Source organism: Lysobacter sp. Root667 (assembly GCF_001427715.1).
Classification (GTDB): Bacteria; Pseudomonadota; Gammaproteobacteria; order Xanthomonadales; family Xanthomonadaceae; genus Lysobacter.
The window spans coordinates 283669-399011 of the sequence record NZ_LMHF01000001.1 but is presented as its reverse complement, the minus strand read 5'-3'; the positions used below and the strand labels follow the sequence as shown (position 1 = coordinate 399011).

Sequence of the window (115343 nt, the reverse complement as noted above, 5' to 3'; positions counted from 1 at the left end):
GTGGGCCAGACGCGGCAGCGTGTCGGCCAGGGCGATCTCGCCGCGGAAGCCGCCGGTGCTGGTCGCCGCCGCCTGCCGCTCGATCGCATGCGCGAACACCACCGCCGGGTCGGCTTCCAGGGCGTCGTACAGGCGCTGCAGCTTGGGGTAGTCGCGGCGGTCGACGACGTCGTGGTACTGGGTCCAGCGGGCGATGCCGATGAAGTAGGCGTCGGCCACGGTGCGCTGCTCGCCCAGCAGCCAGGGGCCGTCGCCGATCATCGCCTCGAGTTCGGCATGGGCTTTCTCGACCTTGGCCCGGCCGTACTTCGCCAGCGCGTCCTTCTCCGCGGCGGACACCTCGTGTTCGAGCACGTACCACAGCGATGCGAAGGCATTGAAGAAGCTCGTGTTGAGGAAGGCCAGCATGCGGTTGAGGCGGTCGAAATCGCGACTACCTTGCAGGTAACCCAGGCCGCGATCGATGCCGCGCGCGGCGATGTGATTGAGGATCGCCATGCTCTCGCTGAGCGTATGGCCCTGCGCGTCCATCAGCGCCGGGGTCTCGGCGGCCGGGTTGATGCGGCGGAACGCGTCGCTGGTCACCATTTCCGGCATCTCGATCCGGCTCAAGGCATAGGGCTGGCCCAGCCATTCCAGGGCGACGATGGAACCGAACGAGCAGCCCGAGGGCACGCCGTAATAGAGGATGGGGTGCGAATTCATGAGGTTCTCCAGGTGGATGGGGACCGGTTCGGCCCTGGAGAAAGCCTATTGGCGCGGACTTAGGCTGTGTAGACTGCAATTCGTGGACCTATCGTCTACATATGTGGACTTTCCATGCTCAACCTCAATGACCTGGTCCTGTTCGCCGCCGCGGTCGAGGAAGGCGGCTTCGCCGCCGCCGGGCGTCGCCTGGGGGTGCCTAAATCCACCGTCAGCAAGCGCGTGGCCGAGCTCGAAGCCGGCCTGCAGGCGCGGCTGATTCACCGCACCTCGCGCAGCTTCACCCTGACCGAGGTCGGCCGCGACTTCTACGAACACGCACGTGCCGCCCTGATCGAAACCGAGGCCGCCGAAGCCAGCGTGCGCCAACGCGTCGCCGAACCCAGCGGCAGCGTGCGCATCACCGCCTCGGTGCCGACCGCGCAGTTGTACCTGGCCGAGCACCTGCCGCGACTCGCGCAACGTCATCCGAAACTGCAACTGCAGTTGGACGTGACCGATCGTTTCGTCGACCTCGTCCAGGAGGGTTACGACATCGCCCTGCGCAGCCACTTCGCGCCGTTGCCGGATTCCGGGCTGGTGCAGCGTTCCCTGGTGGTGGAAACCATCGTCCTGGTCGCCGCGCCCGCCTATCTCGACGCGCAGGGCATGCCGGCCACGCCGTCGCAGTTGTCCATGCACGACGGCCTGCTCACCAGCGCCGCGGCCACGGCCTGGAACCTGCAACACCGCGACGGCGAACGCGCGCAGGCGACGCCGCGCGCACGCATGAGCGCGAACGAATCCACCGCCTTGCTGCGCGCGGCCTGCGCCGGCCTCGGCATCGCCTGCCTGCCGGAAGCGTTCTGCGCCCGAGCGCTGCGCGCCGGCGAATTGCAGCGGGTATTACCCGACTGGAACGCCGGCCGCGTGACCACGACCCTGGTGATGCCGCACCGCCGCGGCCTGCTGCCGGGCGTGCGCGCGACGGTCGAGTTCCTCGCCGACTGCCTGGGCGAAACCCAGCAAGCCGGTGAAGGCGCCGCTTGATCAGCGGCGTGCGCCGCGCTCGAGCAGGTACCGCCGCAACGCGTCGGTGCGCGCCTGGTTCAAGGGCGAGCGCCACACCGGCCCGCCGCCCGCGTGCAGGCGTACCGACACGCCCAGGTTGACGTCGGCGCCGCGCTCGACCAAGTAAGCGACCGCGCCGAGGTCGCCGCTGCGCGCGGCGTTGATCAGCGGCGTTTCGTCGTCTTCGACGATCGCGTCGACCTCGGCGCCGGCCTCGACCAGACGCCGCAGCACCGGCAGATTGCCTGGTTGCGCCGAGGCGGCGATCAGCGGATTGCCGTCGCCGGGCACGGCGAGGTCGACGTCCGCTCCCAGCCGCAGCAACTCGTCGACCAGCAGTGCATCGCGCTCGCGCGCGGCCTGGATCAGCGCGGTGCCGTCGCCGGGCACGACCGCGTCGATGTCGGCACCGCGGCCGACCAGATTGCGCAGGCGATCGATGCGGTGCGCCTTGACCGCGGCGATCAGGGCGGTGCCGTCGTCGGATGCGGCGCTCGCCGGCGCCAGCAGCGGCAGCAGCAGGGCGGCGGCCAGCGCCGCGCACAGGCCGGTGCGGATCGGGTACTGAAGTTTCATCGCGATCTCCGTGGTGCGGCGCGCGCTCAGCGGCGCGGGCCGTTGGGGTCGTAACCGGCGTCGAGCAGCACGCGCTGCACCGCGCGCTGCTCATCGGGGCTGGTGGCCTTGTGGTAAAGGTTGATCACCACGCCTTCGTTGGAGGCGATCAACAGGCTCTTGAGCACTTCGTCGCGCAGCGCCGGCGCAGCGCGCACGTTCGGGTACAGGGCCAGCAGATCGCGGGTGGCGTTGGCCGTGCCCAGGGCCTTGATCGCCTCGATCCGGGTCGGCGCATCGACCGAACTGCGCGCCACTTCCGCCAGCACCTCGCTCTGTCCGGCCACGCCCAGCGCCTGCAATGCGCCCTGGCGCAGGGCCGGGTCGGGACCATGGCGCGCGACCTCGGCCAGAGTGTCGTAGCTGCCGGCCACGCCCATGGCCTTGAGCACCAGCAGCTTGCGCTTAGGATCGGACACCGCGGCGTAGACGTTGCCCAGCTCGTCGCCGGCGTTGGCCACCGCGAGCATGCGCACCGCACGCTCGGCCAGCAGCGGATCCCTGCCGCGCGCTACCACCGCGACCTGCGCCATCGCGCCGGCGTCGTCCATCTGGCTAAGCAGGAACAGCGCGCGTTGCTTGAGCCGCGGCGCGCCGCCGCCATTGAGCATCGCCACCAGTTTCGGGATCGCCTGCGCCGGCGGCTGCCGCAGCAGGGATTCCAGCGAGTCGTCGCGGGCGCTCGCAGTGCCGCCCTCGCCGCTGCGCAGCAACAGCGCCGCGTCGCGGTTCCAGCGGCTGCGCGGGTATTCGGCGCGCAAACGCCTGACCAGCACGGTCGCCTCGTCGTCGCGGCCGGCGCGCTTGAGCGCGTAGGCCTGCCAATAGATCGCGGCATCGACCGCTGTGGGTTCGCTCTGGCGCAGCCGGCGTTCGAGGTCGGCGAAACGCTGCTGGGCGAGCTTCCAGTCGCCCGCGCCGAGCGCACCGTGGCCCTGCCAGTACAAAGCGTTCAACTCGCCGCCGGGATCGGCCGGCGCCGCCGCCAAGGGGCCGGCGAACAGCAGCGTCGCCAGCGCCAGCGCCGTCAGCCGCGGCCGCAGGGTCTTGAATCGCATCATGTCGTCACTCCTTCCTGCTGCGCGGGCTCGCCGCTGCGCTGTTGCAGACGCGCTTCGACCGCGCGCACCTGGAACACCAGATCGCTGCCGTCGACGTAGTCGCGCAGTGCGTTTTCATTTTCGATGCCCTCGGCGGGCGTGCGGTTAGCCAGTTCGATCAGAGTCGGCTCCAGCGAGCGCAGGAAGCCGGCCAGCGCGCGGTCACCGCGTTCGCTCGCGGCCGCCGCGTACAGGCGGTTGTCGTCGACCAGATCGCGGACGTAGTCCCCGTCGATCGGGGCCAGCGCGCCGCCGTCGTTGTTGACCACGCTCAGCAGCAGGCCTTCGGTGCTGCGCAGATGAGTGGCGACATAGGCGTCGAGCACGCGGTCGGCGGCCATGTCCTGGGCACCGCCCTGGGTCGCTTCGGGCGCGCGATCCTGCACCGCGACCGGCGCGGTCGCCGGCGGCGCCACGTCGCGGCGCGCGAACGGCAGGTACACCGCCAAGGCCAGCACCGCGGCCGAAGCCAGGCCCGCTCCCCAGGCGCGCAGGCGGCGGCGCGGGCGCGCATGCGCGCGTGCGGCCGACAGCGGCAACGTGGCGGTCGCCGGCGCGGCGGTTTCGTGCAGTCGCGGCTGCAGGCGCTGCCACAGCCGCGCTTCCAGATCGGGATCGTACGGCGGCAGCGCGTCGGCGTCGGCCGCGGCCAGCACCTGGCGCAGCGCCTGGTAGCGCGCGGCCAGCTCCGGCGACGCGGCCAGCGCGGATTCGATCTCGCGCAGGCGCTCGGGCGTCAGGCCGTCGCGGTAGTGGTACAGGATCAGGTCGTCGTCGCGGATGGACATGGCTTACCTCAACGGTTCCAGCGCGTCGCGCAACTTGCGCACGGCGCGGAAGATGGCCTGCTTGCACTGGCCGGTGTTCAAACCCAGGGTCTCGGCGATCCGTTCCAGCGGTTCGCCTTCCCAATGACGCAGGACGAAAGCCGCGCGCTCGGACGGACTCAGGCGCTGCATCTGGCGGTCGATGCGCTGGCCGATCTGCACGCCGGAGGCGCGCGCCTCCGGATCGGGCGCGTCGTCCGGCAGCGAGGCCAGGAAGTCCGCGCCCTCGTCCTCGTCCGCCACCGGCCCGGTCGCGTCCTGGCGGTGACGGGCGTTGCGGCGCAGTTGCTCCAGCGCGGCGTTGACCGCGATCCGGTGCAACCAGGTCGAGAACGCGGCGCGGCCGTCGTAGCTATCCAGCCCGCGCCAAGCCTTGTAGAACGCCTCCTGCACCGCGTCCTCGGCCAGGGCGGCATCGCGGGTGATGCGGAAACACAGTTGCAGCAGGGGCCGCGCATGGGCCTGGACCAGGTCGCGGAACGCGCGCTCGTCGCCCGCCCGCGCGCGTGCCACCGCCGTTTGCGCCGCGCTGTCCAAGGGTGGGTCGCCGCCGTCCATCCCCATAGGATGCACGCCCCCCGGATTCGGTTAGCACGGATTTTTGCGATCCGATGCCGGCCCATGCCGGCCGAGGCCGCGGGCCTAGAACCGGTAGCGGATCTTGGCCAGCAGCTGGTCGGCGTCGCGCAGCCCCAGGGCGTCCTCGAACAGCTCGCCGCTGCCGTAGCCGTCGCGTTCCTGGCGCCGGTAGCCGCCGCGCGAATAAGCCAGGAACACGTCCGACTGCGGCCCCAGCAAGTAGCGGTAGCGCAGTTGCAGACCGAAATTGTTGACGTCGAAGTCCGGGCGCGCCTGGCCGGCGGCGGTCAGCTGACCCGAGGGCTGCAGCCGGTAGCGCTCGCCCTGGCTGCCGCGCACCGCCACCCATTCGGATTTGAGGCGCAGCTCGTGGCGCTGGCCCGGGAACCAGCTCAGGCCGAGGCTGGCGAAGTCGCCGCTACGCTCGTAGCGGCCGAAGTCGCGCCCGCCCTCCCAGATCAGCCAGTCCTCACCGCGGTCCGGGCCGAATTCGAACGACGCGTTGAAGGCATCGCTGGGGTACCAGTTGGCGCTGAGGACCAGTTCCTGGGTCGGCCGCGCGCTCAGTCCGCGTGGCGCCAGTTCGAGCGAGGCGCCCAGCGACCAGTGGCCGTAGCGGCGGCTGGCGTAGCCGACTTCGGTGGTGTAGCGGCCGGAACGATGCCACAGACCGTTGCCGCGCGAGATCAGGTCGTCCCAGCCGTCGCTGATCAGGCTGGCCTCCAGATAAATCAGATCGCCGCTGCGGAAATTGAGGTTGCCGCCCAGCAGCAGGTAGGTCGGCAGACGATCGCCGCGGTCGTTGCTGCGCGCCTGCAGCTCGGCCGACCAGCGCGTGCTGCCCAGCTTGGAATTCGCGTCCTCGATCCGGTGCAGGTACACGCCGGTCGCCTCCATTTCGTTGAGGCTGGCGCGGCGCTGGAAACCCAGATCGTTGAAGTCGAGCCGCTCGCCGAAATGGGTGAGTTCCAGCTCGTAGCGCCAGCGGCTCGACGGCGTCCAGTTGATCCGCAGCCAGGCGCCGTTGCCGTCGCTGCTGCGCCCGGCTTGGTCGATGAAGCTGGCCAGGGCCTGGGCGTTGACGATCAGCCGTTCGTTGGGCTTCCAGCTCAGATCCAGCGCCTGCACCTGGGCCTCGCGATCGCGGTAGGGCCGCTGCACCAGGCTGCCCAGCCAGCCCAGGTTGAGCCCCGGACGCAGCGGGTACTGCAGCCGCGCCGCGTAGAAATCGCGGCCGGCTTCGCCCTCCTCGCTGGCCGCGAGCAGGCCGTAGCCGAGCGCGCCCAGCGAACCGTTGAGCTTGAGCGCGGCGTCGATGTCGCTGGCGCCGGAACCGTCGTCGGCGTCGCCGCCGATCCGGCGGGTGTGGATCAGGCGCCCCGAATCGGGCGTGGTCAAAGCGAAGATGCTTTGGTTCTCGGTGAAGAACGGTCGCCGGTCGCTGTAGAAGGTCTCGACCGCGTCGAAGTTGATCACCAGATCGTCGGACTCGACCTGGCCGAAATCCGGATTGACCGTGGCGCTGAGCTGGAAGGTCGGCGAAGGCTTCCAGAACACGTCGACGCCGGCGTTGTAGCGGGTGCGGCCGTCGATCAGGTCGTGGTTGGCGGTCAGGTAGGGCCAGAAGTGCAGCAGCGGCTTGCGGTACTGGGCGATCTCGACGGATTCGAACCCCGACACGAAGCGGCCGCGCGAGGTCGCCACCGCTGGGTACGCCTGGCGCTCGCCGTTGCTGCCCAGGGTGCGGCTGAAATAGACGTTGACCTTGCGCGTGGCCGCGTCGGTGCCGCGCATGGTCGCGACCGACCACGGGATCAGCAGCTCGGCCTGCCAACCGGTTTCGCTCTCGCTCACCGCCCAGGACCAGTCGGTGTCCCAGTCCAGGTTCAGCACGTTCTCGTTGGCGACCACGCCGTCCTGGACCGAGCCGGACAGGTCCACGCTGAAGCTGTAGGCGCTGCGCCCGTCGCCGTCGAAATCGATGCTGACGTTGACGCGGTCGGCGGCGCGGTCCCGGTCGCGCTCCAGGCGCGGCTTGACCCGCGCGAACGCGCTGGACTGCTCAAGCTCGAACGCCACCGCGATGCCGTCGGGCGTGGACAGCAGCCGCGCCTTCGTGCCCGTGCCGGCGGCCGGCGCCTCCAGGCGGTAAGGCTCGGTGACCTTGAAGTCCTGGTAGGTGCGCGCCTGCTGCCATTCGGCCTCGTCGAACTTTCCGTCGACCACGATGGCCGCCTGCGCGCTGGCGCACAAACCCAGCGACAACACTAGCCCACCGCATGCCTGCGCATGCGTTCTGAATTTCCTGGTTTTCATCGAACCCCTGAACTGTCGATCGTTTTGTCGACCTAGGGGATTGGATGCAGCGATCGCGCGTTAGTCATCAAGGCCGATCGCTTCGGCGCAAACGAATGCGCCAGGCCGGTAGCGGCCTGGCGCAGGAACCACCGCCGACGCGGCGCGGACTACTGGACCAGGCCGCGATTCTGCTGTTGCGCCTGCTGCCAGCTCTGCTGGGTCGGCGCGGCCACGTTGGCGATTTCCTGGGTGTTCTGCTCGACGGTGCGGTTGAGCATGGCCTGCTCGGGGTGACTCACCACGTCGCGCGCGCCGCTGAAGCCGTGATCGCGCACCGCATACAGATTGCCTTCGTGGCTCACCACGCGCGAGATGTCGGGCATGTGATTCTGCTTGGCGAACAGCGCCACCGACGAAGCCAGGACCTCCTGCTGCTGCGGCAGCAGGCCCTTGTATTCGTCCTGCACGCACTTGAGCGCGTTGCAGTACAGCGGATGGTCCGGGTGGCGCCCGTCGTTGAGCAGGATCGCCCGTTGCGGCTGCGGCATGCCGAAAGGCTGTCCGCCGAAACTGCCTTCCTGCATGCTGCCGATACCGCCGTAGACCTGCCGCACGGTCGAGCGGATCTCGTCGCGCATGTTGCCGGACACGACCATTTGATCTTCGCTGTAATCGCCCGGCAGCGCCTTGATCTCGACGTCGTCGCGGAACTGGCCCAGGCCGTTCAGTTCCCACTCGTGCGAACTGTTGGCGCTACGGCCGACCAGACGCAGGTTGCTGGTCTCGTTGTACGCGTCCAGCGCATTGGCCTTGGTGGCGACGCCGTTGTCGGCGTACTTCATCATTTCCTCGGCCAGGATCTCGAACGGAATGCGGTGGTCGATGTCCAAGGCATCGCGGGTCAGCAGTTGACCCGAGGCGTCGCACTTGAACAGCGGCACCTCGGTGATATTGCCGGTGGTCGGGCTCTTCATGTGCACGGAGCCCGCATAGGCCTGCGCCAGCTGCGCCTCGTACCACTTTCCGGCCACCTTCGCGTCGAACGCCAAACCCTTCCGCCCGTCCTCCGGCGCCCACTGCGCGCCCGTCGTCTTGGCGGTGCGGCGCGCCAGATCGCGATCCTCGTCGAACTCGGGATGGTCGGCCTTGGCGTCGAAGCTCAGGCGCTTGTCGACCCATTCCTGCCATTCCGGCGAATTCGGGCCGTAGGTGCCGTACACCAGATCGGCGCTGTCGCGCGCGCGATTCACCACCGCCGGCAGCATGCGCAGGTTGCTGACGTCGTTGTAGGCCTTGTGGGCGTCGGCATGCGTCTGCACGCCGAGGTTGTCGAAGTGCTCCAGCACCTGCGTCTTATGATCGATGTCCAGCGCATCGGTGCTGTGCCAGGTATCGGTTTGGGCGTTGTGGAACAGCACCACCTTGCCGTGATCGTTACCCACCAGCTGCGGGCTCATCTTCTCGAACGCCCAGTCGTTGCGCATGTATTCGACGGTGGAATCGTAAAAGCCGACCGAGGAACGGGTATCGCTATCGGTCCAGGGCTTGTTGCGCAGCTTGGCGCCGTGCTCGGGCGGCGACAGGTCCTCCCAGCTGACCAGGGTGACGGTCTTTCCGCTGTTCAGATCGACGTCTTCGAATTGGTAGGGCATGGCACGGCTCCTGGGCGATGACGCTGCGGCGTCCTTGGCGGCGGGCGTAGGACGGGCGCGGGCCCGCCGGTACGTCGTGGATCGGGTCGGCCCGGTACGGGGCCTGGGTCGTCGACAACGAGGCTTCGACGGCCGATGAGCGGCGCTTCAACATGCGGCCCGCCGCGTGCCCGGCGAACGCCGGGGCCGTCGTGCCCCGGGCGTCCCGCCGGACAGCGGCGCGGCTTACTTGGTCATCGAGAAAGTGTGGCTCTGCGGCGCCTGCGTCGTGGTCTGGGTCGGCGGCGTCAAGGCCGCGACCTCGCGCGTGTTCTGCTCCACGGTCCGGCCGTTGAACTGCTTCTCGTCGACATGGACCACCTGACGCGAAGCCGGCCCGGTGTCGCGCACCACGTACACCATGCCCTCGTCGCTGCGCACCACGCGGCTGATGTCCGGCATGTTGTTGGCCTTGGCGAGCAGGACCAGGGACGAGGCGACGATCTCCTGCTGCGGCTGCAACAGCTTGCCGGCGTATTCCTTCTGCACGCCCGCCAACGCACTCTGGTAGAGCTTGTTGTCCGGATGGCGCCCGTCGTTGAGCAGGATCGGGCTGCTCGAACTCGCGGTGCTCAAGGTGAGCGGGCTGCTGGAGCTTGCGCCGTTCAGGGAGAACCCGCTGCTGCTCTGCGGCATCGATGCGAAGCTGTGCTCCTGGATGCTGGAGATCGTGCCGCGGCCCTGGCCCATGGCGCTGCGCACCTGGTCGCGGATGCTGCTGGACACCACCAGTTCGTCTTCGTCGTAGTCGTCCGACAGGCTCTCGCCGTCGTCGTCGCGGTAGGTCATCTCCTCGTTGAGTTCCCACTCGTGCGAGCTGTTGGCGCTGCGGCCGACCAGGCGCAGGTTGCTGGTCTCGTTATAGGCGTCCAGGGCCTGGGCCTTGCTGGCCGTGCCGTTGTCGGTGTACTTCATCATCTCCTTGGCCAGGATCTCGAACGGCAGTTCGTGATCGATGTCCAAGGCGTCGCGGGTGCACAGCTGCCCGGAAGCCGAGCAATAGAACAGGTGCACGTTCTGCTTGATGCCGGTGGTCGGGTGGGGCATCGCCACCGTGGTCGCGTACTGCTTTTCCAGCTGCGCCTCGTACCACTTGCCGACCACTTTGGCGTCGAAGCTCAGGCCCTTGCGGCCGTCGTCCGGCGACCAGTCCTTGCTGGTGGTGGCGACCGTGCGCCGGGCCAGGTCGGTACTGGGATCGAATTCGGGATGACTGGCCTTGGCATCGAAATTGAAACGCTCATCGACCCATTCTTTCCACTGCTTGGAATCTTTGCCGTAGGTGTTCAGCACGTTGTCGGCGCTGTCGCGGGCGCGATTCACCACCGCCGGCAGCATGCGCAGGTTGCTGACGTCGTTGTAGGCCATGTGGGCCTCGGAGTGGGTCTTCACGCCCTTGGCCGCGAAGTGGTCCTTCCACTGCACGACATGGTCGATGTCGAGCGCATCGGTGGAATGCCAGGTGTTGGTGGATGCGTTGTGGTACAGCATCAGACTGCCTTTCGGCGTCGTCACCGGCGTGGCCGACATGTGCTTGGCGGCCCAGTCGTTGCGCATGTACTCGACGGTGGAATCGTAGAAGCCGACGCTGGCGCGGGTGTCGGTGGTCTTCCACGGTTTGCTCTGCAGTTTCGCCCCGTGCTGGGTCGGCGACTCGTCTTCCCAGCTGACCAGGGTGACCTGCTTGCCGCTGGCGAAGGTCTGCTTCTCGAATTCGTAGCCCATAACCGCATCTCCTTGTCGATGACGCTTCGACTTCCGTGATGATCAGGCGACGGCCGGCCCCTACCCCCGGCTCGGCCTTGCCCGGGCCGAGCGGAGCTCAGGGCGGGCAGGCGGCGAGGATACCGCTACTGGCCACCCCCATGACACTTTTTGTCCCCACCCGGCACGGGCATAGGCGACGAGCGGTCGCGCGGCGCCGCGAGCCGGACGACGCGACCGAACGAAGGCCCGGCTGGACCACGATGGGCAGATAAACGGCTCCAGCGGCGCCGGCCGGCCAGAGCGCGGGCGGCGACAGCGGCATCGGCGACGGCAGCGCTGGTAACAGCAGCGCCCGCCGCCGTTTGCGTCGTCCTTGCTTAGAAGGAGTCGCCCGGGATCCGCACCCAGCCTTCCATCAGCACGCGCGCGCTGCGGCTCATCACCGCCTTGGTCACGATCCACTTGCCATCGACCTGCTGCGCCTGTGCACCGACGCGCAGCGTGCCCGAGGGATGGCCGAAGCGCACGACCTCGCGCTGCCGGTTGCCGGCGGCGAGGTTGACCAGGGTGCCGGGGATCGAAGCGGCGGTGCCGATCGCGACCGCGGCCGTGCCCATCATGGCGTGGTGCAGCTTGCCCATCGACAGTGCGCGCGCCAGCAGGTCGATGTCGCCGGCTGCGACCTGTTTTCCACTGGAGGACACGTAGTCCTGCGGCGGCGCGACGAAGGCGACCTTGGGCGTGTGCTGGCGCTGCGCCGCGGCTTCCACGTTCGGGATCAGGCCCATGCGCACCGCGCCGTGGGCGCGGATGGCTTCGAACATCGCCAGCGCCTTGGCGTCGCCGTTGATCGCGCCCTGCAGTTCGGTGCCTGTGTAGCCGATGTCGGCGGCGTTGAGGAAGATGGTCGGCACGCCGACGTTGATCATGGTCGCGCGCAGCGTGCCCACGCCCGGGACTTCGAGGTCGTCGACGAGATTGCCGGTCGGAAACATCGCGCCGCCGCCCTCGCCTTCGTCGGCCGGGTCGATGAACTCCAATTGGATTTCCGCGGCCGGGAAGGTAACGCCGTCGAGTTCGAAGTCGCCGGTTTCCTGGACCTGGCCGTCGCTGACCGGCACGTGCGCGACGATGGTCTTGCCGATGTTGGCCTGCCAGATGCGCACGACCACGGTGCCGTCCTGCGGAATACGGTTGGGATCGATCAGGCCGGCAGCGATCGCGAACGGACCGACCGCGGCGCTGAGGTTGCCGCAGTTGCCGCTCCAGTCGACGAAAGGCTGTTCGATGGCGACCTGGCCGTAGAGGTAGTCGACATCGTGGTCGGGCACCGAGGCCTTGGAGACGATCACGCACTTGCTGGTGCTGGAGGTCGCCCCGCCCATGCCGTCGGTGTGCTTGCCGTAGGGATCGGGCGAGCCGATCACCCGCATCAACAGGGCGTCGCGCGCCTGGCCCGGCGTCTGCGCGGCGACCGGCAGGTCTTGCAAACGGAAGAACACGCCTTTGCTGGTGCCGCCGCGCAGGTAGGTGGCGGGGATGCGGATCTGCGGAGAGTGGGACATGGGCATTCTCTAGCGGTTGCGTTCGGGAATCGCGGACGGCCTCAGGCCGCCTGCACGGATTCCAGGAAGTCGTTGGCGAAGCGCTGCAGCACGCCGCCGGCCTCGTAGATCGAGACTTCCTCGGCGGTGTCGAGGCGGCAGGTCACCGGCACTTCGACGCGCTCGCCGTTGCGGCGATGGACGACCAGCGTCAGCGTCGCGCGCGGCGTGCGTTCGCCGATCACGTCGAAGGTCTCGGTGCCGTCCAGGCCGATGGTCTTGCGGTCGGTGCCGGGCAGGAACTCCAGCGGCAGCACGCCCATGCCGATCAGGTTGGTGCGATGGATGCGCTCGAAGCCCTCGGCCGCGATCGCCTCCACGCCCGCCAGGCGCACGCCCTTGGCCGCCCAGTCGCGCGAGGAGCCCTGGCCGTAGTCGGCGCCGGCGACGATGATCAGCGGCTGGCGGCGGTCCATATAGGTCTCGATCGCCTCCCACATGCGCGCCACCTGGCCCTCCGGTTCGATCCGCGCCAGCGAGCCCTGCACGACCTTGCCGGCCTCGTCGCGGACCATTTCGTTGAGCAGCTTGGGATTGGCGAAGGTCGCGCGCTGCGCGGTGAGGTGATCGCCGCGGTGGGTCGCGTAGGAATTGAAGTCCTCTTCCGGCAGGCCCATCTTCGCCAGGTACTCGCCGGCGGCGCTGTCGAGCAGGATCGCGTTCGACGGCGACAGGTGATCGGTGGTGATGTTGTCGCCGAGCACCGCGAGCGGACGCATGCCGGTCAGCGTGCGTTCGCCGGCCAGCGCGCCTTCCCAGTACGGCGGACGGCGGATGTAGGTGCTCTGCGGACGCCAGTCGTACAGCGGGCTGATCTTGGCGCCGTGCTCGACGCTGAACTTGAACATCGGGTCGTAGACCTGGCGGAACTGCTCGGGCTTCACGCTGGCGGCGACGATCGCGTCGATCTCCTCGTCGCTGGGCCACAGGTCCTTGAGCGTGATCGGCTGGCCGTCGGCGTCGAAGCCGAGCGCGTCCTTCTCGATATCGAAGCGCACCGTGCCGGCGATGGCGTAGGCGACCACCAGCGGCGGCGAGGCCAGGAACGCCTGCTTGGCGTAGGGATGGATGCGGCCGTCGAAGTTGCGGTTGCCCGACAGCACGGCGGTCGCGTAGAGGTCGCGTTCGATCACTTCCTTCTGGATCGCCGGATCCAGCGCGCCGCTCATGCCGTTGCAGGTGGTGCAGGCGAAACCGACGATGCCGAAGCCGAGCTGTTCCAGCTCCGGCAGCAACCTGGCTTCCTCCAGGTACAGCTGCACGGCCTTGGAACCCGGCGCCAGCGAAGTCTTCACCCAGGGCTTGCGGCTCAGGCCGCGCGCGTTGGCGTTGCGCGCCAACAGGCCGGCGGCGATCACGTTGCGCGGGTTGCTGGTGTTGGTGCAGCTGGTGATGGCGGCGATGATCACCGCGCCGTCGGGCATCTGGCCCGGCACGTCTTGCCAGGCGCCGGCGATGCCGCGCGCGGCCAGTTCCGAGGTCGGCAGGCGCTTGTGCGGGTTGGACGGGCCGGCCATGTTGCGGACCACCGAGCTCAGGTCGAAGCTCAGGCTGCGCTCGTACTCGGCATCGGCCAGCGAATCGGACCACAGGCCGGCCTGCCTGGCGTAGGTCTCGACCAGCTTGACCTGCGCATCCTCGCGGCCGGTGAGGCGCAGGTAGTCGATGGTCTTGTCGTCGATGGAGAACATCGCCGCGGTCGCGCCGTACTCCGGCGCCATGTTGGAGATGGTGGCGCGGTCGCCCAGGGTCAGCGCGGATGCGCCCGCGCCGTGGAACTCGAGGTAGGCGCCGACCACTTTGGACTGGCGCAGGAACTCGGTCAGCGCCAGCACGATGTCGGTGGCGGTGATGCCGGGCTGCGGCTTGCCGGTCAGCTCCACGCCGACGATTTCCGGCAGGCGCATCCACGAGGCGCGGCCGAGCATTACGCTCTCCGCCTCCAGGCCGCCGACGCCGATCGCGATCACGCCCAGCGCGTCGACGTGCGGGGTGTGGCTGTCGGTGCCGACCAGGGTGTCGGGGAAGGCGACGCCGTCGCGCGCGTGCACCACCGGCGACATCCGCTCCAGATTGATCTGATGCATGATCCCGTTGCCCGGCGGGATCACATCGACGTTCTTGAACGCCAGCTTGGTCCAGTTGATGAAGTGGAAGCGGTCTTCGTTGCGGCGGTCCTCGATGGCGCGGTTCTTGGCGAACGCGCCCTTGTCGAAGCCCGGAGCTTCCACCGCCAGCGAGTGGTCGACGATCAGCTGCGTCGGCACCACCGGATTGACCTGGGCCGGGTCGCCGCCGCGCTCGGCGATGGCGTCGCGCAGGCCCGCCAGATCGACCAACGCGGTCTGGCCCAGGATGTCGTGGCAGACCACGCGCGCCGGGAACCAGGGGAAGTCCAGGTCGCGGCGGCGCTCTATCAGCTGGGTCAGATAGGCCGTCAGCATCGCCGGTTCGGCCCGCCGCACCAGGTTTTCCGCATGCACGCGCGAGGTGTAGGGCAAGCGGTCGTAGGCGCCGGGCGCGATCGCCTCGATCGCGGCACGGGCGTCGTAGAAGTCGAGCTCGGTGCCCGGGAGCGGCTTGCGGTAATCAGAATTCATGGCTGGCTGCTGGATTGGGAGACATGAGGGACGGCGACGCGGCACGCGGACCGGAGCCCGCACGCATGCGGCCATACGGAAGCCAGGGGGCGACGACGCCAAGACCGGGACTCGCCCGGCGATGAGGATTATCCCGCAATCGCCCGCTGACCGGGGCGCGGCGGCACGGCGAGGCCGCCAGCATGGCCTCCACGCCGGGGAGAGGTCTTGTGGTTCGACGGGCCTGACGCAGGCCCGGACTGGGTTGCGGCCGCAAGGGTCGGGCGTGGAATCGGCCTGGCCCGCTCGTGCCGGCGCGGTCCCGCATGCGGTTCTTCGCGGACTCGGCGGTTCCACAGCCGCACCGCGGCCGCCGGCAGCGTTCGCTGCCGACGGCGTCATTCCCTCAGTACTTCGCGTCGAAAGCGAAGATCGGCTTGCGCGACCGCCACAGGCCCTTGGTGAAATCCGGGAACTCCAGGGTCTTGAAACCTTCGGCGATGGATTGCTCGGACAGGGGCGTGATCGCGCTCCAGGTCACCGCGTCGTAGATGTCGATCGGCATCGGCGCTCCGGCTTTGAGCGCCTCTATGAAGGCATGGACGACGAAATAGTCCATGCCGCCGTGACCGGCGCCGGCGGCGTCCTGCGCGTACTTGCGCCACAGCGGATGGTCGTACTGATCCTGGTAGGCCTGGAACGGTTCCCACTTGTGCGCCGGGCTGCGGCCTTCGAGGTGGATGGACTGGTTGACGTCCATCCACAGGCCCTGGGTGCCCTGCACGCGGAAGCCCAGCGAATACGGCCGCGGCAGCGAGGTGTCGTGCTGTAGCAGGATGGTCTCGCCGTTCTCGCAGGCCAGGGTCGTGGTCACCACGTCGCCGAGCTTGAACTTGACCTGGGTGCTGGGATGCGTGGTGCCGCCGCTCTTGGCCACGGTGTACTCGTGCAGGCCGCGCGCCTTGGTGGCGAAGCTGTTGATGTGGGTGAAGCGGTTGCCGCGATTGACGCCGGTGTACATCGCGCAGGGGCCGATGCCGTGACTCGGATACAGCTCGCCGTTACGACGCACAGAATGCTCGGTGCGCCAGCGCGCTTCCGACCAGCCCTTGGGACCGAACTCCACACCGCTGCCGTACGGCTGATCCGGATCGCCGGAGTTGAACTTCACCGCGCGCAGATCGTGCTGGTAACCGCCCTGCAGATGCACCAGCTCGCCGAACAGGCCGGCCCGCACCATCTGCAGGGCCGCCATCACATCGCGCCGGTAGCACACGTTCTCCAGCAGCATGTAGGGCGTGCCGGTGCGCTGCTGCGTCGCCAGCACGTCCCAATGGTCCTGCAGGCTCACGCCGGCGACCACCTCGCAGCCGACCGCGACCTTGGCCTGCATCGCATCGATCGCCATCGGCGCATGCCATTCCCAGGGCGTGGCGATGATCACCGCGTCCAGGCCGCGCTGCTCCAGCAGGCGGCGGTAAGCGTGCTCGTCGCCGTCCTGACCATAGGCCTTGGGCGCGGGCTTGCCGGCCTCGCTCGCCATCGCCAGCCCGCGCTTGAGCGCGATCGGCTCGATGTCGCACATCGCGACGACCTCGACGTCGTCGCGGCGCAGCAACTCGCGCAGCAGCACCTGGCCGCGCATGCCGGTTCCGATCAGGCCCAGGCGGATGCGCCGGTCGACGGCCCAGGCCGGCGTTGCCGACAACAGGCTGGTCGCGCCCAGGGCGGCGCCTGCCAGGATGAAATCTCTACGGTTCATGAGGTGTTCCTTTGCATCCGCGGCCGGTTCCGCCTTCAGCTTGCCACGCGCGGTTCGAATGAATGCGGATCCGACCGGATCCGCAAGAAATCGGTCAGGGCTTCAGGTGCCAGCGCTGATAGTCGTTGGCCAGACAGGTGTAGGTCTGCAGGTAGGCCCCGCGCACGCCGCCGTTCATCGGGGTCAGGCACTTGCGCGAGCCGATGTTGTAGAGCTCCCTGGAACCCGGGATCGGCATCCAGCGCTGGCGCGAGCCGTTACCGCAATCGGCCAGCCGCACCTTGTCGTCGGCGTCGGCCTGCATGCACTGGCTGCGCGAGCGCATCAGCAGGCGGAAGCCGTCGTCGCGCTCGACCTGCTGATTGACGTTGGCCGTGCAATCCCACAGGCCCGCTTGCGCGCCGCCCGACAGGGTGTCCAGGCAGTAGCCGCTATTTTCGTTGAGCAGGCGCTGCGGGTTGCCGAGCGTGCCGTAGACGTTGGCCGCGGCGATGCAATCCTGCTCCGCGGTGCAGGCCGCGCGGGCGATGGTCGCGCAATTGCCATAGGTGGCAGCGGTGCTGGACACCGGACCCACGCTGCCCTGCTCCGCCGTCGGCGCGTGCATTACCGCGCTGCTGGCCGGCACCGCGGCGCAGCTCTTACGCTGCTGGTCGCCCTGCGCATAGTCCTCCAGGAAGGTGAGGCTGTAGTTGGTCAGGGCGCCCCAGGCCGCGGGCACCTGGATGGTCGCGACCTTGCGCTGGCTGCCGTCGCCGGTATCGACGATGTACGCCGCCCATTGCGCGGGCGCCTCGGCGACGATGCGGATGTCGTAGGTGGCGCGCTCGCGCCAGGCATAGTCGACCGAGCATTGCACGCCGCTGCCTTCGTGATCGAAGTAGCGGCACAGGGTACCGGGTTCGGCGGTCCAGCCGGTCGCCTTCCAGATCGAGAAGTTCAGCCACTTGCTGCGGCCGTCGCGCTGCTGCAGGCCGACGTAGCCGCCGTCGCCGCCCTTGAACCAGAATTGGTGCGCCCAGTAGGTGTAGCCGTCCTTGCCGGGCTCGTCGGTGATGGTGGTGGGGAAGTTCATGTCCAGATAGCCCAGCTCGGTGGCCGGCCATTGGCGGTCGATGCGGACCATGCCGCCGGCGACCAGAGCGAAGGCGTTGGACGAAAGCATCAGGCACAGCAACAGCACGGCGTAGCGGATGGTGCGCATGGAAACTCTCCTGTGAAAGGCTTGGCGTTCTGGCGAACGCGGCCGGGTGCGCGACGGCCGTCCCAGGGGGAGCGGCCGCCGCGCGCTTGCGATCAGAACTTGTAGTCCACTGTTCAATCGGATCCGCGAGGAATCGGTCAGGGCTTCAGGTGCCAGCGCTGATAGTCGTTGGCCAGACAGGTGTAGGTCTGCAGGTAGGCCCCGCGCACGCCGCCGTTCATCGGGTCCAGGCACTTGCGCGCGCCGATGTTGTAGACCTCCTTGGAACCCGGGATCGGCATCCAACGCTGGCGCGAGCCGGTGCCGCAATCGGCCAGCCGCACTTTGCCGTCGGCGTCGGCCTGCAGGCACTGGCTGCGCGAGCGCATCAGCAGGCGGAAGCCGTCGTCGCGCTCGATCTGCTGATTGGCGTTGGCCGTGCAGTCCCACAGGCCCGCTTGCGTGCCGCCCGACAAGGTGTCCAGGCAGTAGCCGCTTTGTTCGTTGAGCAGGCGCTGCGGGCTGCCGAGCGTGCCGTAGACGTTGGCCGCGGCGATGCAATCCTGCTCCGCGGTGCAGGCCGCGCGGGCGATGGCCACGCAATTGCCATAGGTAGTAGCGGTGCTGGACACAGGACTCACGCTGCCCTGCTCCGCCGTCGGCGCGTGCATTACCGCGCTGCTGGCCGGCACCGCGGCGCAGCTCGCACGTTCATTGGCGCCCTGCGCATAGTCTTCCAGGAAGGTATTGGTGCTGTCGGTGAGGCCGCCCCAGGTCGCGGGCACCTGGATGGTCGCGACCTTGCGCTGGGCGCCGCTGCCGGTGTCGACGATGTAGGCCGCCCATTGCGCGGGCGCCTCGGCGACGATGCGGAGGACGTAGGTGGCACGCTCGCGCCAGGCATAATCGATCGAGCATTGCACGCCGCTGCCTTCGTGGTCGAAGTAGGCGCACTGGGCGCCGGGCTCGGCGGTCCAGCCGGTCGCCTTCCAGATCGAGAAGTTCAGCCACTTGCTGCTGCCGTCGCGTTGCTGCAGGCCGATGTAGCCGCCGTCGCCGTTCTTGAACCAGAATTGGTGCGCCCAGTAGGTGTAGCCGTCATTACCGGGTTCGTCGGTGATGGTGGTGGGGAAGTCCATGTCCAGATAGCCCAGCTCGGTGGCCGGCCATTGGCGTTTGATGCTGACCATGCCGCCGGCGACCAGAGCGAAGGCGTTGGACGAAAGCATCAGGCACAGCAGCAGCATGGCGTAGCGGATGGTGCGCATGGAAACTCTCCTGTGAAAGGCGTGGCGTTCTGGCGAACGCGGCCGGGTGCGCGACGGACGCCCCACGGGGAGCGGCCGCCGCGCGCTTTCGATCAGAACTTGTAGCCCACCGTCATGCTGAAGATGCGGCCGAAGTTGTTGGTGTAGCCGGAGAAGGACATCCAGTCGTTGGGGTCGTAGAACGGACGGCGGTCGAACAGGTTCTTCACCGTCGCGCCGACGGTGAGCTTGTCGGTCGGCCGCCAGGTCACGCCCAGGTTGGCCGTCCACCAGGCCGGCGCGCCGTCGCACTTGCTCGGCTCCACCGACACATAGCTACCGGTGCAGGTCTCGGCGTTGTTGTCCTCTTTGTCGATGCGGTCGTAGGCCCACTTGGTCCTGCCGACGTAGTTGACGTAGAAGCTGGTGTTCCAGTCGCCGTAGTTCCAGTCGACGTTGAAGGTCGCACGCACGCGTGGGTTGTTGTAGTAGCCGACCGAGTTGCCGTACATCCAGCCCGAGGCGTCGTCGACGTAGTACATGTTGCGGCGGGCGATGGTCGCGGCCACGCCGACGTTCAGGCGACCCCATTCGCCCAGGTCGAAACGGCCGCGCGCGTCGATGTCGAAGCCGTCGACCAGGGTGCGGCCGCGGTTCTTGTACTGGCCGACGACGCTGGAGATGTTGCCGATGCTGTAGCCCGGCAGCGTGCCCGGGCAGGTCACGCCGCTGGCCGGATCGGCGCACATCGCCGCCAGGGCGGCCAGGTTGGCGCGGTCGGCGTCGGTAATGCCGAAGCGCCGCAGCTCCAGAACGTCCTCCGGCTTGCTGTAGTCCGGTGCCACGATCTCGTTGCGGCGATAGATGAACCAGTAGTCGGCCGAGACCGACAGCCAGTCGGCGGGCTCGTACACAAAGCCCAGCGTCGCGACCTTGGCCTTCTCCGGCTTCAGGTCCTGGTTGGGCTGGGTCAGGCGCGCCACGTTGCGGCTGCAATCGGAATTGCGCAGGGTGCGGCCCAGGTCCACGTCGCCGGGGCGCGCGGACTGCAGCAGCAGGCTGGCGATGGCGTTGGTTTCGTTGCAGCGGATCTCGTCGCGGTAGCCGCCGATCTGCGCGAACACGCCGCCCTCGCCGGACTCGGCCAGGCTGGGCGCGCGGAAGCCTTCGGAATAGGTGCCGCGCAGCAGCAGCTGATCGAACGCCTGATACTTCAGGCCGATCTTGGGCGCCAGGTTGGCGCTGAAGTTGGGGTACTTGTCCAGGCGCGCGGCGACTTCCAGCTCCAGCTTCTCGGTGATCGGCGCCACCGCCTCGCCGAACAACGCGTAGGTGGTGCGCTTGCCGTCGAACCAGGAACCGCCCTGCTGGGTGATCAGGCCATTGGCCGCGTCGGCGTTGCCGGGCGTGTAGAAGGTTTCGCGGCTGAGATTGAAGCCGAACGCCGCGCGCACTTCGCCCGCGGGCAGCGAGAACAGCGGACCTTCGATCTTGCCGTCGAGGGTGTGCAGGCGCGTCCACGACTCGATGTCGAAGGTCGGATAGGCCTCGCGCAGCAGCTTGGCGTTGGCCTCGCTGATCTCGCCGAACTTGTAGGCCGGGTTGTCGGAGATGATCACGCGTCCCGTGCCCGGGTCGACGGTGAACGGACCGAACGCGCGTTCGAAGCCTTCCAGGTTGACGTTGGCCGTCTGATAGGTGACCGAATGCGAGCCGGCCGTGGTGAAGGCGCTTTCCCAGTTCCAGTCGCCGAGGCTGCCGCGCAGTCCGAACATGCCGCGGTAGCTCTTATCGGTATTGCGTTGACCGAAGTGGTTGTCGCCGACGTCCTGCAGCAGGTACTGCAGCCCGACCACGCCGCCGTTGATCGCGCGCAGCGCCGGACTGGCCTTGTTGTAGACGTTGTTGGGGCCCAGGTACGGGTAGAAGAACTGGTTGACGGTGTTGCCGGTGTTGCGCGAGAACCAGCTGGTCGGGTTACCGGTGGTGGTGCCGAAGGCGCGCGGGGTGCCGCCGTTGGCGCGCAGGTCGATGTCGGTGTAGGTCGCCTCGGCGAACGCTTCGGTCGTGTCGCCGATCAGGAAGCGCGCGCTGACGTAGGCGGTGGCGCGTTCGGACTGGGCGCCGCCGTCGATCTCGTTGTTCAGCCAGGTCTGCCAGATACAGCGCGGACCGGCCGCTTCGACGACGACGTTCTGGCAGCCGGGCGCGGCCTCTTGCGTGCGCCGGCCGGTGACCGGATTGATCGCGAAATAGCTGCCGGGGTTGAACACGCCCGGCGCGCTGCCGGTGCCCAGGCGCAGGTTGTTGATGTAGTTCGGGTTGTTGACGTAGTACTGCTCGGGCTTCTTGTCGTACCACTCGGACAGCGGAATCGGGTCGCGCCGGTACAGGTTGACCGAGCCGTAGACGTTGTAGCGGTCCTCGTCCAGATCGCCGAAGCCGCCGGTGAAGCTGAGCTGGTGCTCGCCGTAGGAATCGAAGCGCGGCGCGAAGTCGGTGGTCAGGTTGATTTCCGCGCCCTGGTACTCGCGCTTGGTGATCACGTTGATCACGCCGGCGACCGCGTCGGTGCCGTACACCGCCGAGGCGCCGTCGGTCAGCACTTCCATGCGTTCGATCGCCGCGGCCGGGATCGAGTCGATGTTGACGAACTGGGTCTGGAAGCCGGCCGGCGCACCGTAGTACGACAGGCGGCGGCCGTTCAACAGCACCAGCGTGCCTTGCGCGCCCAGGCCGCGCAGGTTGGCCTGCGAGGCACCATCGGAACCGGTGAACAGCGACTTGGAATCCACCTGCGCCGGGCGTGCCGCCGGCAGGTTGTCGAGCACCTGCAACAAGGTGCGGGCGCCCATGTTCTCGATGTCCTGCTTGCTGATGACCTGCACCGGCGAAGCGGTTTCCACATCGGTACGTTTGATGTTGGAGCCGGTGACTTCGATCCGCTCCAGTTCGGTGGCCTTCTCCTTGGCCTCGGCGTCGGGCGCGGCGGTGTCGGCGGTCTGCGCGTAGACCGGTCCCGCCAGGGCGGCGGCCAGGGCGACGGACAGCACGGTGACGGGGATGCGGCGATGGCGACAGCGTTGGCTTGAATGCAACATCTTCGGCTCCATTTCGATCGGCAGCGCTCGGCGCTGCGCGTTGGCTTGCGTGAGGCAACAAAGCTCCGGTGCCGCGGCTCATGGCCGCCGACGGTGCACGCAGCTACTGCTGGCGCGCAGGCACGTTCCACTGCTGACTGGCCGATCCGTTGCACGGGGCAATCGTGTTACCGGTTGCGTTAGCGCCGGCGGTCAGGCACTTGCCGGACGCGTTCTCGATCAGTCTCCCGCTGCTGACCGTCCACTTCCGACGCGAACTGGTGCAGGAGCCGGCAATCACGGAGCTGCCACCGCTGACGATCGCGCAGGTGTAGTCCTTGCCGCGCAGTGTGTCGTCTTGTGCGTAGACCCACTGCTGGTTGGCGCCGCCGTGGCAGCCATACGCGATCACATTGCCGTTTGCGATGTCGAGGCACAGGCCACCGCTGCCGCTGATCGTCGACATGACGGAGTTGCCGATGCCGTTGGTCTGCGTGGCGTAGCCGGCGGCCGTGGTCACGGTGCTGGACGTGGGGCATTCCGGCTTTACGGCCGTGCCGGTGATCCGGGCAGTGAGGGAGCCGCTGTTGGCGATCGGCACATCGGAACGCGCACGCGAGAACGGTTCGCTCATGCAGGAAGAACCGAGATCGTTCCAGCGGTAGTATTCGGTCCAGCTGATCGAGTCTGGCGTCATCGTATCGGTGCCGACCTTGATGCTGCCGAGCTTGAAGGACGTGTTGTCGGCCAGATTGGTGACGGTCATCCCCCACCAGCCATTGCCCTCGGCCACGTAGTGGAATTCGTAGGTATCGCCTTCTTTCCAATCGCCCCAGCGGCGGCAGCTCATGCCCACGCCCTCACCGCTGAACGGTTCGCACCAGCTGCCTGGACCCGGCACGGCTTCGGTGACATCCCACACCGAGAACAGGAACTTGCGCTGGGTACCGGCATTGGTCTGCATGCCCGCGTAGGCAACATGGCCATTGCTGAACTCGATCTGGTTGGACCAGTACACATTTGACCCATAACCGGGATCGCGCGTGACCGTCACCGGGTAGGCCACGTCACTCAGGGCCGTCGCGCCGTCGAACTTCCAATACACGTAGCTTCCCGGTACATCGGTTGCAGCAGCGCTCAGGCTGACGCCGAGAGAGAGGGCGCCCATCAGCAACGAACCGGCACTTCTGAACATGGACTTTCCAAGCATGTCGATTTTCCTCATGTCTGAGTAGCAAAAGGAGTGGCTTTTTTCGGTGTTGCGTTATTGCCATTGCCTACGGTCCGGCGACACGAACCACTCGGCGTACCGTTTCGACTCGATTCCCGCCCGCGTGCTCCCGTCGGAGCGACGGCGGTGGTTGAGTCGCCGCTGTGCTGCAGCGCTCCTCCGCCAGCGGCATGAGGGCGAACGTCGCTGGTGGACCCAGCGACGTTCGCATCGATCAAGCTGCGCTTACCTCCAGTTGAACTCGGCCGTCAAGCTCACGGAACGCGGGCTCTGTCGGCCCTCCACTTGCAGGTAGTTGTGGCTGATGGCACCAGCGTCCTCGCGCACTTCCTGGTAACGCGTCACCGTGCCGCTATCGAACAGGTTGAATACATCCAGTTTCAGGCTCAAACCAGGAGCCTGACGGGGCAAGTAGGTGACGTTGGCGTCGAACTGCGTCCGCCACGGCATCCGCCCCCGGCTGCCGCGCGGTGCCGGCTGACCGTCGCAGAAGAAGTACGCGCTGCCGTAGTTGCCGTCCCAGTTCAGTTCCGGCGGCAACTCGCCGCGGCAGTTGCGAGGCGCACCCGACTGCGCGGATAAGTTTCCGCCCAACAGCACTTCCGGATGCACTTGGAAATAGCCGTAGGCCTTGATTGCATGGAGGCGATCGCTCGGCAGGTAGCCGTTGGCGTAGTACATCAGCTCCTTGTGGTCGGAACTGACGGTCAACGCCACGTCGCCGCCACCCAAGGTGTCGACCTGACCTTCCATGTTGCCGCGCAGGGAGGAGAGCGTGTAATCCACGCGACCGTACCAGCGGTTGCTGAAGGGATGCTCCAGGAACAGATTGAGCGCGCGGTAGATGCGATGCGCCTCCGGCAGGCCCCAGCCTTCCTTGCTGATGTCGACGCGGCGCAGGCCCGCGCCGTCGCTGAAATCGACCCACAGGCTGTTGGCTCGACCAGGATTGATGATCGCGCAGGAAAATCCGCCCCAGTTGCTGGTGTCGACGCTGTTGCGCGCGGCCCAATCATCGATGGGGCGCTGATCGCAGGTGTCATCGTTGGTCTCGTTGAGATGCCGGTACAGCAGGTTGGCGCCCAGGATGTAGTCGCTTCCGAGCGCCTTCTCGAAGCCGAGCGATAGCTCATCCTGCGACAGGGGCTTGAGGTCGATCGCGGTGACCTCGCGAGCGTCGCGACCCTGGCCATAGAAGTTGTTGGGCGAATACGGATTGCCGATCGCATGCAGACCGGTCGGCACACCGGTTGCCGGGTCCACACCGGTGTAGGTGTAGTACTGGCTGGTGCTCAGCAGCGGGCTGGCCATGTTGCTGGACAGGTTGGACGGCACCGGCAAGTGGTAGCGGCCGGCGTTGGCGAACAGCTTGAGCGTGCCATCGCCGAAGTAGTCCCAGGTCACGCCCAAGCGCGGCGCGAGCATATTGTCCTGCTCGATGAAGGCCTTGCCGTCGGTGGTGTAGTTGACGAACTGCTCACGTCGCAATCCCAGGTCGAGCAGAACGTTGTCGGTCACCTGCCACAGGTCCTGGATGTACTGCGCCGACTGCCGGCTGCTCGGATGCGCCAGGTTGTTGGAGATGTCATGGCTGACGTAGTAACCCTGAGGACCGAAGCCGCCGCCTTGCGCCGGCGTCTCGAAGGCGCCGGCAATCGGGCGGTTCGGGTTGGCCGCCTTGCGGTACGACCAGCGCGAACCGCCGGCCAGCGTCTGACCGACGTCCGAGTCGATTTGCATGCGATCGATACCACCGCGCAGCGAGTGATTGCCCAGGCGGTATTCCACGTCCAGGCGTCCGCCCTTCTGCTTGTCGCCCGAACCAGGCGCGGGCAGGGAGCCGGTCACGATCTGTGGATTGGGGTAGGTCAGACCGGGCACGCGCGTGGTCACGCCCGACGAGGTCTGTGCCAGGCGGGGGTCGTAGCCAGCGGGAATGCGCTGGTGGCTGGTTCGCGAATCGCCATAGAGCGCGGTCAGCGTCAGGTTGTCGCTGAGGTAGCCGGTGTACTTGAAGATGGAGATGTTCGCGCCCGGCGCGGTAGCGCTGTCGCAGCAGTTGTAATACGTCTGCGCCAAACCACTCTGCACCTTGTCGTGCTGCAGGGTGCTGTAGTCGAAGCCATAGGCCTTACTGGTGGTCTGGGTGCGGTCGTAGAGCTTGGTGAACTCGAAATGGTGGTCGTCGGTCAGGTTGAAATCGATCTTGGCGAGGTAGCGCTCGACCAGAGTGTCGCGCGAGCTCCAGCCGTTCGGCGTGTATCCGCCGCTTTCGCTGCTCGCCGACACCGATTGGTCATCGGTATGGGTCTGCTCCATCGCCGCGAAGAAGAACAGCTTGTCGCGGATGATGGGACCGCTGGCATACAGGCCATAGCGCTTGCTGTCGACGCTGTTGTCCTGGTTGTAGTACAGCAGCTTGCCGTCGGTATCGGGGTTGGCTCCGGTGTTGGGCCAATAGGTGTCGCGGCGCTTGCCGCGCAGTGAGTCTGGCGTCCAGGTTACCTTGGCGCCGACTTCGAATTCGTTGCCGCCGCTGTGGGTGGTGATGTTGACGATGCCGCCGGTAGCACGGCCGAACTCAGCACCGTAGCCGCCGGTCAGCACCTGCATGTTGGAGATCGCACCGAACGGCAGTTCCGAGGCGCCGACCTGGGTGAGGATGTTCGTCACCGGAAAACCGTTGACGTAGAACGAGTTCTCCGATTGACCGGCGCCGCCGATGCTGGGCGCGTTGCCGTATTGGCCGTTGCTGCCGCGCACTGTGCCGGGCGTGAGCTGGGCCACCGACGCCACGTCGTTGGCGACCGGCAGGCGCTGCAGGTCTTTGGCGGTGAAGATCACACCGTTGTTAGTGCTGGTGACGTCGATCTTGCTGCTGGCGGGTGCGGTCACTTGCACCGCATCGATTTGCACGGCCTCGTCGTAGCTCGCTTCCACGCCACTGCCGACCTTGGCCTCGACATCGACGCTGCGCAGTACCTGGTCGCCGCGCATGATGCGCACTTGGTACCGCCCCGGCGGCAGCGAGGTGGCACGATAACGGCCGCTGGCGTCGGGCTGCACGCTGCGCTGCACGCCGGTGGCTGTGTTCTCCAGGACCACGCGCGTGTCCTGTCCGGCAGGCACGCTACCGTAGATGATCGTGGTGGCGTTGGACTGGGCCCAGGCTATCGGCGCCGCTGTAGCGAGCGTCAGACCCAGGGCAATGGACACGGCGTGCACGCTGGCACGGACCATGGGGGAACGTTGAGGACGATACTGCACGTGATACTCCCAAATGGATTGGCTGACGATGGCGTTGCTATGGCCAAGGTGGAGCGGCAGATCCGTTGCGCGATGCACGGGGAAGGATTTATGGCGGGACAGCGATGTCGGCGCGATCGCCCTCCTGTCCGATCAGGACCGCATTGGCCCAGTTGCCGCAGACCTGCGCCGGTTTCGCGCCCTGTGCTCCGAGAGTGCGCAAGCTCAGGCGCTGCAGGCCGCGGATATCCAGTTCGGGTTTGACCACGGCAGGCGCACGCAACGGGCCGCTGTCGTAGAGCAGGCGGTCGTCGCCCCAGACCTGGAACTGCAGGCCACCGGCCTCGCGGCAGCGGTCGTCGATGCCCAGGTCGGCGCGCAGCAAACGCCAGCCGCCGTGCAACTGCACATCGATGCGGCTGGCCGCGCCCACGCCCAGACCGCGGCGAAATTGCAGACCGTTCATGCGCATCTCGCCGGCGCCGCCGTGCGCGCGGTCGCGCGCGACCTCGTTGGCCAGCGCCGCCGGCAGCTCCAGTTCGGACAAATACCGCTGCTGCGCCGGACGCTCCGGCGTGCGGTGTTCGAGGATGCGGAAGGTGGACAGGGCGATCGGGCCGACATCGCGCGGACGCAGCGCATCGACCACGCGCGCGGCGCCGTTCTGCGCCGCCGACACCATCGGATCGCTGCCGCTGGCGGCGTCGCCGTCCGGGTTCTGCGTGCTCAGCACGCGGAAGCGCAGCATCCGGCCCGCGCGCGGCGCGAAATCGATGCGCTGCAGTTCCTGCTGCAACTTCAGCTGTCCGCGCGCGATCGGCTCGCCCCACTCGCCGTTGCTGTCGGCCAGGTAGACCTCGTAATCGCGGACCTGGCCGTGCTTCCAATGCTGGTCGTTGCGCGGCGCCAGTTCGATGCCGTCGATCAGGCTGCGTTCGCCGAAGCCGATCGTCCATTCGTGTGCGCCGGTGCGCACGGCCTGATTGCGCAGGGTCCGGAACCAGGTCGCCGGATCGTCGTCGAAAGCCTTCTCCAGCGCGTGGCCGGGTTCTTCGGCAGGACGGTTGATCACCAGCAGGCTGTCGGCCGGCAGCGCGCGGCCGAGTTCGGGCGCGGTCGGGAACGCATCGTCCGGCACGGCCGCCGCGACCGGCAGGTCGAGGCGGAAGTCCAGCGCGCGGCGAATGTCGATGGGCGCGGTGCGCACGTGCAAGCTGCCGCGACGTTCGGCCGGATCGAAGTACCAACCCTCCGTAGCCGAGGCCAGTGCGGCGCGGTCGGCCAGCGCCGGCAGCGCGCGACCGTCGAGTTCGACCGCGCGCGGGCGCTCGCGGCTGAGTACGCGCAAGGCGTAGCGGCGCTGCGGCAGCTGTCCGGTGTACTGGCCGCGCTGCGCCTCGATGCGCACGCGCACTTCGCCGCTGCCCTGCTCCGGCGCCTGCATGGCGATGGCCTGCTCGGCGAACTCGCCCTGTACATAACGGCGGGTGCCGCCGTCGTCCTCATACAGGGTGTAGTGCGACTCGCCCTGCGGGTACAGATCCAGAGTCAGCTCGTCGAGCGGCTTCTCGCCGTCGTAGAGCATGGCCGGGTACATCGGCAGGATCGCGCCGGCGCGCACGAACAGCGGCAGCGTCGCCAGATCGACCTGGCGATCGAGTTGGCGGCCCTGCGCGCCGGCCTGCAGCTGGCGACCGTCCCAGTAGTCGATCCAGCGGCCCGGCGGCAGGTGGATGTCGCGGCGCCAGCCGCGGCTGGCGGCTTGGCTGCGGTAGACCGGCGCGACCAACAGCTCGCGGCCGAGCAGGAACTGGTACTTGTGCGCCTCGGTGTAGGCCTGCGGATCCTGCGGGTAGTCCCACATCAGCCCGCGCACCGGCGGCGCACCGCTGCGTTCGGCCTCGCGCGTCAACCCGTACATGTACGGCGTCAGGCGCATCTTCAGCTTGAGGTAGTCGCGGTTGATGCTGCGGTAGGGTTCGTCGTACCACCACGGATGCTTGCGCCCCGCCGACGACCAGCCGGACATGCCCATCAGCACCGGGGTGAAGCTCTTCCACTGCAGATCGCGGGTGTAGGTCTCGGCGCTGCCGCCGAAGATGCCGTCGACGTCGCCGGTGGCGTAGGCCATGCCCGACAGGCCCGAGCCGATCAAGGTCGGGATATGCCAGCGGATGTAGTCCCAGCTGCCGCTCTGGTCGCCGGTCCAGGCCACCGCGTAACGCTGCACGCCGGCCCAGCCCATCACCGTCCACAGGAACGGGCGCGAATCGGAATTGTTGAGGATGCCGTCGTAGGCCGCGTGGTTGGCGTCCATCGCGAACTGATAGCCCTTGCCGGTCCAGGCGACGTCCAACTTCTGCACGCGACTGCCGGCCTTGCCGACTTCCCAGGCGATCTTGTCGACGCCGTCCTCGGTCCACAGACCGGTGCGGAAACCGTAGCGCGCCAAACCCTGCGCGACTTTCGGCAGATCCTTGTAGCCGCAGCCGTAGCCGTCGTTGGGCAGGATCCAACCGCCCGGCATGTCGTGTTCGCGGTATTGGCGCGCGACGCTCTCGACCACGTCCGGCGTGGTGCCGGTGGGGCCGTCGCTCCAGCCTTCGGGCACGGTGCCCGGCTTCTTCTTGTTGTCGCCGTCGTTGTAGCAATCGGCGTCGCCGTAGGACAGCGCCCAGCGCGGCAACAGGCCGGCGCGGCCGGTCAGCGCGGTGTAGCGGTCCAGCAGTTCGGGCAGGCCGGCGCCGACGAAGTAGTAGGCGTCGAAACGGTCTTCGCGATGCAGCAAGGTGGACTGGTCGAGCTGACGCAGGTCGTAGTTGCCATCGCTCCAGGTGTTGCGGACCATGCCCCAGCCGCGCGAGCTCAACAGCATCGGCGCCGGACTCGGACGATCGCCGTCCTCCCAGCCGCCGGAGTAGGAAATCTCCAGCTCGCGGCCCTTGAACTCGAAACGCCCGTTCTGCTGGCCGCCGCCGTAGTAGTGCTCGCCGGCTTCGCTGGACAGCACCTGCACGCTTTGGTCCTTGGCCAGATCCAGCGGCTGCAGTTCGCGCCACAGCGGCAACGTCTTGCCGGCCGCGATCCGGTCCAGCGACAGGCGCAGCGGCTGGCGTTGGATATGCAGCACCAGCGCATCGGTGCGGATACGCAGTTCGTCCGCGTCCTCTTCGAAGGTGTAAGCCACCTTCGCCGGCGGCTGCGCCAGCACGATCGGCGTGGCCTTGTCGGCGGGCGCGGTCAGCTTGCCGTCGCGTCCGGCCTGCACGCGCAACAGATCGGCGCGCAGCAGATCGATGCGGATGCGCGCGCCGTTGTCGGCGGTAAGGGTCCAGGTCGGCGTGGCCGCGCTATCCGATGCCGGCGCGATCGCGCGCAGCTTGCCCAGAGGTTCAGCCAGGGCCGGCGCGGCGAACAGCCACAGCCCGCACATCGCTGCGCTCAGCTGCCGGCCCCTGCTGCGTGCATCGGTTCCCACTCTTGCCCCCAAGCCGCCGTATGCGGATACGAAACCCTTGCGGCCGACTCTAGGGCAGCGCGTCGAAATATGTCAACAAATTGCAAAGAAAAAAGAAGGATATTTTCTTTATATCGAAAGATTGTGCAGAGCACAACTTTCAGTTACAGGCGCGCTTCGTGCGTATTTTCTGCTCATTGTCGTGATTGTTGCAGAGCAACATGATCGAAACTGAATTCGTCTATTTGCCAGGCCTGGAAGCCGATAACTTTCTATTAGCTTTCGCTATTTGACTTTTCGAAAGAAAACACAGATCGTGCATGTGCCCAACAGGAACCGTGAATGGACGCTCCCGTACTCCCCGACTTGCCCGCCTGGCACCGCCTGGGCGGAGCCCACACCGCCGAGGAAATCGCCCAACAGCCCGCTCTGTGGGAAGACTTGGCCGCGGCGCTGGCTCAGCAGCGCGAGCGCATCGACGGCTTTCTCGGCGACTGGCTGCGCCAGCCCGGGCACCGGGTGATCCTCACCGGCGCCGGCAGCTCCGGCTTCATCGCCGAGATGGTCGCCGACCAGATCAATGCGCAATGGCCGGCCGACGTGCGCGCCCTGCATACGACCAGCCTGCTGACGCATCCGTCCCTGTACCTGCAGCGCGAGCGACCGGCCCTGCTGGTGTCGTTCGGGCGCAGCGGCTCCAGCCCGGAAAGCATCGCCGCGGTGGAACTGGTGCGCGAACGCGTCGCCGACGCGCGCTTCCTCGACATCACCTGCAACGGCGAAGGCGAACTCGCACGACGCGGCCAGGGCCGCGCCGACACGCTCACCTTGCTGATGCCCGAGGCCAGTTGCGACCGCGCCTTCGCCATGACCAGCAGCCTGAGCTGCATGCAGTTCGCCGCGCTCGCCGTATTCGATCAAGCGCCGTGGCCGCAGCGGCTGCAGCAGCTGCGCACGCTCGCCGCGCACGGCCGCCGCGCCTTGGCGGACTGGGACGCAGCCGTGGCCGCGCTCGCGCAGGCGCCGTACACGCGCGTGATCTATCTGGGCAGCGGCCCCTTGGAATCGCTCGCGCGCGAAGCCGCGCTCAAGCTGCTCGAACTCACCGCCGGCCGCGTGCTCGCGCTGGCGAACACGCCGCTGGGTTTCCGCCACGGCCCCAAGTCCACGCTCGATAGCGAGACGCTGGTGGTGCTGCTGCGCAGCGCCGAACCGGTCGCGCGCCGCTACGAGCAGGATCTGCTGGACGAACTGCGCCGCGACGGCATCGCCGCGCGCGTGCTTTCGGTCGGCCCGGGCGACGAGCGGGCCGATGCCGGCGATTTCACTCTGGATACACCGGCCCTGCCCGATCCCTGGCTGGCGCCGCTGTGGCTGAGCATGGCCCAGCGCTACGCCCTGCACCGTTCCGCCGGCCTGGGCCTGACGCCCGACAATCCATTCCCCGACGGCACCGTCAACCGTGTCGTCCAAGGCGTGATCATCCATCGCCATGACTGATCCGAACGCCTCCGCGCAGACCTGGTACGGCCTGGACATCGGCGGTACCAAGATCGAACTGGTCGCCTGCGACCAGGCGATGGAGGTGCGTTATCGGCGCCGCGTCGCCACCCCGACCCAGGATTACGAGGCCTTCCTGCAGGCGGTCGCCGACCTGGTGCTCGCCGCCGACGCCGACCTCGGACACGCCGGTGCGGCGGTCGGCCTGGGCGTGCCGGGCGTGGTCGATCGCGACAGCGGACGCCAGCTCAGCTCCAACGTGCCGGCGCTGACCGGCCAACGCGTCGAGCAGGACCTGCGCGCACGCTTGCGGCGCCCGCTGTTTCTCGGCAACGACTGCCAATGCTTCGCCCTGTCGGAAGCCCACGGCGGCGCGGCCGCCGGCTATCCCAGCATGTTCGGCGCGATCCTCGGCACCGGCGCCGGCGGCGGTTACTGCCTCGACGGCCGGCTGATCGCCGGCCACAACGGCATCGCCGGCGAATGGGGCCACTGGAGCGCGCCGGCCGCCCTGCTGCAACGTCATTCCCTACCGCTGCTGGACTGCGCCTGCGGCCTGCGCGGCTGCATGGAGCGCTACGTCTCCGGCAGCGGCCTGGCCCTGATCCACCATCAGCTCGGCGGCGACACCATCGACGCCAGCGCGATCGCGGTACGAGCGCAGCAAGGCGAGATCACCGCGCTGCGCGCGCTCGACATCCACCGCGATCTGCTCGGCTACGGCCTGGCCGGCCTGGTGCTGGCGCTGGATCCGCACGTGATCGTGCTCGGTGGCGGCCTGTCGAAACTCGAGCTGCTGTACCGCGATTTGCCCGCGGCGGTCGCCGCGCATCTGTTCCGCGGCCCGCGCGTGCCGCCGATCCTGCCGCCCGCGTTCGGCGATGCCGGCGGCGCGCGCGGCGCGGCCTTGCTCGCGCGTCAGCGCAGCGCTTCCTGATTCCCAGAACCGCCGAGGCCACATGTCCGCCGTGCAATCGCTGATCGCCGCCCACCGCCGTGGAGAAAACGTCGGCCTGTACAGCGTCTGTTGCAGCAACGAGCAGGTGCTGCTGGCGGCGATGCAGGTCGCGCGCCGCTACGACACCGTGCTGCTGATCGAGGCGACCTCGAACCAGGTCGACCAGTTCGGCGGTTACACCGGCATGAACCCGGCCCAGTACCGCGACTACGTGCTGCAGTTGGCGCGCACGCAGGATTTCCCGAGCGAACGCCTGATCCTCGGCGGCGATCACCTGGGTCCGAACGCCTGGCAGCGACGCCCGGCCGCCGAAGCGATGGCGCATGCGCGCGAGCTGATCGCCGCCTACGTCGCCGCCGGTTTCCACAAGATCCATCTCGACTGCAGCATGTCCTGCGCCGACGACCCCACCCCGCTGCCGGACGAGATCGTGGCCGCGCGTTCGGCCGAGCTGGCGCGGATCGCCGAACGCACCGCCGCCGACGCCGGCCTGCCGCCGCCGGTGTACGTGATCGGCACCGAAGTGCCGGTGCCCGGCGGCGAAGCCTCGCTCGCCGGCGGCCTGTCGGTGACGCGCCCGGACGCGGCCGCCCGGACCCTGGAGATCCACCGCCTCGCCTTCCAAACACCGGACCTGGCTCCGGCCTGGGAGCGCGTGATCGCGATGGTGGTGCAGCCCGGCGTCGACTTCGACCACAGCAGCGTGCACCACTACGACCCTCGCGCCGCGGCCGAACTGTCGGGCTTCGTCGAGAGCCAGCCGCGCATCGTCTACGAGGCGCATTCCACCGACTACCAGACCGAGGCCTCGCTGCACGCGCTGGTGCGCGACCACTACGCCATCCTCAAGGTCGGCCCGGCCGCGACCTACGCCTACCGCGAGGCGCTGTTCGCGCTGGCCGCGATCGAAGACGAACTGCTGCCGCCCGCGCAGCGCTCCGATCTGGTCGAAGTGCTGGACCGGGTCATGCGCGAACGTCCCGCGCATTGGCGCAACCACTACAGCGGCGACGAACGCCAGCTGCGCTTGCTGCGCGGCTACGCGCTCAGCGACCGCTGCCGCTATTACTGGGGCGAACCGGAAGTACAGGCCGCGGTGGAGCGGTTGCTCGCGAACCTGCAGGCGCTGCCGCCGCCGGCGATCCTGCTCAGCCAGTTCATGCCCGAGCAGTTGCGCGAGATCGAAGCCGGCCGCCTTGCGCCCGAGCCGCTGGCGCTGATCCGGCACAGGATTTTCGGGCGCCTGGCCGAGTACGCCCGCGCCTGCGCCCGCAACCGCGCTGGCGCGTTCGACGAAAACGAAACCTCTGCTGCCAGCGTGCTTTCGGAACGGTAAGCTTCGGCTTCCGTTCCGACAACCAAGGCCCGTCATGCGAAACACCCGCCAACGCCGGCAACAGATCCTGCAATTGCTGGTCCAGCACGGCAACCTGCAGGTCGCGGACTTGGTCGAGCAGTTCGGTGTGTCGTCGGTGACGATCCGTGCCGACCTCAGCCATATCGAGTCGCAGGGCCTGGCCACGCGCAACCACGGCGGCGCCACCCTGGTGCGCACGCCGCCGCAGGAACAGGACATCCACGAGAAGGACGCGCTGAACCTGCCGCTGAAGGAGTCGATCGGCGCGCATGCCGCGCGGCTGGTCAAGGCCGGCGACAACATCATCATCGACTCCGGCTCGACCACGATGACCCTGGCCCGCCACCTGCGCCAGCATCGCGACGTCACGGTGATGACCAACGGCCTCAACATCGCCTGGGAACTGGCCAACGCGCCCGGCGTCGAGCTGCTGCTCACCGGCGGTTTGCTGCGCAAGCAATCGCTGTCGCTGCAGGGCAGCCGCGCCGAGGCCAGCCTCAACCCCTACAGCTTCGACGCCGTGTACCTGGGCGTGGACGGGCTGGACCTGCAGTTCGGGCTGACCACCCACCACGAGGCCGAAGCCAGTCTCAACCACCGCATGGTCGAACACGCGCGCCGGGTCGTGGTGCTGACCGACGCCTCCAAGTTCGGACGCGTCAGTCTGCACCGCATCGCCCGCCTCGATCAGATCCACACCGTCATCACCGACGACGGCATCAGCAGCGAGTACCGCGAGGGACTGCAGCGGCTGGGCATCGAGGTGATCATCGCCGAGCCGCCACCTTGACCACGCCACGCGTACTGCACGGCCGCATCCTCACCGCAACGGGATGGGTGCGAGGGAACATCGAGTTCGACCAACGCGTGCGGCGCATCCGCGCCACGCACGACGATGCGGACGGCGGCGACGGCCCGCTGATCCTGCCCGGCTTCATCGATCTGCATGTGCACGGCGGCGCCGGCGTGGACCTCATGCAAGGCGGCGACGTCGCCCGGACCGTGGCGCGCACCCACGCCCGACACGGCACCACCGCCCTGCTCGGCACCACCATGACCGCGCACGAGGACGACATCGTCCAGGCCCTGCACGGTCTCGCCGACGCCATCGCCATCCGCACGCCGGACATGGCGCGGGTGTTGGGCGTGCACCTGGAAGGCCCCTACATCAGCCTCGAACGCCTGGGCGCGCAGCCGCCGCTGGCGATCGAGGCGACCATGGCGCAGGTGCGGCGCCTGCATGCCGTCGCACCGATCCGGGTGCTCACGCTCGCACCCGAAGTCGGCCAGCACCTGGCGCTGATTCCGCAACTCGTCGCGCTCGGGATCCGCGTCCAGCTAGGCCACAGCGCCGGCAGCTACGAGGACGGCGTGGCGGCGCTGCAGGCCGGCGCTTCCGGCTTCACCCATCTGTTCAACGGCATGACCGGGCTCGACCACTACCGCCCCGGCATCGCCGCCGCCGCACTCGCCCACGCCGAGTACGCCGAGCTGATTCCCGACCTGCAGCACGTGCATCCGGGCGCGATTCGCACTGCGCTGCGCGCGATCCCGCGCCTGTACTGCGTGACCGATGCGACCGCCGCGACCGGCATGCCCGACGGCGAGTACGCCCTGGGTTCGCAGCGCGTGCACAAATGCCTGGGCTGCGTGCGCCTGGGCACCGGCTCGCTGGCCGGCAGCGCACTGACCATGGACCAGGCGCTGCGCAACCTGGTATCGCTGGGCCTGGACCTGGCCGACGCCTCCGATCGCCTGTCGCGCTATCCGGCCGACTACCTCGATTTGCACGACCGCGGCCGCCTGCAGGCCGAGGCCTGGGCCGACCTGGTGGTGCTGGATCCGCAGCTGCAAGTGCAGCGGGTCTTCGTCGAAGGGGACGAGATCGCGCTGGCCTGAGCTCACCCGTTCGAATCGTCTTCCCCAATCGCCACCGCCGCCGACGCGTCCGCGCCGCGCGGCCTTCCCCTCCCAGACAGGATCGGCACGATGAACGACGTTTCCGCCGCCACGCCCATGCACGCCAGCGCCACGCCGTCATGGCGCATCCGCTACCTGTTGTTCATCGCCGGCATGGGCGGCCTGCTCTACGGCATCGACATCGGCATCATCGCCGGCGCGCTGCCCTACCTGGAGACCACCGCGACCGCGAGCTGGCACCTGAGCAGCCAGCAACTCGGCTTCGTCGTCGCGGCAGTGCTGTTGGGCAGCGTGCTGTCCTCCCTGTTCGCCGGCGCGGTGGCCGACCTGATCGGACGCCGCGGCGCGATGCTGCTCAGCGGCGTGCTGTTCACCCTCAGCATTCCGATCATGGCGCTGGCTTCGGGCTATCTGCCGCTGCTGCTGGGCCGGCTGCTGCAAGGCATCAGCGGCGGCCTGATCGGCGTGGTGGTGCCGCTGTACCTGGCCGAAGTGCTGAGCCCGGAACGGCGCGGCCGCGGCGCGGCGATGTTCCAGCTGTTGCTGACCATCGGCCTGGTGCTGGCCGCGGTGATCGGGCTGTACCACGCGCATGCGGTCGACATCGCTACCGCTTCGGTGCAGCAACTGGCCGCCGAAGAGCAGCAGCGCGTGCTGTTCGCGGTCAAGGACCACGCCTGGCGCACGATCTTCTGGAGCTGCCTGCTGCCGGGCATGGTGTTCAGCGCCGGCGTGCTGCTGCTGAGCGAATCGCCGCGCTGGCTGGTGCGACGCGGCCGCATCGAGCAGGCGCGCATGGCGCTGCAACGCACCGTGCCCGCGGCCCAGGTCGAAGCCACTCTGCAGCAGATGCAGACGCCCGCGAGCGAGCAGACCACCGGCGTGGCCCAGCAGCGCGACCGCCTGCTCAGCCGCCGCTACGTCTGGCCGTTCCTGCTGGCCTGCGCGATCCTCGCCTTCACCCAGGCCACCGGCATCAACTCGGTGCTCGCCTACGCGGTCAACATCCTCAACCAGGCCGGCCTGCCCGGCGCGGCCGCGAACTGGGCGGACGTGGCGATCAAGCTGCTCAACGCGGTGATGACCGTGGTCGCGCTGGTACTGGTCGACCGCAAGGGGCGTAAGTTCCTGCTGATGCTCGGCAGCGGCGGCATCGCCGTGGCCCTGCTCGCGGCCGCGCTGCTGTTCCTGCAAGCCGAGCGCGGCCTGCAGGACGTGCGCCAACCGCTGCACCAGCAGATCGCCGGCGACGCGCTGTCGCTGCGTCTGGATGCGGCGCAATGGCAGCGCCTGGGCGGCAACACCGCGGCGCAGCCGCAACAGTTGACGGTGGCCTACGCCTACGGCGGTTTCAGCAACGTGCGTTCGCTGCGCAGCGATGCGATCGGCACCGCCGAACTGACGATCCGGCGCGAGGACAGCGTGCAGGCCGACAGCGTAATCGGTGCGTTCTTCCGCCGTCTGCACCTCAACCCCTTCCCCGACCCGGCCGCCGCGGCGCAAGCCCCGCTGACGATCGAGCGCGCCAGCATCGGCCCAGTGCCGCCGCCCGCGCACGGCTGGGCGGTGGCGACCTGCATCCTGGTGTTCGTCGCCTTCTTCGCGGTCGGCCCCGGCGTGTGCGTGTGGTTGGCGCTATCGGAGCTGATGCCCACGCGCATCCGCTCCAACGGCATGAGCATCGCCCTGCTGATCAACCAGTTCGTCTCCACCGTGATCGCGGCGATCTTCCTGCCCACGGTCGGCCAATACGGCTACGCCAGCATGTTCTTCTTCTGGGCCGGCTGCACCGTGGTGTATTTCCTGGTCGCGGCCTTCTTCCTGCCCGAGACCAAGGGCAAGTCGCTGGAACAGATCGAAGCGCATTTCCGCTGAGGGCGGCGCTTCGGGCGCGGGCGGGCGAACCGCCCGACGCGCGCCGTGCCCAAGCACCATCCCCATATCGCAACTTCATCGCTCGGATGCGCCCGCGAATGGATTAAAGCGCGTTCATGAAGATCAAGGCCGTTCGCATGCGCGCGACCGGCCTTTGTTCTTTAATGAGGGAATGCGGCCACCGAACGACCCTCGACCCGGGCGACGCCTGATGGGCCCTGCACCATGTCGCAACGCATCCTGATCGTGTGCCGCGGCAATCTCTGCCGCAGCCCCATGGCCGAAGCGCTGATGCGCCACCGCGCATCGGCGCTCACGGTGACCTCGGCCGGATTGGCCGCGATCGAGGGCAGCGATATGGATCCCGCCGCGCGGCGTGCGCTCGCGGCGCATGGATTGGACGCGCAAGCGCATGTCGCGCGCCAGGTCACGCTGGCGGCCATCGAATGCGCCGATGTGGTGCTGGCGATGGAAAAGCGTCACATCGCCGCCCTGCTCGCGCTGTCGCCGGCCGCGCGCAGCAAGGCCTACTTGCTTTCGCGCTGGAGCGACAAGCTCGACATAGACGATCCGTTCGGCCGTCCGCAGGATGCATTCGATCGCAGCTGCGCGATCATCGCATCGGCAGTGGATGCTTGGCTAGCGAAACTCGATTAATGCGATCGTGCTCGCTGTTTCCGTTATCGCAACATCGAACACGATCTCGTTCATTGAACTGAACTCAAGCCTAGCGAGCGTGCAGTTTCACGACGATGAATCTGCGATCTTCATGAAATCATCAACTTCCGCCGAATAGATTTCGTTGCGAACCGATATCGCTCGCGCCTCTCGCGCTGAACGGAAATATCGAATTCGTGCAGGTGGTTGTTGTAGGTGCGCACGCACACGGAACGCAACATCCGGGACATTCCCCTCCGAGGTGTGTGCATGAACGACCACAAGTTGGTAGCCGCCAGCGCGATCGCCTTGGCTGTCACTTTGTTTGCCATCTTCTCCATCCGGCCTTGGGCACGCAGGTTCGGCCTGGTCGACAAGCCCGATGCGCGCAAGCGCCATCGCGGCCATATTCCGCTGATAGGCGGGCTTTGCTTCTTCCTGGGCACGCTGATCGGCCTGGGCTATCTGGGCTACCTCGACCGTTTCGTCACCAGCCTGATGATCGGCTCGGCGGCGATCGTGATCGCCGGCGCCCTCGACGATGCGCACGATCTCAGCGTCCGCTCACGCCTGGTGATCGAAGCCGGAGCGACCTTGCTGGTGATCGGCCTGTCCGGCTTCTACGTGCGCGACCTGGGCGACTTCGCGGTGACGGGCGATACCTTCGGCCTCGGCCCATTCGGCATTCCGTTCACCATCGTCGCGGTGATCGGGCTGATCAACGCCTTCAACATGCTCGATGGCATCGACGGCCTGGCCGCGACCATGGCCATGGCCTGCATCGCCGCGATCCTGCTGTTCAACGGCACGCACTGGACGGTGCCGGGGGTGCTGGTCCTGCTGCAGGTGATGTTCGCCGCGCTCATTCCCTATCTGTTGGTCAACCTGGGCTGGCCCGACGGGCGCAAGGTGTTCATGGGCGATGCGGGCAGCACCCTGATCGGCTTCGTGCTGGCCTGGAGCCTGATCTACGTGAGCCATCCGCGCATCGCGCGGCTGTCGCCGGTGGACGTGATGTGGTGCGTGTCCCTGCCGGTGATGGACACCCTCTCGGTCATGTTCCACCGCATGCGCGCCGGCCGATCGCCGTTCCGTCCCGACCGCCGCCACCTGCACCATCTGCTGATCGGCGCCGGCCTCAAGCCGCGCGCGGTGCTGGTCGCGATCCTGGGCCTGTACGGCGCGCTGATGCTGTTGGGCTACAGCCTGCGCAAGGCGCCCGAGCCGGTCAGCGGCGCGGTTTTCATCGTCTGCCTGATCGCCTACGTGCTCGGCCTGACCGCGATCCTGAGCCGGCTGCCGCAGCGTTCGCCGGCGGCCGCCGCCGCTGGCGCGACGGGCGCGACGGCCGAAGCCGCGCAAGCGTCGCTGCCCGCGCTCGACGAGTTCTCCCCGGACCAGGCACCGCCGCTCAAGGCCTTGTGCGTGTTCGCCGACCCGCCGGATTCGGCGCAGATCGGCCCCATCGCGCAGCAACTCGCGCGCGACGAGCGCTTCGAATCGACCGTCTGCGTGACCACGCCCGATCCGGTCGACGCGACCACCCAGGTACTGGATGAGTTCGGCCTGGTCGCCGATCTCGCGATCGATCTGCCCGCGCCGGTGCGCGACGGCCCTGAGCTCGCCGTGTCCGCGCTGGACGGCCTGCAGCGGGTCATGGACGAGGTGCAGCCCGATATGGTGCTGGTGCCGGGCGATACCTCGGCCTCGTTGCTGGCGACCCTGGCCGCGCACTACCACCACGTGCCCGTGGTATGCGTGGATTCCGGCCAGTCGGCGCCGGAACTCGCCGGCGCGGACGATTCCGCCCGCGGCATCGCCCTGGCGCTGGCGACCCTGCACCTGGCCAACGACGACGATGCCGGGCAACTGCTGGTCGATCGCGGCGTTCCTCCCGAACGCGTGCTGGTGACCGGCGATCCGGCCAACGATTTCGACGCGTGCGCGCGCGTCGCCGACGCATTGGCGGGCCTGCGCTCCGCAGCCCACACCGCACAGACCCCGACGTGGGGCGTGGGTTCGCCAATCCCGCCTGAGGCCGACACGGTACGGGTCTCATGAATCGCAATACCGACATCGCGCCCGGACGTGCACGCATGCGGCGCCTGCCGCCTGCGTCTCCGGGCCTATGCCGGCGCGCCACTTTCAAGGGTGAACAGACATGGCAACGCAACTGATACCGCGAACCGAGCCCATCCAGGCGATTCCCGCCGTCGCGACACGCGAGGACGACATCGACCTGCCCAACCTGGTCTCGACCTTGGCCGATCACAAATGGACGATCGCGTTCGGCACCCTGCTGTTCTTCCTGCTCAGCGCGGCCTACGCCATGCTGGCGACGCCGAAGTACGAAGCCAACGCCGTGGTCCAGGTCGAAAGCCGGCCGCCCACCGTGCCCGGCCTGAGCACCAGCAGCACCACGCCCATGCCGCCGGTGGTCGACGCGCCGGCCGCGACCGAATCGCAGTTGCTGACCTCGCGCCGCGTGCTGGGCGAGGCCATGAGCGAGCTGGATCTGGATGTGAGCGCCAAGCCGATGCGTCTGCCGGTGATCGGCGATCTGATCGCGCGCGCGCAACAGCGCTTCAATCCCGGCGTACTGGCCGCGCCCTGGCTGGACCTGAAGCAGTACGGCTGGGGCGGCGAGCGCATCGACGTCGCCCACTTGAAGCTGCCCGACGCACTGATGGATGTGCCCTTGCAATTGCAGGCCGGCGAACACGGCCGCTATGTCCTGTTCGGACCCGACGGCCAGCAACTGCTGGAAGGCACGATCGGCAGGACCGCCAGCAACGACCAGGGCGTGAGCCTGGATCTCAAGACCCTGGTCGCCCAGCCCGGCACCCGTTTCGAGTTGCGCAAGTTCAATCCGGTGGCGGTGATCAGCGCGCTCAAGAACGACATCACCGTCGCCGAGCAAGGCCGCAGTTCGGGCGTGATCGCCCTGACCTACGCCCACGAAGACCCGATCCGCGCGCGCGAAGTGCTGGACAAGATCACCCAGGCCTATGTGCGCCAGAACGTCGCGCGCAATTCCGCCGAGGCCGCCAAGCGCCTGCAGTTCGTGAGCAAGCAGCTGCCCAACGTGCGCCGCGAACTGGCCAACGCGCAGGCGGCGCTGAACGCGTTCCAGACCCGCACCCAAACCCTCGATGTCGGCATGCAGAACCAGGCCCTGCTCAACCAGACCGTCGCCCTGGACACCAACATCCGTCAGCTGCAGGTGCAGTTGGCCGACGCCGGCAGCCGCTACACCCCGTCGCACCCCGTGTACGCGTCGCTGGCGCAGCAGATCGCCCGCTTCGAGGGCGAGAAAGGCCGCCTGCAGGGCCAGATCAGCCAGTTGCCGGACACCCAGCAGGGCCTGTTCCGCTTGAACCGCGACGTCGAAGTCATCAACCAGACCTACGCCAATCTGCTCGACCAGGAGCAACAGCTCAACATCGCGCGCGCCAGCGCGGTCGGCAACGCGCGCATCATCGACCCGGCCGACGTCAATCTGGACAGTCCGGCCTGGCCCAAGCCGATGCTGATCCTGGCCGTCGGCACCGCCCTGGGCGGCGTGCTCATGGTCGCGCTGGTGCTGCTGCGCCAGACCTTCCGGCGCGGCGTCGAGGACCCCATCGACATCGAGCTGCTCGGCCTGCCGGTGTATGCCTCTATTCCGTTCAGCGCGCGCGGCCGCCAGATCGCGACCCAGCCCGGCCGTAGCCGCCGCGACGGCCGCCAGCGCCTGCTCGCGCTGCGATCGCCGTCCGACCTGGCGATGGAGGCGCTGCGCACCTTGCGCACCAGCCTGCATTTCGCCCGCATGGAGATGAAGAACAACGTGCTGATGATCGCCGCGCCCAGCCCCGGCGTCGGCAAGACCTTCGTCTGCGCCAACCTCGCCGTCACCATGGCCCAAGCCGGCCAGAGCGTGTTGCTGATCGACGCCGACATGCGCCGCGGCACCCTGCACCAGGCCGTGGGCGTACGTTCCGAGGGCGGCCTGTCGGAGCTGATTTCCGGGCAGATCACCCCCGAGGACGCGGTGCGCAAGGTGCCGGGCACCGAGCGCATGTCGTTCATTTCGCGCGGCGCGGTGCCGCCCAACCCTTCCGAACTGCTGATGCGGCCGCGTTTCGCCGAGCTGCTCAAGCAGATGGCGCGCGACTTCGACGTGGTGGTGATCGATACCCCGCCGGTGCTGGCCGTGACCGACGCCGCGGTCATCGGCCACCACGTCGGCACCTGCCTGATGGTGGTGCGCTGGGGCCTCAACCAGCAGCGCGAGATCGCGCTGGCCAAGCAGCGCCTGGAACAGAACGGCGTCGACGTGCGCGGCGCGATCTTCAACGCGGTCGAGAAGCGCGGTTCCGGCCAGTACGCCTACAGCTACTACGATTACCGCGCCCTCCACGAAGCGCCGGCGAGGCGGTGAGCATGCGCATGCAGATCACCATGTCGCCCTACTACGGCACGCCCGACTTCTCGGCCCTGGACGGCGCGGCGCCGGCGAGGCTGGACCCGGTGTCGGTGGCGGACCTGTTGCGCAACGCCTTCGTGTATCCGCCCTACTCAATCTACGAGGGCGTGCGCCTGGTCACCTTCGGCTTCTGTCCGCAGGAAGACATGCACGCCGATCCGAACTTCCGCTTCAAGTTCCGCAATGCCGGCGAGATGCCGGAGCAGGTGGGCGTCGAGCAGGACTGGGTGGGCGTGTACCACCGCCTGCTGTGCCAGGCCGTGAGCCGGCGCTGCGCCGACATGCGCGCGCCCTGGCTGCTGCAAAGCGGCGGCAAGGACTCGACCACCCTGGCCATAGCGATCGCGCAGGCGCGTCCGGACACCGTGTGCATCACCTATCTGGGCGGCCGCGAGGAAGACGAAGTCGCTTCGGCCGCGCAGGTCGCGCGCACGCTGGGACTGCGCCATCACGCCCTGGTCTGCGACCCCGGCCGGGCCTACGACCGTTACCTGGACCTGATTCCGCGCATGCCGCTGCTGACGGCCGACTTCGCGTTGCTGTCCTACGCCGATCTAGGCACCGAGATCGCGGCCCTGGGCGGCGACGGCGTCGTCGACGGCCTCGGCGCCGACAGCTATTTCGGCACCCCGATGAGCACGCGCCAGCAGCTGCTGTCCGGTCTGGCGCGGGAGTTGCGGCTGCCGCCCTCCCTGTCCGAGCTGCCGTTGGTGTCCCGCAGTTTCCACCTGTGCTATCTGCTCAGCACCCTGCAGATGAATCCGGTGGAGCGGGTGTTTCCCGGCTCGCGCTTCAGCGACGAGGAGGTGGACGCCCTGTTCGGGCGCGAGGTCTCGCGGCAGTCGCGCGAACGCCTGCAGGTGTTCGCGCGGGAGATCGGATCGGCCACCAGCGCCTGGGAGTGGCGCGACATGTCGACCTCGATCGCGGGCTCCGCCGGCGCCTTCGCCAAGGGCCTGTACGTGTCCGAGGCGCTGGGCCTGGGGGTCGCCTATCCGCTGTGCGACCGCGAACTGCGCGAATGGATCCACCACGAAGTGCCGGGCTATCAGAAGGTCGACCCGGCCAGCCAGCTCAACAAGATGCTGATCCGGCGCCATATCGCGACCCGATTCCCGCAGTTGCCCTACGTCGAGCGCAAGGGTTCGTTCCGCTTCGACCTGCGCGGCCTGGCGCGCCAGCGCTACGATCGGGTGCGCGACTACGCCGAACGCGCACGCGATTTCCTGCCCGGCGCGACGGCCTGGCTGGACCGCAATCGCGGCCATCTCGACAACAAGTACTACGCCTCCAAGTTCTACCTGCTAGCCGTGGTCCTGCCCTGGCTGGATCGGCACGCCGCCGACACCGCCGCCGCCCAGCCGCGAGCGCGCCATGCGCCGGCATGGAACTGAGCACGACGGCCGGCGCCGGGCGCTGCTGCGCGCCGGGCTGACGGCGCTGCTGGGCGCGATCGCGCCGCAGGCGGGCGCCGGCACCTCCCGCGACGGCGTACGCGTCGACGTGCGCGCTCACGGCGCGCGCGGCGACGGCCGCCACGACGACACCGCCGCCTTTCAGTCGGCGATCGACGCCCTGCCCGCGAGCGGCGGCACGGTGGTGGTGGCGGCCGGCGACTACCGCATCGATCCGCAACGCAGCGTGCGCCTGCGCAGCCGCATGCATCTGGCCATGGACGCCGGCACGCGCCTGCTGGCGACCCCGAACCCGGCCGCGCGCGCCTACGTGCTCAGCCTGATCGGCGTCGACGACGTCGAGGTCTCCGGCGGCCGCATCGTCGGCGATCGCGACACCCACCTGGGCGCCACCGGCGAATGGGGCCATGGCGTGATGGTGCGCGGCTCGTCCTCGGTGACCCTGCGCGACCTGCACATCTCGCGCTGCTGGGGCGACGGCATTTCCATCGGCGGCGACAAGGCCGCCGGCGGGCGCGTCACACCCAGCAGCGACGTCCTGATCGCCAACGTGCGCTGCATCGGCAACCGCCGCCAGGGCCTGACCATCGGCCGTTCGCGGCGGGTGCGGGTGCGCGACTGCGAATTCGCCGACACCGGCGGCACCCTGCCCGGCTGCGGCATCGACATCGAGCCCGACGCCGGCGACAGCGCCCGCGACGCGGTGATCAGCAACTGCTTCATCCACGGCAACCAGGGCGCCGGCGTGCAGATCTACAAACGCAGCGCCAGCGTCGTCCTGCGCGGCTGCACCATCGAGGCCAATCGCGGCCACGGCGTGCTGGTCATAGGCGCCAGCGACTGCACCGTCGTCGACAACCGCATCCGCCGCAACGCCCTGGGCGGGCTCAGCCTGCGCCCGGGCAGCGACGGCGTGGTAGTGAGCCTGAACGAATTCGTCGCCAATGGGCCGGCGCGCGCGCGCGGCGGCAAGGACGGCTTGCGCGCGCGCCAACTGTCGGTGGCGGCGGAAGCGCGCGCGGTCCGCGTCGACGACGACAACCGCTACAGCGAATGAGTGCGATTCCATGCAAATGGGCTTCGCGCAAACGGGCTCCGCGCAAACGGATTTCGCGCAAACGTCCGTATGCTCCGCCGTCCCTATCCATAGTCATCAACTTGAATGCGCGGCATCCTGAACGATTTTCCTCTCAATGTTTGCGCGCGCGCACAGATAGCGAAATTCACGATTCCGGTTCAGGCACCCTGCGCTAGATTGCGCCGGTCACGAACATGATCGTGACGTGATGACGCACCAGCGCATCGCAACGCAACTCTCTGAACAGGGGTCATCCCGGGAACCATAGTGAACGAAGCCCATTCCGGCGGCGTAGCGACGCCGCGCCGCGATTTTCTCCGCAAGTCCTTGCTCCTCGCCGTACCCGGCATCCTCTCCTTCTCCTACCTTCCGCGCGCCTTGGCCGCGATCGGCAGCACGTCCGACGCCACCTACACGCCGCCGACGCGCGCGCGCGGCGCCGCGGTCCTCAACGTGCTCGACCACGGCGTGTACGGCGACGGCGACCACGACGACACCACCGCGTTCCAGGCCGTGATCGACGCGCTGCCCGCCGACGGCGGCACCGTCTACGTTCCGGCCGGTAACTACATCATCGACCCGACCCGCAACCTGCGCCTACGCAGCAAGATGCACCTGCAGCTGGCCGACGGCGCCAAGCTGCTGGCCAAGCGCAACAGCGCCGACCGCGCCTACGTCCTCATGGCCTACAAGGTCAGCGACGTGGAGATTTCCGGCGGCCAGATCGTCGGCGACCGCGACAACCACCTGGGCACCACCGGTGAATGGGGCCACGGCATCATGGTGCGCGGGTCTTCGCGCGTCACGATCCGCGACATCCGCATTTCCCGCTGCTGGGGCGACGGCATCTCGGTCGGCGGCGCGATCGTCACCGGCCTGCCCACGGTAATCTCGCAGAGCGTGGTGATCGCCAATGTGGTGTCCACCGGCAACCGCCGCCAGGGCCTGTCGATCGGCCGATCCAGCGAGGTCAAGGTCTACGATTCGGAGTTCAGCGACAACGTCGGCATCGCGCCGGGTTGCGGCATCGATATCGAGCCCGACGTCAACGATCTGGGCACCACCACCACGGTGCACATCGAGAACTGCTTGATCACGGGCAACCAGGGCAACGGCATCCAGGTCTACAAGCGCGTCAAGGGCATCACCATCAAGCGCTGCACGATCGAGTACAACGGCGGTTACGGGATCCTGACCATCGCCCCCGTCAGCGGCTACATCGCGCTCAACCGGATCGCGCACAACTATCTGATGGGCATCATGCTGCGCTCGGCGACCACGTCCTACCAGGTCAGCGGCAATGTATTCCGCAACAATCACACCCGCTTGCACGGGGTAAACACCACCGACCTGCCGCTGGTGTCCATGACCGGCCTGGTCGGCGGCAACAACGGCAACGGCGCCCACATCCAGGCCACCACCGACTGCATCGACCTGCGCGTGACGACAAACTCGTACGCCAAATGAACGCGCGTGCGCGCAGAGCCGGCGACAATGCCGGCGCTGCGCGCCATGAATGCGTATCGACGTTCGCAATTCATCCAACGATGCGACAAACGGCGCGATCGCCGTCCATCGTTGCGCGCCGTCTCGCACTCGTTCACGTGCGGCCCGGAAACGTGAGCATGTCGTAAAAATCCGCGCCAGCGGGTGTGGCTACAATCGAACCACCTCCGTTGATCCGATTCGGTCGCCCGCATCGCCTCTTCGTTCCTGCGCGATGCACGACCGCGATTTTCTATGCGTATCGTTTTCTTTGCCAACACGGACTGGTACCTCTACAACTTTCGTCTTCCGATGGCGCTGCAGCTCCAGCAGCGCGGCGCCGAGGTGGTGATGCTCTCGCCGCCGGGCGAGTTCGGCGAGCGCTTCCGGCAGCACGGGCTGCGCTGGCTGACCTTGCCGATGGACCGGGTCAGCCTGAATCCCCTGCGCGAACTGTGGACCCTGCAGCGCCTGTTCGCCCTGCTGCGTGCCGAACAGCCCGACCTGCTGCATAACTTCACCGTCAAATGCGCCATCTACGGCGGCATCGCCGCGCGCGCGGCGCGGGTGCCGGCGATTGTGCACGCGGTGGCCGGCATGGGCTTCGTCTACGCCAGCGACCGCGTCAAGGCGCGCCTGCTGCGTCCGGTGGTCGGCGGATTGATGCGCGGCGTATTGGGCAGGGGCCATTCGCGGGTGATCCTGCAGAATCCCGACGACGCGCAAACCATGGCCGAAGCCGGCCTGGTGCCGGAGGACCGCATTCGCCTGATCCTGGGCTCCGGCGTGGACACCGAACGTTTCCAGCCGGCGCGCGACGATGTCCCCAGGCCCTTGCGGGTGCTGCTGGCGGCGCGCCTGGTGCGCGAGAAGGGCGTGCACGAATTCGTCGCCGCCGCGCGACTGCTGCGCGAAAGCGGACGCAACATCGAATTCCTGCTGGCCGGCACGCCGGATGCCGGCAACCCCAGCTCGGTGGCGCAGGAGGAAGTGGAGGCCTGGCACCGCGAAGGCGTGCTGCGCTGGCTGGGCCACGTCGAGGACATGCCGGCGCTGCTCAACTCCGTCGACGTGATGACCCTGCCCAGCTACTACCGCGAAGGCGTGCCGCGCTGCCTGCTCGAGGGCGCGGCCTGCGGCCTGGCCCTGATCACCACCGACATGCCCGGCTGCCGCGAGATCGTCAGCGAGCACGGCCAGGACGGCCTGCGGGTGCGGCCGCGCGACGCCGCCTCGCTGGCCGCGCTGCTGGCGCGGCTGGACGACGATCGCGCGCTGCTGCGGCGATTGGGCGAGAACGCGCGCACGCGCGCGGTCCGCGACTTCGACGAACGCAGCGTGATCAGCAAGACCTTCGAGGTATACGACGAACTCCTGGGGCGCGTCCCCCAGGAGGCCGTGGCCGAGCCGCGGTGAGTCGCATGCTGCCGCACTCCTGGCGCTCCGCCGCGGCCGCGATCACCGTGCTGTGGCTGGCCACGCTGGCCGCGGCCGGCATGATCTTCCTGTCCCAGACCTTGCTGGCGCGCCGCCTGGGTCCTAGCGACTACGGCCTGTTCGCCTCTTCGCTGGCGACGGTCAGCATGCTGGCGCCGCTGGCCGGCTTCGGCCTGTCGCAGTTCCGGCTCAAGGCCTACGGCAGCGAAGGCTGGTCCGCCGAGCGCTGGCTGCGGCCGGCGCTGCGCTTCTCGCTGCTGAGCACGATGCTGGCCTGGTTGCTGCTCGCCGCCTGGGCCTGGTTTGCCCCGGGTATTGATGCCGCCACGCGCACTGCCCTGTGGGCGCTGCTGCCGGTGGTGGTGGGGCTGCTGGCCGTCGACCTGGTCGGCAGCAAGCTGCGCCTGGAAGAACGCCACGGCGCGCTCGCAGCCTGGCAACTGCTGATGCCGGGCGGGCGCCTGCTGGTGGCGATGCTGGCGTTCGCCGCGGTCTCGGTGTCGGCCACGGCTGTGGCGCTGGGCTATGGCCTGGTCGCGGCGCTGGTGGCCATGTTGGCGGCGCCGCAGTTGTGGGCGATGTGGCGGGGCCGGATCGACCTCAAGGGTCACGGGCCCCGCCCCGAGGCCGCGTCCGCGCTGGACATTCCCAGCGTCGCCCAACTCAGCGCCCAGGCCTGGGCCTACGGTCTGGCGGCGGTGCTGTATCCGATCTTCTTCCAGATCAGCACGGTCTTGCTGAAGTACCTGGGCAGCGACGCCCAGGCCGGGCACTACGGCGTAGCGCTGGCGATCATGACCGCGGTCTATCTGTTGCCGGCCACGATCTATCAGAAGTTCCTGCTCTCGCGCCTGCACCGCTGGGCCGCGCACGACCAGCCGAAGTTCTGGCGCGTCTATCGCCTGGGCAACCGCTGCATGGCCGCGGCCGGCGCCGCGATCGGCCTGGCGCTGGCGGCGCTGGCGCCCTGGCTGGTGCCCGCCTTGTTCGGTTCCGCCTACGCCGGGGTCGCCGCGGTGCTGATGGTCCTGGCGCTCTGCACCCCGATCCGCTTCCTGTCCACCTCGGTCGGGTCGGTATTGCTCACCGCACAGCACATGCGTTATCGCGTGCTCGCCATGCTGGCCGCCACCGCGGCCGCGGTGGCCTTGAACGCCGCGGCCGTACCGCATTACGGCGAACTCGGCGCCGCCTGGGCCACGGTGATCGCGGAAAGCCTGCTCCTGCTTTCGATGTGGTTGGGCGCGCGCCGCGTGATGGCCAAGGCGGTGATCGCATGAGCCGGCCACTGAGCGTCGCTCTGAGCGGCTACTACGGCATGCGCAACTTCGGCGACGACCTGTTCGGCCTGCTGTGTGCGGCCGCGACGCGCCGGTTCTGGAGCGCCGAGCCGGTCCTGATCGGCCCGCCCCTGCTCGGCGCGCACGCACGCAGCACCTGGCCGCGGCCGCTGCCGTCGGCGCTGTACGGCGCCGGCGGCCCCGCCGGCAAGCTCAGCCGCCTGCTGGGATTCGCCAACGGGCTGCGCGCCTGCGATCTGTTGGTCATGGGCGGCGGCTCGGTGATCAACGCGCGCGAGTCGTTCCGCAAGCCGCTGATGCTGGCGGCGCAACGGCGCGGGCGCGCGCCGCTCGCGGCGGTCGGCGTCTCGATCGGACCGTTCGCGAACCGCGCCGAACAGGCCACCGCCGCCGAGTACGTGCGCAGCTTCGCCTACCTGGCGGTGCGCGACCGCCGCTCGCATGCGCTGGCGCTGGAGATGGGCCTGGAGCGCATCGTCCATGACGGCCGCGATCTGGCCGGCTTGCTGGCGCATCTGGTGCCGGTCGCGGCGCGCCGCGGCGATCGCAGCGCACCGGTGATCGGCGTCGCGCCCTGCCATTTCCACGTCCGCCCCGACCACCCCGCGCCCGCGCCGCAGGCCTGGCAGGACGCGGCGATCGAGGCGCTCGCGCAGTGCGCGAGCGAACGCGCGCTGGCGGTGAAGGTGTTCAGCCTCAACGGACATCCGCGCCATGGCGATGCGGAACTGGCCCTGCGCATGCAGTCGCAATTGCACGACCGCGGCGTGGTCGCCACCGCGCAGCTGTACGCAGGCGGCGATCCGCTCGCCATGGTCGACGCGATCGCCGACTGCGACGCCTTCATCAGCGCGCGCCTGCATGGGGCGATCGTCGCCTATCTGTGCGGCGTCCCGTTCACGATCGTGGACTACCACCCCAAGTGCCGCGATTTCGCCGACGACATCGGCCTGCCGTCGGCGCTGCGCCTTACCGCGGACGAACATGACTACGCCGCATGCGCGCGTGCGCTGTCGACGATGCTGAACGAAACCGGTATCGAGCCCGTCGTTTCACCGAACTTATACGCGCAGCAAGCGCTGCGTATATTCCAATGCGCACCATGGTCGACGACTGCGCCCTCGACACCATGAACGTGAACCGCCCAGTCCCGCGCGAGATCGCGCCGATCAGCGTGATCGTTCCCTGCTACCGCTGCGCGGACACCATCGCCGAGGCCGTGGCCTCGGTCGCCGCGCAAAGCCTGGCGGTGGCCGAAGTCGTCCTGGTCGACGATTGCAGCGGCGACGGCACGCTGGAGCGGCTGCATGCTTTGGCGGCGCGCTATCCCGAAGGCTGGCTGCAGGTGCTCGCCCTGCCCGAGAACGGAGGGCCGTCGCGCGCCCGCAATGCCGGCTGGGCGCACGCCAGCCAGGACTACGTCGCGTTCCTGGATTCGGACGACACCTGGGCGCGCAACAAGATCGAGCTGCAGATGCGGGTATTGCGCCAGGATCCGGGCATCGCCCTGATCGCGCATCGCATGCAGGTCCACGACCGCCACGCGCCCGCGCCGCCGCCCGTGGAGCGCGCGCGCGCGACCGTTATCGGCCGGCGCCGTCTGCTGCTCAACAACCCGTTCCCGACCGCGTCGGTGATCTTGCGCCGCGACTTGCCGTTCCGTTTCGACGAACGTTTCCGTCGCGTCGAGGACTTCTTGCTCTGGGCCCAGATCGCGTTCTCCGGCTACCGCTGCGTCAAGCTCGACCGCACCCTGGCGTTCTGGCACAAACCGACCTTCGGCGCCGGCGGCCTCAGCGAGGACCTGCGCGCCATGCACGCGGCCGGCCGCGAGGTCCGGCGCGAACTGCTGCGCCAGGGCCTGGTGAGCCTGCCCGAACACTGCTTCGCGCGTGCGCTGGGCTACCTGCGCCGCGGCCGCCAGCGCTTGCGGCTGGCGTGGCGGCGCGCGAACCAACCCGAGCTGCGGACATGAACGCCATGCCGGACCTCCTGGTCGCCAGCGAGCGCCCGCAACGCACGACCGACGTCGCCGCCAGAACGGTGCTGAGCGTGCTGCTGCTGGCGATGGTGGCGGCATTCGGTTGCTGGCTGGTCGGCACGCGCGCGCCCGATATCGGCACCGATACCCACACCTATGCCGGATTCTTCGAGGCGCTGGGCCAGGGCAGCATGGAAACGCGCCTGGAACCGGGCTTCGTCTACCTCAGCTACCTGCTGTGGAAGCTCGATGTGGGCATCACCGGCTACCAGGCCGCGCTGTTCGCCCTGATGCTGGTCACGGTGGTGATATCCAGCCATCGCTACTTCGCTTATCTGGGCGATCGCCGCGGCTACCTGACCTTCCTCGGCGTCGCGGTCATGCTGCTGTTCGTCTCGCCCATGTTCGTCAACGCCACCATCAACGCGGTGCGCCAGGGCCTGGCCGCGCTGCTGGTGTTCACCGCCCTGCTGTCGTTCCACGACCGCAAGTGGCTGCACTTCCTGCTCTACGGCGCCGCCGCCAGCAGCCTGCACCTTTCCTCGCTGCTGTATCTGTTGTTCGCGCCGCTGCTGTTGCTGAGCACGCGGACCCAGCGCCTGGTCGCCGTGGCCGCGTTCGCGCTCTACGTCAGCGGGGCCTCGCTGATGCTGGTGAGGGCCACGGTGCCGGCGCTGTACGAGCTGGTGATGTCCTATACCGCCAACAGCTACTACCGCTCCGGCGTGCGCATCGATTTCGCCGTGTTCTCGATATTCTGGTACCTGGTGCCGCATTTGCTTTCGCCGCTGGTGCGCGCGGACGTGCGCAAGAAGATCAAGGACAGCACCGGCATCTACCTGGTCATGATGCTGCCGTTCTTCGCCATCGGCTGGGGCTATTTCTCCAACCGCTACCTGCTGCCGGCATGGTTGTCGCTGTCCCTGATCCTGGCCGCGATGCTGTTCCACAGCCGCCTGCCCCTGCTGCGCCACCCGCTGCTGCTCCGGTTCGGACTGATCGCATCCTGCGCGGTGTTCTATTACTACGTGACCCACGAGATCGTGATCTGAGGGCCGATGATGCTGGCATCGCTGCAAAGATTGGCCGTCGCGCTGACCTATCCGCCCACCTTGAGCCTGGGCCTGACGGTGCTGGCGGCGCTGCTGATGATCCGCTACCGCAAGGCCGGCCTGCTGACCCTGTGCGCGGCGCTGGGCTGGTCCGCGCTGTGGTCGGTGCCGAGCGCCTCGGATTGGCTGCGCCACCAGTTGGAGAAGCGCTACCCAGTGCTGGACACGGCGGCCTTGCCGCAGGCGGACGCCGTCGTCGTGCTCGGTGGCGGCAGCCGTTATGCCTGGCTGGACCGGCCCGATGTACGGCCGGAGACGCTGCAAAGCAGCCGCCTGGCCGCTGGCGCCCGCGCTTGGCATGCCGGGCGGGCGCCGCGCATCGTACTGTCCGGCGGCGGCGAGGGCGGCGACAGCGAAGCGCGCATGATGGCCGGCGCGATCGCCAGGCTGGGCGTGCCGTCGTCGGCGCTGCTACTGGAAGAGCGCAGCCGCAATACCCGCGACAACGCCTACTACACCGCCGAACTGGTCGAACGCTTCCACATGCGCCGCGTGCTCCTGGTCACTTCCTCGCTGCATATGCCGCGTGCGATCGCGCAGTTCCGCAAGCAAGGCATAGACGCGATCGCGGTACCGGTACCCGAACTCGCGCGGCGATCGACCTGGCGCGAGCGCTGGCTGCCTTCGCGCAGCGCGCTGTGGCGCAGCGGCCGCGCATTCAAGGAGTACGCCGCCTTGTTGTCGGTACGCTTATGGACCTGAATGTCTACACGGATATGAATCGGGCTGTCGCACGCGCCGCGCGCGCGTTCACGATGAACCCGCTCTCGCCGCAGGCAGCGACCGTCACATCCCTTAGGCGAATTCCCACTTAGGATCTTTTTCACTGACGTGCGCAGCGGGAACGCTGAGCGCCATCAAAGTCGGCACGTTGGCATGGACGCGCACCCGGCATCCACGATGCCGGCCACTGCCGTGAACATGAGGACCAGACCTTGAAGACCATCCTTTGCGCTTGTTCGGCGATCGCGCTTTCGATCGTATCCGTGGGCTGCGTGCCCGGCCAACAGATGTCGAGGAGTTCGGCGCACGAAGCCGAAGCCGTCGCCGGCAGCGACGTCAGGATGGTGCCGATCACCCAGGAGCTGGTGACGGCGAACGCGCGTCCCGCGGCCAAATTGCCGCCGGAATTACTGAACGTGCGCAAGGAGGATTACACGATCCATCCCGGCGATACCCTGCTGGTGACGGTATGGGAGCACCCTGAGCTCACCGCGCCCGCCGGCAGCCAGCAGCAGGCCGTGACCAACGGCCGCCTGGTGCAGCCCGACGGTACGTTCTTCTATCCCTACGCCGGCAAGATCAACGTCGCCGGCATGACCGTCCAGGCCTTGCGCGATACGCTGAGTTCGAATCTGGCCAAGTACCTGCGCAACCCGCAGCTGGACGTCAACGTGGTCGGCTTCGGCAGCCGCGTCTCGCTGCAGGGCGCCTTCGTCGACACCGCGCCGCAGGAGCTGACCACGGTGCCGCTGACGCTGTCGCAGGCGATCGGCCGCGCGCGCATCAATGTCGAAACCGCCGATCTGGCGGGCTTCACCTTGACCCGCGACGGCCGCAGCTATGCGCTCGATCTCGACGCCCTCAATCGCGACGGCTCGGTGGCGCCCGATATCGTGCTGCGTCCCGGCGATCACCTGTTCCTGCCGTTCAACGATCGCAAGGAAGTCTACGTGGTCGGCGAGGTACTGCGCCCGCAGGCGCTGACCTTCAAGACCACCGACATGAGCCTGACCCAGGCCCTGGGCCGCAGCGGCGGCCTCAATCCCGTGACCTCCAAGGGCGAGGCGGTGTACGTGATCCGCGGCATCGAGGCCATGCAGAACACGCCGGCCACGGTTTACCACCTCGACGCCAAATCGCCGGCCGCGTTCGCGCTGGGCGATCGCTTCTCGCTGCGTCCGGGCGACGTGGTCTGGGTCGGCCCGGCGGGCGTCACCCGTTGGAACCGCTTCCTGTCGCAGCTGTTGCCGCTGTCCGGCATCATCAGCAACGCGGCCTCGGCGCAGTACAACTTCGATCGCGGCAACTGATCGGGCGTTTATGCAGCGGGCCGGCCGACGCGGCCGGTCCGCGCGTGGTCGGCTGCGGCGCAAGTACGAGTTGCGCCTGGAACTCGTCTCGATCAACGGCCGCATGAGCCTATTGTGCTAGTTCGGCGACGAACTCGAATCCGCTCAGTCCTGCGACACCGACGGCGAGTGGATCGTGCAGGTGTAGGTGCAGCGCAATCCGGAGAAGTTGCAGCGGATCGCGGCCGAGTACGTCTCCTCGCTGCGATTCTGGCCTTCCAACATGAAGATCATGACAGCGAACCTTCAAACAAATTAAAAGCATTCGCGCCGATCAGCGCGGCGATTCATCGTTAGCGCCGCATACACGATGCCAAGCGAGCCACCGCGCTTCATGTTTGAGCATTTGTGAGTGGCATCACGACGGAAGCATCCTTTTGCGCGTACAAATTCGCGCCAGAAACGGAGTTTCTCTCGCTACAGGGCAAGGCAGGCGGACGGGCCCTAAATCGGCTTTCCCCTGCAGACATGGAGGTCGCTATGCGCATCAACGCAAACGCGTGCCCGATATTCTCTGCGGCCAACGGTCTTTCGGTTGAGCTTGCTCTTTACGAATTCAGGCCGCCTCCGTGGCGCGCCATGCCTGCACATCACTGATTGCCGCGAACGCGGCTGAAATTCAGGATCGGCATTAACGGGCCGCAGCATCGAGCGTGCCGCTAACGGCATGCGCATGCATGCGCATGGCATTCGGATCCGAACATGCGAACCAGCGGAGCGTCGTGAGACGCGCCGCCAGCGCGGCCAGGGACGGCCGCGCCGGCGAAACGGACGACCCCTGCCCGTTTCGTCGGAGCCAGTCCGGCCCCTGTCGGATTGCTCCAGGTCGAGAAAACGCAGGAGGCGCTTTCTCGACAGCCCGCTAAAGGACTACCCCACCAACAACGGAGCTTGTTATGAAAACGCTAGCCGCGCTGAGTTTGGTGCTGTTGATTTCGATCCCGGCAATGGAGACGGCGCAAGCCAAGGAACCTTCATTCCAGAAGTTGAACGCGAAAGCCAGGTTCATCCATGGCGACAATCTGGTGACGCACGCGTTGCCGGAAATGGGCATCGCCACCGACGCCCGTCTGCAGAGCCCGCGACAGAAGGCCGCCGGACTGAGCACCATCACGGTCACCCCCAACGGCGATCAGTACGAGTCCAAGATGCATCCGGAAGACGTCGCCATCTTCGAGCAGGCCATCAAGGACCTGGAGATGATCGGCCGCACCCCCACCTCGCAAAGCACTGCCCCGAAGCCCCCGCTCCGCTACGGTAGCGCCATGATCGGCCCCACCGTCGTCATCGGCCCCGACAATCGCGTGCAGGTGACGAACACCGTCGCTTCGCCGTATTGGCATATCGGCCGCATCGCGATCGGCTGCACCGGCACGCTGATCACGCCCAAGCACGTACTCACCGCCGGGCACTGCGTGTCCAACGGCGCCGGCACCTGGTACTCCGCTTTGAACTTCACCACCGCCCAGAACGGCAGCTACCAGCCCTGGGGCACCACCAGCTGGGCCCGCGCCGTCACCACGACGGCATGGCACAACAGTGCGGACTCCAACTACGACTACGCCCTGATCGTGCTCAGCTCGGCCCCGCACGGCGGCAACTCCGGCTGGGGCGTCTACTCCGGCGGCACCCACACCATCAGCGGCTATCCGGGCGACAAGCCCTTCGGCACGATGTGGACGCATTCCGGAACGGTCTCCACCAGCGGTTCCTACCGGCTGTGCTACACCATCGACACCTTCGGCGGTAACAGCGGCAGCGGCATCGCCAGCGAGAGCGGCGTCAATGTCCGCGGCATCCACACCACAGGCTCATCCACCCAGAACTGCGGAACGCGGATCACCAGCACCGTCTACAACCAGTTGCAGAACTGGATCACGACCTATCCTTGATCCATCGACGGGCGTTGAATCGAACTGACGCCGGCGTGGCGCGCCGCAAGACGGCGTGCCACGCTTTCGTTGCCCAGCCCAACCCGCGAGGCCGGAAGCATGAGAACACTCTTCATCGTGGCACTGATGCTGCTGGCAGCCTGCAGCGTCAACGGCAAACAGGCGACCGTGGATCGAGCGCCTCTGGAAACTGCGCTGATCGTCGGCAGTGCGGAGACCCCCGACCCGGTATTGGCCAAGGTCATGGAGTTGGAGAAGAGCGGCGTGGTGAAGGACGTCGTCGTGCAGGAGTCCTTTCCCGTGCAGATCCGATTGCGGGCGCCCAGGAAAGTGATCGATGAGCTAAACCGGATGCCTCGGTCCGGCGGGCTGCGATAGCTAAAGGGCGCTGTGCCGCTAATTCAGATAAGCGGAAAGGGCCAGGCGCACGTCGTGAACCGCTTTAACGCACCCGCCTCAACCGCCGCAGGAAATGCACGCCCTCGCTATCCCCTTCGATAGTGAGCACATCCCCTTCGACACGAAACGGCCGCGGCTGATCGGTGCCGGTGTAGCTGGGCATCAAGCTGCCCTCCACCCGATGCACGACGACACCCTTCTTGGCGTCGACCTCGTACGTCCCGAAATAGGCGACGAAGCCGTCGTACGCGGCACGCACCTCCGCGTCGGTGCCCTTGGCATCGTCGCCGGACGCGAACGGTGGCGTCGCGGGCGTGCGCATGAGCTGCACGCTCAGATGCCCCGTGGGGGCGTAGACGATGTAGCCCTTGGGGTGCTCGCCGTAGGGATGGACGACCTTGCCGGTTTTCGAATCGGTGTCGGTGACGCGCTCGACCCGCCAGGTACCGACCAGCGGCGCGGCGCCGTCGGCTGCGCGCGACGGCAAGCTGACCGACAGGGCCAGCAGCGCGGAAAGAACGGCGCAGGCGACGGGGAAAGCTCGTGCGATATTCATGCGGGCACCACGTCGTGGCTTGCGGCCCTACACGATATCAGCGTCGTTCTGCGCGCTCCTGGAACGCTGTGAGCGAAGGGCTGAAACGAATCGGCGGCGCCTGGCCCGCAGGCTAGGGCCAAGCGTCCTTTGCTCCAGGCCGTGGGGTCCGACGCCGGATCGCAAAAAAAAGGGCGGCGCAATCGCGCCGCCCCTACTCACAACTTCAGCTTCCGTCGCCGTTTACACGCCAATGGCGGTTTCCGCGGTCACATAAGGCAAGCCGTGCGCTTCGGCCACCGGCTCGCAGGTCACGTGGCCTTCGGACACGTTGAGGCCATTGCGCAGATGGACGTCGCGCGCAAGCGCTTCCTTCCAGCCGTGGTTCGCGAGCGCCAGGGTGAACGGCAAGGTCACGCTGTTGAGCGCGAAGGTGGAGGTGCGGGCGACCGCGCCGGGCATGTTGGCCACGCAGTAGTGCACGACGCCGTCGACGACATAGGTCGGCGCCGCGTGGGTGGTGGCGCGCGAAGTCTCGACGCAGCCGCCCTGGTCGATGGCCACGTCGACGATGACCGAGCCGGGCTTCATGGTGCGGACCATGTCGTGCGTGACCAGCTTGGGAGCGGCGGCGCCCGGCACCAGCACGGTGCCGATCAGCAGGTCGGCGCGGCGCACGAGTTCTTCGATGGCCGAGCGGGTGGAGAACACGGTCGAGATGGCGGTGCCGAACTGGGTGGCCAGGCGCTTGAGCGCATCGGCCGAACGATCCACCACAGTGACCTTGGCGCCCATGCCGACGGCGATCGTCGCCGCGTGGGTGCCGGACACGCCGCCGCCGAGGATGACGACTTCGGCGGCCGGCACGCCGGGCACGCCGCCCAGCAGCACGCCGCGGCCGCCCTGCGCCTTCTCCAGCGAATGCGCGCCCACCTGGGGAGCCAGGCGGCCGGCGACTTCCGACATCGGGGTCAGCAGCGGCAGCGAACCGTTCGCCGCGGTCACCGTCTCGTACGCGATGCAGATCGCGCCCGACTTGATCAAGTCGTGGGTCTGCGCCGCATCGGGGGCCAAGTGCAGGTAGGTGAAGAGGATCTGGCCCGGACGCAGCTTGGCGCGCTCTTCCGCCAGCGGCTCCTTCACCTTCACGATCATTTCGGCGTCGGCGAAGATCTGGTCGGCACCGTCCACGATGACGGCGCCGGCGGCGACGTAGTCGGCATCGGCCAGACCGGCGCCCAGACCGGCACCCTGCTGCACCATCACCTGATGGCCGTGGTGCACCAGCTCTTGCACGGACGAGGGAACGAGACCTACGCGGTACTCGTGGTTCTTGATTTCCTTCGGCACACCTATGCGCATGGTCTGTACTCGCCCGTGATCTGGCCCCGGCTCTTCCGGCGCCTTGTGGGGAGGCAGTATGGACGAGCAAACATGCACTTATTCGCTAATTTCGTTGCTTCGGCGAAGCCAATGCCGCACTATTTACCGATATTTCGAGTATCCGTCGAATAATATGCGAATGAAACTGGACGCCCGCGATCGCGCCATCCTGCGCCTGCTCCAGGAGGACGGGCGCCTGACCAACGCCGACGTCGCCCAGCAGATCAACCTGTCGCCCTCGGCCTGCCTGCGGCGCGTCAAGTTGCTGGAGGAGCGCGGCCTGATCGCGCGCTACGTGATGCTGCTGGACGAGAAAGTGGTGGGCCTGCCCGGCACCGCGTTCGTGCTGGTGTCGCTGGACCAGCAAGGGCGCGCGTCGCTGGACGCGTTCGAGGCGGCGATCCAGCAACACCCCGAAGTCACCGAGTGCTGCCTGCTCGCCGGCACGGCCGACTACATGGTGCGCGTGGCCTATGCGGACTCCGCCGACTTCGAGCGCATCCATACCGAGATCCTGACCCAGCTGCCCGGCGTGGTGCGGGTGCAATCGACGCTGGCGCTGCGCACCGTCAAGAAGACGACCGCGCTGCCGGTGTGAGGCCGGCTGCAATCATCGACGCATCGCCGGCGCCGCTCAGCCAGCCGTCGATCGAAACCACAAGTCGCCGGCGCCTCCAGGCACCGGCGACCGCATTGCGGATACTCAGCTGATCGCGATCGCCAGCGTCAGTACCGCCAGGCGATTGACGTAGGCCGACATCAGGTCGGCGTTGCCGTTGCCGTTGTTCTGCGGAGTGAACGCATCGCAGGCCCCAGGGGGCGATGCCGCGCCGAAGTTCGGATTCACCAGCGCGTTGGCGGTGGCGATGATCGCCGGCTTGTACGCGGCCAGCAGCGCCGGCTCGGCCCGATAGGCCTGCAGCAGATAGCGCATGTAGGCGCCCACGCCGGTCTGGTAATCGCCGTAGTCGCTGCCCGGCGGTGTCGCGTTGTACGGGTCCGTGGCGCCCACCTCCAACCATGGCAGCGGGAAATTGCCGCTGACCGAGCCGTAGGCGCGCGGCCGGAAATAGTTGGCGAACGCGCCCTTGATGAGATCCGGGTACAGACCGCACACCGGCGGCGGCGAGGCTTTATAGATCGCATTCGCCTCGCGCAGCGCCCCGATCAGCAGGCCCTGGTCGCCGCTCCAGGTCATCCCTTTGTTGTACGAGGAGTCCCAATAGATCTCGTTGTTCACCGCCGCGAAGCTGGACACCCGCTCACGCACCAATGACCCGCCCTGCGAGCCCTGCTGCCCCGTCAACAGCAACGATTGCAGCGGGTCCGGCGTTTTCAGCATCCACAGCTGCCACCAGGCGATCTGATTCTCCCAGGCCTGGTTGCAGGCCGCGAGATTGAAGTTCACGTTGTTGAAGTACGGCGCGAAATCCGGATTCTTCGCGGCCTGGGACAAACGCAGGCTCAGCAACGCGTAGACGGCATTGGTGACGGTGTTCTGGATCGGATTGAGGACGTCACCGCCGCCGCTGTTGTACTCGGGCACCGGAATGGGGTGCTCGGTGGCGGTGAAAGGCGAGTTCCAAATGCCGCCGGGCGAATAACGCGGACGCAACTTGGCCTGCATGTCCGGCGACACGCCCGGCCAGGTCTGGGCGATGTAGGCCCAGCAATTGGGCGCGCCGGTGTTGTTGCCATGGGTGCTGGCGAAGCTCGCCCAACCGGGCGGGTCGAGATAGGGGTAGGCCCCATGCGGACCCGACTTCGTCGACCAACCCGCGCCGTACATGTAGCACCAGGAATTGATCGCGATCTTGAGGAAGTCGTAGCGGTGATTGGCCGCGAAGCCCAACTCGGCCGCACGCAAGGCCGCGATGCCGATCCAGCCGAAGTCGTCCCACCAATTGCCTTTCTTGGTCGGATCCAGCGCATTCAACGCGGCGGCGGCATAAGGCGCGCTGTCGGTACCGCTGACGACGAAGTAATCGAGCAGGCTGTCGAACGCGCAGGCGGTCCGCCAGACATTGCCGGCCGAGTCCCACAGCGGGAGGATCTCTTTGAACAGTGAAGTAGCTTCGGCCAGATAGGCCGCTTTATCGGCCGCCATGCCTTGCTGCGTGGTCCGGCCGTTCTGAATGTCGTTCATGGCTTCATCCTTGAGCTGGGTGATGGGGAGCTGCGGTCTGTGCTGCTCTTGGTGCGAGGGCAGCATAGTCCTGCAGGGGCCCGCAACCTTGACGACTTGCCCGCTTTCCGCGACACGCGGCGACGTTCGTCGGTTTGGCGGGCGCGGTGTCCCGACGGTCCCGGCCTCAGCGTAGGGCGCCCGCGGCTATATCACCGACTCCGATAACTCCCTGCCCCTCGTCTTGGAGTACCTGGAAGGACGCAATCTGCAGGTCAGCGAGAATCGCCTGGGCCGCGATTTCGCGGAGGAAAGATGAACCTGCCCCTCTCCAAGCTATCCGATCGCGCGACCCGGTCGCTGTTGCTCGTCTTGTTGGCGCTGGGTCGCATCCATTGCCAGTTGCTGATCGCGCTGCTGATTTACGGCCTGCGTTTCTTTGAGGGTGTCCTGCATGCTTGGCACGGGGCCATTCGCCGGCACCGATGCATGAAAGCCAGGAGTTACGCTGCCGACCCAGAGCGTTCCGTCCACAACACCGACTTGGCCGACGCGCTCAACATCCGGAATGCCGTTGCGCTTGGCCTCCAGCATGGCCTTGGCTACCACCTCGTCGGACACATCCGTCGGTACTGCGCCGCGAATCTTGGCGAACATCGCCTGATCCGCTGGCGATAGTCGCGCAACCTCTCGCTGAGCCTCATCGCGATCAGGATTCGTAGGCTCCGCGCTCCGTGTCGCGACAGGCTGCGAATGCCCCGACACGCTCGCGGTCTGGGATGACGCGGACTGGATCGGGAGTTCCGGCTCAGACCGTGCCAGTGACGGACCTTGGCGCTCAGGCTCGCCTACGACGAGGACAGGCACGTCAGGCTTCTGCGGCTCCGCCCCCATTGGCGCAGGCTTTGCCTGCCCGGACTGCGCGACTGCCTCCGATGCTGGCGACGGCGCCACGGATTTCTGCGACTCGATCTTTGCCTGCTGAGCGACCGCCAGCGCCTGCACCGTGTCGGGGTCGACGCGGCCCGTCTCGGCCAGACCATGGTCTCGCTGAAGCTGGCGGACGGCATGTTCGGTCGAAGCGTCGAAATGCCCTGGCTCGGGAGCCGGCGCATCTGCTGGCCCACGGTATCCCACTCGTTGCAGGCGGTATTGCAGCAGTTCGACCTCCTGACCTCGATCGCCACGACTCAACGCGCCGTCGTCCGGAGCAGGCATAGCCTCCGCCGCAACAGTCGGAGCGGCCTGCGGAGGTTGGGATGCTTCCGGGACGGCCGGCGAAGCTGCTTCGCCAGCAACAGCCGGAACGGCCTGCACAGGCTGAGTGGCCGCAGCCACGACTGGCTGCGCGACCGGCGGCACCGGTGCCAGGTCCGCCGCGACAGGCGGCGCGACCTGGGGCGTCGGCGCGGTCGGCAATTCCGCAGGCGCCTCGGGGGCGCTCGCGGGCTGAGGCGCAAGTGCACCAGGCCCTGCCGGCTTGGTCGCCAACACATCGGCCTGTTCGGCCTGGCCGGCCGGGTTCGGCTGGTCCATCGTGCGGCCTGGCAACTTCGGCTCGGGCGGGGCCGCTTCGGCCACGGTCGCAGCCTGCGGAGACGGCGAAGACGCTTCGGGCTGCGTCACCCTCAGCGCGGAGATGGGCTCCGCTTCGACAACCACGCGGACGGCCTCGGCTTCCCGTACGGGTGGCGGACCTTCCGAGCGCAACGGCGCTGCCGCCGCCGCGACCGCAACCTGTTGCACCTGATCGTTCGACACGCCTTGCCGATTCGCTTCCCGGATCATCTGATCTTGGGCGTCGCGCTGCTGCGGCGACAACGCCGCAATCCGCAACTCCGCTGTTTCCGGTATCGGCTGCTTCAAGCCGCGCTGATCGACGAGCGCCAGTTCGATGTCCTGTGAGCTGGTGATCGCCGCAACGTGCACACCTTGCGCGTCACGACCGAGGTGGACGATCGGACTCTGAGCGTCGTAGCCGCCCTTCTTATTTCGCTCCACGTAAAGCGAGGTCAGATTCGCATCGATGCCCTGCGCCTCGCGAGTACGCTGGACGGCCTCCAGCGCCGCGTCGAATCGATCGGGGTTGGGCGCCACGCCGACCGCCGCGTAGGCCGTCCGCAGGTTGGCGCGATCCATGTCCTCGCGAGTGGGCGGCGTCCAGGCAGGCGCCGCCGCCAACTGCTCCGCGTGCTGAACCAACGCGGGCTGCAGTTGCTCGCGCGTACCATTGAGTTCGCGGGCGGTATTGCCCTGCGCCAGTTCGCCGCTTTCGGTCCGCCATTGGCCATCCTGGCCATGCCGGTAGGACTCCTCGTTGGAAGCAGTCAATCGATCCGCATTCGCCAGAGCGGCGGTCACCGCGCTCGGCGGCGCGCCGAAGGATTGCCAGCCGTAGGCTTTGTAGGCCAACTCGTAGCGCGCAGCGATCGGCGCCGGTCCGCTCGCGATGTTCGCTTTGATGACCTGCTCGGCATCGCGTGCGGGTCAGCGGATGGCCGCGGTCCGTTCGGGCGATGACCGTCTCGCGCTGCCAGTCGCCGGACTCCGCATCGCGCTTCCAGTTCGCATCGCCGAGGCTCTTGGCATCCTCGTCATTCGCGGGCAGGTTGAAGGGATCGCGCGGCGCCACGACGTTGCCCAAAGCGAGCATCGTGGCCGAGTTGCTCGCCAGGAAGTTCAGCTCGCGCTCCTTTTCCGGCAGTGCGGAGAACGACTGCCTGGTCGGCGCCCTGATACCGTTGTCGCTGAGATCGCCTTGCTCCTGGCGCAGCCACTGCCGACCGTTGAACTCCCACTCGACGCCCCGCCCGTCCTTTTGTTCGTAGATCTGCTTGTTGTCCCACCACTTGGCGACGTTCTCGCCGACGTGACTGCCGGCGACGGCACCCACAGCAACAAAGCCGATCACGCCGGGACCGGTCTCCCAGCCAACAGCAAGACCGGTGGCCGCGCCGCCGACCCAGCCGCCCGTGCCGCGCGCGGCGTAGTGGGTCAGGGCGGACTGCGCCGCAAGAGGGTTATCCTGAGATAAAAGCGTACTCACCCTGTCCGCGGCATCCTTGGCATCCACCAAGCTCATCGCAATGCCGGCAACACCGGCCGCCGCCATTACTTTTTCACCTGGGCTCAGTTGCATCGGCGGCTTATACGGCCGGACTTCGACATCGCCGGCATCTCTCAGCAATTGCGCCATCGCTGTCTCAACTGGCAACGCTGTCATCTGCGTCGGAAGCGCGCGTATAACTGGGCGTGCACGTTCAGCAGTATTCGAAAGTTCATCGCCCAGGGCTTCTGGAGCGTGCGCGGCGGTATGGACAACGTCACCAGTCGCCGCGCCACGGGAGTAATCGGGGATGAGAGTACTGACCTCGCCCTTTGCTGAGGCTCGATCCACCTTGGGAGCGACACGAAACAGAAGGTTGCCTTCTTCCGAGCGATGAATGACGTTCAGTCGTGCATCGTAGGTTTCCGGAAGCCGTCGCAACAGAGGTTCGCTGAAAAGTGCGTTGTGGTAATCCGTCATCAGGTTCTGGCTGCGAATGCCAAGACCATTGCGCAGATAGCTGCCGCCGATGTCGGAATGCGCGCCTGCTACGCTGACGCTGAGAAAGCGACCATCGTCGGACATCCCCTGTGGAATGATGCGATCCACCGGAAACAAGCCCCGCCGCTCATCGGCGGCATTGATCTGGAAGCCAGACACGACCGACGGCGGCAAACGCCGGTCATACAACTCCATCGTGCCAGTCGGCACGGGGTCGTACAGGCCCACCGACATCGGAGTGTGGCCCGGATCCTGATGGTAGCGCGCATACTTCTGGACCTTCTGTCCGTCTTCGTATGCCTCAAATGCAGTGCGCTTATCGGGGACGCCGCGCTCGTCGATCATCCGCGCCAACAACGGCACCTGACTGGCACCCCGACTGAATCCCTCGACGTGGATTGCAATCTTCGCGCCTGGATCGAACCTGTAAATTTCTTGCGCGCGATTCACCAAGCGCGCGTACATCTCTTCCGCACGGTTGAGGCTTGTGATACCACGCGCCGAATCGTATGTGTTTGCGAAGTAGTTGGCCTGAGTTCCCGGCCCCTCCAAATACTCCACATCGATGTTGACACCTGATCGCTTGAGGCTGCGAACTTGATTGTCGAACCTTGCAACATTGGTCTTATGAATCGGGTCCTGTGCGGAGTCGTTTCCTGTGCCGTCCATCAACCCAATCAAAAGGTACGAATGCCGGTCCTGGGTATCGAGTAGCGCTGGGACCTTGAACCTGTAGAGTTCATCGGCGGCCCGATTGTAGCTATCTAGATGTTCCGTCGTGGCAGTGTAGTGCGAAACATCATCCTTCGGGACCCCGTCTTCGGCAACTTGGACGACGTGCCTCCTTCTCCTGTCGGCTTCCATGTCGTCACGCTCCCTTAGTAGGTCTTCGCCCAAGCTTTGAATAACCCAGGACGCATAATGCGCCGCCTATCGTCGCCCTCTCCTTCCCAGGTCTGCGTCATGATGCAAGACCTCATGTACACGGTGATTGTCCTGTCATTTACCTCCATCAACACCTCGGGATGATGACCAAATGAATCTGTGGCCCAGAACTCCCAAACATCTTCTCTGGCCACATCGTGGAGGATTGCTCGATCGGGAAAGATATCTCTAATCAGATCGATTTCGACGTAGTGCTCGACGCCGTCCATCGAAGTCCATCGAACCTCCACCTGGCCTGGCGGCATCATGTCCGCAAAGACGTTGAAGCTAGCGCTCCAGCGATCCATCCAGTTCGACGTTGGCGGGGGCCCGGAGGGCCCATCCAGTTCGTTATCGAGTGCGAACTGGTGGCCTCTAAAAATGATGTTGCAGCGAAGGGTGTTGAATGCCCACGTTCCAAACGAGAACGCATCGAAGGTCAGCGGCCAGGGCAAGTCAGCGGAAGCATTAGCGAGGCGAGTGCCTTGGGTCATTGCGGCATGTCCTGAGGGAAGAATTAACTATCCGTGTTCAATTGTCGGACCGCATCACCCATCCTGGGCGATATGGAGTTGCTGCCGATCGGGCTCGATCATCAAAGGATGTGCGGCCCGAGACACCATCGTTGGTGGCTCCTTCGATCTGTGCAGTTTGCACGGCGAGATTGATCCGGCGCGCCTAGCGTCGTCAAGTCCAATCGTGCCTGATGCGAAAGAGTTAGCAGGTCGATTTTTCAATAAGGCATTAGATACAAGCATTTTCTGTGCCCTCCTGCTGTTTCTGTTACGTCATTACCGCTGAGATTGTTGTTCGCAGTTTTCTGATCGCCTTCGTCGGGGACTCGATGAATGAACTTCATTGCCTCGCGCGGCGGAGTCGAGCGACCCGCTTGCCAAGGCCATGAGTTTGAGTTCTGTAGGCCAACTCGTAGCGCGCGGCAATCGGCGCCGGTCCGCTCGCGATGTTCGCTTTGATGACCTGCTCGGCATCGCGCTCCAACTCTGTGCGGGTCAGCGGATGGCCGCGGTCCGTTCGGGCGATGACCGTCTCGCGCTGCCAGTCGCCGGACTCCGCATCGCGCTTCCAGTTCGCATCGCCGAGACTCTTAGCATCCTTGTCATTCGCAGGCAGGTTGTGGAGATCGCGTGGCGCCTCGACGTTACCCAAAGCAAGCATCGTGGCCGAGTTGCCAGGCATTGCAGGCCGCAGCCAGTGATCTACCATCGCCCACCGACCAAGGAGGACCACGCCATGTGGACAGACGTTGCTGGCTACCTGATCGACCCGCGCCAGATAGCAGCACTGGGACCCGTTCACCCCAGCGGCTCAGGCAATGCCGTCGGGTCTACGTTTGAAATCGTCACACTGGGCGGGCATGTCGTACTGCCCAAGTTCCCGGACTCAGCCGCAGCTACCGCAGCGCGGAACGCGCTCAAGGGAAGGTTGCCGAACTAGGCTCAGATGCGCGAAAGCCCCGCGGTTGCTCGCGGGGCTTCATCGGGAGTGGGTCGCCCTCGGAATGATCCGGCAACTGCCGCTGCGGGAATGAACCTGACCCCATTTCTGCTGCTCTTGGTGCGTGGGCAGCATGGCCCTGCAAATTCCCGCACTGCGCACAACGGATCAAACCCTTCCGTTGCGTCAGCAACTCATCGGCATTGCGAACACCGGCCGATGCATCGGCTATCCGCCCGCGTGGTCGTTGCCACCGTGCGCGGCGATGAACATGGCGACGGCCGACCGGCAATAGGATTCGATTTCGTTGTCGTCCTCTGCTCTCGCCTCATCGAAGCGTGCGATAACCAGAAGATCGGATCCTTTGAAAAGCGCGGCAAACAAGCGGGCGGACCGAAGAGGATCGGGCACGTTCAGAACAGCCTTCGCGTGCAACTGACGCAAGAGGGCCTCGATCTGAGCGATGACATGAGCGGGGCCGGCTTCGTAATGGAGCTTGCTTAACGACTTTTGATTCGTCTTGTCGGCCATGATCATGGCTTCGACACTGCGAACGTCCGGGCTCAACAGCGTGCGAAGCAGGGACGATCCCACCGCCATGAGCTGATCTTCGGCCGAACCGTCGACGCCTTCAGAAAGGGCCTGTGGCGCGAACTGATGGCATCGGGCCGCGATGGCCGCGCCGAACAGCGCCTCCTTGTTCTCGAAGTGCCGATAGATGCTGAGCTTGGAGATCTTCGCCCGCTGGGCGACCTTGTCCAATGTCGTCGCTTGAAAACCCAATTCCACAAAGAGTTCGCACGCGGCGTCGACTATCGATTGGCCAAGCGCCTCGTTGGCGGGCCGGCCGCGCCGACCCTGGCTATTTTCGGTCACGAGAATTCCAGTACTTGACAGTATCCAAACTCTTTACTTACGATACCACTCGGTATCTTAAATGTGCAAGCCAATCGGTAGGTCGCAGATGCCAAAGCCCTGCTCGCCGCCCGTTTCGAGCGCGTATCGCTGGACGATATTGCGCGTCAGGCCCAGCCCAATCCTCTCCATCCACAACACGGGAGCCCACCATGGATGACGTCATCATCATTGGCGGCAGCTTTGCCGGTCTCGCCGCCGCCCTGCAGCTCGGCCGCGCCCGCCGCAAGGTCACCGTTCTCGATACCGGCCTGCCGCGCAACCGCTTCGCCGGCCATTCGCATGGCCTGCTCGGCCACGATCACAAGCCACCGCTGGACATCCTGGCCGAGGCGCGGCGGCAGCTGGCGCGCTATCCCACGATCAAGCTGGTCAATGCCCGGGCCGACAGCGTCTCCGGCGCCATCGACGATTTCTCCGTCCTCACTGGCGATGGCGAAAGCCTTGGGGCGCGCCGCCTGATCCTGAGCTATGGCGTCGCCGATCAGATGCCTGATGTTTCGGGCTTTGCCGAAGGTTGGGGCACGTCCATCGTGCCGTGCCCCTATTGCGACGGCTTTGAAGTCGCCGGCCAGCATTGGGGCCTCGTCTGGTCGGGCCCGCAGTCGCACCAGTCTGCCAGGCTGTTCCAGGATTGGACCGACAGGTTGACGCTCTTCGCCGATGGTCACGACATTCCACCCGATATCCGGGCCGATCTGGCGCGCCGCAACATACCTGTCGTCGACGGCCGGATCATCGAGATCGCCCATCACGAGGGCCATACCGCCACCGTCAATCTCGATACCGGCCGCAATGTCGCGGTCGACATCCTGTTCGCGCATCCGCGCAACAAGCCGTCCGCAAGCCTGCATGAATCACTGGGCCTCGCCACGGTCGATACGCCTCTCGGCATCGCTCTCAAGGTCGACGAGCGCCGCGAAACCAGCATGCCCGGCATCTACGCCGCGGGCGACCTCGCCAACCCCCTCATGCCCTCGGTCACCACGGCGTCAGCGCACGGCGCGATGGCGGGTATCTTCGCGCAGCAATCGATGCTGGTTTGAAAACACAGATTCACCGGTTGCGGCGGGCTATCACTTTCTGAAGGCTGCGGGCCGGCGTCACGGAACGCGCGCCCCTTTCCTGAGGGGCGTCTCGGGACGTCAGTCGCGCCACCACGCCGAACCGGCATGAGGGTCGTCGAGCTGAAGACGCTCACCGAACTTCGGGGGTAGCAGCGCCAGCGGGCGTCAAGATCGAATGCCTCGATCGCCCTTGCCTTCTGTGATCTGGTTTCGGCGATATAGAGCGGCGAGACAGAACAGGGTTAGAAGCATTACTGATACGTACGCAACCATCGCAACTTCGTTGACGTGGGCTGAGTGGGCCGCTTCAATTCGCATGGTCCACATTCCGTGGTCTCCTTTGCCACCACGCATCCAATCGCCAAAGTTCCAAGCTGCATGCAGCCCCAGGGGAAGCGCGATACCGCGCGTCACCAAAGCCGCCATGCTAAACACCAACGCGCCTAAACCTGACCCCAAAACGGCATTACTCCATGTAGCGCCGCCCAACCGGTGTTCCGCAACGAAGATCGTCATCACCATCAACTGGGCGCCGACCACGCCGAACGCAGGCAGCAGAGTGCGCAACGGGTAGCCCCGAAACGCGACTTCTTCGCGCAAGGCAAGGAGGCCGTATCCGAGCGCAGCAACAGCTATCCCCGTCGCGTCGACTTGAGTATTGCGAGTCCAGCTCACCTGACCCGTGCTGGCGACAATAGCCGCGTGCAAGGCCACCAACGCGCAGCCGATTGCCAAACCGACAAGAAAACGCATGTGCGTCCGGCGATCCCATGCGAGTCCGATATCGCTGAATCTCTTTCTGTCCCAACGCAAGAATGCAGCAGTCAGTGCCAGCGTAAGCAAAACTCCTATCCCCCCGATCACTATCTCTTCGGGCCATCCAGGGAAATGGCGGGCTACTATGCTGGCAGCCACGAGGGCCGCCGCAGCGGCCAGAAAGAACGCCAGTGCATGCAACAAGGATTTCAGTCGCCTGGCGCCTGGAAGATTCATTGATCTACCCGCGAAGAATGACCGATGGTCGCTCGGAGTGATGAGTGCGGCAAGTAGCCAATGTCACGACGGGCTCAATCAAACGGAAGAGGTGTGTCCGCTTTGAGCCTTCGCCATCTTGCCTGGCTGGCAGCAGCCGAGCCCAAAGGACAACCGGCCGTTAAAGCCGGTTATCAGCCATCTTGGCGGTCAAATTATGGTTGGCATTTCAATAAAAGTTGGCCGAACCGGCCAGCTTATGCTTGCCCCACCAGATACCCGCGCACAGCAGCATGGTGGGCCCACCAGGATTCGAACCTGGAACCAAAGGATTATGAGTCCTCTGCTCTAACCGTTGAGCTATAGGCCCGCGCGTGGGGGAATTCTACGGGAGCGGGCTGCGCGGCATAAGCCATGCGCGATGTGCCGGAGGCGGCCGCGCGGTTTGGCGCGGCGCGGCCGTTGCGGGCTCAGGGTTGCGACATCGAGTAGGGGCGCTGCTTGGGGTCCGTCGCCCAGGCCTTGTCGGGCTGGGCCTGCATGGTGAAGCGCAGTTCGCCGCCGGCGAGGATTTCGTCGTGACGCAGGTAGGCGCGGTCCAGCGGTTTGCCGTTGAGGGTGGCGCGGCCGATGTAGGTGTGGGCTTCGTCCAGGCCGTCGGCGATCACGCTGAAGCGCTTGCCGTTGGGCAGGTTGAGGGTGGCCCGCGGGACGAAGGGGCGGCCGATCACGTATTCGTTGCTGGCCGGGGCGACCGGGTAGAAGCCCAGGGCGGTGAACACGTACCAGGCCGACATCTGGCCGAGGTCGTCGTTGCCGGCCAGGCCGTCGGGGCGCGGGGCGTACTGGGTGGCCATGATCTGCTTGAGGCGTTCCTGGGTGCGCCAGGGCTGGCCGGCGTAGGCGTAGAGGTAGGCGACGTGGTGGCTGGGTTCGTTGCCGTGGGCGTACCAGCCGATCAGGCCGGTGATGTCTTCCATGTGCTCGAAGATCTTGGGGTCGACCTTGGCGTCGAAGACCTGGTCGAGCTTGTCGATCAGTTTGGCGTCGCCGCCCAGCGCGGAGGTCAGGCCGGCCACGTCCTGCGGCACGTACCAGGAGTACTGCCAGGCGTTGCCTTCGGTGTAGTCGCTGCCGTAGCCGCTGACGGTGGGGTCGAAGGGTTCGCGGAAGCTGCCGTCGCGCTTGCGTGCGCGCATGAAGCCGGTCTTGGCGTCGAAGGCGTGCTTCCAGTTGCCGGCGCGCTTGCCGAAGTCGGCGGCGACGTCCTTGCGGCCCATGGCTTCGGCCATGCGCGCGATGGTCCAGTCGTCGTAGGCGTATTCGAGGGTCTTGGACGCGGCTTCGCCTTCTTCGTCGATCGGCACGTAGCCCAGTTCCATGTACTGGGCGATGCCGTCGTAAGGGCCGTAGCTGGCGCTGGCGACCATGGCCTGCAGGGCCTCGTCGGCGTCGTAGCCGCGGATGCCCTTCATGTAGGCGTCGGCGATCACCGGCACGGCGTGGTAGCCGACCATGCACCAGGTTTCCTGGCCGTGGAACGCCCACACCGGCAGCACACCGTAGGGGCTCTCGCGGCGCGAGGCCAGCAGCGAATTGACGAAGTCGTTGTTGCGCTGCTCGGGCTGGACCAGGGTCAGCAGCGGGTGCAGCGCGCGGTAAGTGTCCCAGAGCGAAAAAGTGGAATGGTGGCGGTAGCCCTTGGCCTGGTGGACTGCGTTGTCCGGGCCGCGGTAGCGGCCGTCGCTGTCCATGAACAGGCTGGGGCCCATCAGCGAGTGGTAGAGCGCGGTGTAGAAGCTCTTGCGCATCGGTTCGGGCGCGTCGAGCTCGACCGCCGACAGCGCCTGGGTCCAGCTCGCGCGCGCCTGCGCGCGCACGCCGTCGAAATCCCAGGCGGGCACTTCGGCGTCGAGATTGGCGATCGCGCTGTCTTCGCTGACCGGTGAGATCGCGACCTTGACCACCAGCGACTGCCCCGGCGCATCGGCGAAATCGAACGCGCCGACCAGCTGCCGGCCTTCGATCTGCGCGCGCAGCGTCGGCGTCTTCTCGGCCGGCGGCGGGAAGCCCTTGTAGATCACGTCCTGTTCGGTGTCGTGGAACTGGTGACCGCTGAGCGGGCGCGAGAAGCGCATCGCGAAGTAGAGCTGACGCCCGGGCGCCCAGCCGCGGGTTTCGCGGAAGCCGGTGACGGTGCCGTCGGGGCGCAGGCGCAGGCGCGACCACAGCACCTTGCCGGGGTAGTCGTACATGCTGGTGCGCAGGTCGATCAGCACGTGCGCGGGCTTGCCCTTGGGGAAGGCATAGCGGTGCACGCCGACGCGCTCGGTCGCGGTGAGTTCGGCGCGCACGCCGTAGTCGTCCAGGGTGACGGCGTAGTAGCCGGGCTGGGCGACTTCGTCGTCGTGGCGGAAACGCGAGCGATAGCCGCTGCCGGGTTTGCCGTCTTCGCCGCGCTCCAAACGCACCTCGCCCGCGATCGGCATCAGCAGCACGTCGCCGAGATCGGAATGGCCGGTGCCGGAGAAATGCGTGTGCGAGAAACCGACGATGCTGCTGTCGTCGTAACGATAGCCCGCAGCCCAGCCGTAGGCCTCCTTGCGCGGCTTGATCTGGGTGTCGGGGCTGAGCTGGACCATGCCGAACGGGACCACCGCGCCGGGGAAGGTGTGGCCTTCGCCGCCGGTGCCGATGAAGGGATCGACGGCGGCGTAGGCGCGGTGGCCGGCTTCGTCGGAGGCGATCGGCGCCGCCGCCGCGGCGATGCCGCTGATGGCCCAGGCCAGCAGCAGCGGCCAGCGCAGGCGACGCGTGGACGGGAGGCGCGGCGGCGGGGAATCGGCGGGCATGGACGGCTCCGGTAGGGACGGACCGGGTGCGGACGACCCGATCGGGCAGCGCTGGCAACGAATTTAGATCGTTCTAAACGGCCGGAACGCTAGCATGCAGCCGGTGCGCTCGCATGCTGCACTGCAGAATGCAAGGGCGTGGCCCGGAGCGCAGCATGCGGCGAATTTAGAACGATCTAAACGCATGCGCCCCACCCCGCTCACCACCCCGGCCGCCAGCCGATGACGCCGACCCGCGCCCGCCACGGCCGCGTGACCCTGACCGACATCGCCAAGGGCTGCGGCCTGTCGCGCGCGACCGTGTCGCTGGTGCTGCGCGGCAGTCCGCTGGTGCACGCCGAGACACGGGTCCGGGTCGAGGCCGAGCTCAAGCGCCAGAACTACGTCTATCACCGCGGCGCGGCCAATCTGCGCCGCAAGGTGTCTTCCGGCGTGGCGCTGGTGATCAACGATCTGTCGAATCCGTTCTTCGCCGAATTCGCCGCCGGCGTCGACGAGTCCCTGGCCGCCGCCGGCTACGTCACCCTGCTCGGCAGTACCGGCGAGTCGGCCGAACGCCAGCACGCGGTGCTGGGCTCGCTGATCGAACACGATCCGGCCGGGATCATCCTGTCGCCGGCCGAAGGCAGCGACGGCGCGCGCCTGCGTGCGCTGGTCGGCACGCGCACGCCGGTGCTGTTGTTCAACCGCGAGCTCGACACCGACTGGGACTTCCTCGCGCTCGACAACCGTCGCGGCGCGCGCCTGGCGACCGAGCACCTGCTCGAACGCGGCCATCGCCGGATCGCGTTCTTCGGCGGCCATCGCGATTCCAGTTCCTGCCGCGAGCGCCGCGACGGCTATCGCGAGGCGCTGGCCGCGGCCGGGCTGACGCCGGAACCGCAATGGCTGATCGAGTGCGCGCCCACGCGCCTGGAGGCGGCCGGGCAGACCGGCGCGCTGTTCGTGCGCGACCCCGCGCCGACCGCGGCGGTCTGCTACAACGATGCGGTCGCGCTGGGGCTGATGGCCGGACTGACCGCACGCGGCCGCCGCGCCGGCCACGATTTCGCGGTGGTCGGCTTCGACGATATTCCCGAAGCGCAGGTCAGCGCGCCGCCGCTGACCACCGTCGCGGTCGATCCGCGCGCGCGCGGACGCCAAGCCGCCGAACTGATCCTGCAACGCCTGCGCGACCCCGACGCGGCGCCGACGCGCACCATCGCGCCGGTGCGCCTGCAGGTCCGCGCCAGCAGCGACATCGCATCCGTCCCGCCCGGAGACATCGCATGAACGGTCGCACCTTGTCCTACGGCGCGGCCACCGCCGTCGTCAGCCTGATCTTCTTCACCTGGGGCGGCCTGACCAGCCTCAACGACGTGCTGATCCCGCACCTGAAGTCCGTGTTCGATATGAACTACGCGCAGACGATGCTGATCCAGTCGAGCTTTTTCGGCGCCTACTTCCTGATGTCGCTGCCGTCCGGACGCGTGCTGGCGAAGCTGGGCTACCAGCGCAGCATCGTGGTCGGGCTGCTGGTGGCTGCAGCCGGCGCGGCGCTGTTCTTCCCGGCGGCGCGGCTGCCCTCGTATCCCTTGTTCCTGGGCGCGCTGTTCGTGCTCGCCAGCGGCATCACCCTGTTGCAGGTGGCGGCCAATCCTTACATCAGCCTGCTCGGCGATCCGGCCGGCGCGCCCAGCCGCCTGAACCTGGCGCAGGCGCTGAACTCCCTGGGCACGACGCTGTTTCCGTACCTGATCGGCCCGCTGATCCTGTCCGGCGCGGTGCTCGGCGCGACCGAGCTGGCGGCGCTGTCGCCGGCCCAGCTCGCTGCGTATCGCGCCGAGGAAGCCGCGTCGGTGCAACTGCCGTACATGGTGATCGCCGGCTGCCTGCTGGCGATGGCGGCGTTCGTCGCGTTGATGCGGATTCCGCCGCTGACCGAAGCCACCGAGCGCGCCGACAACGCGCGCCACACCTACCGCGAGGTGCTGAGCCACCCGCACCTGCGCTGGGGCGTGCTGGCGATCTTCGTCTACGTCGGCGCCGAGGTGTCGATCGGCAGCTTCATGATCAACTACATCACCGAGCCGTCCATCGGCGCGCTCGACCGCGGCACGGCCACCGAGCACCTGGCCTATTACTGGGGCGGCGCGATGATCGGCCGTTTCATCGGCGCGGCGCTGCTGCGTCGCTACGACGCGCGGCGTCTGCTCGCTCTGGCCGCGGTGGTCGCGATCGGTCTGCTGGTCGCGACCATGTCGCTGCACGGACCGCTGGCGATGTGGAGCGTGCTCGCGATCGGCCTGTTCAATTCGGTGATGTTCCCGACCATCTTCACCATCGCCATCGAACGCCTGGGGCCGATGACCAGCAAGGCCTCCAGCCTGCTGGTCATGGCCATCGTCGGCGGCGCGATCATCCCGTGGCTGCAGGGCGCGCTGGCCGACCACACCGGTCTGCAGTCCTCGTATGCGATTCCGTTGCTGTGCTACGCCTACATCGTCTGGTACGGCTGGCGCGGCTCGCGTCTGGCGCCGTCGCTGCAGGGCCAAGCGCTGGCGGGCGCAGCGCTGGCGAGGGCCATGCACTAATGGCGCGCGAGCAACGCCAGGCCATCGTCTGTTTCGGCGAGGCCCTGATCGACTTCCTCGCGCGGCCGTCGACGCAGCCGGGCGAGGCGCGTCATTTCGTCGAGTACGCCGGCGGTGCGCCGGCCAATGTCGCCGCCGCGATCGCGCGGCTGGGCGGTCAGGCGCGCTTCGTCGGTATGCTCGGCGAGGACATGTTCGGCGATTTCCTCTACGAGCAATTGCGCGACGCCGGAGTGGACGTGCGCTATACGGTGCGCACCGCCGGGGCCAAGACCGCGCTCGCGTTCGTGTCGCTGGACGCGCACGGCGAGCGCAGCTTCAGCTTCTACCGCCCGCCTGCGGCCGACCTGCTGTTCCGCGCCGAGCACTACCAGGCGCACTGTTTCGAAGACGCGTTGGCCTTCCACGTCTGCTCCAACAGCCTGACCGAGGCCGGCATCGCCAACGCGACCCTGTCGGGCATGCAGCGCGCGCGTCAGGCCGGCGCGCTGGTCAGCATGGACCTCAACTTGCGCCCGGCGCTATGGGCCGATGCCTTCGACCCGCAGCCGACGGTGTGGCGCGCGTTGCTGGAGGCGGACACGATCAAGCTCAGCCGCTCCGAATTCGACTTCCTGGCCGCGCCGCTGGGCAGCCAGACCGCGGCGCTGCAGCGCCTGTGGCACGGCTATGCGACCTGCGTGCTGGTCACCGACGGCGCCGCGCCGATCCGCTGGTACACGCGCACGCGCCAGGGCGAGTTGGGTACGTACGAAGTGCTGCCCACCGACACCACCGCCGCCGGCGACGCCTTCGTCGGCGGTTGGCTGCACCGGCTGGCGACCTTGGACGTGCAGGCCGCCGACTTCGCGGCGTTTCTCGAAGGCGGCGACGCGTTCGAAGATGCGCTGCGCTACGCTGCGGCGACCGGCGCGCTGGCGACCACGCGCCACGGCGCCTTCGCGGCCATGCCGCCGCGCTCGGAAGTGGAGAGTCTGATGGAGGAACAGTCATGAGCCGCTACGACGCCCCCGTCCGCGACGGCGCCCTGCCGGATTTCCGCGATCCCGCCTTTCTGCGCGCGCACATCGCCGACACCATGGCGTTCTATCATCCGCGCGCGATCGACCCGGCCGGCGGCTACTTCCACTACTTCCGCGACGACGGCAGCGTCTACGACGCCTCGCACCGGCACCTGGTCAGCAGCACCCGCTTCGTCTTCAACTACGCCATGGCCGCGCGCGAGTTCGACAGCGAGGACTATCGCGAAGCGGCGCGCCATGGCCTGCGCTATCTGCGCCAGGCCCATCGCGATCCGGTCGGCGGCGGCTATGCCTGGACCCTGCGCGACGGCGTCGCCGAAGACCGCACCAATCATGCCTACGGCGTCGCCTTCGTGATGCTGGCCTATGCCAGTGCGCTCAAGGGCGGCATCGCCGAGGCTGCACCGTGGCTGGAAGAAACCTGGCAGTTGCTGGAAACCTGGTTCTGGGACGAGGACGCCGGTCTCTACCGCGACGAAGCCGACGCCAGCTGGCGCTTCACCGACTACCGCGGCCAGAACGCCAACATGCATCTGTGCGAGGCCTTGATCGCGGCGTACGAAGCCAGCGGCGAATCGCGCTACTACTACCGCGCGCGCACCGTGGCCAGCCAGATGACCCGACGCCAGGCCGCGCTCGCCGGCGGGCTGGTGTGGGAGCACTACGACCGCGACTGGAACGTCGACTGGGACTACCACCGCGACGATCCCAAGCACCTGTTCCGGCCCTGGGGTTTCCAGCCCGGGCACCAGACCGAATGGGCCAAGCTGCTGCTGATCCTGGACCAGCATGCGCAGGAGCGCGGCGCGCCGGTCGATTGGCTGCTACCGACCGCGCAGCACTTGTTCGACACCGCAATCGCGCATTCCTGGGACGAGCGCCATGGCGGCCTGTGCTACGGCTTCGATCCCGACGGCGCGGTCTGCGACGAAGACAAGTATTTCTGGGTCCAGGCCGAGTCGCTGGCCGCGGCCGCGCGCCTGGCGCACCGCACCGGACAGGTGCGCTACTGGGACTGGTATCAGCGCCTGTGGGCCTACAGTTGGCGTCATTTCGTCGATCACGAACACGGCGCATGGTTCCGCATCCTCGATCGCGAGAACCGCAAGTACAGCGACGAGAAGAGTCCGGCCGGCAAGACCGACTACCACACCATGGGCGCCTGCTACGACGCACTGGAACTGCTGCGCCCCCGCTGATCCCCGGAGACCGAAGATGCCGTTGCCGTCCCGCGCGCGCGCCTGCGCCCTGCTGCTTTGCGTATCGGTCGCGCTGCCTGCGCCCGCCTGGTCCGGGACGCCGCTTGCGCAAGCGTCCCCCGCCCCCGCGTTCTCGGCGATCGCTGCCGCGGCCGTATCCCCCCTGACGGCGGCCGCGGCGTCGAAAGCCCCTACCGACATCGCCTACGAAGCCGCCGCCGCGCGCGACGCGGCGCGGGTCAAGGCCGAATTCCTGCACGCCTGGAACGGCTACAAGCGCTACGCCTGGGGCCACGACGCGCTCAAGCCGCTGAGCAAGGGCGCGCACGACTGGTACGGCGAGTCGCTGTTGATGACGCCGGTGGACGCGCTCGACACCATGATCCTGATGGGCCTGGACCAGGAAGCCGACGAGGCGCGCGAACTGATCGCGACCCGGCTCTCGTTCGACCGCGACCTCGACGTCAAGCATTTCGAGATCGTGATCCGCCTGCTCGGCGGCCTGCTCTCGGGCTATCAGCTCAGCGGCGACGAGCGCCTGCTCAAGCTCGCCACCGACCTGGGCGATCGCCTGCTGCCGGCCTTCGACTCGCCCACCGGCCTGCCCTATGTCTACATCAACCTGCGCAGCGGCAAGGCCCACGGCAACGAGAGCAATCCGGCCGAGGCCGGCACCCTGCTGATCGAATACGGCACCCTGAGCAAGCTCACCGGCAATCCGGTGTACTACGCCAAAGCCAAGCGCGCACTGGTGGAAACCTATAAGCGCCGCTCCAAGATCGGCCTGGTCGGCGAGCGTTTCGACGTGGTCAGCGGGCAGTGGACCAACACCCGCAGCCATATCGGCGCGCGCGTGGATTCCTATTACGAGTATCTGTGGAAATGCTGGCAGCTGTTCGGCGACCAGGATTGCCTGGCGATGTGGAAGACCAGCGTCGCCGCCGCCGACCGCTACTACGGCGAAGAGGTGAACGGCGCGCTCTGGTACGGCCATGTCGACATGCACAGCGGCCAGCGCCTGGCCAGCCGTTACGGCGCGCTGGACGCGTTCTATCCCGGCCTGCTGGCGCTGTCGGGCAATATCGAACGCGCGCGGCGCCTGCAGGAGTCTTCGTTCGCGATGTGGAACGCGCACGGCATCGAACCGGAGGCCTACGACTACCGCAAGCGCGAGGTGACCTCGGCCGGCTACCCGCTGCGGCCGGAGATCGTCGAATCGACCTGGTACCTGTATCGCCTGACCGGCGATGCGCGCTACCGCAGCATGGGCCGTTCGCTGTTCGACGACTTCGTCCGCTACACCCGCACCGAGGCCGGCTACGCCTCGCTGAAGAACGTGGTCAGCAAGGAGCAGGCGGACGACATGGAGAGCTTCGTGCTCGCCGAGACCTTCAAGTACTTCTATCTACTGTTCGCGCCGCCGGCGACGCTGGATCCGCAAGCAGTGGTGCTCAACACCGAGGCGCATCCGATCCGGGCGACCTGGAAGCGGGCCGACTGAGAGTCGAGTGCGCGAACCGGGGCGGCGCGGCGCCGCCCGCGTCAGGCCAGTAGCGATGCCGGCAGCAGGAACACCACGACCACGGCGATCGCGACCAGCGCCGCGGCCACCAGCAACGAAATGCCGAAGGCGAGCCAGTTCGAATGCATCGCCGCGCCGCGCGCCTGGTGCGCACCGATCGCTACGCCCTGCAGCTTGCGCGCCAGCATCTGCACGACCAGCAACTGCGGCAGCACGAATGCCAGGCCCGGCACCGATTCCGGCAGCACCATGGCCAGCGCCAGCACCGCCGCGGTCGCGAAGAACGCCAGCACCAGTGCGTTGCGCGCCTTGACCGGCTCGCCCAGGGAGCGGTAGTTGAGCGCCATCAGCAAACCGCCGGCAAAGGCGCTGCCCACGAAGGCCGCCAGGGTGATGCCGGCGACGCTGTACAGGCGCGCCCTCGGATCGGCCTGGGCGACATCGTGCACGGCTACGCTGGGCGGTTGGTAGGGGTTGTCGTCCGACATTCGCGGCTTCCTGGTGCGCTGGATCGGACAATGCCGCGCCCGCCCCGACATCGCAAGCCGCCGGCGCGGGCGCATGCCCCTGACAACACGCTGTCAGCAGCCTGGGCGTAAGCTGCGGTTCCTCCCCAAAGGAATGCCCCCATGAATACCGAACAGATCGCGCAACGCCTGGTCGAGCTGTGCCGCCAGGGCGAGTACGAGCAGGCCCAGGTCGAGCTGTATGCCGACGACGCCGTCAGCATCGAGCCCGAAGGCCTGCCCCCGGAAGCGCTGGGCAACGTGCGCGGCATGGACGCGATCCGCGAGAAGGGTCGCAAGTTCAACGAAGGCATCGAAACCATGCACGGCAGCAGCGTCAGCGACCCGGTGGTCGCGGGCAATTGGTTCAGCCTGTCGATGCGCTTGGACGTGACCATGAAGGGCAGGGGCCGCATCGACATGTCCGAGATCTGCGTCTATCGCGTGCGCGACGGCAAGATCGTGCACGAGCAGTTCTTCTACGACGTGGGTTGAGCTGGCGCCCGGAGAATCGACCGCGGCTTGCGCCGATCCCACAGTAGGCGGCGATGCCCGGCCTTGGGGTAGGAGCGGCGTGAGCCGCGACCCGATTCCAGCTGGCACCGGAGCTTTCGTCGTCGCTGTATTGTGCGGTCGCGGCTCACGCCGCTCCTACCCTAAGGCACGGCCTTTTGTGGGAGCGGCGTAAGCCGCGATGGCGCCACCACCGCGACGAATCCCCAAAGAAAAAGCCCCGCATCGGCGGGGCTTTTTCGTATTGCCGCAACGCCAGCTTCAGTCGATATCGAGGAAGCTGCGCAGCTGTTCCGAACGGCTGGGGTGACGCAGCTTGCGCAGCGCCTTGGCCTCGATCTGACGGATGCGCTCGCGGGTGACATCGAACTGCTTGCCGACTTCCTCGAGGGTGTGGTCGGTATTCATGTCGATGCCGAAACGCATGCGCAACACCTTGGCCTCCCTCGGGGTCAGGCCGGCGAGCACGTCGCGGACCGTCTCGGAGAGGTTGATGTTGGTGGTGGCTTCGACCGGGGACTCCACGTTGGTGTCCTCGATGAAGTCGCCCAGATGCGAATCCTCGTCGTCGCCGATCGGCGTCTCCATGGAGATCGGCTCCTTGGCGATTTTCATGACCTTGCGGATCTTGTCCTCGGGCATGTCCATCTCTTTCGCCAACTCTTCCGGCGTGGCCTCGCGGCCGTACTGCTGGAGCATCTGGCGCGAGATGCGGTTGAGCTTGTTGATCGTTTCGATCATGTGCACCGGGATACGGATGGTGCGGGCCTGATCGGCGATCGAACGGGTGATGGCCTGACGGATCCACCACGTGGCGTAGGTCGAGAACTTGAAGCCGCGACGGAATTCGAACTTGTCGACCGCCTTCATCAAACCGATGTTGCCTTCCTGGATCAGATCGAGGAATTGCAGACCGCGGTTGGTGTACTTCTTGGCGATGGAGATCACCAGGCGCAGGTTGGCCTCGACCATCTCCTTCTTGGCCTTGCGCGCCTTGGCTTCGCCGTAGGCCATCGCACGGCTGATTTCCTTGATGTCGGCCAGGGTCAGGAACGAAGCCTGCTCGATCGCGATCGTGGCTTCCTGCTCGGCGATCACCAGTTCCTTGACGTCGCGCAGGCCCGAGGACCACTTCTGCTTGCGCTTGAGCAGCTCGTCCACCCATTCCAGATTGGTCTGGTTGCCTTCCCAGGCGCGGATGAAGTCCTTGCGCGGCATCTTGGCGACGCGCGTGGACAGGTCGAGGATCTTGCGCTCGTGGTCCTTGATCTTGCCGACCACCTCGCGCAGGTTGCGCACCAGCGAATCGGTCAGGGCCAGCGGCAGCTTCAGGGTGACGAACACCGCCGCCATGTCCTCGCGTGCCTTGAGCGCGGTCTTGTGGGTCGGACCGTTCTTGGCGTACGCCTTCTGGAACTTGGCGTAATCGGCGGCCATCGATTCCATGCGGCTGGCGACTTCGACCGGATCGGGACCGCTGACGGTCTCTTCGGCTTCTTCGTCGGCGGCGGTCTCGACTTCCTCTTCGTCGCCTTCCTCGACTTCGGCGGCCACGACCACCGGTGCCGGCGGCTCGGGCTCGTCGTCGAGGTGGTCGTTGAAGCCGACGATGATTTCGGCCAGGCGCTTCTTGCCGGCCTTGTGCAGCTCGTAGTCTTCCAGGATCGACTGGATCGTCGCCGGGAACGAAGCGAGCGAGGCCTGGACCTGGTTCAGGCCCTCCTCGATGCGCTTGGCGATGGCGATTTCGCCTTCTCGGGTCAGCAGCTCGACCGTACCCATCTCGCGCATGTACATGCGCACGGGGTCGGTGGTGCGGCCGCCTTCGCCGTCGAGCGCGGTCAGCGCCGCCGCGGCTTCTTCGGCGGCGGTGTCGTCGACTTCGCGGTTACCGGTGTTGCCGTCGGCAAGCAGCAGGGTCTCGGCATCGGGCGCAACTTCGTGCACCTCGATACCCATACCGTTAATCATGCCGATGATGTCTTCGATCTGCTCGGCGTCGACCAGGTCGTCCGGCAGGTGATCGTTGACCTCGGCATAGGTCAGATAGCCCTGCTCCAAACCCTTGCTGATCAGGAGCTTGATATCGGACGGAGGGGGCTGTCGTTCGTTGGCCATGGGCTGCGCCACCCGCGCTTGTAGGTCTAGGGAACGTTCCAGTATAGCAGGCCGGGCCGGCTCGGGCCCGATCTAGGACCGGAGGAGGAAGGTGACCGGGCCGTCGTTGACCAGGCTGATCACCATATGGGCACCGAACCGCCCGGTTTCCACCCCCCCGGCGTGACGGTCCCGGCAGGTGGCCGCCAGCCGGTTGAATATCGGTTCAGCCAGTTCCGGCGCGGCCGCGGTGCTGAAGCCGGGGCGCATGCCGCTGCGGGTGTCGGCGGCCAGGGTGAACTGGCTGACCAGGAGCAGGCCGCCGCCGGTGTCGCCCAGGCCCAGGTTCATGCGCCCGGCCGCGTCGGCGAAGATCCGGTAGCCGAGCAGGCGCTCGGCCATGCGCTGGATCTGTGCCTCGCCGTCGCCGGGTTCGACCCCGACCAGGGCCAGCAGGCCAGGCCCGATCGCCCCGACGGTCTCGCCGTCGACGGTCACGGCGGCCTGGGTCACGCGCTGGATCAGGCTGAGCACGGGGCGGGTCCTGCGGTTCGGCGACGGGCCGCACAGTGTCGCCGGGCCGGCCGCATCCGGCCAGCCTGAACCGACCAGCCCGCTTCCGACGAGCTCGCACCGATCAGCCCGCACTGGCCAGCCCGCGCACCGGCCGATCCGCCCGCGCCGGCTAGACTGACGCGATGACCCGATTCGTCGCCCGTGTGCTGTACCTGCTCGCTTCCGCGCTCGCGCGCCTGCCCTGGTCCTGGCTGCTGCGCCTGGGCGACCTCGTCGCCGCAGCCTGGCGCTGGCGCGACGGCCGCGAGAGCCGGGTGGCCCGGATCAACCTGGAACTGGCCTACCCGGAGCTGCTGCCGGCCGAGCGCGCGCAGTGGCACCGCGCGATCCTGCGCACCACCGGCCGCCAGATCCTGGAGACCCTGCGCCTGTGGACCCGGCCGCACCAGGAAAACCTGGGCCTGCTGCGCGAGACCCACGGCACCGAACTGTTCGACGCGGCCATCGCCGCCGGCCGCGGGGTGATCGTGGCCGCGCCGCATTACGGCAATTGGGAGTTGTTGAACCAGTGGCTGGCCTCGCGCACGCCGCTGGCGATCCTGTACCGGCCGCCGGAGTCGAAGATTGGCGAGGCGTTCCTGAACCTGGTCCGCGCCGACGCGCCCGACCGGGTCACCCAGATCCGCGCCGAGGGCCCGGCGGTGCGCCAGCTGTGGAAACTGCTCAACGCCGGCGGCGTGACCGGGATCCTGCCCGACCAGCAGCCCAAGGCCGGCGACGGCGAGTTCGCACCGTTCTTCGGCGTACCGGCGCTGACCATGACCCTGCTCGGCCGCCTCGCCGGGCGCACCGGCGCGACCGTGCTGTTCGCCTACTGCGAGCGCATCGACACCCACACCGGCGCGCCCGGCTTCGCGCTGCGCATCGAACCGGCGCCGGCGCAGATCGGCGACGCTGACCTGGTGGTCGCCACCACCGCGCTCAATGCCGCGGTCGAACGCATCGCGCGCCGCGACCCGGCGCAATACCAGTGGACCTACAAACGCTATACGCTGCGACCGCCGGGTTCGGGCGAGGAAAACCCGTACTGGAATCGCTGAGCGGCCGCTGCGCTGCGCGACGCGACAAGCGAATTCCGGCGCCGCGCCGGACTCAACGACTCAAGGGGAAGCGGATGCGTGGTTGGATCCTGTGTTTGGCGCTGCTCGCCGCGCCGGCGATGGCGGACGAGCTGGAGGACATGAATGCGGTGAGCCAGGCCTGGGACCGTTTCGCCCAACTGAGCAGCAAACGGGACCCCGACAGCGTCGCCCTGCTCAGCCAGGACAGCCTGCGCTACATGACCTTCCTGCGCGACGCGGCCCTGTACGCCTCGCCCGACCAGGTACGCCGGATTCCCATGACCGAGCGCGCACCGGTGTATGCGATGCGCGCGACCCTGGACGAAGCCAAGCTCGCCGCGCTCGACGGCGAGGGCGTCGCCCGCCACTGCACCAAGATCAACGTTTACGGCCTGGGCCCGCGCGACGAGGGCGAACGCCTGCCCACGATCACCCATGTGACGCTGATCCCCGGCGATCGCGCGATCGGCGAGCTCGGGCCGCCGAACGGCGAGCAGTACCAGTACGGCCCGGAGTTCAAGCGCGAAAACGGACAGTGGAAGGTTCGTTTCGAATCCATGGTCGTGGACAACACCATCCTTTTCGACCAGGAGCTGCGCAAGTCCGGCCTGAGCGAGAACGAGATGATGGAGCTCCTCCTGAACGACCTGGTGGGCGAACTCATGCCCGTGGTCACGCTGTCGGACCTGGACCGTCCGCTGCGCGACGACGCGGCCGCGCGCACGCGCCTCAACGAGATCTGGCCGGACTACCGGGACAGCTACCGCAGCCGCATGCTCGCCACCGAACGCAAGGCGGCCGATGGCGAAGATCTGGCGATGCTCGGCCTGGGCGCGCTGCTGTACAGCGGCGCGAAGCCCGAGTACGCCCCGCAGGACAAGCCGCGCGGCCTGAAGCTGCTCGAGCAGGCCAGCGACAAGGGCAATACTCAGGCCTCCCTGTTGGCGCTGCTGGCGCTGACCGAAACCTACCGGCCGGCCAAGGGCAAGGTCGCGCCGCCCGACGTCCTGAACCGCATGGCCGTGCATTCGCGCCGCGCCGCCGAGGGCGGCATCGCCGACGCCATGGTCAGCACGGCCACCTTCACGTTCAACGGTGTCGGCGGCCCGCGCGACTGCAAGCGCGCCGAGGAATGGGCCGCGCGCGCGGAAGACGCCGGCGCGAAGGCCGGCCGCAACGAGCGTGTGTGGTACCTGGCCACCTGCCCCATCCCCGACCAACGCGATCCCAAGCGCGCGCTGGAGCTGGCCGCGTACATGATCGAGCGCGCCGACACCATCGGCGCCGGCGAACTCGACACCGTGGCCGCCGCCTACGCCGCCAATGCGCGTTTCGCCGAAGCCGGCGACTATCAGCGACGCGCGATCGCCAAGCTCGGCGGCGACGACGTCGACAGCGCCCGCCGCATGAAGCAGCGCCTGAACGACTACAAGCGCGGCAAGGACTGGGTGCAGGACTACAACTACTTCGAGCTGCCAGGCGAATGAGCGAAACGCGATCCGACTCCGACCCGTCCGCCGCGCCGGCCACCGCCGTCGAGGGCGAACCCGCCTGGCAGTCGCTGCCGCTGCGCGCGCGCCCGCTGTTCGTGCTCGGCACCTCGATCTCGCTGGCGATACTGTTCGGCGTGGCCGGGGTGATCACCGCGACCCTGGGCCTGGGCATGGCCGCGGGCATCGCCGCCGGCGGCACCGGCGCGCTGCTGGGCATCGCCGCCGGGATATGGATAGGCACCAAGCAGTTCCGCTACACCTACTGGCGCCTGGACGATCACGGCCTGGCGGTGCGCCGCGGCCGCCTGTGGCAGCGCGAGACCCGGGTGCCGATCACGCGCGTGCAGCACCTGGACCTCAAGCACGGGCCCTGGCAGCGCCGGCGCAGGCTGGCGACCCTGGTCGTGCACACCGCCGGCACCCGCCACAGCTCGGTCCAGGTGCCGCACCTCGACGCCGAGGACGCGCAGCGCCTGCGCGACCGCCTGGGCCGGCAGATCGATCTCGATGACGATGTCTGATCCCGGCGCCGGCAACCCCACCCCGGGCGCCGCAGCCTCCGGACCGGCCGCGCCGACCGCGGCGGAAGCCGCCAGCGCCGAGCGCCGGTTGCATCCGATGTCGTGGCTGTTCGTGCTGCTGCAGCAGCTCAAGCAGTTCATCGTGCCGCTGATCGCGCTGCTGGTGTTCGGGCGCGGCGATCGCAACGAGCTGTGGTCGCTGCTCGCGGTCGGCGTGCTGGTGATGCTGGCGCTGTGGCAGTACTTCACCTACCGCTACGGCGCCACCGGCGACAGCCTGGTGGTGCGCAGCGGCCTGCTCGAACGCAGCTTGCGGGTGATCCCGTTCGCGCGCATCCACAACGTCGCGCTGCGGCAGTCCGCATTGCACCGCATGTTCGGCGTGGCCGAGGTGCGGCTGGAGTCGGCCGGCGGGCACAAGCCCGAAGCCGAGATGCGCGTGCTCAAGCTGTCCGACGCCTTGGCCCTGGAAGCGCTGGTACGGCGTCGCGGCGCGAGCGAGGATGCCGCCGGCGCGGTCGATGAGCCGGCCGCCGCGCCGCTGCTGACGATGTCGCTGGGCGACGTGCTGCGCGTGGGCGTGGTCAACAACCGCGGCATGTTCGTGGTCGGCGCCGGCATCGCCGCCTTCATGCCCTACAGCCGCGACCTCATCCCCGGCGGCATCATGCCCAGTACGACCCGGCACCTGATCCTGTCGCTGTTCGGCTGGACCAGCGAGCACCACTTCGGCCCGCTGCAGTACCTGCTCGGCGCGCTGGTGCTGGCGGGGCTGTTCATCGGCCTGGTGCGGGTGCTGTCGATGCTGCTGGCCCTGCTGCAGTACTACGGCTTCAGCCTGACCGAGCACGGCCGCCGCCTCACCGTCGAACGCGGCCTGCTGGCGCGCTGGCGCACCAGCGCCTCGCGCCGGCGGATCCAGGCCTGGACGCTGCGCGAGGGCTTGATGCACCGGCTGCTGCGCCGGCGCAGTCTGGAGATCGAAACCGCGGTCGGCGACGACCAGCAGCAGGAGCGTGCGCTGCGCGAACTGGCGCCGGTCGCGACCGCGGCCGCATGTGAGTCGCTGATCGAACACCTGCTGCCGAAGGCCGGCTGGGCTAGCCTGGACTGGCGCGCCTTGCCGTTGGCGAGCTGGTGGCGCTTGTTCCTGCCCGGCCTGCCCTGGCTGGCCGCAATCACCGGCCTGCTGTGCCTGCGCTTCGGCGCCTGGGGCCTGCTCGCCCTGCTGTGGCTGCCCTGGGCCGCGCTCAAGGCGCGCCAGCGCGCGCGCCGGCTCGGCTACGCCCTCAACACCGAGCTGATCGCGGTGCGCGAAGGCTGGTGGCAGCGTTACTGGCGCTTCGCCGAGATCGACAAGCTGCAGGCGCTGCAGCTCACCCGCAGTCCGATCGACCGCCGCTGCGGCACCGCGACGCTGTGGCTGGACACCGCCGGCGCCGCCGCGCTGGCGCCGCCGCTGCGGATCCGTTTCCTGCCGGTCGCCGATGCCGAAGCGCTGTACCGCGGCCTGTCGGCGGCCCTGGCCCGGCGCAAGCTGAGCTGGTGAGGCGGTGTGGGATGCGGCGACGACCGCCGTGGCGCGTTGGTTCGATTTTTCGCGACGGTGCGGTTGTCACCGCACCCTACGGCCAAGGTCGGTGCTGAAGCCGCTCTCTGTGGGAGCGGCGTAAGCCGCGATCGCGAAGCCACAGAGACCGGCGCAAGGTCGTGCGCCCGCCTGCAGCGCGGCGGCCCATCGCGGCTTACGCCGCTCCCACAGGAAGCCAAAAAGCCGAAGCCGCGGAACCGCGAGTGCGGCGACAGCCCCGCCGCGCCTCAGCCGCGGCCCCAATAACCCAGTTCGCGCCGGATCTGCAGCGCGCGCAGGCGCGCCGAAAACGGCTTGGCGCCGAGCCGGCCCAGGCGTCCTGCGATCAGATCTTCCGTCGCTGCGATCACGCGCTCGGACGAGCGCCCGTCGCGATAGGGATGGATCGCGTCGGCGTAGGCGTCGAGCGAAGCCTGCAGCTCCGGGCTCGGGGTGAAGGCGTTTTCCAGCATCGCCGGCAGCTCGTGCGGCTCGTGGAAATCGATCATGTGGGCCTTCGGCGCGCGGTTGCGGAAGGTCACCACCGGCTTGCGCTGGACCACGAACTCCGAGACCACCGAGGTGGTGTCGGCGACCAGCACATCGGCCGCGCGCTGGGCCGCGATCAGCTGCTCGGTCTCGACGAAGTCGGCGTTGGGCCCGGCCAGCTTGCGGTAGCGCTCGAACAGCTCCGGCGGGCACTTGGGGTGCAGGGTCAGCAGCCAGTAGCGGTCGCCGCGGCGGACCTCGTCGGCGATCGCCTCGTACAGATGCGGGGCGGCGCTCAGACGCTCGGTGAAGGTGGAAGCGAATAGCACCACCGGGCGCCGCCCGGCGCGTCGGCGCAGGCGCGCGGCGCTGCCGTCGTCGTCGCGGAACAGCGGGTCGAGCTTGGGCCAGCCGGTCTCGACCACGGCGAAGTGCCCGGCCTGCGCGGCCAGCGAACGGAACGGCGCGGTGGTCGCCGGGCCCTGGGTGCAGTACAGGTCGAACAGCCCGCGCACCCGGAAATGGCCGCGCGCGTCCTCGCGTTTTTCGACGTTGAAGCCATGGAACAGCTGCACCTTGGCCCCGGCCACGAACGGCGGGACCCAATTGGCGGCGCTGAACACCGCGCGCGGTTTCAGCGCCACGGCCTCGTGCAGGCCGATGCCGCGCACCGGCGCCGGCAGCTTGGCGCCGGCGGCGCCGTCGACGAACCAGGCATGCACCGCATGCCCCTGCGCTTGCAGCGCATCGGCCACCGGTTGCAGGATGGGCAGCGCATAACGCTCGCTTGCGAACAACAGGTAATCCGCCATCAACGCATCCCGGACTGAATCGAACGTGGCCGCCGCGGGCGCGCAGGCGCGCGCAGCGCAGGCATCTTGCCAGCTTTCGGCCTGCATCATCGCGTTCAACGAAGCCGACCGCATCGGCGACTGCCTGGCCTCGCTGGCGTTCTGCGACGAGGTGGTGGTGGTCGACTCGTTTTCGACCGACGCCACGGTCGAGATCGCGCGCGCGGCCGGCGCGCGCGTGCTGCAGCGGCCGTTCGACGGTTTCCGCAGCCAGAAGCAGTTCGCGATCGAGCAGGCCGCGCACGACTGGGTGCTGTGCCTGGACGCCGACGAGCGCGTCGACGATCGCCTGCGCGAGGCGATCGAAGCCGAGCGCGCGGCCGGTTTCGCGGCCGCCGCCGGCTACCGCTTCGCGCGCCTGTCGGAGTATTTCGGCAAGTTCCTGCGCCACGGCAACGCCTATCCCGACCGCGTGCTGCGCCTGTTCGATCGCCGCCGCGGCGGCTGGCGCGGCCAGCGCGAAGTTCACGAGGCCGCCAGCGTCGACGGTGCGGTGCTCACCCTGCCCGGCGACCTGATCCACTACCCCTACCGCTCGCTGGAACAGCAGTTGGCCAAGACCCAGCGCTACGCACGGATGATGGCCGAGCACGACTACGCGCGCGGCAAGCGCGCGACCCTGGGCAAACTGGTGCTGGCGCCGGCCTGGCGCTTCTGGCGCGGCTACGTGTTGCGGCTGGGTTTCCTCGACGGCTGGCACGGGCTGGTCTATGCCTATGTGCGCGCCAACTACGTGCGCCAGAAAACCATCATGCTGTGGATGTTGCAGAACGGCCAACCCGTCACCACGTCCGAACCATGAACGCAGCCACCGCCCCGCGCGCGAGCGTGGTCGTCACCACCTACAACTGGCCCGAGGCGCTGCGCCTGGTCCTGGGCGCGCTCGCGCGCCAGCGCACGCTGCCGTACGAGGTCGTGGTCGCCGACGACGGCTCGCGCGAGGACACCCGCGAACTGATCGAGCGCACTGCGCGCGACTACCCGGTGCCGCTGCGCCACAGCTGGCTGGAAGACCGCGGCTTCCGCGTCGCCCTGGCGCGCAACCGCGCGATCGCCGCCACGTCCGGCGACTACGTGCTGCTGCTGGACGGCGACATGGTCGCGCACCCGCAGTTCGTCGCCGACCACCTGCGCGCGGCGCAGCCGGGCAGCTTCGTCCAGGGCCAGCGCGTGCTCACCGATGAGATCGGCCGCGACCGCCTGCTGTCCGGCGAGACCCAGGCCCTGGGCTTCTTCGACCGCGGCCTGACCCGGCGCCGCCACACCCTGCGCGTGCCGGCGCTGGCGGCGCTGTCGCTGCGCAGCACGCGCGGCCGGAGCACCGCCGCGATCAAGACCTGTAACCAGGGCTGGTGGCGCGAGGATCTGGTCGCGCTCAACGGCTTCGATGAGCGCTACGAGGGCTGGGGCCGCGAAGACAAGGACCTGGCCGTGCGCGCGTTCCACGCCGGCCTGGAACGGCGCTCGCTGCGCTTCGCCGGCCTGGCCACGCACCTGTACCACCGCGAACGCCACGACGACGGCGACAGCCCCAACGACGCGCTGCTGGCCGAGGCCAAGGCGAGCCAGCGCGTGCGCGCGCCGGTCGGACTGGATCGGCATCTGGCCGAGTTCGCGCTGAACCCGCTGCCCGATTTGAGAGGCGCGCGCTGAGCCCGCAATGACGCATCGCGGGCCTTGGGCGCCACGCGCCAGGCGAGCCACCTTCCCTGTGGGAGCGGCGTAAGCCGCGATGCCGCCGCCAGGCGGCGCTTCGCTCAGATCACGAAACGCGAATCGCGCGGGACGCCGCCTTACTTCCCATATTCGAAACTTGCGTCGTTGCCGCAGCGCATCGCGGCTTACGCCGCTCCCACAGGGCCAGGAACACAGGCCAGAAGCGCGGCGCTGGGGCGCGATTCGTTTCCTCTCACCCCTACTTGGGGACGCAGGCTTGAATGGCCGCCCCCGGCACCAGGGTCCAGCCGCGCCGGTTGGCGCTGCCCATGTGCGTGCTCAGCTGGTCATCCACGCATTCGGCCAGGGCCACGTCCTGCACCAGCAGCCAGCGGGTATCGGGATGCTGCGCCTGCCACGCCAGGCCGCGGCGCATCTGTTCCTTGAAGTCGACCTTGAAGCCGAAGGTCGCGGCCGGACGATCGGCCATCAGCAGGTTCTGTTCGCGCCAGGCGACCAGGCCCAGCTCGGCCTTCGGCCCGATTTCCTGGCCGACCTGGGCCATCAGGCCGCGCGCCGACGAGGAATCGTTGAGCAGCGGCGCCATCAGCAGGCCGAACCCGACCCACAAGCCGGTCAGCAGCGAAGCCATCGACGCCAGCGGACGCCGCGGCCCGAACCACAGCAGGCTCGCCAGGCCCCAGCCGCCGACCGCCATCAGGCTGGCCGCCATCGCGCGCGCGCCCTCGGCGATGCCGCGCTCGGCGACCAGCTTGCGTTCGAAACCGGGTTCGCCGAACCACATCGCCGCGCCCAGGCCGAGCAGGCCCAGCGCGAACAGCCAGGTGAAGCCGGCGGCGATGCGGCGCGGCCACAGTTTGCGCACGACGCCCGGCAGCAGCGGCGCCAGCGCCAGGCACACCATCGGCAGCGCCGGCAGGATGTACATGTCGCGCTTGCCGTTGGGCAAGGTGAAGAACACCAGCACCAGCAGCCACCACGCCAGCGGCAGCAGGTAGCGCGGATCGCGCCGGCGCAGGCGCCGGCGCCAGGCCGGAATCGCCCACGGCAGTGCCAGCATGGTCGGCAACCACATCGTCAGCACGACCTGGACGAAGTACCACGGCGGCTGGCCGTGGTCCCAGGACGCGCTGTAACGCTTGGCGGTCTGGCGCAGCAGGATGTCGTCCATGTAGCCGCGGTATTCCGGCGAACCGTGGCCGGTCGCGGCGATCACCATCGGCACCAACCACACGCAGGCCGCGGCCACGAACGCCAGCGGCCCCAGCCAGAACTTCGGATCGCGCACCTGCACCCGCACCGGCCAGCCGCGCAGCGAGGCGATCCCGGCCGGTATCAGCATCAGCAGCGCGATCGCGCCGACGCCCTTGGTGATGGTGCCCAGGCCGGCGGCGGCCCAGCCCAGGACCCACATCCGCCAGTCGCCGCGGCCGTCCCGGCGCCACTGCAGCAGGTGCCGCAGCAAGCCGTAGTTGGCCAGGGTGATCCAGAACACCACCAGCGGATCGATCTGCGCCTTCTTCGACTGCCAGGTGAACTGCAGCGCGAACAGCAGCGCCCAGCCCGCGTACAGCCCGACCTTGCGCGTCCACAGCCGGCGGCCCAGATCGACCACGCACCACAGCGTGCCCAGCGCGGCCAGCAGCGACGGCAGCAGGAACGCCACGCGCCAGTCGCGGAACACGGTGTAGGCGGCGGCCTGCAGCCACATGAACAAGGGCGGCTTGTCCGAGTAGAGCTCGGTCCCGCGATGCGGAAACAGCCAGTCCCCGCTCTCGACCATCTGCCGCGCCACCAGCGCGAATCGCGGCTCGTCGGCGGGCCAGGGGTCGCGCATGCCCAAGCCGGCGCCGAGCACCAGCAGGGCGATGATCCAGAACAGCCAAGTGTCGCGGGAGCGTGTCGAGTTCAGCATGCGCGGGATGATAGCCGCGATGGCCGGCCGGGATGTCGGAGAAGCGTTCAGCGGCCGCAGATGGCGAGGGCGCTGGAGGGGGCGCTTGTCGAATGAGTGATCCGCGGCCATGGTTGGAGCCCGAACGGCGCCGGCGAGACCTGCCGTACCGATAGGCCGCAGCCAGTGCCGCGCTTCAGACGGAGTCAGCACTAGTCTCGGAGGCTGCGGCTGCGGCTGCGGCTGCGGTTGCGTTGCCGTTGCCGTTGCCGTTGCCGTTGCCGTTGCCGTTGCCGTTGCATTGGAATCCATTGAGCCGCACCACGACGAACAACCGTAGACCCGAAGGGCGGCGCGCAGGACGCTAGGCAAGCCCTTCTCTTTGGTTACTTTCTCTTGGGCTAGCAAGAGAAAGTGACCCGCATGCGCAGCAGGCGGAAGCTGTTGCTTAAGAACGAAACCAGCAAAGCAGCCGGAATTCGCGATCGCGGCTCACGCCGCTTCCACAGAAAGCGGAAGCGAAGCCGATCCGAATCGAAGCCAGCGCGGTAGCCGAAGGTCGCGGTCGCGGCTCACGCCGCTCCTACCCCAAGGCGGGTGGGAAAGTGACCCGCATGCGCAGCAGGCGGAAGCTGTTGCTTAAGAACGAAACCCACGAAGTAGCTGGGATTCGCAATCGCGGCTTACGCCGCTCCCACAGAAAGCGAAGCCGATCCGCATCGAGACTCACGCAGCAGCCGGAGGGCGCGGTCGCGGCTCACGCCGCTCCTACCCCAAAGCGAGAACGGCGCGGCCGAGTGTGGCTGCGGCTACGGCTACGAAAGAACCTTCCGCAAGCGCGAATAGAAGAAACCGTCGTAGCCCAATTCGCCCGGCAAACGCTGCCGCCCGACCTCGCGATCACGACCATAACTCGCGTCCAAAGCCTCGACCCGCGCATCCGGCGTACGCGCCAGAAACGCGCGCGCCTGATCCTCGTTCTCTTCCTTCAGGATCGAGCAGGTCGCGTACACCAGCACGCCCCCCGTAGCCACGGTCCGCCACAGCGCGTCGAGCAGCCGCGCCTGCAGCGCAACCATCACCGCGATGTCGGATTCGCGCCGGTGCATCAGCACGTCGGGCTGACGGCGGACGATGCCGGTGGCCGAACACGGCGCGTCCAGCAGCACCGCGTCGAACGGCGTGCCGTCCCACCAGGCGGCGAGGTCGGACGCGTCGGCCGCGAGCAGCCGCGCCTGCGCGCCCAGGCGCAGGCGCGCCAGGCCGCTGCGCACCGTGTCCAGGCGCGCGGCATCGACATCGAGCGCGGTCAGCCGCAGGCTGGGGTCGCGTTCGAGCAGATGCGCGGTCTTGCCGCCGGGCGCGGCGCAGGCGTCGAGCACGCGCGCGCCGGACGGCGGCGACAGCGCATCGGCGACCAACTGCGCGGCGCCGTCCTGCACCGAGACCGCACCGTCGGCGAAGCCCGGCAGGGCCGCGATCGCGATCGGCTCGTCCAGGCGCAGCGCATCGGGCAGGGCTTCGTCGACCGAGGCCGCGATACCGGCTTCGCCCAGACGCGCGCGATAGGCCTCGCGCCCGCCCTGGCCGCGATTGACGCGCAGCCACAGCGGCGGCGCGGTGGCGCTGGCTTCGAGGATCGCGAGCTCGTCCGCGGGCCAGTCGCGCCGCACGCGGGCGCGCAGCCAGGCCGGCCAATGCGCATGCGCATCGATCGTTGGAAAACCGTCGCGCTGGGCGCGGCGCAGCAGCGCGTTGACCATGCCGGCCTGATGGCTGCGGCCGATCGTGCGCGCGGCGTCGACCGTCGCCGCGAGCGCCGCATGCGCGGGCAAGGCCAGGTCGAGCTGAGCGAAACCGACGTACAGCAGCGCGCGCAGGTCGCTGTCGCGCTTGCCCAGCGGGCGCGGCATCCAGTCCTTGAGCGCGGCTTCGTAGCGCGCGGGGCGGCGCAGCACGGCGAAGCAGATCGCTTCGACCAGTGCGCGGTCGCGCGGATCTTTCAGGGTCGGCAGCGCGGCGGCGAGTTCGGGCTTGAGCGAGCGGCCGCGGTGCAGCACCGCGTCGAGCACGCGCGCGGCGACGGCGCGGCTTTCGGCGCCGCTGGACGCGTTCACGCGCCGACCGCCAGGTCGCGGCGGCCGTTGAGGTAGTCGGCGGCGGTGATGGCCTTGCCGCCGTCGCGCTGCAGCACACGGATGCGCAGCGCGCCCTCGCCGCAGGCGATGTCGATGCCTTCGCGTCCGGCCTGCAGCAGGGTGCCGGGCGCCGCGCCGTGGGCCAGCGGCAGCGCGATCGCGCCGTGCAGGCGCACGCGTTCGCCTGCGACCACGGCCTCGGCCATCGGCCAGGGGTTGAAGGCGCGTACCTTGGCGGCGAGCGCGACCGCGGGCTGGTTCCAATCCAGCCGCGCCTCGGCCTTGTCGAGCTTGTGCGCGTAGGTCACGCCTTCCTCGGGCTGGACCCAGGGCTGCGGGCGCAGTTCGGCGCGCAGCAGGCCCAGGCCGTCGCTGAGCACGCTCGCGCCGATCTCGGCCAGGCGGTCGTGCAACTGGCCGCCGGTTTCGGTCTCGCCGATCTCGGTGGTCTGGGCCAGCAGCACCGGGCCGGTGTCCAGGCCCTTTTCCATCTGCATCAGGCACACGCCGGTTTCGCGGTCGCCGGCTTCGATCGCGCGCTGGATCGGCGCGGCGCCGCGCCAGCGCGGCAGCAGCGAGGCGTGCACGTTCCAGCAGCCATGGGTCGGAATATCGAGCACCGACTGCGGCAGGATCAGGCCGTAGGCGACCACGATCATCAGGTCCGGCTGCAGCGCGCGCAGCGCCTGGCGCGAGATCGCGGCCTTGAAGTTTTCAGGCTGCAGCACCGGGATGCCGCGCAGCAGCGCCTCGCGCTTGACCGGCGACGGGCTGAGCTCGCGGCCGCGGCCGGCCGGACGGTCGGGCTGGGTGTAGACGGCGACGACTTCGTTATGCCGCGCGGCGGCGCGCAGGCTGGGCACGGCGAAATCGGGCGTGCCGGCGAAAACGATCCTCAGGGACATGCGAAAAACTCCGGAAGCGGGGGAGCGGAAGCGCTCGGATCGAGGCCGGATGGCGGCGCGCGTCCGGGACCAGCATGCCGCCTGCGACGGCGGCCGTGTGCGCTGCGTGCGGCGGATACGGGGAGCATGGGCCGACGCGGCGCGAAGGCCGCCGCATCGTGCGGGCATCGCAGCGTCGGCACCTAGGCAATCGGTACCGGAGCGATGCGGGTGGGCGCGCGGTCGCGGCGACGCCGGCCGCGCCCGCGACCTCAGGCCGCGTCGCCGGCGAGCTTGCGCTGCTTGGCCAGCTTCTTGCGCACCATCTCGCGCTTGAGCGGCGAGAGGTAGTCGACGAACAGCTTGCCGTCCAGGTGGTCCATTTCGTGCTGGATGCAGACCGCGAGCAGGCCGTCGATCTGCAGTTCGAACGGCTGGCCGTCGCGGCCGACCGCACGCACCGTGATCTCGTTGGCGCGGGTCACGTCGGCGAAAATGCCGGGGACCGACAGGCAGCCTTCCTGGTAGACCTGTTCGCCGGCCTTGACCAGGATTTCCGGGTTGATGAACACCAACGGCCGGTCGTGCTCCTCGGACACGTCTATCACCATGAAGCGCTGGTGGACGTCGACCTGGCTTGCCGCCAGACCGATGCCCGGGGCCTCGTACATGGTTTCGAACATGTCGTCGAGCAGCTTCTGGAACGCGGGCTCGGTGACGCGGGCAGGGTCGACCGGCACGGCTTTGGTGCGCAGCCGGGGGTCGGGAAATTCGAGGATCGGCAACAGAGACATGGCGTCGAAAAAAATGGGGGCGTCGGTCACATACACAAGCAAGAAGAGGATTGTAACCCCGTTTTGGGCCTCGAAAGCTTGCAAGCACGGGGTTCTTCTGGGCTATAGTTCCGAGGCCCGCAAAGGGCAAACCTGCAAGGGGAATCAGGTAGATGGCCGCCATGTTTAAACCATTCCGCGCGGTTGCAACCGCCGCGTTGCTGACGATCGCCACCTACGCCCTCGCGGCGGAGATGCAAGGCGGTCACCCCGACACCTATGTGGTCAAGCGGGGCGACACCCTGTGGGACATCGCCGGGCGTTTCCTTAAGCGCCCGTGGCTGTGGCCGGAAATCTGGCAGGCCAACCCGCAGATCAAGAATCCGCACCTGATCTACCCGGGCGACGTGATCTCGCTGGCCTACCTCGACCGCCTGGGCGTCCAGCCCGGTCCGCGCGAGGAAGCCCCGATCACCGGCATCCCGCTGAGCCAGGTCGAGCCGTTCCTGAAGAATCTGCGCGTGGTCGACAGCTTCGAGCAGCTGCCCTACGTGGTCAGCCTGGAAGAGGACCGCCTGCGCGGCTCTCAGGGCCAGGTCGCCTACATCAAGGGCCTGAGCGGCGCCGAGGCCGGTCAGCGCTACGCCGTGGTCCGCCCGACCCAGCGCTACAGCCGCCTGACGAGCGACAAGTGCTGCGACGTCAACCACCGCACCACCGACCTGCGCAGCCACGATCTGGACTTCAACGGGCGCATCCCGTCCGGGTTCCAGGCCATGTGGAGCGATTCCACCCTGCCCCAGGGCCGCGGTGATCTGCTCGGCTACGAGCTGATGCAGCTGACCACGGGCACCCTGAGCCGCGGCGAAGTCGGCGGGGTCGGCGCCAGCACCCTGGTGATCGACGACGCCGGTCGCGAAGTCCGGGTCGGCGACCGCCTGATCCCGGTCGAAGCCCAGCCCTACGACCTGCAGTTCTTCCCGCATCCGCCGAAGCAGGAATTCCAGTACGGTCACGCCCGCGTCCTGGCCGTGGCCGACCAGATGACCAGCGGCGGCGCGCGCGATGTGGTCGCCCTGTCGGTGGGCCGTCTGGACGGCATCGACAACGGCACCGTGCTCTCGACCTGGCGGGTCGGCCGCAACGTCGTCGACCGGGTCAAGGTCGGCGCCGAGCGCAGCGAAGACACCGTCGGCCATGCCAGCAAGGTCCGCGTGCCCGACGAATACGCCGGTCACGTGATGATCTTCCGCACCTTCGACAAGGTCAGCTACGGCCTGGTGATGGAAGGCGTGCGTCCGACCCGGATCGGCTACGAGCTCAAGCATCCGGACGCCCCGTACTGATCGGGGCGCCCCGCAGGCCGGGGTGTTTTCCTACGCAACGAAGCGACGGCGCCCTAGGGCGCCGTCGTCGTTTCCAGGGCAGGCTGGCTGCATGTCCGAGACCGCCGACCATTACGCCCTGATCGCCCTGATCGCCGCCGACGGCGCCAGCGCCCCGCGCCGGGCCCTGCTGGAACGCCACGGCAGCGCCGCCGCCGCGCTTGCGGCCGGGCCCACGGCCTGGCGCGAGGCCAAACTGAGCGAAGCCCAGGCGGCGGCGCTGCAGGCGCCGGATAGGGCCGAACTGGAACGCGCCCAGGCCTGGCTGGCCGCGCCCGGGCACCATCTGATCGGCTGGCACGACCCCGACTACCCGCCCCTGCTGCGGCGCAGCCCGAACCCGCCGCTGGCCCTGTTCGTGGCCGGCGACCCGAACCGGCTGTGGCACCCGGCGGTGGCCGTGGTCGGCAGCCGCGCGCCCACGCCCGGCGGGCGCGACAACGCCGCCGATTTCGCCCGCGCCCTGGCCGCGTCCGGCCTGGCCGTGACCAGCGGGCTCGCCGCCGGCATCGACACCGCCGCCCACCAGGCCGCGCTGGCGGGCGGCGGCGCGACCGTGGCGGTGCTCGGCACCGGACCGGACGTGCCCTATCCGCGCGCCAACGCCGCCCTGCACGCGCGCATCGCCGAGGCCGGCGCGGTGGTCAGCGAGCACCTGCCCGGCATCGGCGCGCGGCCGGCGCACTTCCCCTCGCGCAACCGCATCATCGCCGGCCTGAGTCTGGGCACGCTGGTGATCGAAGCGGCCGAACGCTCCGGCGCCCTGATCACCGCGCGCCTGGCCGCGGAGGCCGGCCGCGAGGTGTTCGCCCTGCCCGGCTCGATCCACAACCCGCTCGCCCGCGGCTGCCACCGCCTGATCCGCGACGGCGCCGCCCTGGTCGAACGCCCGGACGAGCTGATCGCGGCCCTGGCGCCGCTGGCGCAGGAGCTCGCGGCCGCCTTGCGCCTGCGCCTGAACGCCCCCATACAGTGCGGCCACACACCCGTCACGAGGCCCGTTCAGGATGAACGCCTCGACGACCGCAACTACCAGTCCTTGTGGCACGCGCTCGGCCATGACCCCACCGGTATGGATCACCTGGTCGAGCGGACCGGATTGACGCCTGCCGTACTGTCCTCCATGCTGCTGATCATGGAGCTTGAGGGTCGCGTAGCGGCGCAACACGGCCGTTACTTCCGCAACCGCTGAGCCACTCCCGCGCAGGGGCCCAGCGGTCGTCAGCCACTCCAGACCCACCGCGCCGCATGCGGCGCAGGCCGAGGGAAATGAAAGAGAGCATTCTGGACGTCCTGCTGTACCTGTTCGAGCATTACTTCACCGACGATGCGGACCTCGTCCGCGACCGCGATTCGCTCCGCAGCGGCCCCCTGTTCGACGAACTGGGCCAGGCCGGTTTCAGCCCCGCCGAAATCAACAAAGCCTTCGAGTGGCTCGATGCGCTGGCCCTGCAGCGGCCCGACGCCAGCCCGCCGCGCGCGAACGGCCCGACCCGCGTCTACTTCGGCCCCGAGCTGGACAAGCTCGATGTCGAATGCCGCGGTTTCCTGATGTTCCTGGAGCAGCACGGCATCCTCGACGCCGGCCAGCGCGAGCTGGTGCTGGACCGCGCCATGGCGCTGGACCAGGACGAACTCGATCTCGACGACCTCAAATGGGTCGTGCTGATGGTGCTGTTCAACCAGCCGGGGTCCGAAGCGGCCTACGCCTGGATGGAAACCCAGATGTTCGAGGACGAGCCCGAACCGGTACATTAAGGGCGCACGAACTAGCGCGCGGCGCCCGGGGAGGCGCCCCGCCGGCGTCCGTCCCGCGCGACGCCTCATCAAGGACGACTCCAGGGGGAGCGAAATGGCGGATTGGTACTACCACGATGCGGCACAGGGCCGCGTCGGACCTTTGAGCGCGGAAGACCTACAGGCGCGCTATCGCGATCGCCGCATCCAGCGCGACACCTTGGTGTGGCGCGAAGGCCTGCGCGAATGGCAGCCGCTGGACCGCGTGTCCGAAGAACTCGGCCTGGACGGCATCCAGCAGGACACCGCCAAGCCGCCGCCGCTGCCGCCGGGCGCGCCGATCGGCATCAACCCCACGACCGCCTACGCCGGCGCCGGCCTGCGCACCGACGTGCGCCGGCCCGAGCCCAAGCGCGGCATGTCCGGCTGCCTGATCGCGGTGATCGTGCTGGCGGTGCTGGCCCTGCCGGTGCTCGGCATCCTGGCCGCGATCGCGCTGCCGGCGTATCAGGACTACACCCTGCGCGCCAAGGCCATGCAGAGCATCAACGAGGTCAACCCGATCAAGGCCGCCGTGGCCGAGCACATGCTCAGCAGCGGCGGCGACTGCCCCAGCAACGGCGACGACGGCTTCGGCGCGCCCGAGGACTACGCCACCAGGACCACCGCGCAGATCAAGATCGGCACCATGCAAGGCGGCCATTGCGCGATCGAGCTGGAGCTGCGCGGGATCGGCGAGCGCGTCGACGGCAAGACGATCTGGTTCGAGGCGGTACCGCAGAGCGGCGGCGGCGTGCAGTGGGATTGCAGCGGCGGCGACCTGCCGGCGATCTACCGTCCCAGCGCCTGCCGTCCCGGCACTTCCATCAGCAACGGCTGAACCGACATGACCGATTGGTACTACAGCGACAGCGACCGCAACCGTCACGGCCCGGTACGCGCCGAAGACCTGGCGCAGCTGCACGAGCACGGCCAACTCGCGCCCGAGACCCTGGTCTGGCGCGAGGGCATGCCGAGCTGGCGCCCCTGGCGCGAGATGATCGGCGAAGTCGTGCCCGGCGCCGGCCGGCCGGCCGTGGCCGCGGCGACCTTCGCCACCGCCTCGGCGGACGCCGCGCCGGAAGCCGCCGCCAACCCCTACGCCGTCGCCGAACCGGTCTCGCCCTACGCCCCGCCGCGCTCGACGCTGGCGCAGGACGAAGAGTTCGTGCAGGGCGGCGAGGTCGTCTACGCCGGGTTCTGGAAACGCGTCGCCGCCAGCACGATCGACGGCTTCGTGATCGGCATCGCCGGCGCGGTCGTCCAGATGATCCTGATGGTGGTGTTCTTCGGCATCGGCGCCGGCATGAGCGGCGACCCGTCGAGCATGTTCGAAAGCGGCGGCGCGATCGCCCTGCTGGCCCTGGTCTATCTGATTCCGCTGGGCATGCAGGCGGTGTACTTCGGCATGTTCCACTCGTCGGCCAAGCAGGCCACGCTGGGCAAGATGGCGATCGGGATCAAGGTCACCGACGACGACGGCCGCCGCATCTCGCTGGCGCGCGGCATCGGCCGCTTCTTCGCCTACATCGTGGCGACCCTGCCGCTGGGCATCGGCGTGCTGATGGTCGCCTTCACCGACCGCAAGCGCGGCCTGCACGACATGATGGCCAGCACCCTGGTGGTCGACCGCTGGGCCTACACCAGTCACCCGGAGCGCCAGCGCCCCGAGCTGGGCACGGTCGCGACCGTAATTTTGGTGATTTTCGGCGTCCTGGCGGCGCTGTATCTGGTGTTCGCTTTGTTCATGCTGGCCGCCGTCGGCCTGAGCGCCGGCCGCTGAACCTGAACGGCCGAAGCTGAATGGGAGGCTGGTCCTAACCGGCTCCCGGTCGCACTCGCAACGCCCCGCGCTTGACAGCCGGGGCCGCCGCATGGTCCCAATAAAAAAGGAAACCCTGAACGCCCGCGTCTTCATTGCCGCGGGCGTAGCCTTCTTTGCGTTAGTCAGTTGCAGTGCGCCGGCAATGGCCCCTGCGGAGCTCCAATGGCCAAGAACCTCCTCATCGTCGAGTCGCCCGCCAAGGCCAAGACGATCAACAAGTACCTCGGCAAGGACTTCACCGTCCTGGCCTCCTACGGCCACGTCCGCGATCTGGTGCCCAAGGAAGGCGCGGTCGATCCGGACAACCACTTCGCGATGGACTATGCGGTCATCGAGAAGAACGAAAAGCACGTCGATGCCATCGCCAAGGCCGCCAAGAGCGCCGACAACCTGTTTCTGGCGACCGACCCGGACCGCGAAGGCGAGGCGATCAGCTGGCACATCGGCGAGATCCTGCGCGAGCGCGGCCTGCTCGAAGGCAAGCCGCTGCAACGCGTGGTGTTCACCGAGATCACCCCGCGCGCGATCAAGGAAGCGATGAACCATCCGCGCGCGATCGCCGGCGACCTGGTCGACGCCCAGCAGGCGCGGCGCGCGCTCGACTACCTGGTCGGCTTCAATCTGTCGCCGGTGCTGTGGCGCAAGGTCCAGCGCGGCCTGTCCGCCGGGCGCGTGCAATCGCCGGCGCTGCGCATGATCGTCGAGCGCGAGGAGGAGATCGAAGCCTTCGTCGCCCGCGAGTACTGGACCATCGAGGCCGAGTGCGCGCACCCGACCCAGACCTTCACCGCCAAGCTGGTCAAGCTGGACGGCAAGAAGTTCGAACAGTTCACCATCACCGAAGGCGACACCGCCGAAGCCGCGCGCAAGCGCCTGGTCGCGGCCGCCAACGGCGCCCTGCACGTCACCGACGTGGCCAGCAAGGAACGCAAGCGCCGTCCGGCGCCGCCGTTCACCACCTCGACCCTGCAGCAGGAGGCCGCGCGCAAGCTCGGCTTCACCACCAAGCGCACCATGCAGGTCGCGCAGAAGCTGTACGAAGGCGTGGCGATCGGCGATGAAGGCACGGTCGGCCTGATCAGCTACATGCGTACCGACTCGGTCGCGCTGTCGGCCGACGCCCTGGTCGAACTGCGCGACGTGATCGCGCGCGACTACGGCACCCGCGCCCTGCCCGACCAGCCCAACGTCTACAAGACCAAGTCCAAGAACGCCCAGGAAGCGCACGAAGCGGTGCGCCCGACCTCCGCGCTGCGCACGCCCTCGCAGGTGTCGCGCTTCCTCGACGACGACGCACGCCGCCTGTACGAACTGATCTGGAAGCGCACCGTCGCCTCGCAGATGGTGCCGGCCACGCTCAACACCGTCTCGGTCGACCTGGCCGCCGGCAGCGAGCACAGCTTCCGCGCCAGCGGCACCACCGTGATCGATCCGGGCTTCCTGGCGGTCTACGAGGAAGGCAAGGACGCCAAGGCCGCCGAGGACGAGGACGAGGGCCGCAAGCTGCCGGCGATGAAGACCGGCGACCGCGTGCCGCTGGACCGCATCCACACCGACCAGCACTTCACCCAGCCGCCGGCGCGCTACACCGAAGCGGCGCTGGTCAAGGCGCTGGAGGAATACGGCATCGGCCGTCCCTCGACCTACGCCTCGATCATCCAGACCCTGCTGTTCCGCAAGTACGTCGAACTCGAAAGCCGCAGCTTCCGTCCCAGCGACGTCGGCCGCGCGGTGTCGAAGTTCCTGTCCGGCCATTTCACCCAGTACGTCGACTACGACTTCACCGCCAAGCTCGAAGACGAGCTCGACGCGGTCTCGCGCGGCGAAGAGGAGTGGGTGCCGCTGATGGAACGGTTCTGGGAACCGTTCAAGAAGCTGGTCGAAGAGAAGAAGGAATCGGTCGATCGCAGCGAAGCCACCGGCGCGCGCGAACTCGGCACCGACCCCAAGAGCGGCAAGCCGGTCAGCGTGCGCCTGGGCCGCTACGGGCCGTACGCCCAGATCGGCACCGCCGAGGACGAGGACAAGCCGACCTTCGCGTCGCTGCGGCCCGGCCAGAGCATGCACACCATCGGCCTGGAGGATGCGCTGGAGCTGTTCAAGCTGCCGCGCAAGCTCGGCCAGGACAAGGACGAGGAAGTCAGCGTCGGCATCGGCCGTTTCGGTCCCTTCGCCAAGCGCGGCAGCACCTATGCCTCGCTGAAGAAGGAAGACGATCCGTACACGATCGACCTGGCGCGCGCGGTGTTCCTGATCGAAGAGAAGGAAGAGATCGCGCGCAACCGCATCATCAAGGAATTCGAAGGCAGCGAGATCCAGGTCCTCAACGGCCGCTTCGGTCCCTACATCAGCGACGGCAAGCTCAACGGCCGCATTCCCAAGGACCGCGAGCCGGCGTCGCTGACGCTGGAGGAAGTGGTCAAGCTGATGGAAGAAACCGGCAAGCCGATGCGCGGCCGTTTCGGCAAGAAGACCGCGGCCAAGAAGGACGCGCCGGCCAAGAAGGCGGCGGCCAAGAAGACCGCAGAAAAGAAGTCCACGGAAAAGAAGCCGGCGGCGAAGAAGGCGGTCAAGAAGACCGCGAAGAAGGCTGCGAAGAAGGCTGCGAAGAAAGCCGTGAAGAAGGTCGCGGCCAAGCCGGCGCCGGTCGAAGCCGCGGCGCCGGCCAAGAAAGCGATCAGCACCGCCAAGAAACTGGTCAAGAAAACGACCGCCTGATCGCGGCGCCCATGAGCCCCGGCCTGCCCGGGGCAGCGCTTCCCCGGAAAGTCCTGTGGGAGCGGCGTGAGCCGCGATGGAAAGGGAGCGACGACGCAGTTCGGCTTGCCGCGATCGCGGCTCACGCCGCTCCCACAGAGGCCACGCAGCCAGCGGGCGAATCGCCGCGAAATGTTCCGTCGCCGCCGCGCGCAACGTGCCGCAGTACGGCGGCCAACGCCGCCCATCGTCGTCTTCGCGCTCGCCGCACCGCGAACTGCGCCACAGATTCGTCCGCGCACGCGCCCTACCATCGACGGCTAGAACAGATCGCGGCCATGTCCCGCGATGCGCGTCACCGCAGGACTTCCTGACCGAGGGGCTCACCTACCCTTCCACTCTATGTCGGGAGTCGACATGACCACGTTCAACACGCGCACGCACGCCGGATGGGCGTCCGCGCTGGCGCTGGCGGCCCTGTGGCCGCAGGCCGACGCGCAGGCGCACGGCACCATGATTCATCCCTACAGCCGCGTCTATTACTGCGCCCAGGGCAATATCGAGAACCCCACCGACCCCGCCTGTCGCGCCGCGACCCAGGTCGGCGGCACCCAGGCGTTCTACGACTGGATGAGCATCAACCAGGCCAACGCCAACGACAATCACCGCGCGGTGGTGCCCGACGGCAAGCTGTGCAGCGGCAACAATGCGACCTTCCGCGGCCTGGACCTGCCGCGCGACGACTGGCAGGCCACCGACATCTCCGCGGGCAGCTATGAGTTCCAGTTCCGCGGCACCGCGCCGCACGCGACCCGCGAGTGGGCGTTCTACATCACCCGCGAAGGCTGGGATCCGCAGACCCCGCTGCGCTGGAACGATCTCGAACACTTCTGCAGCATCGGCAACGTGCCCGTGGTCGGCGGCATCTACCGCTTGCAGTGCACGATCCCGCAACGCAGCGGCCGCCACGTGATCTACAACACCTGGCAGCGTTCGGATTCGACCGAGGCCTTCTACACCTGCATGGACGTGAAGTTCGCCGGAGGCGGCAACCCGCCGCCTCCGCCGCAGTGGCGCGACGCCGGTCCGCTGACCGCGCAGAACGACCATCCGATCGGCACCACCGTGAGCGTGCGCGTGTTCAACGCCGACGGCAGCGACGCCGAGCGCATCGACACCGTGCTGACGGCCGGGCAGACCTCGGCCGCGGCCTGGCCGCTGCGGGTGGCGCAGAACGTCAACGCCCAGGCCAGCACCGTGCGCATCGGCGTGCTCCAGAACGGCGCGATCACGCCGGTGCCGGCGGCGACCGGCAACCGCGTCTACCTGACCGGCAGCGGCCGCAGCCACCAGATCGACGTGCTCTTGCCGCCGCCTCCGGAACCGCCGGAGCCGCCGGGCCCGACCCCGGACTACGACTACGTCTACCCGACCGGCATCGGCCAGTACGTGCCGGGCCAGACCGTGGTCAAGGCCGGCGACGGCAAGCTCTACGCCTGCAAGCCCTTCCCCGAAGGCGCCTGGTGCAACATCGACGCCGATGCCTATCGCCCGGGTAGCGGCTGGGCCTGGCGCGACGCCTGGATCGCGTACTGAGCCGCACACGACGCAGGGGCCGCACGCCCCTGCGTCGCGCTTCGGCTTTGACCGCTCTTCGACTTCGACCGCGCTTCAAGCTTTGGCCGCGCTTCGGCTTCGGGGTAGGAGCGGCGTGAGCCGCGACCCCGAAGCGATGGATTAGCGGCCGACGAGACTCTTGCCGAAACCGGGATTGACGACGGTTGCCGCTTGCCGCGGTCGCGGCTTACGCCGCTCCTACCCCAAGGCGGATGGCCCAAAGGCGGATGGCGGACCGCCGCATTCCGGCCGCGGCGGCGCAATGCGACACTGCGCGCATGAGCTCCCTCGCGCCCCTGTCCATCGAGGCCGCCGCTGCCGCGCTGCGCCGCGGCGGCGTGATCGCCTATCCGACCGAAGCCGTCTGGGGCCTGGGCTGCGATCCCCACGACGAAGCCGCGGTGCTGCGCCTGCTCGCGATCAAGCAACGCCCCGTCGACAAGGGCGTGATCCTGATCGCCGGCGCCCTCGCCCAGTTCGACGGCCTGCTCGATTGGGATGCCCTGGCGCCCGAGCGCCGCCAGGCCGTACAGGCGAGCTGGCCCGGCCCCCACACCTGGATCGTGCCCACCACTGCGCGCGTGCCGGGCTGGATCACCGGCCAACACGACGGCGTCGCGGTGCGGGTCAGCGCGCATCCGACCGTAATCGCGCTGTGCGCCGCGTTCGCAGGTCCGTTGGTATCGACCAGCGCCAACCTCGCCGGCGCCCCGCCAGCGCACGCACGCGCGGCGCTGGACCCCTCGGTGCTGGCCCTGCTCGACGGCGTCAGCGTCGGCGAGACCGGCGGCCTGACGTCGCCGACGCAGATCCGCGACGCCCGCAGCGGCGCCGTGCTGCGCGCCTGAACGGCTGTCAACGGGCGCTCCGCCGGCAACAGCAGCGCTTTCGCGCGGCAAATCGCTGGCGCAAGATGCGCGCATGTCCCGCCGTTTCCGCCCCTGCCTGCTGCTCGCGTTGCTGGCCCTGGCCGGCGGCGCGCACGCGGCCGAAGTCACCATCTACCGCTGCACCGATGCCAGCGGCCGCCTGAGCCTGCGCGACACGCCCTGCGCGCGCGGCGAGCAGCAGCAGACCCGCGCGATGGCGCTGCCGCGCGATCCCGCACCGCGTCCGGCCGAGGCGGTCAGCCGCGCCGAGCCGCCGCCGCCCGCGGCCGCGCCGGCGCCGCGAACGCAGGTGATCGTGGTCAACACCCCGCGCCCCATGTACGAATGCGTGACGCCCGACGGCGATCGCTACACCAGCGAAACCGCCGAGGGCAATCCGCGCTGGGTGCCGCTGTGGACGCTGATGCCGGTGATCGCGACCCGCAATCCGCTCGGCGACAACGTCGGCGGACGCCGGCCGCCGCCCAGCGAATTCCGCCCCGGGCCGCCGCGTCCGCTGCCGCCGGGCGTGGGATTCGCGTACCCTGCCGGCACCTGGGTACGCGACGAATGCCACACCCTGCCGCAAAGCGAAGTCTGCGCGCGGCTAGGCGACCGCCGCTACGAGCTCGACCGCCGCTACAACAGCGCGCTGCAGAGCGAGCGAGCGCGCATCCAGTCCGAACAGCGCGGCATCGATGCGCGCATGGCCGACGATTGCGGAGCGTACTGATGCGGTTGCTGTGGAGTTTGGCTTTGCTGGCCTTGGCCGGCGCCGCGCAGGCGCAGCAGGTCACGATCTATCGCTGCACCGACGCCAGCGGCGCGCTGACGGTGCAGAACGACGTGCCCTGCCCCAAGGGCCAGAAGCAGGAGAAGCGCGTGATCGGCTCCGCGCCGACCTCGTCGACCCCGCCCGCCTTCGTGAACCCCGCTGCGCCGCCGGTCGCACCCGCTCCGCCTGCCGCGCCCGCGGCTCCGCCTGCGCCGCGCGAACCCGCCGCGCCCGCCAACCCGACCCCGACCCCGCCCGCGGTGGCCGCCAGCGACCGCCTGCCGCCGCCGATGCTGTTCGAATGCCGCACCTTCGACAACGACCGTTACCTCAGCGACAAGGGCGATCCGCCCGAACGCTGCGCGCCGATGGCGACGGTCGGAATCAACGGCGAACCCAGCGCCGGCGCCGCCTGCCAGATGGTCACCGACCAATGCCAGCGCGTCGCCGACGGCGCTCTGTGCGACAGCTGGAAGCAGCGCCTGCGTCAGGCCGAATCGCAGCTGCGCTTCGGCCCCGCCGACCAGCGCGCCGGCGCCCAGGCCGATGTCGAACGCATGACCCGGATCGTGCAAGAGAGCAGTTGCGGCGGCTGAGCCGGCGCCTGTCGCGCCCGCTTCGGAGCCGCCGCGCGGCCGATGTACTCCACGGCCGTCGCTTCAGAACCCGTAACGCAGGAACCCGCCGTCGACCGCGATGCATTCGCCGGTGATGTAGCCGGCCGCGGGCAGGCACAGGAAGGCGACAGCGGCGGCGACCTCCTCGGCTTCGCCGATCCGGCCCAGCGGCGTGCGCAGCAGCACTTCGTCCAGGTAATCCGGATCGGCGAGCTTGTCCGAAGTGCGGCGGGTGCGGATGTACCACGGCGCGACCGCGTTCACGCGCACGCCGTCCTCGGCCCATTCGACCGCGAGGTTGCGGGTCATCTGGTGCATCGCCGCCTTGCTCATGCCGTAGGGCGCGCCGGTGCGGACATGGGTGACTCCGGACACGCTGCCGACGTTGACGATGCTGGAAGCGGCATGGCGCGTCAGCAGCGGATGGGCGTAGCGCGAGAGTTCGAAGGCCGAGAACAGGTTGATCTCGAACACCTGGCGCCACTCGTCCTCGGTGTAGTCGGTGGCCGGCTTGACCACGTTGCCGCCGGCGTTGTTGACCAGGATATGCAGGCCTTCGCCGAAGTCCTCGACCCAATCGAGCAGTTCGCGCCGCTGCTCCTCGTCTGCGACGTCGGCGACGAAGGCCTGGATCTCGCGCTCGGGGAAGTCTTCCAGCAGTTCGGCGCGCGCCGCGTCCAGCGCTGCGATGTCGCGCGCGGCCAGCAGCACGTCGGCGCCGAAGCCGAGCAGCTCACGTGCGATCGCGCGGCCGATGCCCGCACTGCCGCCGGTCACCAGGGCCAGCTGTCCGTCCAGTCGCCAACGCTTGGGGTCCATGCTTGCCTCCGCCTGTTCCGGCCCATGGCCGTGTTTGGGATCGCCGTTCGGGATCGCCGTTTGGAATCGCCGCTCAAACCGCTGTTCGAAGCAGCCGATCCGCAGCCGGCGTTCCGATTCGCCGTTCTGCGGCGGCCGGCGTTTGCCGCGCGCGGCCGCCGGCGTAGCATAGCCGCGTCACCGACCGAGGATGCCGCGATGCGCTTACCGCTGTCCCGCAAGATCCTGGCCCGGCTCGCGCCGCTGGCGGCGCTGGCGCTCGCGCTGGCCGTGCTCGGCGCCTGCTCCAAGCCCAAGCCGCCGGAAAAGGAACGCCCGGTCGATCCGCAGGCCACCCAATTGCGCGACAGCATCCAGCAGCCGATCCAGAAGGCCCAAGCGGTGGAGGCGGACGTGCTCGAGGCCGCGGACAAGCAGCGCGACGCGATCGAAGCGCAGGCGAACTAAAGGCGTCTGCGCCGGCTTGGGGGTAGGAGCGGCGTGAGCCGCGACTGCGCCGCAGCCGAAGGTGCGCAATCGCGGCTTACGCCGCTCCTACAGAAAGCCGCCGCCTTCGCCCCGTTGCCGCGTGGAACCGATTCCGACCTGTGGGAGCGGCGTGAGCCGCGATTGCGTAGTGGCCGTAGGCTCGCGGTCGCGGCCCACGCCGCTGCTACCCTACGGCGAAACGCCGGACACAAAAAACCCCGCCGAAGCGGGGTTTTTCGTTGGGTCGCGGTGACTCAGAAGCCGCAGAAGCAGTAGGCCAGCGACTTCACCGGCACGCCGCGGGTCGGCTGCACCGCGCTTTGCAGGAAGCGCAGGTCGGACGCGGCCTGCGGCATGGTCTTGGCGAGCAGGCCGCGGGCGAGGTCGGAATCGCTGCGCAACCAAGCGGCGCCGATCCGGCTCTCGGCGAAGCCGGCGAAGAAGCGCTCGAACGGGGTCGCGCTCTTTTCCACGTAACGCACCTGATAGTCGTCCTTGCCGAGCTTCACGCGCTTGGCCACGTCGTCGATCGCGGTCTGCAGACCGCCGAAGTCGTCGACCAGGCCGCGCTCCTTGGCCTGCGCACCGCTCCAGACGCGGCCGCGGGCGATGCCGTCGATCTCTTCGACCGGACGCTTGCGCGCGGTGGCGACCTTGCCGGTGAAGTCGCGGTAACCCTTGTCGATCACCGACTGGATCACCTGGCCGACTTCCGGCGCCAGCGGCCGGGTGATGTCGAAGGCACCGGCGTAGCGGGTGGTGCCGACGCCGTCGCCGTGCACGCCGATCTTCTCCAGCGCGCGCGGGATGGTCGGGATCATGCCGAAGATGCCGATCGAACCGGTGATGGTCGAGGGGTCGGCGTAGATCTTGTCGGCGTTCATCGAGATCCAGTAGCCGCCGGAAGCGGCCAGATCGCCCATCGAGACCACGACCGGCTTGCCGGCGGCCTTGAGCGCGACGATCTCGCGACGGATCTGCTCGGAGGCGAACACTTCGCCGCCGGGCGAGTCCACGCGCAGCACCAGCGCCTTGACGTTTTCGTCGTCGCGCGCCTCGCGCAGCAGCGCCGCGGTCGAGACGCCGCCGACCGTGCCCGGCGGCTGCTCGCCGCCGCTGATCTCGCCCTCGGCGACCACCACCGCAACCTGCGGACGGCGATCGGCGGCGGCCGGCAGCGCGGCGCGGTTGAGGTGGCTCAGGTAGCCGTCCAGCGAAATCTGGCGGAAACCGCCTTCGGCATCGTCGTCGGCCACGCCGCGCTCGATCAGCAGATCGTCGACCTGCTCGCGGGTCTTGAGACCGTCGACCAGCTTCTGCTGCAGCGCGTACTTGGCCAGGTCGCCCTGCGCGGCCTGGATCTGGGTCGCCATCTGGTCGATGTCGGCGGCGATCTTGGCGGCGTCGAGCTTACGCGCCTTGGCCACGTCGGCCAGGTAGCGCTGCCACACGTCGTTCATCCAGAACAGGTCGGCTTCCTTGGCCTCGGGCGAGGCCGCGTCGAGCACGTAGGGCTCGGCCGCGGACTTGTACTCGCCGACCTTGAACAGGTGCACGTCGACGCCGAGCTTTTCCTGCAGGCCCTGACGGTAGTACAGGCGGTAGCGGCCCAGGCCCTCGAGCATCAGCGCGCCCATCGGGTCCATGTAGACCTCGTTGGCCTGCGCGGCCAGCAGATACTGCTTCTGGTCCATCATTTCGCTGAAGGCGACGACCTGCTTGCCGCTGGCGCGCACGCGCGCGATCGCGGCGGCGACATCGCGCATCGAGGCCATGCCGCTGCCCTGCAGCTGGTCCAGGCGCAGCACCACGCGGTTGATGCGCTTGTCGTCCTTGGCCGCGTCCAGCGCGCGCAGCATGTCGCGCAGCTGCACTTCGCCGCCCTTCTCGCCCAGCGCCTTGCCGAGCGCGCGCGAGGCCGGGTCGCTGCTGTACTGCTCGACCAGGGTCGCTTCCGGCGCGATCACCAGCGTGGTGTCGTCCAACAGCGGCCTGACCCGGCCGGCCGTGGTCATGGCGAGCAGGAACAGGAACAACAAGGTGAAGAACACCAGGTTGAAGATCAGCCGGCGGGTGAAATTCATCGTGTCCCAGATGGCCACGAAAAAGCGGGCCACCGGGCCGCGACGCGGGGTATCGTTCATTGCGCACACTCCAATTGACGCCCGCAGCGTACCGCGCCCCGGGTATTTTCTTCATCCGCCATTCGTAACGCGGATTTTTCAAGCCTGGCCAATGCCGGCCGGGGCTCAGGATTCAGCCAGGGGTTGGACAGGTGAGGGTGGCGAAGTTTCCTGGGCCACCCGTCCGGCCAGCCGCCGCGGGTGGCTGGAGCGCACGAAACGCCCGCACAGCAGCACCGAAGCCACGGTCAGGCCGGCGATCAGGCCGATCCACATGCCCTTCGGACCCCAGCCCAGGCCCAGGCCCAGACCGGCGCCCAGCGGCATGCCGACGCCCCAGTAGGCCAGCGCCGCCAGCAGCATCGGCACCTTGGTGTCCTTGAGCCCGCGCAGGGCGCCGGCCGACAGTACCTGAACGCCGTCCGGGAACTGGAAGGCGGCCGCGTAGAACAGCAGCGAGGCGGCCAGGGCCGCGACCGCGGCGTCGGCGGTGTAGAAGCTCACCAGGAACTCGTTGGCGTTGAACAGCACGATGCCGGAAATCAGCTGGGTGCCCATCACGATCGCGTAGCCGGCCCAGGCCGCGCGCCGCACCCCGTGCAGGTCGTTGCGCCCCAGGGCATGGCCGACCCGCACCGTGGTCGCCTCGGCCAGGCCCATCGGGATCATGAAACACAGCGCCGACAGATTGATCGCGATTTGATGCGCGGCCGCCGGCACCTGGCCCAAACGCCCGATCAGCAGCGCGGTGACGATGAACAGGCTGCCTTCCATCAGCACGGTCACGCCGATCGGCAGGCCGGTGGCGAGCAGGCCGCGGATGGTCGGCCAGTGGGGCGCGTCGAAGCGCTCGAACAGTTTCAGGTCGGCGAAGCGCTTGGCGTTGCGCAGCACCACCGCGAACGCGATCGCCTGGATCCACAGCATGATCGCCGAGGCGATACCCAGGCCGCCGGCGCCCATTTCCGCAAAGCCGAACTTGCCGAAGGTCAGCACATAACCGATCGGCAGCAGCACCAGCAGGCTGCCGGCGCTGATCAGCATGGTCGGCAAGGTCCAGTGCAGGCCCTCGGCGAGGTAGCGCATGCAGAAGAACAGGGTCAGCGCGAACACGCCCCAGCGGATGCCGTGCAGGAAGTCGCGCGCGCCCGGGATGATCTCCGCCGCCATGCCCATCGGCGCCAGCGCATGCGGAATGAAGGTCAGGAACGCGAACAGCAGCACGCCCAGGCCCAGCGCCAGCCACAGCGCCTGGCGGAACAGCGCGCCGATCTCGCCGCGGCGGCCGGCGCCGTCGAGCTGCGACACCGACGGCGGCACCGACAGCAGGGTGCCGATCGGAACCATCATCGGCAGCCACCACAGCGCGGTGCCGATGGTGACCGACGCCAGGGTGGTGGTGCTGTGGTGCCCCGCCAGGACGTTGTCGATGAAACCGATCAGGCCGGTGGAAACGTGGCCGGCGACCAGCGGGGCGGCGAGCAGGACGGTGGTGCGGATTTCGCCCGGAAGACCGCGGGCGGAGGGGGCATGCGACGACATTGCGAGGGACCAGAACCGCGACTGCGGCCGCGCGACCGTGGAGGGCGCTGGCGCCGGGTCACGGCGGCCCGCTATCTTACCCGCTTGCAATGACCGGCCGGGGAGCCGCACGCAATCGCAGCCATGAGCGCCTCAAACGACCACGCCACGCCCACCCATTGCGAAAACTGCGCCGCGCCGCTGCAGGGACACTACTGCCACGCCTGCGGACAGTCGATCGTCAACCCGCTGCGCCACGCCGGACATGCGCTGGAGGAGGTGTTCGAATCGTTCTGGCACCTCGACGGACGCATCTTCCGCACTTTGCGCGATCTGCTGTCTCCGGGCCTGGTCGCGGCCAACTACCTGGCCGGCCACCGCGTCCGCTACGTCCCGCCGCTGCGCCTGTTCGTGATCCTGAGCGTGGTGACGTTCTTCATCGCCCAGTTCACCGTGCATATCGGCGAGGGCCAGAACGAAGAGCTCTACAAGGGCAAGTCCGGCGCCCTGGTGATCAACGGCAAGAACGTCCAGCTGGGCAGGCTCGGCGACCGCATCTCCTCCGCGCGCAGCGTGCCGGAGGTCGAGGCCGCGCGCGCCGAGGCGTTGAAGGAACTCAACAACGTGCGCGACAAGATTCCGAAGGGGATACCCGGCGGCGCGCGCGAAGGCGTCGAGGTCGGCATGCGCAAGGTCAACGAAGCCGCCGACGAGCGCGTGGCCGAATTGCGCGAAAAGACCCGTCCCGACGCCGCGGCCGAGGCCGCCGGCATAGTCGCGCCAGCCAATGAAAATGCCGAGATCCCGGCGACGATCGAGAACGCGGCCACCTTGGCCGAACTCGAACGCCTGCGCGACGAGCGGATCAAGCCGCTGCGGGCCGAGCGCGCCGGCCTGGCGCCCAAGGACACGCGGGCGCTGGCCCGCAACAGCAACGCGATCCGCGACATAAACCGCAACGCCGGCTGCCGCGCCGCTCAGTTGCAGATCGACCACGCCGTCGCCACCGAGGGCGCGCTCAAGCGCAAGGCCGCCGTCGACGCCGAGATCTATGGCGACGGCGAATGCGACAGCGAGCTGACCTTCTTCGGCAACGCGCCCTGGGACGAGGAAACCAACCCGGTGGTGATGACCGGCGCGCCGGAGTTCGTGAACCGCTGGATCAACCGGCAGATCGCCCGCGGCCATGCCAACGCCAAGCGCATGAGCAAGGACCCCTCGTTGTACAAGCACGCCCTGCTCAGCTCGGTGCCGTCGGCGCTGTTCCTGCTGGTGCCGGTGTTCGCGCTGCTGCTCAAGCTGACCTACCTGGGCTCCGGGCGCGGCTATCTCGAGCATCTGGTGGTTGCGCTCTACAGCCACGCCTACCTGTGCCTGAGCTTGCTGGCGATGTTCCTGATGTTCGGCCTGGACAGCGCGATCTCGGCGCACTGGCCGGGCTTCGGCTGGATCGCGGGACTGATCGAGGCCGCGCTATGGGTCTGGATGCCGATCTATCTGCTGCTGATGCAGAAGCGCGTCTACCGCAACGGCTGGCTCGTAACGCTGCTGCGCTACACCGTGATCGGCGGCTGCTACTTCTTCCTGATGTCGATCGCGGTGCTCTCGCTGATGGTCGCCAGCCTGGTGCGGATGTGAGCGCGAACGTGGTCTACGAGGTCAACCTCGACCTCGACGCGGCCATCGCCGACGACTACCGCGTCTGGCTGGGGCCGCACATGCGCGAGATCCTGGCCCTGCCCGGCTTCCTCGATGCGCGCATCCACACCCAGCTGGAGCCCCCGGCCGAACCCGGGCGGTTGCGGCTGTGCGTGCAGTACCGGCTCGATGGCCTGGCCTCGCTGGACGCCTACCTGCGCGACCACGCCCCGCGCCTGCGCGCCGAAGGCCAGGCCCGCTTCGGCGACCGCTTCAGCGCCAGCCGCCGAGTGTTGCGCGAAGACTGATCGGACGGCCACCTCTCCTCCGCCGAACCTTGCGGCAACCGGAGTCCCGCGCACCAAGCAACTAGGATCGCAAACACCCACTGTAGGAGCGGCGTAAGCCGCGATTCGGACCCATGGAAGCCGCGCCGGCCGGTGCGGTGGCGCGATCGCGGCTTACGCCGCTCCCACAGAAATCAAAAGCCCGCCGACGCGCCTAGTCACGCGCGCTGCGCACCCCGGTGCGTTCGTAATGGCGCATCTCCTCGATCGCCTCGATATAGCGCCGGATCGGGGCCAGGAAATCGCGAAAACCCGGGCTGCCGCGAAAGCCTTGCAGATGACCTTCGGCGCTGTCCCATTCGATCCGCAGCAGATAGCGGTCCGGCTGCTCGACGCAGCGCGCCAGCTCGTAGCCCAGGCAATGCGGCGATGCGTCCAGCTGGGCCGCGGCCTGGGCGTAGTCCAACTCGAATTGCGCGCCGGTGCCGGCCGGCAGGGCGTAACGCAGGTATTCGACGATCATACGGCGTTCCTTGCGGAGTGGGAAAGCGGCGCCGCGCCGGCGCTCACTGCCGGAGTTTGTGCCAGAACCAACCCTCGCGCTCGTCCCAGCGCGTCGCCAGCAGTTCGCGGCGCAGGGCCTCGCGACCCTGCGGCGGCGTGCGCTGCACCAGCACGGCCAGGTCCTTGCGCTGCTGCGCGCTGAGTTCGCGCAACACCCGCAGCATCGGCGCGTGCTGCTCCGGCGGCAGTTGCGCCAGCAGCGGCTGCAGCGCGGCGTAGTCCAGGCCCAGGGTCGGGCCCAGCAACCAACCGCGGCGCAGGCTGCGGTCCAGCGCGTCGAAACGCGCACGCAGCGCCTGTTGCTGCTCCGGCGGCAGGGCCGCGTAGCGCGCGGCGGCGGCCTGGGCCGAAGCGCGTTCG

General features: G+C 68.0%; 90 protein-coding genes and 1 tRNA gene (2 of these 91 only partly in view). 49 read left to right on the top strand and 42 right to left on the bottom strand.

Translation table 11 applies throughout. The annotated features are described in order from the left end of the window. Positions 1-705, bottom strand: partial view of a glutathione S-transferase family protein gene (locus ASD78_RS01660; protein ID WP_056097913.1) — the 5' portion only. The gene continues 9 nt to the left of window position 1, outside the view; the window shows 705 of its 714 coding nt (coding positions 1-705); the start codon lies at positions 703-705; the stop codon falls past the left edge of the window. Positions 706-819: 114 nt separating this feature from the next. Between ASD78_RS01660 and ASD78_RS01655 the strand changes: the two genes are divergently transcribed. Next, positions 820-1734 (top strand): LysR substrate-binding domain-containing protein, encoded by a 915-nt coding sequence (locus tag ASD78_RS01655; RefSeq protein ID WP_056097911.1) that lies wholly within the window; start codon positions 820-822, stop codon positions 1732-1734. On the opposite strand, the gene ASD78_RS01650 is transcribed toward ASD78_RS01655, so the two are convergent. From ASD78_RS01650 to ASD78_RS01575, 16 genes are all read right to left on the bottom strand, one after another. Next, complete coding sequence (locus ASD78_RS01650; protein WP_056097909.1) at positions 1735-2331, bottom strand: ankyrin repeat domain-containing protein; 597 nt, start codon at positions 2329-2331, stop codon at positions 1735-1737. 26 nt (positions 2332-2357) lie between these two features. Next, entirely contained in the window at positions 2358-3431 is a 1074-nt protein-coding gene (locus tag ASD78_RS01645) for a hypothetical protein (RefSeq protein WP_055908066.1), read from the bottom strand. Then, positions 3428-4258 (bottom strand): hypothetical protein, encoded by an 831-nt coding sequence (locus ASD78_RS01640; protein ID WP_056097907.1) that lies wholly within the window; start codon positions 4256-4258, stop codon positions 3428-3430. Before ASD78_RS01640 ends, ASD78_RS01645 begins: the two co-directional genes overlap by 4 nt. 3 nt (positions 4259-4261) lie before the next feature. Beyond that, positions 4262-4861, bottom strand: coding sequence for a sigma-70 family RNA polymerase sigma factor (locus ASD78_RS01635; RefSeq protein WP_082575378.1), 600 nt, complete (start codon positions 4859-4861; stop codon positions 4262-4264). 78 nt (positions 4862-4939) lie between these two features. After that, positions 4940-7141 carry a DUF5916 domain-containing protein gene (locus ASD78_RS01630; RefSeq protein ID WP_056097903.1) on the bottom strand — a complete coding sequence of 734 codons (2202 nt, stop codon included), beginning with the start codon at positions 7139-7141 and terminating at the stop codon, positions 4940-4942. Between the two features lie 200 nt (positions 7142-7341). Beyond that, positions 7342-8826 carry an XVIPCD domain-containing protein gene (locus ASD78_RS01625; protein WP_056097900.1) on the bottom strand — a complete coding sequence of 495 codons (1485 nt, stop codon included), beginning with the start codon at positions 8824-8826 and terminating at the stop codon, positions 7342-7344. 225 nt (positions 8827-9051) lie between these two features. Then, the gene (locus ASD78_RS01620) at positions 9052-10590 is read right to left on the bottom strand and encodes an XVIPCD domain-containing protein (protein ID WP_055908049.1); all 1539 of its coding nucleotides are present in this window, start codon (positions 10588-10590) and stop codon (positions 9052-9054) included. 359 nt (positions 10591-10949) lie between these two features. Then, positions 10950-12137 carry a 2-methylaconitate cis-trans isomerase PrpF gene (prpF, locus tag ASD78_RS01615; protein ID WP_056097898.1) on the bottom strand — a complete coding sequence of 396 codons (1188 nt, stop codon included), beginning with the start codon at positions 12135-12137 and terminating at the stop codon, positions 10950-10952. A 41-nt stretch (positions 12138-12178) separates the two neighbouring features. Next, the gene (acnD, locus tag ASD78_RS01610) at positions 12179-14776 is read right to left on the bottom strand and encodes a Fe/S-dependent 2-methylisocitrate dehydratase AcnD (protein WP_056097896.1); all 2598 of its coding nucleotides are present in this window, start codon (positions 14774-14776) and stop codon (positions 12179-12181) included. Between the two features lie 385 nt (positions 14777-15161). Beyond that, a complete protein-coding gene (locus tag ASD78_RS01605) occupies positions 15162-16517 on the bottom strand; it encodes a Gfo/Idh/MocA family oxidoreductase (protein ID WP_056097893.1) in 1356 nt (451 codons plus the stop codon). Positions 16518-16611: 94 nt separating this feature from the next. Next, on the bottom strand, positions 16612-17721 hold the full coding sequence (locus tag ASD78_RS01600; RefSeq protein ID WP_056097891.1) for a ricin-type beta-trefoil lectin domain protein: 1110 nt from the start codon (positions 17719-17721) through the stop codon (positions 16612-16614). 137 nt (positions 17722-17858) lie between these two features. Then, entirely contained in the window at positions 17859-18968 is a 1110-nt protein-coding gene (locus ASD78_RS01595; RefSeq protein ID WP_056097889.1) for a ricin-type beta-trefoil lectin domain protein, read from the bottom strand. A gap of 92 nt (positions 18969-19060) precedes the next feature. Then, a complete protein-coding gene (locus ASD78_RS01590) occupies positions 19061-22048 on the bottom strand; it encodes a TonB-dependent receptor (protein WP_056098155.1) in 2988 nt (995 codons plus the stop codon). Between the two features lie 103 nt (positions 22049-22151). Further along, positions 22152-23252 (bottom strand): ricin-type beta-trefoil lectin domain protein, encoded by a 1101-nt coding sequence (locus ASD78_RS01585; protein WP_082575377.1) that lies wholly within the window; start codon positions 23250-23252, stop codon positions 22152-22154. 231 nt (positions 23253-23483) lie between these two features. Next, positions 23484-26498 carry a TonB-dependent receptor gene (locus ASD78_RS01580; RefSeq protein ID WP_056097885.1) on the bottom strand — a complete coding sequence of 1005 codons (3015 nt, stop codon included), beginning with the start codon at positions 26496-26498 and terminating at the stop codon, positions 23484-23486. A 115-nt stretch (positions 26499-26613) separates the two neighbouring features. Then, entirely contained in the window at positions 26614-29937 is a 3324-nt protein-coding gene (locus ASD78_RS01575; protein WP_056097883.1) for a TIM-barrel domain-containing protein, read from the bottom strand. A gap of 366 nt (positions 29938-30303) precedes the next feature. Between ASD78_RS01575 and ASD78_RS01570 the strand changes: the two genes are divergently transcribed. The 19 genes from ASD78_RS01570 to ASD78_RS01480 all read left to right on the top strand — a co-directional run bounded on the left by ASD78_RS01570 (position 30304) and on the right by ASD78_RS01480 (position 54538). Further along, on the top strand, positions 30304-31461 hold the full coding sequence (locus tag ASD78_RS01570) for an SIS domain-containing protein (RefSeq protein ID WP_056097882.1): 1158 nt from the start codon (positions 30304-30306) through the stop codon (positions 31459-31461). After that, positions 31454-32398 (top strand): ROK family protein, encoded by a 945-nt coding sequence (locus tag ASD78_RS01565; RefSeq protein ID WP_056097880.1) that lies wholly within the window; start codon positions 31454-31456, stop codon positions 32396-32398. Before ASD78_RS01570 ends, ASD78_RS01565 begins: the two co-directional genes overlap by 8 nt. A 22-nt stretch (positions 32399-32420) precedes the next feature. Then, complete coding sequence (locus ASD78_RS01560; RefSeq protein WP_055908017.1) at positions 32421-33755, top strand: D-tagatose-bisphosphate aldolase, class II, non-catalytic subunit; 1335 nt, start codon at positions 32421-32423, stop codon at positions 33753-33755. 34 nt (positions 33756-33789) lie between these two features. After that, positions 33790-34566, top strand: coding sequence for a DeoR family transcriptional regulator (locus ASD78_RS01555; protein ID WP_055908014.1), 777 nt, complete (start codon positions 33790-33792; stop codon positions 34564-34566). Further along, complete coding sequence (locus ASD78_RS01550) at positions 34563-35675, top strand: N-acetylglucosamine-6-phosphate deacetylase (RefSeq protein ID WP_056097877.1); 1113 nt, start codon at positions 34563-34565, stop codon at positions 35673-35675. Before ASD78_RS01555 ends, ASD78_RS01550 begins: the two co-directional genes overlap by 4 nt. 117 nt (positions 35676-35792) lie before the next feature. Beyond that, a complete protein-coding gene (locus tag ASD78_RS01545; protein ID WP_055908008.1) occupies positions 35793-37571 on the top strand; it encodes an MFS transporter in 1779 nt (592 codons plus the stop codon). A gap of 225 nt (positions 37572-37796) precedes the next feature. Next, positions 37797-38228, top strand: coding sequence for a low molecular weight protein-tyrosine-phosphatase (locus tag ASD78_RS01540; protein WP_056097875.1), 432 nt, complete (start codon positions 37797-37799; stop codon positions 38226-38228). A 270-nt stretch (positions 38229-38498) separates the two neighbouring features. Further along, entirely contained in the window at positions 38499-40289 is a 1791-nt protein-coding gene (locus ASD78_RS01535) for a UDP-N-acetylglucosamine 2-epimerase (RefSeq protein ID WP_056097873.1), read from the top strand. A gap of 100 nt (positions 40290-40389) precedes the next feature. Beyond that, the gene (locus ASD78_RS01530; RefSeq protein ID WP_056097870.1) at positions 40390-42651 is read left to right on the top strand and encodes a polysaccharide biosynthesis tyrosine autokinase; all 2262 of its coding nucleotides are present in this window, start codon (positions 40390-40392) and stop codon (positions 42649-42651) included. A gap of 2 nt (positions 42652-42653) precedes the next feature. Continuing rightward, complete coding sequence (locus tag ASD78_RS01525) at positions 42654-44090, top strand: asparagine synthase-related protein (RefSeq protein WP_056097868.1); 1437 nt, start codon at positions 42654-42656, stop codon at positions 44088-44090. Continuing rightward, positions 44071-45168: a right-handed parallel beta-helix repeat-containing protein gene (locus ASD78_RS01520; protein ID WP_056097865.1), complete on the top strand. Its 1098-nt coding sequence runs from the start codon at positions 44071-44073 to the stop codon at positions 45166-45168. The genes ASD78_RS01525 and ASD78_RS01520 overlap by 20 nt, the downstream gene beginning before the upstream one ends. A gap of 348 nt (positions 45169-45516) precedes the next feature. Next, entirely contained in the window at positions 45517-46656 is a 1140-nt protein-coding gene (locus ASD78_RS01515) for a right-handed parallel beta-helix repeat-containing protein (protein ID WP_162250109.1), read from the top strand. 273 nt (positions 46657-46929) lie between these two features. Then, entirely contained in the window at positions 46930-48090 is a 1161-nt protein-coding gene (locus ASD78_RS01510) for a glycosyltransferase family 4 protein (protein WP_055907989.1), read from the top strand. A gap of 5 nt (positions 48091-48095) precedes the next feature. Then, on the top strand, positions 48096-49391 hold the full coding sequence (locus ASD78_RS01505; RefSeq protein ID WP_056097859.1) for a polysaccharide biosynthesis C-terminal domain-containing protein: 1296 nt from the start codon (positions 48096-48098) through the stop codon (positions 49389-49391). Further along, positions 49388-50545: a polysaccharide pyruvyl transferase family protein gene (locus tag ASD78_RS01500; RefSeq protein WP_056097857.1), complete on the top strand. Its 1158-nt coding sequence runs from the start codon at positions 49388-49390 to the stop codon at positions 50543-50545. The genes ASD78_RS01505 and ASD78_RS01500 overlap by 4 nt, the downstream gene beginning before the upstream one ends. Then, complete coding sequence (locus ASD78_RS01495) at positions 50515-51387, top strand: glycosyltransferase family 2 protein (RefSeq protein WP_162250108.1); 873 nt, start codon at positions 50515-50517, stop codon at positions 51385-51387. The genes ASD78_RS01500 and ASD78_RS01495 overlap by 31 nt, the downstream gene beginning before the upstream one ends. Next, entirely contained in the window at positions 51384-52445 is a 1062-nt protein-coding gene (locus ASD78_RS01490; protein WP_056097853.1) for an EpsG family protein, read from the top strand. Before ASD78_RS01495 ends, ASD78_RS01490 begins: the two co-directional genes overlap by 4 nt. Before the next feature lie 6 nt (positions 52446-52451). Continuing rightward, complete coding sequence (locus ASD78_RS01485; protein ID WP_055907976.1) at positions 52452-53207, top strand: YdcF family protein; 756 nt, start codon at positions 52452-52454, stop codon at positions 53205-53207. A gap of 308 nt (positions 53208-53515) precedes the next feature. Beyond that, a complete protein-coding gene (locus ASD78_RS01480; protein ID WP_056097852.1) occupies positions 53516-54538 on the top strand; it encodes a polysaccharide biosynthesis/export family protein in 1023 nt (340 codons plus the stop codon). A 144-nt stretch (positions 54539-54682) separates the two neighbouring features. Here the strand turns inward: ASD78_RS01480 and ASD78_RS21655 are convergent, their stop codons facing one another. Continuing rightward, positions 54683-54811: a hypothetical protein gene (locus ASD78_RS21655; RefSeq protein WP_255355373.1), complete on the bottom strand. Its 129-nt coding sequence runs from the start codon at positions 54809-54811 to the stop codon at positions 54683-54685. Between the two features lie 662 nt (positions 54812-55473). Here ASD78_RS21655 and ASD78_RS01475 point away from each other — a divergent pair. Together ASD78_RS01475 and ASD78_RS01470 are read left to right on the top strand one after the other, a co-directional pair. Further along, complete coding sequence (locus tag ASD78_RS01475) at positions 55474-56469, top strand: trypsin-like serine protease (RefSeq protein ID WP_056097850.1); 996 nt, start codon at positions 55474-55476, stop codon at positions 56467-56469. 99 nt (positions 56470-56568) lie between these two features. Further along, a complete protein-coding gene (locus ASD78_RS01470; RefSeq protein WP_056097848.1) occupies positions 56569-56847 on the top strand; it encodes a hypothetical protein in 279 nt (92 codons plus the stop codon). 64 nt (positions 56848-56911) lie between these two features. Here ASD78_RS01470 and ASD78_RS01465 read toward each other — a convergent pair whose 3' ends face one another. Both ASD78_RS01465 and ald read right to left on the bottom strand, forming a co-directional pair. Continuing rightward, positions 56912-57424, bottom strand: a complete 513-nt coding sequence (locus ASD78_RS01465; protein WP_056097845.1) for a lipocalin-like domain-containing protein — start codon at positions 57422-57424, stop codon at positions 56912-56914. 222 nt (positions 57425-57646) lie between these two features. Further along, a complete protein-coding gene (ald, locus tag ASD78_RS01460; RefSeq protein WP_055907959.1) occupies positions 57647-58765 on the bottom strand; it encodes an alanine dehydrogenase in 1119 nt (372 codons plus the stop codon). A gap of 160 nt (positions 58766-58925) precedes the next feature. On the opposite strand from ald, the gene ASD78_RS01455 reads away from it, so the two are divergent. Continuing rightward, positions 58926-59384, top strand: a complete 459-nt coding sequence (locus ASD78_RS01455; RefSeq protein WP_055907956.1) for an Lrp/AsnC family transcriptional regulator — start codon at positions 58926-58928, stop codon at positions 59382-59384. A 105-nt stretch (positions 59385-59489) separates the two neighbouring features. Here the strand turns inward: ASD78_RS01455 and ASD78_RS01450 are convergent, their stop codons facing one another. The 6 genes from ASD78_RS01450 to ASD78_RS01425 all read right to left on the bottom strand — a co-directional run bounded on the left by ASD78_RS01450 (position 59490) and on the right by ASD78_RS01425 (position 67713). Next, positions 59490-60932, bottom strand: a complete 1443-nt coding sequence (locus tag ASD78_RS01450; RefSeq protein ID WP_056097843.1) for a hypothetical protein — start codon at positions 60930-60932, stop codon at positions 59490-59492. A gap of 315 nt (positions 60933-61247) precedes the next feature. Then, complete coding sequence (locus ASD78_RS01445; RefSeq protein ID WP_156087526.1) at positions 61248-63008, bottom strand: peptidoglycan-binding protein; 1761 nt, start codon at positions 63006-63008, stop codon at positions 61248-61250. Continuing rightward, complete coding sequence (locus ASD78_RS19745) at positions 62899-65322, bottom strand: DUF2235 domain-containing protein (RefSeq protein ID WP_082575373.1); 2424 nt, start codon at positions 65320-65322, stop codon at positions 62899-62901. Before ASD78_RS19745 ends, ASD78_RS01445 begins: the two co-directional genes overlap by 110 nt. A 14-nt stretch (positions 65323-65336) precedes the next feature. Further along, positions 65337-65876 (bottom strand): hypothetical protein, encoded by a 540-nt coding sequence (locus tag ASD78_RS01435; protein ID WP_056097835.1) that lies wholly within the window; start codon positions 65874-65876, stop codon positions 65337-65339. A 361-nt stretch (positions 65877-66237) separates the two neighbouring features. Next, complete coding sequence (locus ASD78_RS01430) at positions 66238-66699, bottom strand: hypothetical protein (RefSeq protein WP_156087525.1); 462 nt, start codon at positions 66697-66699, stop codon at positions 66238-66240. A 366-nt stretch (positions 66700-67065) separates the two neighbouring features. Continuing rightward, positions 67066-67713, bottom strand: a complete 648-nt coding sequence (locus tag ASD78_RS01425; RefSeq protein WP_056097832.1) for a TetR/AcrR family transcriptional regulator — start codon at positions 67711-67713, stop codon at positions 67066-67068. A 191-nt stretch (positions 67714-67904) separates the two neighbouring features. Between ASD78_RS01425 and ASD78_RS01420 the strand changes: the two genes are divergently transcribed. Further along, complete coding sequence (locus ASD78_RS01420) at positions 67905-68798, top strand: NAD(P)/FAD-dependent oxidoreductase (protein WP_056097831.1); 894 nt, start codon at positions 67905-67907, stop codon at positions 68796-68798. A gap of 186 nt (positions 68799-68984) precedes the next feature. Here the strand turns inward: ASD78_RS01420 and ASD78_RS01415 are convergent, their stop codons facing one another. The 3 genes from ASD78_RS01415 to ASD78_RS01405 form a co-directional block, all read right to left on the bottom strand. Continuing rightward, positions 68985-69812: a CPBP family intramembrane glutamic endopeptidase gene (locus tag ASD78_RS01415; RefSeq protein WP_082575372.1), complete on the bottom strand. Its 828-nt coding sequence runs from the start codon at positions 69810-69812 to the stop codon at positions 68985-68987. A gap of 273 nt (positions 69813-70085) precedes the next feature. Further along, positions 70086-70161, bottom strand: a tRNA-Ile gene (locus tag ASD78_RS01410). A 100-nt stretch (positions 70162-70261) separates the two neighbouring features. Beyond that, on the bottom strand, positions 70262-72643 hold the full coding sequence (locus ASD78_RS01405; protein WP_056097828.1) for a GH92 family glycosyl hydrolase: 2382 nt from the start codon (positions 72641-72643) through the stop codon (positions 70262-70264). A 222-nt stretch (positions 72644-72865) separates the two neighbouring features. Between ASD78_RS01405 and ASD78_RS01400 the strand changes: the two genes are divergently transcribed. From ASD78_RS01400 to ASD78_RS01380, 5 genes are all read left to right on the top strand, one after another. After that, complete coding sequence (locus ASD78_RS01400) at positions 72866-73915, top strand: LacI family DNA-binding transcriptional regulator (RefSeq protein WP_056097826.1); 1050 nt, start codon at positions 72866-72868, stop codon at positions 73913-73915. Then, positions 73912-75216, top strand: coding sequence for an L-fucose:H+ symporter permease (gene fucP / locus ASD78_RS01395; RefSeq protein ID WP_056097823.1), 1305 nt, complete (start codon positions 73912-73914; stop codon positions 75214-75216). Before ASD78_RS01400 ends, fucP begins: the two co-directional genes overlap by 4 nt. Then, positions 75216-76211 (top strand): carbohydrate kinase, encoded by a 996-nt coding sequence (locus ASD78_RS01390; protein WP_056097821.1) that lies wholly within the window; start codon positions 75216-75218, stop codon positions 76209-76211. Before fucP ends, ASD78_RS01390 begins: the two co-directional genes overlap by 1 nt. Positions 76212-76294: 83 nt before the next feature. Further along, on the top strand, positions 76295-77437 hold the full coding sequence (locus ASD78_RS01385) for an AGE family epimerase/isomerase (RefSeq protein WP_235566424.1): 1143 nt from the start codon (positions 76295-76297) through the stop codon (positions 77435-77437). Between the two features lie 16 nt (positions 77438-77453). After that, the gene (locus ASD78_RS01380) at positions 77454-78938 is read left to right on the top strand and encodes a glycoside hydrolase family 47 protein (protein WP_082575371.1); all 1485 of its coding nucleotides are present in this window, start codon (positions 77454-77456) and stop codon (positions 78936-78938) included. Between the two features lie 41 nt (positions 78939-78979). Here the strand turns inward: ASD78_RS01380 and ASD78_RS01375 are convergent, their stop codons facing one another. Then, positions 78980-79447 carry a hypothetical protein gene (locus tag ASD78_RS01375; RefSeq protein WP_056097817.1) on the bottom strand — a complete coding sequence of 156 codons (468 nt, stop codon included), beginning with the start codon at positions 79445-79447 and terminating at the stop codon, positions 78980-78982. A gap of 141 nt (positions 79448-79588) precedes the next feature. Here ASD78_RS01375 and ASD78_RS01370 point away from each other — a divergent pair, with 141 nt between their 5' ends. Then, positions 79589-79960 carry a nuclear transport factor 2 family protein gene (locus ASD78_RS01370; protein ID WP_055907919.1) on the top strand — a complete coding sequence of 124 codons (372 nt, stop codon included), beginning with the start codon at positions 79589-79591 and terminating at the stop codon, positions 79958-79960. Between the two features lie 279 nt (positions 79961-80239). Here ASD78_RS01370 and rpoD read toward each other — a convergent pair whose 3' ends face one another. Both rpoD and dtd read right to left on the bottom strand, forming a co-directional pair. After that, positions 80240-82096, bottom strand: a complete 1857-nt coding sequence (gene rpoD, locus ASD78_RS01365) for an RNA polymerase sigma factor RpoD (protein ID WP_055907916.1) — start codon at positions 82094-82096, stop codon at positions 80240-80242. Between the two features lie 72 nt (positions 82097-82168). Next, complete coding sequence (gene dtd / locus ASD78_RS01360) at positions 82169-82609, bottom strand: D-aminoacyl-tRNA deacylase (RefSeq protein ID WP_056097815.1); 441 nt, start codon at positions 82607-82609, stop codon at positions 82169-82171. A gap of 164 nt (positions 82610-82773) precedes the next feature. On the opposite strand from dtd, the gene ASD78_RS01355 reads away from it, so the two are divergent. From ASD78_RS01355 to ASD78_RS01340, 4 genes are all read left to right on the top strand, one after another. Continuing rightward, entirely contained in the window at positions 82774-83691 is a 918-nt protein-coding gene (locus ASD78_RS01355) for a lauroyl acyltransferase (protein ID WP_056097814.1), read from the top strand. A 74-nt stretch (positions 83692-83765) separates the two neighbouring features. Beyond that, positions 83766-85199: a sel1 repeat family protein gene (locus tag ASD78_RS01350; protein ID WP_156087524.1), complete on the top strand. Its 1434-nt coding sequence runs from the start codon at positions 83766-83768 to the stop codon at positions 85197-85199. Next, complete coding sequence (locus tag ASD78_RS01345; RefSeq protein WP_055907904.1) at positions 85196-85726, top strand: PH domain-containing protein; 531 nt, start codon at positions 85196-85198, stop codon at positions 85724-85726. Before ASD78_RS01350 ends, ASD78_RS01345 begins: the two co-directional genes overlap by 4 nt. A gap of 97 nt (positions 85727-85823) precedes the next feature. Further along, positions 85824-87275, top strand: a complete 1452-nt coding sequence (locus ASD78_RS01340) for a PH domain-containing protein (protein ID WP_056098152.1) — start codon at positions 85824-85826, stop codon at positions 87273-87275. 269 nt (positions 87276-87544) lie between these two features. Here ASD78_RS01340 and ASD78_RS01335 read toward each other — a convergent pair whose 3' ends face one another. Then, positions 87545-88600: a CDP-glycerol glycerophosphotransferase family protein gene (locus ASD78_RS01335; RefSeq protein ID WP_200944104.1), complete on the bottom strand. Its 1056-nt coding sequence runs from the start codon at positions 88598-88600 to the stop codon at positions 87545-87547. A gap of 22 nt (positions 88601-88622) precedes the next feature. Between ASD78_RS01335 and ASD78_RS01330 the strand changes: the two genes are divergently transcribed. Next, positions 88623-89438, top strand: coding sequence for a glycosyltransferase family 2 protein (locus ASD78_RS01330; protein ID WP_056097811.1), 816 nt, complete (start codon positions 88623-88625; stop codon positions 89436-89438). Further along, on the top strand, positions 89435-90289 hold the full coding sequence (locus ASD78_RS01325; RefSeq protein ID WP_056097810.1) for a glycosyltransferase family 2 protein: 855 nt from the start codon (positions 89435-89437) through the stop codon (positions 90287-90289). The genes ASD78_RS01330 and ASD78_RS01325 overlap by 4 nt, the downstream gene beginning before the upstream one ends. 262 nt (positions 90290-90551) lie before the next feature. Here the strand turns inward: ASD78_RS01325 and ASD78_RS01320 are convergent, their stop codons facing one another. From ASD78_RS01320 to def, 4 genes are all read right to left on the bottom strand, one after another. Then, positions 90552-92228, bottom strand: coding sequence for a glycosyltransferase family 39 protein (locus tag ASD78_RS01320; RefSeq protein ID WP_056097809.1), 1677 nt, complete (start codon positions 92226-92228; stop codon positions 90552-90554). Positions 92229-93022: 794 nt separating this feature from the next. Next, positions 93023-94324: a 16S rRNA (cytosine(967)-C(5))-methyltransferase RsmB gene (rsmB, locus tag ASD78_RS01315; protein ID WP_056097808.1), complete on the bottom strand. Its 1302-nt coding sequence runs from the start codon at positions 94322-94324 to the stop codon at positions 93023-93025. After that, a complete protein-coding gene (gene fmt, locus ASD78_RS01310) occupies positions 94321-95244 on the bottom strand; it encodes a methionyl-tRNA formyltransferase (RefSeq protein WP_056098150.1) in 924 nt (307 codons plus the stop codon). Before fmt ends, rsmB begins: the two co-directional genes overlap by 4 nt. Positions 95245-95501: 257 nt before the next feature. Beyond that, entirely contained in the window at positions 95502-96023 is a 522-nt protein-coding gene (def, locus tag ASD78_RS01305) for a peptide deformylase (protein ID WP_055908516.1), read from the bottom strand. A gap of 161 nt (positions 96024-96184) precedes the next feature. Between def and ASD78_RS01300 the strand changes: the two genes are divergently transcribed. From ASD78_RS01300 to ASD78_RS20415, 10 genes are all read left to right on the top strand, one after another. Then, positions 96185-97348 (top strand): LysM peptidoglycan-binding domain-containing protein, encoded by a 1164-nt coding sequence (locus ASD78_RS01300; protein ID WP_056098148.1) that lies wholly within the window; start codon positions 96185-96187, stop codon positions 97346-97348. A gap of 91 nt (positions 97349-97439) precedes the next feature. After that, entirely contained in the window at positions 97440-98579 is a 1140-nt protein-coding gene (dprA, locus tag ASD78_RS01295) for a DNA-processing protein DprA (protein WP_056097807.1), read from the top strand. 77 nt (positions 98580-98656) lie between these two features. Next, positions 98657-99145: a DUF494 family protein gene (locus ASD78_RS01290; protein ID WP_055907876.1), complete on the top strand. Its 489-nt coding sequence runs from the start codon at positions 98657-98659 to the stop codon at positions 99143-99145. 94 nt (positions 99146-99239) lie between these two features. Beyond that, positions 99240-100004 (top strand): GYF domain-containing protein, encoded by a 765-nt coding sequence (locus ASD78_RS01285; RefSeq protein ID WP_056097806.1) that lies wholly within the window; start codon positions 99240-99242, stop codon positions 100002-100004. 6 nt (positions 100005-100010) lie between these two features. Beyond that, positions 100011-100946 carry an RDD family protein gene (locus ASD78_RS01280; protein WP_055907871.1) on the top strand — a complete coding sequence of 312 codons (936 nt, stop codon included), beginning with the start codon at positions 100011-100013 and terminating at the stop codon, positions 100944-100946. Between the two features lie 204 nt (positions 100947-101150). After that, on the top strand, positions 101151-103706 hold the full coding sequence (locus ASD78_RS01275) for a DNA topoisomerase I (protein ID WP_055907868.1): 2556 nt from the start codon (positions 101151-101153) through the stop codon (positions 103704-103706). A 492-nt stretch (positions 103707-104198) separates the two neighbouring features. Further along, positions 104199-105281: a lytic polysaccharide monooxygenase gene (locus tag ASD78_RS01270; RefSeq protein WP_235565893.1), complete on the top strand. Its 1083-nt coding sequence runs from the start codon at positions 104199-104201 to the stop codon at positions 105279-105281. A 299-nt stretch (positions 105282-105580) separates the two neighbouring features. After that, positions 105581-106150 carry a Sua5/YciO/YrdC/YwlC family protein gene (locus ASD78_RS01265; protein WP_055908510.1) on the top strand — a complete coding sequence of 190 codons (570 nt, stop codon included), beginning with the start codon at positions 105581-105583 and terminating at the stop codon, positions 106148-106150. Positions 106151-106223: 73 nt separating this feature from the next. Further along, complete coding sequence (locus tag ASD78_RS01260) at positions 106224-106904, top strand: DUF4124 domain-containing protein (RefSeq protein ID WP_055907862.1); 681 nt, start codon at positions 106224-106226, stop codon at positions 106902-106904. Then, entirely contained in the window at positions 106904-107542 is a 639-nt protein-coding gene (locus ASD78_RS20415) for a DUF4124 domain-containing protein (protein WP_055907859.1), read from the top strand. The genes ASD78_RS01260 and ASD78_RS20415 overlap by 1 nt, the downstream gene beginning before the upstream one ends. Positions 107543-107605: 63 nt before the next feature. Here the strand turns inward: ASD78_RS20415 and ASD78_RS01250 are convergent, their stop codons facing one another. Next, complete coding sequence (locus tag ASD78_RS01250; protein ID WP_055907855.1) at positions 107606-108382, bottom strand: SDR family oxidoreductase; 777 nt, start codon at positions 108380-108382, stop codon at positions 107606-107608. Positions 108383-108580: 198 nt separating this feature from the next. Between ASD78_RS01250 and ASD78_RS21760 the strand changes: the two genes are divergently transcribed. After that, positions 108581-108829, top strand: coding sequence for a hypothetical protein (locus ASD78_RS21760; protein ID WP_055908507.1), 249 nt, complete (start codon positions 108581-108583; stop codon positions 108827-108829). Positions 108830-109104: 275 nt separating this feature from the next. On the opposite strand, the gene sppA is transcribed toward ASD78_RS21760, so the two are convergent. Both sppA and ASD78_RS01235 read right to left on the bottom strand, forming a co-directional pair. Continuing rightward, positions 109105-110994 (bottom strand): signal peptide peptidase SppA, encoded by a 1890-nt coding sequence (gene sppA, locus ASD78_RS01240; protein WP_056097805.1) that lies wholly within the window; start codon positions 110992-110994, stop codon positions 109105-109107. Positions 110995-111099: 105 nt separating this feature from the next. Then, the gene (locus ASD78_RS01235) at positions 111100-112515 is read right to left on the bottom strand and encodes an MATE family efflux transporter (protein ID WP_056097804.1); all 1416 of its coding nucleotides are present in this window, start codon (positions 112513-112515) and stop codon (positions 111100-111102) included. A gap of 123 nt (positions 112516-112638) precedes the next feature. Here ASD78_RS01235 and ASD78_RS21320 point away from each other — a divergent pair, with 123 nt between their 5' ends. Together ASD78_RS21320 and ASD78_RS20400 are read left to right on the top strand one after the other, a co-directional pair. After that, positions 112639-114132: a DUF3667 domain-containing protein gene (locus ASD78_RS21320; RefSeq protein WP_056097803.1), complete on the top strand. Its 1494-nt coding sequence runs from the start codon at positions 112639-112641 to the stop codon at positions 114130-114132. Next, the gene (locus tag ASD78_RS20400; protein ID WP_055907845.1) at positions 114129-114440 is read left to right on the top strand and encodes a DUF4286 family protein; all 312 of its coding nucleotides are present in this window, start codon (positions 114129-114131) and stop codon (positions 114438-114440) included. Before ASD78_RS21320 ends, ASD78_RS20400 begins: the two co-directional genes overlap by 4 nt. Positions 114441-114633: 193 nt before the next feature. Here the strand turns inward: ASD78_RS20400 and ASD78_RS01220 are convergent, their stop codons facing one another. Then, positions 114634-114942, bottom strand: coding sequence for an antibiotic biosynthesis monooxygenase family protein (locus tag ASD78_RS01220; RefSeq protein WP_055907843.1), 309 nt, complete (start codon positions 114940-114942; stop codon positions 114634-114636). Between the two features lie 43 nt (positions 114943-114985). Further along, positions 114986-115343 carry the 3' portion of a DUF3106 domain-containing protein gene (locus tag ASD78_RS01215; RefSeq protein ID WP_056097802.1) on the bottom strand. It continues 308 nt past the right edge of the window, so the window shows 358 of its 666 coding nt (coding positions 309-666); its start codon lies beyond the right edge, outside the window; its stop codon occupies positions 114986-114988.

What these genes read in the sequence shown, in the direction of transcription:
- ASD78_RS01655 (WP_056097911.1), top strand. Translation starts at nt 820, where the DNA reads ATGCTCAACCTCAATGACCTGGTCCTGTTCGCCGCCGCGGTCGAGGAA.
- ASD78_RS01650 (WP_056097909.1), bottom strand. Translation starts at nt 2,331, where the DNA reads ATGAAACTTCAGTACCCGATCCGCACCGGCCTGTGCGCGGCGCTGGCC.
- ASD78_RS01645 (WP_055908066.1), bottom strand. Translation starts at nt 3,431, where the DNA reads ATGATGCGATTCAAGACCCTGCGGCCGCGGCTGACGGCGCTGGCGCTG.
- ASD78_RS01640 (WP_056097907.1), bottom strand. Translation starts at nt 4,258, where the DNA reads ATGTCCATCCGCGACGACGACCTGATCCTGTACCACTACCGCGACGGC.
- ASD78_RS01635 (WP_082575378.1), bottom strand. Translation starts at nt 4,861, where the DNA reads ATGGGGATGGACGGCGGCGACCCACCCTTGGACAGCGCGGCGCAAACG.
- ASD78_RS01625 (WP_056097900.1), bottom strand. Translation starts at nt 8,826, where the DNA reads ATGCCCTACCAATTCGAAGACGTCGATCTGAACAGCGGAAAGACCGTC.
- ASD78_RS01620 (WP_055908049.1), bottom strand. Translation starts at nt 10,590, where the DNA reads ATGGGCTACGAATTCGAGAAGCAGACCTTCGCCAGCGGCAAGCAGGTC.
- prpF (WP_056097898.1), bottom strand. Translation starts at nt 12,137, where the DNA reads ATGTCCCACTCTCCGCAGATCCGCATCCCCGCCACCTACCTGCGCGGC.
- acnD (WP_056097896.1), bottom strand. Translation starts at nt 14,776, where the DNA reads ATGAATTCTGATTACCGCAAGCCGCTCCCGGGCACCGAGCTCGACTTC.
- ASD78_RS01605 (WP_056097893.1), bottom strand. Translation starts at nt 16,517, where the DNA reads ATGAACCGTAGAGATTTCATCCTGGCAGGCGCCGCCCTGGGCGCGACC.
- ASD78_RS01600 (WP_056097891.1), bottom strand. Translation starts at nt 17,721, where the DNA reads ATGCGCACCATCCGCTACGCCGTGCTGTTGCTGTGCCTGATGCTTTCG.
- ASD78_RS01595 (WP_056097889.1), bottom strand. Translation starts at nt 18,968, where the DNA reads ATGCGCACCATCCGCTACGCCATGCTGCTGCTGTGCCTGATGCTTTCG.
- ASD78_RS01590 (WP_056098155.1), bottom strand. Translation starts at nt 22,048, where the DNA reads ATGTTGCATTCAAGCCAACGCTGTCGCCATCGCCGCATCCCCGTCACC.
- ASD78_RS01585 (WP_082575377.1), bottom strand. Translation starts at nt 23,252, where the DNA reads ATGAGGAAAATCGACATGCTTGGAAAGTCCATGTTCAGAAGTGCCGGT.
- ASD78_RS01580 (WP_056097885.1), bottom strand. Translation starts at nt 26,498, where the DNA reads ATGGTCCGTGCCAGCGTGCACGCCGTGTCCATTGCCCTGGGTCTGACG.
- ASD78_RS01575 (WP_056097883.1), bottom strand. Translation starts at nt 29,937, where the DNA reads ATGTGCGGGCTGTGGCTGTTCGCCGCGCCGGCCCTGGCTGAACCTCTG.
- ASD78_RS01570 (WP_056097882.1), top strand. Translation starts at nt 30,304, where the DNA reads ATGGACGCTCCCGTACTCCCCGACTTGCCCGCCTGGCACCGCCTGGGC.
- ASD78_RS01565 (WP_056097880.1), top strand. Translation starts at nt 31,454, where the DNA reads ATGACTGATCCGAACGCCTCCGCGCAGACCTGGTACGGCCTGGACATC.
- ASD78_RS01560 (WP_055908017.1), top strand. Translation starts at nt 32,421, where the DNA reads ATGTCCGCCGTGCAATCGCTGATCGCCGCCCACCGCCGTGGAGAAAAC.
- ASD78_RS01555 (WP_055908014.1), top strand. Translation starts at nt 33,790, where the DNA reads ATGCGAAACACCCGCCAACGCCGGCAACAGATCCTGCAATTGCTGGTC.
- ASD78_RS01545 (WP_055908008.1), top strand. Translation starts at nt 35,793, where the DNA reads ATGCACGCCAGCGCCACGCCGTCATGGCGCATCCGCTACCTGTTGTTC.
- ASD78_RS01540 (WP_056097875.1), top strand. Translation starts at nt 37,797, where the DNA reads ATGTCGCAACGCATCCTGATCGTGTGCCGCGGCAATCTCTGCCGCAGC.
- ASD78_RS01535 (WP_056097873.1), top strand. Translation starts at nt 38,499, where the DNA reads ATGAACGACCACAAGTTGGTAGCCGCCAGCGCGATCGCCTTGGCTGTC.
- ASD78_RS01530 (WP_056097870.1), top strand. Translation starts at nt 40,390, where the DNA reads ATGGCAACGCAACTGATACCGCGAACCGAGCCCATCCAGGCGATTCCC.
- ASD78_RS01525 (WP_056097868.1), top strand. Translation starts at nt 42,654, where the DNA reads ATGCGCATGCAGATCACCATGTCGCCCTACTACGGCACGCCCGACTTC.
- ASD78_RS01520 (WP_056097865.1), top strand. Translation starts at nt 44,071, where the DNA reads ATGCGCCGGCATGGAACTGAGCACGACGGCCGGCGCCGGGCGCTGCTG.
- ASD78_RS01510 (WP_055907989.1), top strand. Translation starts at nt 46,930, where the DNA reads ATGCGTATCGTTTTCTTTGCCAACACGGACTGGTACCTCTACAACTTT.
- ASD78_RS01505 (WP_056097859.1), top strand. Translation starts at nt 48,096, where the DNA reads ATGCTGCCGCACTCCTGGCGCTCCGCCGCGGCCGCGATCACCGTGCTG.
- ASD78_RS01500 (WP_056097857.1), top strand. Translation starts at nt 49,388, where the DNA reads ATGAGCCGGCCACTGAGCGTCGCTCTGAGCGGCTACTACGGCATGCGC.
- ASD78_RS01495 (WP_162250108.1), top strand. Translation starts at nt 50,515, where the DNA reads ATGGTCGACGACTGCGCCCTCGACACCATGAACGTGAACCGCCCAGTC.
- ASD78_RS01490 (WP_056097853.1), top strand. Translation starts at nt 51,384, where the DNA reads ATGAACGCCATGCCGGACCTCCTGGTCGCCAGCGAGCGCCCGCAACGC.
- ASD78_RS01485 (WP_055907976.1), top strand. Translation starts at nt 52,452, where the DNA reads ATGATGCTGGCATCGCTGCAAAGATTGGCCGTCGCGCTGACCTATCCG.
- ASD78_RS01480 (WP_056097852.1), top strand. Translation starts at nt 53,516, where the DNA reads ATGTCGAGGAGTTCGGCGCACGAAGCCGAAGCCGTCGCCGGCAGCGAC.
- ASD78_RS21655 (WP_255355373.1), bottom strand. Translation starts at nt 54,811, where the DNA reads ATGATCTTCATGTTGGAAGGCCAGAATCGCAGCGAGGAGACGTACTCG.
- ASD78_RS01475 (WP_056097850.1), top strand. Translation starts at nt 55,474, where the DNA reads ATGAAAACGCTAGCCGCGCTGAGTTTGGTGCTGTTGATTTCGATCCCG.
- ASD78_RS01470 (WP_056097848.1), top strand. Translation starts at nt 56,569, where the DNA reads ATGAGAACACTCTTCATCGTGGCACTGATGCTGCTGGCAGCCTGCAGC.
- ASD78_RS01465 (WP_056097845.1), bottom strand. Translation starts at nt 57,424, where the DNA reads ATGAATATCGCACGAGCTTTCCCCGTCGCCTGCGCCGTTCTTTCCGCG.
- ald (WP_055907959.1), bottom strand. Translation starts at nt 58,765, where the DNA reads ATGCGCATAGGTGTGCCGAAGGAAATCAAGAACCACGAGTACCGCGTA.
- ASD78_RS01455 (WP_055907956.1), top strand. Translation starts at nt 58,926, where the DNA reads ATGAAACTGGACGCCCGCGATCGCGCCATCCTGCGCCTGCTCCAGGAG.
- ASD78_RS01450 (WP_056097843.1), bottom strand. Translation starts at nt 60,932, where the DNA reads ATGAACGACATTCAGAACGGCCGGACCACGCAGCAAGGCATGGCGGCC.
- ASD78_RS19745 (WP_082575373.1), bottom strand. Translation starts at nt 65,322, where the DNA reads ATGGAAGCCGACAGGAGAAGGAGGCACGTCGTCCAAGTTGCCGAAGAC.
- ASD78_RS01435 (WP_056097835.1), bottom strand. Translation starts at nt 65,876, where the DNA reads ATGACCCAAGGCACTCGCCTCGCTAATGCTTCCGCTGACTTGCCCTGG.
- ASD78_RS01420 (WP_056097831.1), top strand. Translation starts at nt 67,905, where the DNA reads ATGGATGACGTCATCATCATTGGCGGCAGCTTTGCCGGTCTCGCCGCC.
- ASD78_RS01415 (WP_082575372.1), bottom strand. Translation starts at nt 69,812, where the DNA reads ATGAATCTTCCAGGCGCCAGGCGACTGAAATCCTTGTTGCATGCACTG.
- ASD78_RS01405 (WP_056097828.1), bottom strand. Translation starts at nt 72,643, where the DNA reads ATGCCCGCCGATTCCCCGCCGCCGCGCCTCCCGTCCACGCGTCGCCTG.
- ASD78_RS01400 (WP_056097826.1), top strand. Translation starts at nt 72,866, where the DNA reads ATGACGCCGACCCGCGCCCGCCACGGCCGCGTGACCCTGACCGACATC.
- fucP (WP_056097823.1), top strand. Translation starts at nt 73,912, where the DNA reads ATGAACGGTCGCACCTTGTCCTACGGCGCGGCCACCGCCGTCGTCAGC.
- ASD78_RS01390 (WP_056097821.1), top strand. Translation starts at nt 75,216, where the DNA reads ATGGCGCGCGAGCAACGCCAGGCCATCGTCTGTTTCGGCGAGGCCCTG.
- ASD78_RS01385 (WP_235566424.1), top strand. Translation starts at nt 76,295, where the DNA reads ATGGCGTTCTATCATCCGCGCGCGATCGACCCGGCCGGCGGCTACTTC.
- ASD78_RS01380 (WP_082575371.1), top strand. Translation starts at nt 77,454, where the DNA reads ATGCCGTTGCCGTCCCGCGCGCGCGCCTGCGCCCTGCTGCTTTGCGTA.
- ASD78_RS01375 (WP_056097817.1), bottom strand. Translation starts at nt 79,447, where the DNA reads ATGTCGGACGACAACCCCTACCAACCGCCCAGCGTAGCCGTGCACGAT.
- ASD78_RS01370 (WP_055907919.1), top strand. Translation starts at nt 79,589, where the DNA reads ATGAATACCGAACAGATCGCGCAACGCCTGGTCGAGCTGTGCCGCCAG.
- rpoD (WP_055907916.1), bottom strand. Translation starts at nt 82,096, where the DNA reads ATGGCCAACGAACGACAGCCCCCTCCGTCCGATATCAAGCTCCTGATC.
- ASD78_RS01355 (WP_056097814.1), top strand. Translation starts at nt 82,774, where the DNA reads ATGACCCGATTCGTCGCCCGTGTGCTGTACCTGCTCGCTTCCGCGCTC.
- ASD78_RS01350 (WP_156087524.1), top strand. Translation starts at nt 83,766, where the DNA reads ATGCGTGGTTGGATCCTGTGTTTGGCGCTGCTCGCCGCGCCGGCGATG.
- ASD78_RS01345 (WP_055907904.1), top strand. Translation starts at nt 85,196, where the DNA reads ATGAGCGAAACGCGATCCGACTCCGACCCGTCCGCCGCGCCGGCCACC.
- ASD78_RS01340 (WP_056098152.1), top strand. Translation starts at nt 85,824, where the DNA reads ATGTCGTGGCTGTTCGTGCTGCTGCAGCAGCTCAAGCAGTTCATCGTG.
- ASD78_RS01325 (WP_056097810.1), top strand. Translation starts at nt 89,435, where the DNA reads ATGAACGCAGCCACCGCCCCGCGCGCGAGCGTGGTCGTCACCACCTAC.
- ASD78_RS01320 (WP_056097809.1), bottom strand. Translation starts at nt 92,228, where the DNA reads ATGCTGAACTCGACACGCTCCCGCGACACTTGGCTGTTCTGGATCATC.
- def (WP_055908516.1), bottom strand. Translation starts at nt 96,023, where the DNA reads ATGTCTCTGTTGCCGATCCTCGAATTTCCCGACCCCCGGCTGCGCACC.
- ASD78_RS01300 (WP_056098148.1), top strand. Translation starts at nt 96,185, where the DNA reads ATGTTTAAACCATTCCGCGCGGTTGCAACCGCCGCGTTGCTGACGATC.
- dprA (WP_056097807.1), top strand. Translation starts at nt 97,440, where the DNA reads ATGTCCGAGACCGCCGACCATTACGCCCTGATCGCCCTGATCGCCGCC.
- ASD78_RS01290 (WP_055907876.1), top strand. Translation starts at nt 98,657, where the DNA reads ATGAAAGAGAGCATTCTGGACGTCCTGCTGTACCTGTTCGAGCATTAC.
- ASD78_RS01285 (WP_056097806.1), top strand. Translation starts at nt 99,240, where the DNA reads ATGGCGGATTGGTACTACCACGATGCGGCACAGGGCCGCGTCGGACCT.
- ASD78_RS01280 (WP_055907871.1), top strand. Translation starts at nt 100,011, where the DNA reads ATGACCGATTGGTACTACAGCGACAGCGACCGCAACCGTCACGGCCCG.
- ASD78_RS01275 (WP_055907868.1), top strand. Translation starts at nt 101,151, where the DNA reads ATGGCCAAGAACCTCCTCATCGTCGAGTCGCCCGCCAAGGCCAAGACG.
- ASD78_RS01270 (WP_235565893.1), top strand. Translation starts at nt 104,199, where the DNA reads ATGATTCATCCCTACAGCCGCGTCTATTACTGCGCCCAGGGCAATATC.
- ASD78_RS01265 (WP_055908510.1), top strand. Translation starts at nt 105,581, where the DNA reads ATGAGCTCCCTCGCGCCCCTGTCCATCGAGGCCGCCGCTGCCGCGCTG.
- ASD78_RS01260 (WP_055907862.1), top strand. Translation starts at nt 106,224, where the DNA reads ATGTCCCGCCGTTTCCGCCCCTGCCTGCTGCTCGCGTTGCTGGCCCTG.
- ASD78_RS20415 (WP_055907859.1), top strand. Translation starts at nt 106,904, where the DNA reads ATGCGGTTGCTGTGGAGTTTGGCTTTGCTGGCCTTGGCCGGCGCCGCG.
- ASD78_RS01250 (WP_055907855.1), bottom strand. Translation starts at nt 108,382, where the DNA reads ATGGACCCCAAGCGTTGGCGACTGGACGGACAGCTGGCCCTGGTGACC.
- ASD78_RS21760 (WP_055908507.1), top strand. Translation starts at nt 108,581, where the DNA reads ATGCGCTTACCGCTGTCCCGCAAGATCCTGGCCCGGCTCGCGCCGCTG.
- sppA (WP_056097805.1), bottom strand. Translation starts at nt 110,994, where the DNA reads ATGAACGATACCCCGCGTCGCGGCCCGGTGGCCCGCTTTTTCGTGGCC.
- ASD78_RS01235 (WP_056097804.1), bottom strand. Translation starts at nt 112,515, where the DNA reads ATGTCGTCGCATGCCCCCTCCGCCCGCGGTCTTCCGGGCGAAATCCGC.
- ASD78_RS21320 (WP_056097803.1), top strand. Translation starts at nt 112,639, where the DNA reads ATGAGCGCCTCAAACGACCACGCCACGCCCACCCATTGCGAAAACTGC.
- ASD78_RS01220 (WP_055907843.1), bottom strand. Translation starts at nt 114,942, where the DNA reads ATGATCGTCGAATACCTGCGTTACGCCCTGCCGGCCGGCACCGGCGCG.